The sequence below is a fragment of the Idiomarina sp. OT37-5b genome (assembly GCF_002968395.1).
In the GTDB taxonomy this organism is placed as follows: Bacteria; Pseudomonadota; Gammaproteobacteria; order Enterobacterales; family Alteromonadaceae; genus Idiomarina; species Idiomarina aquatica.
On the sequence record NZ_CP027188.1, the window covers coordinates 1,151,520 to 1,266,862 of the forward strand.

The 115,343-nt window shown below is 50.2% G+C and carries 113 protein-coding genes, 5 tRNA genes and 2 pseudogenes (2 of these 120 cut by a window edge); 65 read left to right on the forward strand and 55 right to left on the reverse strand.

The annotated features are described in order from the left end of the window. Positions 1-712: the 3' portion of a hypothetical protein gene (locus C5610_RS05325; RefSeq protein WP_105306261.1), read on the forward strand. It extends 50 nt beyond the left edge of the window; 712 of the gene's 762 nt are visible here — the last part of the coding sequence; its start codon lies off the left edge, out of view; its stop codon occupies positions 710-712. Here the strand turns inward: C5610_RS05325 and C5610_RS05330 are convergent. The 6 genes from C5610_RS05330 to asnC all read right to left on the reverse strand — a co-directional run bounded on the left by C5610_RS05330 (position 676) and on the right by asnC (position 7,331). Beyond that, complete coding sequence (locus C5610_RS05330) at positions 676-1,695, reverse strand: ArsA family ATPase (RefSeq protein WP_105306262.1); 1,020 nt, start codon at positions 1,693-1,695, stop codon at positions 676-678. The two genes, C5610_RS05325 and C5610_RS05330, sit on opposite strands and share 37 nt — an antisense overlap. 32 nt (positions 1,696-1,727) lie before the next feature. Further along, entirely contained in the window at positions 1,728-2,000 is a 273-nt protein-coding gene (locus C5610_RS05335; protein ID WP_105306263.1) for a cory-CC-star protein, read from the reverse strand. Between the two features lie 14 nt (positions 2,001-2,014). After that, entirely contained in the window at positions 2,015-3,688 is a 1,674-nt protein-coding gene (locus C5610_RS05340; protein ID WP_105306264.1) for a carbon starvation protein A, read from the reverse strand. Positions 3,689-3,807: 119 nt separating this feature from the next. After that, positions 3,808-3,978: a DUF1328 family protein gene (locus C5610_RS05345; RefSeq protein ID WP_105306265.1), complete on the reverse strand. Its 171-nt coding sequence runs from the start codon at positions 3,976-3,978 to the stop codon at positions 3,808-3,810. Between the two features lie 127 nt (positions 3,979-4,105). Next, positions 4,106-6,742: a M14 metallopeptidase family protein gene (locus C5610_RS05350; protein ID WP_105306266.1), complete on the reverse strand. Its 2,637-nt coding sequence runs from the start codon at positions 6,740-6,742 to the stop codon at positions 4,106-4,108. A gap of 118 nt (positions 6,743-6,860) precedes the next feature. Beyond that, the gene (gene asnC / locus C5610_RS05355; RefSeq protein ID WP_105306267.1) at positions 6,861-7,331 is read right to left on the reverse strand and encodes a transcriptional regulator AsnC; all 471 of its coding nucleotides are present in this window, start codon (positions 7,329-7,331) and stop codon (positions 6,861-6,863) included. A 143-nt stretch (positions 7,332-7,474) separates the two neighbouring features. Here asnC and asnA point away from each other — a divergent pair, with 143 nt between their 5' ends. Beyond that, on the forward strand, positions 7,475-8,455 hold the full coding sequence (asnA, locus tag C5610_RS13580; protein ID WP_158682658.1) for an aspartate--ammonia ligase: 981 nt from the start codon (positions 7,475-7,477) through the stop codon (positions 8,453-8,455). Positions 8,456-8,467: 12 nt separating this feature from the next. Next, a complete protein-coding gene (locus C5610_RS13585) occupies positions 8,468-9,232 on the forward strand; it encodes a CLCA_X family protein (RefSeq protein ID WP_158682659.1) in 765 nt (254 codons plus the stop codon). Here C5610_RS13585 and C5610_RS05365 read toward each other — a convergent pair. Then, positions 9,229-10,461, reverse strand: a complete 1,233-nt coding sequence (locus tag C5610_RS05365) for a permease (protein WP_105306268.1) — start codon at positions 10,459-10,461, stop codon at positions 9,229-9,231. The two genes, C5610_RS13585 and C5610_RS05365, sit on opposite strands and share 4 nt — an antisense overlap. A gap of 152 nt (positions 10,462-10,613) precedes the next feature. On the opposite strand from C5610_RS05365, the gene C5610_RS05370 reads away from it, so the two are divergent. Next, positions 10,614-11,003 carry a glutaredoxin family protein gene (locus C5610_RS05370; protein ID WP_105306269.1) on the forward strand — a complete coding sequence of 130 codons (390 nt, stop codon included), beginning with the start codon at positions 10,614-10,616 and terminating at the stop codon, positions 11,001-11,003. 7 nt (positions 11,004-11,010) lie between these two features. On the opposite strand, the gene C5610_RS05375 is transcribed toward C5610_RS05370, so the two are convergent. Together C5610_RS05375 and C5610_RS05380 are read right to left on the reverse strand one after the other, a co-directional pair. Then, positions 11,011-11,301, reverse strand: a complete 291-nt coding sequence (locus tag C5610_RS05375) for a hypothetical protein (protein ID WP_105306270.1) — start codon at positions 11,299-11,301, stop codon at positions 11,011-11,013. 169 nt (positions 11,302-11,470) lie between these two features. Then, positions 11,471-12,073: a methyltransferase family protein gene (locus tag C5610_RS05380; RefSeq protein WP_105306271.1), complete on the reverse strand. Its 603-nt coding sequence runs from the start codon at positions 12,071-12,073 to the stop codon at positions 11,471-11,473. A gap of 159 nt (positions 12,074-12,232) precedes the next feature. Between C5610_RS05380 and C5610_RS05385 the strand changes: the two genes are divergently transcribed. Then, positions 12,233-13,510: an acetyl-CoA hydrolase/transferase family protein gene (locus C5610_RS05385; RefSeq protein ID WP_105306272.1), complete on the forward strand. Its 1,278-nt coding sequence runs from the start codon at positions 12,233-12,235 to the stop codon at positions 13,508-13,510. A 6-nt stretch (positions 13,511-13,516) separates the two neighbouring features. Here C5610_RS05385 and C5610_RS05390 read toward each other — a convergent pair whose 3' ends face one another. Both C5610_RS05390 and C5610_RS05395 read right to left on the reverse strand, forming a co-directional pair. Further along, positions 13,517-14,365, reverse strand: a complete 849-nt coding sequence (locus C5610_RS05390) for a hypothetical protein (RefSeq protein ID WP_158682660.1) — start codon at positions 14,363-14,365, stop codon at positions 13,517-13,519. A 16-nt stretch (positions 14,366-14,381) separates the two neighbouring features. Then, positions 14,382-15,254: a hypothetical protein gene (locus tag C5610_RS05395; RefSeq protein WP_126819124.1), complete on the reverse strand. Its 873-nt coding sequence runs from the start codon at positions 15,252-15,254 to the stop codon at positions 14,382-14,384. A gap of 93 nt (positions 15,255-15,347) precedes the next feature. Between C5610_RS05395 and C5610_RS05400 the strand changes: the two genes are divergently transcribed. From C5610_RS05400 to C5610_RS05420, 5 genes are all read left to right on the forward strand, one after another. After that, positions 15,348-15,845, forward strand: coding sequence for a YqiA/YcfP family alpha/beta fold hydrolase (locus C5610_RS05400; RefSeq protein WP_105306275.1), 498 nt, complete (start codon positions 15,348-15,350; stop codon positions 15,843-15,845). Then, positions 15,842-16,261 (forward strand): HIT family protein, encoded by a 420-nt coding sequence (locus tag C5610_RS05405; RefSeq protein WP_105306276.1) that lies wholly within the window; start codon positions 15,842-15,844, stop codon positions 16,259-16,261. The genes C5610_RS05400 and C5610_RS05405 overlap by 4 nt, the downstream gene beginning before the upstream one ends. 78 nt (positions 16,262-16,339) lie before the next feature. Next, positions 16,340-16,939 (forward strand): biliverdin-producing heme oxygenase, encoded by a 600-nt coding sequence (locus C5610_RS05410; protein WP_105306277.1) that lies wholly within the window; start codon positions 16,340-16,342, stop codon positions 16,937-16,939. Then, positions 16,912-19,005 carry a sensor domain-containing diguanylate cyclase gene (locus C5610_RS05415; protein WP_105306278.1) on the forward strand — a complete coding sequence of 698 codons (2,094 nt, stop codon included), beginning with the start codon at positions 16,912-16,914 and terminating at the stop codon, positions 19,003-19,005. Before C5610_RS05410 ends, C5610_RS05415 begins: the two co-directional genes overlap by 28 nt. Before the next feature lie 11 nt (positions 19,006-19,016). Further along, positions 19,017-20,012 (forward strand): Fic family protein, encoded by a 996-nt coding sequence (locus C5610_RS05420; protein WP_158682661.1) that lies wholly within the window; start codon positions 19,017-19,019, stop codon positions 20,010-20,012. On the opposite strand, the gene C5610_RS05425 is transcribed toward C5610_RS05420, so the two are convergent. Continuing rightward, on the reverse strand, positions 19,969-21,333 hold the full coding sequence (locus tag C5610_RS05425) for an MBL fold metallo-hydrolase RNA specificity domain-containing protein (RefSeq protein WP_105306280.1): 1,365 nt from the start codon (positions 21,331-21,333) through the stop codon (positions 19,969-19,971). The genes C5610_RS05420 and C5610_RS05425 overlap by 44 nt on opposite strands. 100 nt (positions 21,334-21,433) lie before the next feature. Between C5610_RS05425 and C5610_RS05430 the strand changes: the two genes are divergently transcribed. From C5610_RS05430 to C5610_RS05440, 3 genes are all read left to right on the forward strand, one after another. After that, positions 21,434-23,077, forward strand: coding sequence for a diacylglycerol kinase family protein (locus C5610_RS05430; RefSeq protein ID WP_105306281.1), 1,644 nt, complete (start codon positions 21,434-21,436; stop codon positions 23,075-23,077). Between the two features lie 69 nt (positions 23,078-23,146). Then, positions 23,147-23,488: a hypothetical protein gene (locus C5610_RS05435; RefSeq protein ID WP_126819119.1), complete on the forward strand. Its 342-nt coding sequence runs from the start codon at positions 23,147-23,149 to the stop codon at positions 23,486-23,488. Positions 23,489-23,523: 35 nt separating this feature from the next. Beyond that, complete coding sequence (locus C5610_RS05440) at positions 23,524-25,449, forward strand: hypothetical protein (RefSeq protein WP_105306283.1); 1,926 nt, start codon at positions 23,524-23,526, stop codon at positions 25,447-25,449. A gap of 23 nt (positions 25,450-25,472) precedes the next feature. Here the strand turns inward: C5610_RS05440 and C5610_RS05445 are convergent, their stop codons facing one another. The 4 genes from C5610_RS05445 to C5610_RS05460 all read right to left on the reverse strand — a co-directional run bounded on the left by C5610_RS05445 (position 25,473) and on the right by C5610_RS05460 (position 29,542). Beyond that, positions 25,473-26,744, reverse strand: coding sequence for a M23 family metallopeptidase (locus C5610_RS05445; RefSeq protein WP_105306284.1), 1,272 nt, complete (start codon positions 26,742-26,744; stop codon positions 25,473-25,475). Between the two features lie 214 nt (positions 26,745-26,958). Next, positions 26,959-27,651 carry an aspartate/glutamate racemase family protein gene (locus C5610_RS05450; protein ID WP_157982894.1) on the reverse strand — a complete coding sequence of 231 codons (693 nt, stop codon included), beginning with the start codon at positions 27,649-27,651 and terminating at the stop codon, positions 26,959-26,961. 85 nt (positions 27,652-27,736) lie between these two features. After that, positions 27,737-27,813, reverse strand: a tRNA-Pro gene (locus C5610_RS05455). A gap of 82 nt (positions 27,814-27,895) precedes the next feature. Next, on the reverse strand, positions 27,896-29,542 hold the full coding sequence (locus C5610_RS05460; RefSeq protein WP_105306286.1) for a DUF3413 domain-containing protein: 1,647 nt from the start codon (positions 29,540-29,542) through the stop codon (positions 27,896-27,898). Positions 29,543-29,613: 71 nt separating this feature from the next. Between C5610_RS05460 and yejK the strand changes: the two genes are divergently transcribed. Further along, positions 29,614-30,657, forward strand: coding sequence for a nucleoid-associated protein YejK (yejK, locus tag C5610_RS05465; protein ID WP_105306287.1), 1,044 nt, complete (start codon positions 29,614-29,616; stop codon positions 30,655-30,657). Between the two features lie 65 nt (positions 30,658-30,722). Here the strand turns inward: yejK and cspD are convergent, their stop codons facing one another. Beyond that, positions 30,723-30,938 (reverse strand): cold shock domain-containing protein CspD, encoded by a 216-nt coding sequence (gene cspD / locus C5610_RS05470; RefSeq protein WP_105306288.1) that lies wholly within the window; start codon positions 30,936-30,938, stop codon positions 30,723-30,725. Positions 30,939-31,163: 225 nt separating this feature from the next. Here cspD and clpS point away from each other — a divergent pair, with 225 nt between their 5' ends. Both clpS and clpA read left to right on the forward strand, forming a co-directional pair. Continuing rightward, complete coding sequence (clpS, locus tag C5610_RS05475) at positions 31,164-31,478, forward strand: ATP-dependent Clp protease adapter ClpS (protein ID WP_105306289.1); 315 nt, start codon at positions 31,164-31,166, stop codon at positions 31,476-31,478. 58 nt (positions 31,479-31,536) lie between these two features. Beyond that, entirely contained in the window at positions 31,537-33,807 is a 2,271-nt protein-coding gene (clpA, locus tag C5610_RS05480) for an ATP-dependent Clp protease ATP-binding subunit ClpA (protein ID WP_105306290.1), read from the forward strand. Positions 33,808-33,879: 72 nt separating this feature from the next. Here the strand turns inward: clpA and infA are convergent, their stop codons facing one another. The 4 genes from infA to trxB are packed head-to-tail and all read right to left on the reverse strand — an operon-like array spanning position 33,880 to position 36,571. After that, positions 33,880-34,098 carry a translation initiation factor IF-1 gene (infA, locus tag C5610_RS05485; protein WP_105306291.1) on the reverse strand — a complete coding sequence of 73 codons (219 nt, stop codon included), beginning with the start codon at positions 34,096-34,098 and terminating at the stop codon, positions 33,880-33,882. 51 nt (positions 34,099-34,149) lie between these two features. After that, a complete protein-coding gene (locus C5610_RS05490) occupies positions 34,150-34,866 on the reverse strand; it encodes an arginyltransferase (protein ID WP_105306292.1) in 717 nt (238 codons plus the stop codon). Further along, positions 34,863-35,570, reverse strand: a complete 708-nt coding sequence (gene aat, locus C5610_RS05495) for a leucyl/phenylalanyl-tRNA--protein transferase (RefSeq protein ID WP_105306293.1) — start codon at positions 35,568-35,570, stop codon at positions 34,863-34,865. Before aat ends, C5610_RS05490 begins: the two co-directional genes overlap by 4 nt. 41 nt (positions 35,571-35,611) lie before the next feature. Then, positions 35,612-36,571, reverse strand: a complete 960-nt coding sequence (gene trxB / locus C5610_RS05500; protein WP_105306294.1) for a thioredoxin-disulfide reductase — start codon at positions 36,569-36,571, stop codon at positions 35,612-35,614. Between the two features lie 228 nt (positions 36,572-36,799). On the opposite strand from trxB, the gene C5610_RS05505 reads away from it, so the two are divergent. Then, positions 36,800-37,507: a nuclease-related domain-containing protein gene (locus C5610_RS05505; protein ID WP_105306295.1), complete on the forward strand. Its 708-nt coding sequence runs from the start codon at positions 36,800-36,802 to the stop codon at positions 37,505-37,507. A gap of 71 nt (positions 37,508-37,578) precedes the next feature. Here C5610_RS05505 and ald read toward each other — a convergent pair whose 3' ends face one another. Further along, positions 37,579-38,706, reverse strand: coding sequence for an alanine dehydrogenase (ald, locus tag C5610_RS05510; RefSeq protein WP_105306296.1), 1,128 nt, complete (start codon positions 38,704-38,706; stop codon positions 37,579-37,581). Positions 38,707-38,848: 142 nt separating this feature from the next. Here ald and lrp point away from each other — a divergent pair, with 142 nt between their 5' ends. From lrp to serS, 6 genes are all read left to right on the forward strand, one after another. Continuing rightward, positions 38,849-39,340: a leucine-responsive transcriptional regulator Lrp gene (gene lrp, locus C5610_RS05515; protein WP_105306297.1), complete on the forward strand. Its 492-nt coding sequence runs from the start codon at positions 38,849-38,851 to the stop codon at positions 39,338-39,340. Positions 39,341-39,415: 75 nt separating this feature from the next. Then, the gene (locus C5610_RS05520; RefSeq protein ID WP_105306298.1) at positions 39,416-41,839 is read left to right on the forward strand and encodes a DNA translocase FtsK; all 2,424 of its coding nucleotides are present in this window, start codon (positions 39,416-39,418) and stop codon (positions 41,837-41,839) included. 19 nt (positions 41,840-41,858) lie between these two features. Continuing rightward, positions 41,859-42,473: an outer membrane lipoprotein chaperone LolA gene (gene lolA, locus C5610_RS05525; RefSeq protein ID WP_105306299.1), complete on the forward strand. Its 615-nt coding sequence runs from the start codon at positions 41,859-41,861 to the stop codon at positions 42,471-42,473. Beyond that, positions 42,460-43,815, forward strand: a complete 1,356-nt coding sequence (locus C5610_RS05530; RefSeq protein WP_105307708.1) for a replication-associated recombination protein A — start codon at positions 42,460-42,462, stop codon at positions 43,813-43,815. Before lolA ends, C5610_RS05530 begins: the two co-directional genes overlap by 14 nt. Continuing rightward, positions 43,811-44,197: a fluoride efflux transporter CrcB gene (gene crcB, locus C5610_RS05535; protein WP_105307709.1), complete on the forward strand. Its 387-nt coding sequence runs from the start codon at positions 43,811-43,813 to the stop codon at positions 44,195-44,197. The genes C5610_RS05530 and crcB overlap by 5 nt, the downstream gene beginning before the upstream one ends. Before the next feature lie 7 nt (positions 44,198-44,204). Beyond that, a complete protein-coding gene (serS, locus tag C5610_RS05540; protein ID WP_105306300.1) occupies positions 44,205-45,497 on the forward strand; it encodes a serine--tRNA ligase in 1,293 nt (430 codons plus the stop codon). Here the strand turns inward: serS and C5610_RS05545 are convergent. From C5610_RS05545 to C5610_RS05570, 6 genes are all read right to left on the reverse strand, one after another. Further along, positions 45,494-48,190, reverse strand: coding sequence for a cation-transporting P-type ATPase (locus C5610_RS05545; RefSeq protein ID WP_105306301.1), 2,697 nt, complete (start codon positions 48,188-48,190; stop codon positions 45,494-45,496). The two genes, serS and C5610_RS05545, sit on opposite strands and share 4 nt — an antisense overlap. Before the next feature lie 80 nt (positions 48,191-48,270). Further along, positions 48,271-48,600, reverse strand: coding sequence for a TusE/DsrC/DsvC family sulfur relay protein (locus C5610_RS05550; RefSeq protein WP_105306302.1), 330 nt, complete (start codon positions 48,598-48,600; stop codon positions 48,271-48,273). A gap of 19 nt (positions 48,601-48,619) precedes the next feature. Further along, complete coding sequence (locus C5610_RS05555; RefSeq protein WP_105306303.1) at positions 48,620-48,877, reverse strand: hypothetical protein; 258 nt, start codon at positions 48,875-48,877, stop codon at positions 48,620-48,622. Continuing rightward, on the reverse strand, positions 48,874-49,182 hold the full coding sequence (locus C5610_RS05560; RefSeq protein ID WP_241970500.1) for a hypothetical protein: 309 nt from the start codon (positions 49,180-49,182) through the stop codon (positions 48,874-48,876). Before C5610_RS05560 ends, C5610_RS05555 begins: the two co-directional genes overlap by 4 nt. A 50-nt stretch (positions 49,183-49,232) precedes the next feature. Next, positions 49,233-49,577 carry a sulfurtransferase complex subunit TusD gene (gene tusD / locus C5610_RS05565; protein WP_105306305.1) on the reverse strand — a complete coding sequence of 115 codons (345 nt, stop codon included), beginning with the start codon at positions 49,575-49,577 and terminating at the stop codon, positions 49,233-49,235. 87 nt (positions 49,578-49,664) lie between these two features. Then, positions 49,665-50,336 (reverse strand): Bax inhibitor-1/YccA family protein, encoded by a 672-nt coding sequence (locus tag C5610_RS05570; protein ID WP_105306306.1) that lies wholly within the window; start codon positions 50,334-50,336, stop codon positions 49,665-49,667. A gap of 298 nt (positions 50,337-50,634) precedes the next feature. Here C5610_RS05570 and C5610_RS05575 point away from each other — a divergent pair. The 11 genes from C5610_RS05575 to C5610_RS05625 all read left to right on the forward strand — a co-directional run bounded on the left by C5610_RS05575 (position 50,635) and on the right by C5610_RS05625 (position 57,759). Next, a tRNA-Ser gene (locus tag C5610_RS05575) sits at positions 50,635-50,726 on the forward strand. A 138-nt stretch (positions 50,727-50,864) separates the two neighbouring features. Then, entirely contained in the window at positions 50,865-51,830 is a 966-nt protein-coding gene (locus tag C5610_RS05580; protein WP_158682662.1) for a DUF3667 domain-containing protein, read from the forward strand. A gap of 29 nt (positions 51,831-51,859) precedes the next feature. Beyond that, positions 51,860-52,654 carry a thioesterase family protein gene (locus C5610_RS05585; protein WP_105306308.1) on the forward strand — a complete coding sequence of 265 codons (795 nt, stop codon included), beginning with the start codon at positions 51,860-51,862 and terminating at the stop codon, positions 52,652-52,654. 4 nt (positions 52,655-52,658) lie between these two features. Continuing rightward, positions 52,659-53,249 (forward strand): DNA-3-methyladenine glycosylase family protein, encoded by a 591-nt coding sequence (locus tag C5610_RS05590; protein WP_105306309.1) that lies wholly within the window; start codon positions 52,659-52,661, stop codon positions 53,247-53,249. A 178-nt stretch (positions 53,250-53,427) separates the two neighbouring features. Further along, complete coding sequence (locus C5610_RS05595; protein WP_105306310.1) at positions 53,428-54,090, forward strand: LuxR C-terminal-related transcriptional regulator; 663 nt, start codon at positions 53,428-53,430, stop codon at positions 54,088-54,090. Further along, a complete protein-coding gene (gene uvrC, locus C5610_RS05600; protein ID WP_105306311.1) occupies positions 54,074-55,897 on the forward strand; it encodes an excinuclease ABC subunit UvrC in 1,824 nt (607 codons plus the stop codon). The genes C5610_RS05595 and uvrC overlap by 17 nt, the downstream gene beginning before the upstream one ends. Positions 55,898-55,923: 26 nt before the next feature. Beyond that, positions 55,924-56,472, forward strand: a complete 549-nt coding sequence (gene pgsA / locus C5610_RS05605; protein ID WP_105306312.1) for a CDP-diacylglycerol--glycerol-3-phosphate 3-phosphatidyltransferase — start codon at positions 55,924-55,926, stop codon at positions 56,470-56,472. 96 nt (positions 56,473-56,568) lie between these two features. Further along, positions 56,569-56,644: transfer RNA gene (locus tag C5610_RS05610), tRNA-Gly, on the forward strand. 6 nt (positions 56,645-56,650) lie between these two features. Next, positions 56,651-56,724 (forward strand) — tRNA-Cys (locus C5610_RS05615). A 24-nt stretch (positions 56,725-56,748) separates the two neighbouring features. Next, positions 56,749-56,835, forward strand: a tRNA-Leu gene (locus C5610_RS05620). 183 nt (positions 56,836-57,018) lie between these two features. Continuing rightward, positions 57,019-57,759: a thioredoxin family protein gene (locus tag C5610_RS05625; protein WP_105306313.1), complete on the forward strand. Its 741-nt coding sequence runs from the start codon at positions 57,019-57,021 to the stop codon at positions 57,757-57,759. A gap of 223 nt (positions 57,760-57,982) precedes the next feature. Here C5610_RS05625 and umuC read toward each other — a convergent pair whose 3' ends face one another. Continuing rightward, positions 57,983-59,278: a translesion error-prone DNA polymerase V subunit UmuC gene (umuC, locus tag C5610_RS05630; RefSeq protein ID WP_105306314.1), complete on the reverse strand. Its 1,296-nt coding sequence runs from the start codon at positions 59,276-59,278 to the stop codon at positions 57,983-57,985. Beyond that, entirely contained in the window at positions 59,256-59,681 is a 426-nt protein-coding gene (umuD, locus tag C5610_RS05635) for a translesion error-prone DNA polymerase V autoproteolytic subunit (RefSeq protein ID WP_105306315.1), read from the reverse strand. Before umuD ends, umuC begins: the two co-directional genes overlap by 23 nt. Before the next feature lie 193 nt (positions 59,682-59,874). On the opposite strand from umuD, the gene C5610_RS13800 reads away from it, so the two are divergent. From C5610_RS13800 to C5610_RS05655, 5 genes are all read left to right on the forward strand, one after another. Beyond that, positions 59,875-60,549, forward strand: a complete 675-nt coding sequence (locus tag C5610_RS13800; RefSeq protein WP_316042300.1) for a TonB-dependent receptor plug domain-containing protein — start codon at positions 59,875-59,877, stop codon at positions 60,547-60,549. Further along, positions 60,515-61,765 (forward strand): TonB-dependent receptor, encoded by a 1,251-nt coding sequence (locus C5610_RS05640; protein ID WP_158682663.1) that lies wholly within the window; start codon positions 60,515-60,517, stop codon positions 61,763-61,765. Before C5610_RS13800 ends, C5610_RS05640 begins: the two co-directional genes overlap by 35 nt. 150 nt (positions 61,766-61,915) lie before the next feature. Beyond that, positions 61,916-62,371 carry a cupin domain-containing protein gene (locus C5610_RS05645; protein ID WP_105306316.1) on the forward strand — a complete coding sequence of 152 codons (456 nt, stop codon included), beginning with the start codon at positions 61,916-61,918 and terminating at the stop codon, positions 62,369-62,371. Between the two features lie 115 nt (positions 62,372-62,486). Then, the gene (locus C5610_RS05650) at positions 62,487-62,687 is read left to right on the forward strand and encodes a hypothetical protein (RefSeq protein WP_105306317.1); all 201 of its coding nucleotides are present in this window, start codon (positions 62,487-62,489) and stop codon (positions 62,685-62,687) included. An 84-nt stretch (positions 62,688-62,771) separates the two neighbouring features. Next, the gene (locus tag C5610_RS05655) at positions 62,772-63,203 is read left to right on the forward strand and encodes a hypothetical protein (protein WP_158682664.1); all 432 of its coding nucleotides are present in this window, start codon (positions 62,772-62,774) and stop codon (positions 63,201-63,203) included. A gap of 24 nt (positions 63,204-63,227) precedes the next feature. Here the strand turns inward: C5610_RS05655 and C5610_RS05660 are convergent, their stop codons facing one another. After that, positions 63,228-63,830, reverse strand: a complete 603-nt coding sequence (locus tag C5610_RS05660; RefSeq protein WP_187346281.1) for a hypothetical protein — start codon at positions 63,828-63,830, stop codon at positions 63,228-63,230. A gap of 478 nt (positions 63,831-64,308) precedes the next feature. On the opposite strand from C5610_RS05660, the gene C5610_RS05665 reads away from it, so the two are divergent. Both C5610_RS05665 and C5610_RS05670 read left to right on the forward strand, forming a co-directional pair. After that, positions 64,309-64,518 (forward strand): hypothetical protein, encoded by a 210-nt coding sequence (locus C5610_RS05665; protein WP_105306319.1) that lies wholly within the window; start codon positions 64,309-64,311, stop codon positions 64,516-64,518. A 1,004-nt stretch (positions 64,519-65,522) separates the two neighbouring features. Further along, entirely contained in the window at positions 65,523-67,088 is a 1,566-nt protein-coding gene (locus C5610_RS05670) for a P-loop ATPase, Sll1717 family (protein WP_105306320.1), read from the forward strand. 86 nt (positions 67,089-67,174) lie between these two features. Here the strand turns inward: C5610_RS05670 and tnpB are convergent. Together tnpB and C5610_RS13860 are read right to left on the reverse strand one after the other, a co-directional pair. After that, positions 67,175-67,435, reverse strand: a pseudogene (gene tnpB / locus C5610_RS13855) (IS66 family insertion sequence element accessory protein TnpB). A 90-nt stretch (positions 67,436-67,525) separates the two neighbouring features. Beyond that, positions 67,526-67,618 carry a hypothetical protein gene (locus tag C5610_RS13860; protein ID WP_410054415.1) on the reverse strand — a complete coding sequence of 31 codons (93 nt, stop codon included), beginning with the start codon at positions 67,616-67,618 and terminating at the stop codon, positions 67,526-67,528. A gap of 130 nt (positions 67,619-67,748) precedes the next feature. Here C5610_RS13860 and C5610_RS05680 point away from each other — a divergent pair, with 130 nt between their 5' ends. Next, complete coding sequence (locus tag C5610_RS05680) at positions 67,749-68,273, forward strand: tyrosine-type recombinase/integrase (protein WP_410054413.1); 525 nt, start codon at positions 67,749-67,751, stop codon at positions 68,271-68,273. A gap of 14 nt (positions 68,274-68,287) precedes the next feature. On the opposite strand, the gene C5610_RS05685 is transcribed toward C5610_RS05680, so the two are convergent. The 13 genes from C5610_RS05685 to C5610_RS05750 all read right to left on the reverse strand — a co-directional run bounded on the left by C5610_RS05685 (position 68,288) and on the right by C5610_RS05750 (position 84,045). Further along, complete coding sequence (locus C5610_RS05685; RefSeq protein WP_158682665.1) at positions 68,288-68,563, reverse strand: hypothetical protein; 276 nt, start codon at positions 68,561-68,563, stop codon at positions 68,288-68,290. Positions 68,564-68,776: 213 nt separating this feature from the next. Next, positions 68,777-69,574, reverse strand: coding sequence for an IS21-like element helper ATPase IstB (gene istB / locus C5610_RS05690; protein ID WP_105306322.1), 798 nt, complete (start codon positions 69,572-69,574; stop codon positions 68,777-68,779). After that, a complete protein-coding gene (gene istA, locus C5610_RS05695; RefSeq protein WP_105306323.1) occupies positions 69,571-70,590 on the reverse strand; it encodes an IS21 family transposase in 1,020 nt (339 codons plus the stop codon). The genes istB and istA overlap by 4 nt, the downstream gene beginning before the upstream one ends. Positions 70,591-70,658: 68 nt before the next feature. Further along, on the reverse strand, positions 70,659-70,898 hold the full coding sequence (locus tag C5610_RS05700; RefSeq protein ID WP_105306324.1) for a hypothetical protein: 240 nt from the start codon (positions 70,896-70,898) through the stop codon (positions 70,659-70,661). Positions 70,899-70,901: 3 nt separating this feature from the next. Further along, positions 70,902-71,798: a hypothetical protein gene (locus C5610_RS05705; protein ID WP_105306325.1), complete on the reverse strand. Its 897-nt coding sequence runs from the start codon at positions 71,796-71,798 to the stop codon at positions 70,902-70,904. 44 nt (positions 71,799-71,842) lie between these two features. Further along, positions 71,843-75,004, reverse strand: coding sequence for a type I restriction endonuclease subunit R (locus C5610_RS05710; RefSeq protein ID WP_105306326.1), 3,162 nt, complete (start codon positions 75,002-75,004; stop codon positions 71,843-71,845). Next, complete coding sequence (locus tag C5610_RS05715; protein ID WP_105306327.1) at positions 74,997-76,382, reverse strand: restriction endonuclease subunit S; 1,386 nt, start codon at positions 76,380-76,382, stop codon at positions 74,997-74,999. The genes C5610_RS05710 and C5610_RS05715 overlap by 8 nt, the downstream gene beginning before the upstream one ends. Continuing rightward, on the reverse strand, positions 76,379-78,361 hold the full coding sequence (locus C5610_RS05720; protein WP_105306328.1) for a class I SAM-dependent DNA methyltransferase: 1,983 nt from the start codon (positions 78,359-78,361) through the stop codon (positions 76,379-76,381). The genes C5610_RS05715 and C5610_RS05720 overlap by 4 nt, the downstream gene beginning before the upstream one ends. Before the next feature lie 407 nt (positions 78,362-78,768). Next, on the reverse strand, positions 78,769-79,845 hold the full coding sequence (locus C5610_RS05725) for an RES family NAD+ phosphorylase (protein ID WP_262340050.1): 1,077 nt from the start codon (positions 79,843-79,845) through the stop codon (positions 78,769-78,771). A gap of 90 nt (positions 79,846-79,935) precedes the next feature. After that, the gene (locus C5610_RS05730) at positions 79,936-80,334 is read right to left on the reverse strand and encodes a hypothetical protein (protein WP_105306329.1); all 399 of its coding nucleotides are present in this window, start codon (positions 80,332-80,334) and stop codon (positions 79,936-79,938) included. 90 nt (positions 80,335-80,424) lie between these two features. Beyond that, positions 80,425-80,901, reverse strand: coding sequence for a GNAT family N-acetyltransferase (locus C5610_RS05735; RefSeq protein ID WP_105307713.1), 477 nt, complete (start codon positions 80,899-80,901; stop codon positions 80,425-80,427). A gap of 86 nt (positions 80,902-80,987) precedes the next feature. Next, positions 80,988-82,349: a P-loop NTPase fold protein gene (locus C5610_RS05740; protein ID WP_105306330.1), complete on the reverse strand. Its 1,362-nt coding sequence runs from the start codon at positions 82,347-82,349 to the stop codon at positions 80,988-80,990. Between the two features lie 841 nt (positions 82,350-83,190). Next, a complete protein-coding gene (locus tag C5610_RS05750; protein WP_105306332.1) occupies positions 83,191-84,045 on the reverse strand; it encodes a restriction endonuclease in 855 nt (284 codons plus the stop codon). 80 nt (positions 84,046-84,125) lie between these two features. On the opposite strand from C5610_RS05750, the gene C5610_RS13680 reads away from it, so the two are divergent. The 8 genes from C5610_RS13680 (at position 84,126) to C5610_RS05790 (ending at position 94,938) form a co-directional block, all read left to right on the forward strand. Next, entirely contained in the window at positions 84,126-84,248 is a 123-nt protein-coding gene (locus C5610_RS13680) for a hypothetical protein (protein WP_262340051.1), read from the forward strand. Positions 84,249-84,725: 477 nt separating this feature from the next. Next, positions 84,726-85,340 (forward strand): hypothetical protein, encoded by a 615-nt coding sequence (locus tag C5610_RS05760; protein ID WP_105306334.1) that lies wholly within the window; start codon positions 84,726-84,728, stop codon positions 85,338-85,340. Positions 85,341-85,774: 434 nt separating this feature from the next. After that, positions 85,775-86,515 (forward strand): class I SAM-dependent methyltransferase, encoded by a 741-nt coding sequence (locus C5610_RS05765; RefSeq protein WP_105306335.1) that lies wholly within the window; start codon positions 85,775-85,777, stop codon positions 86,513-86,515. Positions 86,516-86,956: 441 nt separating this feature from the next. After that, positions 86,957-89,932, forward strand: coding sequence for a TrlF family AAA-like ATPase (locus tag C5610_RS05770; protein WP_105306336.1), 2,976 nt, complete (start codon positions 86,957-86,959; stop codon positions 89,930-89,932). 63 nt (positions 89,933-89,995) lie between these two features. Continuing rightward, positions 89,996-90,403, forward strand: a complete 408-nt coding sequence (locus tag C5610_RS05775; RefSeq protein ID WP_158682666.1) for a hypothetical protein — start codon at positions 89,996-89,998, stop codon at positions 90,401-90,403. 259 nt (positions 90,404-90,662) lie between these two features. Further along, entirely contained in the window at positions 90,663-91,457 is a 795-nt protein-coding gene (locus C5610_RS05780) for a Hachiman antiphage defense system protein HamA (RefSeq protein ID WP_105306338.1), read from the forward strand. After that, positions 91,450-94,389 carry a DEAD/DEAH box helicase gene (locus C5610_RS05785; protein ID WP_158682667.1) on the forward strand — a complete coding sequence of 980 codons (2,940 nt, stop codon included), beginning with the start codon at positions 91,450-91,452 and terminating at the stop codon, positions 94,387-94,389. Before C5610_RS05780 ends, C5610_RS05785 begins: the two co-directional genes overlap by 8 nt. A gap of 261 nt (positions 94,390-94,650) precedes the next feature. Then, entirely contained in the window at positions 94,651-94,938 is a 288-nt protein-coding gene (locus C5610_RS05790) for a cupin domain-containing protein (RefSeq protein WP_222843006.1), read from the forward strand. Positions 94,939-95,038: 100 nt separating this feature from the next. Here the strand turns inward: C5610_RS05790 and C5610_RS05795 are convergent, their stop codons facing one another. Continuing rightward, complete coding sequence (locus C5610_RS05795) at positions 95,039-95,344, reverse strand: hypothetical protein (protein ID WP_222843007.1); 306 nt, start codon at positions 95,342-95,344, stop codon at positions 95,039-95,041. A 402-nt stretch (positions 95,345-95,746) separates the two neighbouring features. On the opposite strand from C5610_RS05795, the gene C5610_RS05805 reads away from it, so the two are divergent. From C5610_RS05805 to C5610_RS05820, 4 genes are all read left to right on the forward strand, one after another. Beyond that, positions 95,747-96,049: a hypothetical protein gene (locus C5610_RS05805; RefSeq protein ID WP_105306343.1), complete on the forward strand. Its 303-nt coding sequence runs from the start codon at positions 95,747-95,749 to the stop codon at positions 96,047-96,049. A gap of 69 nt (positions 96,050-96,118) precedes the next feature. Beyond that, complete coding sequence (locus tag C5610_RS05810; RefSeq protein ID WP_105306344.1) at positions 96,119-97,063, forward strand: glycerophosphodiester phosphodiesterase family protein; 945 nt, start codon at positions 96,119-96,121, stop codon at positions 97,061-97,063. A gap of 179 nt (positions 97,064-97,242) precedes the next feature. Then, a complete protein-coding gene (locus tag C5610_RS05815) occupies positions 97,243-98,478 on the forward strand; it encodes a hypothetical protein (RefSeq protein WP_105306345.1) in 1,236 nt (411 codons plus the stop codon). Between the two features lie 92 nt (positions 98,479-98,570). Next, on the forward strand, positions 98,571-98,819 hold the full coding sequence (locus C5610_RS05820) for a hypothetical protein (RefSeq protein ID WP_105306346.1): 249 nt from the start codon (positions 98,571-98,573) through the stop codon (positions 98,817-98,819). Between the two features lie 182 nt (positions 98,820-99,001). Here the strand turns inward: C5610_RS05820 and C5610_RS05825 are convergent, their stop codons facing one another. Then, entirely contained in the window at positions 99,002-99,454 is a 453-nt protein-coding gene (locus C5610_RS05825) for a hypothetical protein (protein WP_158682668.1), read from the reverse strand. Positions 99,455-99,773: 319 nt separating this feature from the next. Here C5610_RS05825 and C5610_RS05830 point away from each other — a divergent pair. Then, positions 99,774-100,132: pseudogene (locus tag C5610_RS05830) on the forward strand (DUF924 family protein). Between the two features lie 25 nt (positions 100,133-100,157). Here C5610_RS05830 and C5610_RS05835 read toward each other — a convergent pair. Then, positions 100,158-101,282, reverse strand: coding sequence for a PepSY-associated TM helix domain-containing protein (locus tag C5610_RS05835; RefSeq protein WP_105306348.1), 1,125 nt, complete (start codon positions 101,280-101,282; stop codon positions 100,158-100,160). An 11-nt stretch (positions 101,283-101,293) separates the two neighbouring features. Then, positions 101,294-103,348 carry a TonB-dependent receptor gene (locus tag C5610_RS05840; RefSeq protein ID WP_105306349.1) on the reverse strand — a complete coding sequence of 685 codons (2,055 nt, stop codon included), beginning with the start codon at positions 103,346-103,348 and terminating at the stop codon, positions 101,294-101,296. Positions 103,349-103,452: 104 nt separating this feature from the next. On the opposite strand from C5610_RS05840, the gene C5610_RS13805 reads away from it, so the two are divergent. Further along, positions 103,453-103,608 (forward strand): hypothetical protein, encoded by a 156-nt coding sequence (locus C5610_RS13805; protein WP_316042302.1) that lies wholly within the window; start codon positions 103,453-103,455, stop codon positions 103,606-103,608. A 173-nt stretch (positions 103,609-103,781) separates the two neighbouring features. On the opposite strand, the gene C5610_RS05850 is transcribed toward C5610_RS13805, so the two are convergent. Next, complete coding sequence (locus tag C5610_RS05850; protein ID WP_105306350.1) at positions 103,782-104,249, reverse strand: GNAT family N-acetyltransferase; 468 nt, start codon at positions 104,247-104,249, stop codon at positions 103,782-103,784. A gap of 558 nt (positions 104,250-104,807) precedes the next feature. Between C5610_RS05850 and C5610_RS05855 the strand changes: the two genes are divergently transcribed. The 4 genes from C5610_RS05855 to C5610_RS05875 all read left to right on the forward strand — a co-directional run bounded on the left by C5610_RS05855 (position 104,808) and on the right by C5610_RS05875 (position 108,076). Then, positions 104,808-105,392, forward strand: coding sequence for an alpha/beta hydrolase (locus C5610_RS05855; protein ID WP_262340052.1), 585 nt, complete (start codon positions 104,808-104,810; stop codon positions 105,390-105,392). A gap of 460 nt (positions 105,393-105,852) precedes the next feature. Next, complete coding sequence (locus C5610_RS05865) at positions 105,853-106,842, forward strand: DUF4365 domain-containing protein (protein ID WP_105306353.1); 990 nt, start codon at positions 105,853-105,855, stop codon at positions 106,840-106,842. 82 nt (positions 106,843-106,924) lie between these two features. Continuing rightward, positions 106,925-107,623 carry a hypothetical protein gene (locus C5610_RS05870; RefSeq protein ID WP_105306354.1) on the forward strand — a complete coding sequence of 233 codons (699 nt, stop codon included), beginning with the start codon at positions 106,925-106,927 and terminating at the stop codon, positions 107,621-107,623. An 87-nt stretch (positions 107,624-107,710) separates the two neighbouring features. Further along, a complete protein-coding gene (locus tag C5610_RS05875) occupies positions 107,711-108,076 on the forward strand; it encodes a cupin domain-containing protein (protein ID WP_105306355.1) in 366 nt (121 codons plus the stop codon). Positions 108,077-108,188: 112 nt separating this feature from the next. Here C5610_RS05875 and C5610_RS05880 read toward each other — a convergent pair whose 3' ends face one another. Both C5610_RS05880 and C5610_RS05885 read right to left on the reverse strand, forming a co-directional pair. Further along, positions 108,189-108,518, reverse strand: a complete 330-nt coding sequence (locus tag C5610_RS05880; RefSeq protein ID WP_105306356.1) for a hypothetical protein — start codon at positions 108,516-108,518, stop codon at positions 108,189-108,191. A 49-nt stretch (positions 108,519-108,567) separates the two neighbouring features. Beyond that, entirely contained in the window at positions 108,568-108,897 is a 330-nt protein-coding gene (locus C5610_RS05885; RefSeq protein WP_126819052.1) for a hypothetical protein, read from the reverse strand. A 140-nt stretch (positions 108,898-109,037) separates the two neighbouring features. On the opposite strand from C5610_RS05885, the gene C5610_RS05890 reads away from it, so the two are divergent. Next, positions 109,038-109,577 carry a DUF924 family protein gene (locus tag C5610_RS05890; protein WP_105306358.1) on the forward strand — a complete coding sequence of 180 codons (540 nt, stop codon included), beginning with the start codon at positions 109,038-109,040 and terminating at the stop codon, positions 109,575-109,577. Between the two features lie 73 nt (positions 109,578-109,650). Here C5610_RS05890 and C5610_RS05895 read toward each other — a convergent pair whose 3' ends face one another. After that, complete coding sequence (locus tag C5610_RS05895; protein WP_262340053.1) at positions 109,651-111,789, reverse strand: TonB-dependent hemoglobin/transferrin/lactoferrin family receptor; 2,139 nt, start codon at positions 111,787-111,789, stop codon at positions 109,651-109,653. Between the two features lie 138 nt (positions 111,790-111,927). On the opposite strand from C5610_RS05895, the gene C5610_RS05900 reads away from it, so the two are divergent. From C5610_RS05900 to C5610_RS05915, 4 genes are read left to right on the forward strand one after another with little or no spacing between them, the layout of a single operon-like run. Continuing rightward, positions 111,928-112,770, forward strand: a complete 843-nt coding sequence (locus tag C5610_RS05900; RefSeq protein ID WP_105306359.1) for a hemin ABC transporter substrate-binding protein — start codon at positions 111,928-111,930, stop codon at positions 112,768-112,770. Beyond that, positions 112,760-113,782 (forward strand): FecCD family ABC transporter permease, encoded by a 1,023-nt coding sequence (locus C5610_RS05905; protein ID WP_105306360.1) that lies wholly within the window; start codon positions 112,760-112,762, stop codon positions 113,780-113,782. Before C5610_RS05900 ends, C5610_RS05905 begins: the two co-directional genes overlap by 11 nt. Beyond that, a complete protein-coding gene (locus tag C5610_RS05910; protein WP_105306361.1) occupies positions 113,769-114,548 on the forward strand; it encodes a heme ABC transporter ATP-binding protein in 780 nt (259 codons plus the stop codon). The genes C5610_RS05905 and C5610_RS05910 overlap by 14 nt, the downstream gene beginning before the upstream one ends. A 24-nt stretch (positions 114,549-114,572) precedes the next feature. Then, the gene (locus C5610_RS05915) at positions 114,573-115,298 is read left to right on the forward strand and encodes a HugZ family protein (protein WP_105306362.1); all 726 of its coding nucleotides are present in this window, start codon (positions 114,573-114,575) and stop codon (positions 115,296-115,298) included. Between the two features lie 16 nt (positions 115,299-115,314). Here the strand turns inward: C5610_RS05915 and C5610_RS05920 are convergent, their stop codons facing one another. After that, on the reverse strand, positions 115,315-115,343 hold the 3' portion of the coding sequence (locus tag C5610_RS05920) for an NAD(P)/FAD-dependent oxidoreductase (protein ID WP_105306363.1). It continues 1,255 nt past the right edge of the window; the window shows 29 of its 1,284 coding nt (coding positions 1,256-1,284); its start codon lies beyond the right edge, outside the window — the gene reads right to left on this strand; its stop codon occupies positions 115,315-115,317.

Genomic DNA, 115,343 nt, shown 5'->3' on the forward strand with positions numbered 1-115,343 from the left:
GGTGCCGGCGGTGGTCGCCAAGGACATCGAATTGGCTGACGCCAAACAAGCAGTGGCGCAGTTACAGCAACAAAAAGGTCTGCAACTGGCCTATGAGAGACTGTCGCAGTTTGGCGAGCGAACGCTGCTTGAGCGCTATCAGGCAGACACTGATGATCACGGCTGGCAGTTGTTGGCCGAAAACGGCCAGGCACCCAGCGAACAACGCTTGCGTGAATACGCACAAATGAAGCACGACGAATGGCAGTCAGGACAACAACCGGACGACGAAGAGCAGGGCGATCAACAGAGTGTAAAGCTGTCATTAAGCGACCTGATACAACCGCAAACTCTGGCGTATGCCGGCGAACAACAGTGGCAGGGCGAGCCGGTGGCTGCTTTCAGCTTTACGCCGCAATTGGATAAATTCAGTGAACATAACGATAAACTGCAAGGCTTTCTCTACCTGGATGCTGACAACAGCCGGCAAATTAAGGGTCTGACGGTAGGGCTCAAAGAAGAATTTTCGCCAGCCATGTCGGTAACGCTTGAGCGGTTCCAACTGACCATCGAACTGATGCCACTGCAACAGGGCCAACACACCTATTTTGTGCCACGTCGCACGGAAGAACAGATGGCCGGCAGCTATTTATACTTTAAAGACTTTAACAATCACACCGTGCGTACCTACCGCGATTATTCGGTATTAGAAAAACCGGCGCTGAGCAACTGATCAGCAAAGCTTTCCAGACCACTGAGCTCTTGCGGGTCTTCGGCCAGCAGGGGCAGCGAATACATTGGCCAGCGTTTAAAGCGCTGGTCAATTTCCTGCAGGTAACTGACCTGTTGTTGACGTCGTTTCGCAAGAAACGCACCGTCGGCGTCATCCGGCAAAATGCGATTAATCACCACCCCCGCAATCGGCAACTGTTCCTGGCTTAATGCCGCCAGCGCGCGGTCGGTTTCCTGAATGGGCAAGCGCTCAGGGGTTAGCACGAATAAAATTCCGGTATAGTCAGGGTCTTTTAACAGCCGTCGGGTGCGCTGAAACAACCGTTGTCGGTTCAGCAGTTGCTCGGTGATCGCCTTTGTACGATCCGTCATACCGTCGCTGGCGTGTTGCTCAGGGTTAGACATGGGGTTGGCGACATCCTTACCGGCCTTGGGAGCGAGGTGTTTGAGAACCCCTTCAAACTCTTCGGAACGTTGTTGCGAGCGCAGCATGCCCTGAGTCCAGGCCGCCATCGCCTCGGGTAAGGTCAGTAAGCGCAGCGTATGGCCGGTCGGTGCAGTATCAAAAATCAGCAGATCGTAATCGTGCTCCGCCTGTTCAATGATCTGACAAATACGCTCTAACAACGCCGCTTCCTGCGCCCCGGGCGACTGTTGCGACAGTCTCATCTGACGTTCTACCTCGGGAAATAATTCCGCTTTGGTAAACCGCTTCATTTGTTGAGTAACGCGGGCGATGTGTTCGCGCACTTCGCGGTCAGGATCGATTTCCAGCGCGTCCAGCCGCTCTGAAATGGCGGTGATCTCATCACCGATGGGCTGCCCAAAGGCATCGGCCAGACTGTGAGCCGGATCGGTGGAAACCACCAGTACTTTTTTGCCGTTACGGGTAGCCAGTAATGCCAGCGCCGAAGAAACCGTGGTTTTTCCGACACCGCCCTTACCACCGACGAGCAAAACTTTGCGGTCAAGAAGTTGGGTCATATGGGATCCCGTTTAGCGATTAAGAAATGAGCTTAACAGCAGCGGAAATTATCCAGTGGCGAGTGTTCCATGCCCATCCGCTGATGCCATTCATGAAAGCGTTCGAGCATTAAGGGTTGCAGTTCCAGGGTGTAGTAGGCGGCCGGATTCGGCACGCCCATCATTTCGGAAAACACCAGCAACATGAACAAATCATCCTCATCGCGCTTGGCCCGCGCAATGGCGGAGCGGTAGGGCGCGTTGTAAAACTCATTCATCAACTCGCCGGCACGACCAAACCATTGTCGAATCGAATGAATGTTCATGTTACTGCTCCTGTTTAGCCTTGTTGCTTGTTCTCTTTGCTGACTTTAGAAAGCGTAGCTGTCGCTTCCAGAATAATCCATACCGCTGCTACAAGAACCACAATATCAAGGAAGAACAGGAAGTATTTTTCGTCCTGATAGAATCCTTGCAACTGAATGATCAATGCGAACACGGTCATGATCAGCAGGAAAATCAGCGGCAATAAGGTTACGTACATAGGACGTCCCAGCCGCACCAGCATGACCGTGATCACCATCAGCGTGAGGCCGGCCAACAACTGGTTGGTGGTACCAAACAGCGGCCAGATTTGCAGGCCACCGGAACCATCTGCACCGCCGGCACCAAAGGCCAGTAGCAAGCAGCTGCCAACCGCCAGTAAGGTCGCGACCAATGGTTTCTGGATCAGTGAAATGTCGTAAATATTTCCCCATTCCTGGAAAATATAGCGTTGCAAACGCAGACCGGTATCCATGGTGGTACCGGCAAACAATACTGCCATAACCGTTAACAATGTTTCGGCAATACCGACGTCAAGGCCGATACCCTGGCTGATGATGTTAGCACCACCTTCGACGAAGGCCGACACACCGCCCTGACCAAACGAGGTGTAAACGGCTTCCCAGTCTGCCAATGTTGCGAAACCGGCACAGGCAGCAATGATGGTTGCCAGTGACAGAGACCCTTCGCCAATAGCGCCGAAGTAGCCGACGAAGCGCAGGTCGGTTTCTTTATCCAACTGCTTGGAGGTGGTACCGGAAGCCACCAGTCCGTGGAAACCGGAGATCGCGCCGCAGGCAATGGTGACGAACAGCAACGGTAACATCGATGGTGTGCCTTCCGGGGTATTGCTGTTGAACGCCGGTGCCGTCATATCTGGCCCCAGCAGCAGTACCGCGCCGTACAGCAGGATTAAGCCGATGAACAGTTGCAGGCCGTTGATGTAATCACGCGGTTGCAACAACATCCACACCGGCAGCAGTGACGCAATTGCGGCATAACCGAACAGAATAAGGATCCATTGCGCATTGTCGGACAAGCCCAGTGCCATTTCCGGCAACGCCAGCGGTGCCGACGGACCAACCCAGATAAGGATATAGAGCGCAATCACACCGAGCACGGATACGGCGCCCAAGCCCATCCATTTACGGAAGATCACCTGGCCAATGATCAGTGCCACAAAGATGGCACCCCAGACCGGAATGACCGCGCTTGGGAAGTTGATCAAAAGTCCGGCAATGGCGGTGGCAAAGACCGCGTTTACCATCAGCAACACCAGGAAGATGACGATCATAAACAGCGTTTGTGCGCGCTTGCTGACCACATCACCGGTGAGACTACCCATTGAACGGGCTTTGTTGCGGTTAGATGCCCAGATAGCACCGGCGTCATGCACACCAGCGAAGAAGATCGTACCGAAAACAACCCATAAAAATGCCGGCACCCAACCCCAGATAACGGCAATCGCCGGACCAATGATGGGGGCGGCGCCCGCTACGGAGGTAAAATGGTGGCCCCAGAGGACGTACTTGTTGGTTGGGACAAAGTCGACACCGTCTTCGAATTCATGTGCCGGGGTTTTGAAGTTAGGGTCGAGCTTGTATATTTTTTCGGCAATGAATTTTGAATAAAATACATAGCCGAGAAACATAGCGCCCAAACCCAGAAGCATCACTACGATTGCGTTCATGGCTTGTGCCTCTTATTGATAGACAGTAAAAAACCTTGGTCAAGTGCCATTAGTGTAACGCATACTCAATAACGGAAGGCATCCGACCAAGGTCTAATAGACGACAGTAATGGTTTTGTTCATCGGCGATTTCGGCGCAAAAAGCTACCAATAAGTGAGATGGCCAATAGAATAATAAAGATAAAGAAAATAATTTTCGCAATTTCAGCTGCCGCACCGGCAATACCGCTAAAGCCCAGAATACCGGCGATGATGGCGACGACTAAAAAGATCAGTACCCAACGCAACATATTGAATTCCTCTGTTTTTTAACGATCCTATATAACAGTAGTAGAGAAACTCGAAAAAGATCAAACCGGCAAAAAAAAAGCCGCCACAGTGGTTACTGTGGCGGCTGGTTGTTAACGGAACCGCAGCTTAGTGTGCGTGTGCCGCTTCAGCAGCCGCTTCGTCGGCGGCTTTTTTGTCTTCAATCGGTTTAGCGTAGGCTTCAATCGCCGGCGCCAGGTACACGGCATTACTCAACAGCTTAGCGGTGCCCCAGAAAAAGGCACGGAAGTTAACGTTGTCGGCAAAACCGATAACGTGGCCAGCCCCTAAGCGGTGAGCAACGATGTTGGATTTACCCTTAAGGACGTTCTGGTTGCGCTCATCGGCATAACCACTCAGCAACGGCTGCTGCTGGTTGTAACGAGCAACGCTGATGAACGGACTTTGTGGCACTTCCATGGCATTCAACTCATCTTTGAACACCGGCATGCTGCCACGTGGGAAACCAAACAGTAACGGGTGAGAGGTGTCCACATCCATATTGAAAATGGCACCGGCAACACGACGTTTGGCGTAAAAGTCATCGCGCTCGCCATAGCTCAAGCCGGTGCTGTCAAAGGCTTCTTCGAAGGTTTCCTCAGCAACCCATTGGGCGCGCAACAGGTCATTCTTCGCCAGCCATTCGGCACCGCCTTGTTGGCCGATAATAACGCCGCCCTGATTCACCCACTGTTGCAGTTGCTGCTGCTCACGCTCACCCAGCGTGTAGTAGCTGCCGTCAACCAGCAGAATGTGAGAATAGTTGTTCAGGTTAACGCGTGCCAGGCGGTCAGTATCAACCATCGATACCGGAATACCCACGTGGCGGTCGAAGTAGTACCAGGCTTCGCCCGCTTCATACAAATTCACGCCGTCACCGGTCAGCATCATCACTGACGGTTCTTCCACCGGTTGAATGTTGCGGCTGCCAAGGTCAATGCCCTCAGGGGTCAGGCCGGACTCGATCGATACCACGGCAATTTGACGTTGCGCGGCTTCGTCCGCCAGAACCTGCTGCACATCCGCCCAGTCGTGTTGCTGATAAGCGCGGGTAACCACGATAGAGCCGGCGCTCAGCTGCTTCAGACCATTGGGTGTTTCCACGCTCAGTGGCTTGAAGCTTTGGCGCGCATGAATGTCTTGCTCCAGTAACGATTGCAGCAAGCCAGGGGCCAGGTAGTCGTTCCAGTCGAACGCATAGGCATAGGCGTCTTCGGCCAGCGTCAGGGTTTCGCGTTGAGGTGCGTCCCAGGCCTGATCCGCCAGGCTGATACGGCCGCGGTACTGCGAGAACTGCAGGTTAAACGCCAACGGCAGAGTCCAGCCGGACACGTCGTAAAAGGTGTTGTCCGGGAAGCTCTTACGGGTGCTGAAGATACCCTGGATGAGACCAAACTGTGGCTGCTCAGCCGGGATAAAATAGCTGCGGCCGGCTTCGTAGCGCTTACCGTCGGTCTCAATGGTTTTCTCAACCCGGTAGGCTTTAATGTCATGCTGCTTAAGAATATCCAGCAGCCCCTCAAGACGGTTAGCATCGCTGCTGTCGCCAATCAGGTAGCCGTCAAAGTTGGCATCGTCACCCATTTCCATCCAGCGGTCATAGGTGTCTTCCTGAAACTGAATAAAGCGCGCTTTGTTCTTGTGGGCGCCATAAATGGTGCTCAGTGAGGTAATAAACTGATTACGGATGGTAAACGGGAATTCCACTTCGCCGTTGACCGAGTCCTGCAGGTGACCACGGCTGGATGCCTGTTCAAACAAAATACCCACAGCACCCTGAACGTCAGGATAGGTCGAACCTTTACCGTAATAGAAGTCATCAAACGACTCTTCGGTGTAATACAGGTTACCGAATTCATCCAGTGAGTCGGCGTGCTCTGCCGCCAGAATCTCGGTTAAACGTACGTTCTCATCCGGTGTGATCGGATTTTTCCGCGACGGGATACCCGGCTGGAAGAAAAACGTGCTGTTGGTGCCCATTTCATGGAAGTCGGTGAGTACGTTCGGCTTCCACTTCTGGAAATTCGCCACACGGGCGCGTGATTCCGGATGTTGCAGCAACAACCAGTCACGGTTCATATCAAACCAATAGTGGTTGACCCGGCCACGCACAAACGGCTGCACGTGTTCACGATGTTCCGGGTCGGCGACCAGGTTCTGTCCACGGTGTTGGTTGGCCCATTGGGCAAAACGTGCAAGACCGTCCGGGTTAAACGACGGATCCAGCAGGATGACGGAGTCGGCCAGCACTTGTTCGATGGCTTCACCCTGAGCGGCGGCCAGATAGTAGGCAAACACCAGCGCGGCGTTACTGCCGCTGGATTCATCACCGTGGATGCTGTAACCCATGTACATCACCAATGGCGTATTGTCCGGGTCGGCATCCCGATCCGGGTCAGCGGCGGCGAGGTGACGCTCGCGCACGTCATCAATATTGCGGTGGTTTTCCGGTGCGGTTACGGTTAGCAGCACCAGCGGGCGCTGTTCATGGGTGCGACCGGTAACTTCAAAAGTAATGCGGTCAGACTCTTCGGCTAACACTTCCATATAGCGCACGATAAGGTCATGGCGAGCGTGCCATTCACCCACTTCGTGGCCGAGGATTTCAGAGGGTTTGGTAATCGATGGATCGTAGGTGACATCCGTCGGCAGATAGTACGACAGATCTTTAGTGGCTGCCAGTGACGGTAACGCCACACTGACCAGCGCGATGGCGCTGATGCCACGAACAAGCTTACGTAACATAGTTGTGTTCCCCTTGGTTTTATTTGCCCTCAACCATAACAAACTGAACCGCCAAAGGGATGTTTTTTCGGTATTTTGTTTTATCTGTGCGACGGGGCGCTGTGCTCGTTAACGGTTATCAGGGCTGAATGGAGCGCTGAATTGGCTGTTGTAACGAAATCAGCGTTTCCGTTGACTGCACCTCGTCGATGGCCTGAATACGATGAATGAGCACATGCTGCAGGTCATCGATGGACGGCGTCATGATTTTAATAAAAACGTTGTAGGGGCCGGTGGTGTAATAGGCTTCAATCACTTCTTCGAGCGCTTCCAGTTTGGCAATGGCACGGGGGTAGTCACCGGCATGACGCAGGGTGATGCCGATAAAACAGCAGACATCATAGCCCAGCCGTTTGGCATTCACTGTTAGCGCGGTACCGGCAATGATGCCGGCGTTGCGCATTTTTTCTACCCGCACATGCACGGTAGCGGGACTGACCTGCTGCTGTTTGGCAATTTCACTGTAAGGTCTGCGAGCGTCCTGCATCAGGGTTTGCAGGATGGCACGGTCCAAATTGTCGATTTGATAAGTTTCGGGGCTATTCTTCATGATAATTTAAATAATATTCAGTTTTAATCTATTTAAATTGAAGATATTTATCCTGTAAAGGTGTTTTTGGTTAACGCTATTGAATTAAATCTGTTTATGGATAAAAACTAGATAAAAATCCGTTAACGATTAAGGAAGCCAATATGATCACCGATTTTGTCCGACAGCAGACCATCATCCGTACCATTAAACAAACCTTTAGTGGGCAACTGGCCGAGGCACTGAACCTGGTGGCTGTCGAAGCTCCGATCCTGAGCGAGCAGGGCAGTGGCATCCAGGATGATTTATCCGGTCACGAGCAGGCCGTTGCGGTCCGTGTCAAAGCCATTCCGGAGAAGCAATTTGAGGTGGTGCACTCACTGGCAAAATGGAAGCGACAGACGCTGGCCAAATACGGTTTTGCCGTAGGTGAAGGCATCATTACCGATATGCGGGCGTTACGCCCCGACGAAGATAGCCTCGGTGCCAAACATTCGGTTTATGTCGACCAATGGGACTGGGAGCAGGTTATCAGCGAAACCCAGCGCAGCAGCGAGTATTTAAAGCAGGTGGTGGCGACCATTTATGCAGCGCTGAAGCGCACCGAACAGCGGCTTAGCGAGCAATTTGGCGTACCCGCTTGTTTGTCACCGTCGCTGCACGTCATTCATAGCCAGGAGCTGGCCGAGCGCTACCCACAATTGACGCCAAAGCAGCGCGAACGGGCGATTACCCGCGAACACGGCAGTGTTTTTATCATGGGCATCGGCAGTCCGTTGACGGATGGCCAGGCGCACGATGTCCGAGCGCCGGATTACGACGACTGGAGCAGTATCGCTGATGACGGTCGCACCGGCTTAAACGGCGATTTGCTGGTTTGGCACGAGGCCATTGACGATGCACTCGAGCTGTCGTCGATGGGCATTCGGGTAGACGCCGACGCCCTCGTGCGACAATTACAACTGAGTCGTCAGCAGCACCGCGCTCAACTGCCCTGGCACCAGTCATTGTTAACCGGCGAGCTGCCACTCACCATCGGCGGGGGGATTGGACAATCGCGGGTGGTGATGCAACTGCTGCAACTGGATCACATTGCCAAAACCCATTGCAGCGTGTGGCCGCAAGCGATTCAGGGCGCGTTATGATATTCTTTGCGGATGCGAGAGTATTTTCGAAATGGACCAGAGCACCGTGGTGGCGCCGATGTCAGTTTTGCTGACATCGTGCAGTTGTTCGGCTTCTACTCGGTGCGAATTGGACGCTGGGTAACCGCCGCCGAGCAACAGCGAGCCGCTAACCTGTTTTTCGATGCGTTATGCGATTTACAGCAATTACTGCAGGTGCCGAACCAAGTGCTGTCGCTGCGCGGAACGCTGGCGTTGCATTACGGTATCGGTGGTCGCCCGGGCGCTGCCGCTCATTATCTGCCCAATGGGCGGGTGTTGGCGCTGGCGAAAAACGCCGGTGGCGGCAGTTTGGCGCACGAATGGTTTCATGCCTTTGATCATTACGTCTGTGCCAAAATGTTCCAGGACGATCCGCCGCCGCTGCGGTTTGCATCGCGGCATTGGCTGCATTCGGAGGCGCTTAACGGCCATCCGCTCAATCAATGTTTAAGCCTGGCATTTAAACGCTTGTTTCTGTCCGCTGACGGACGTCAGCCGAGTGACTTTATGCAGCATTGTGCGGCCTACGACAAACGCCTCGGCAGTCAGTATTTTGCCATGCCCGAAGAAATGGCGGCGCGTTGTTTCGAAGCGATTATGCAACGGCAACCGTTAAAGAACCATTTTCTGGTGTCCGGGACGCAACAGAGTGACATGGCCAAAGCCGGGCTTTATCCACCCATCGCCGTGCAAAACCAAGTTGCTGAATGCTGGTTTGACTACTTTCAGCAACTTGGCCTGGCGTTATCGGCTTAAGCGGATAGCAGGTACACCAGCATGCCACCGATCAGCCATAATACGCTGATGCCACTCAGTACCAGCAGCACCGTTTGACTTAGGCTGCGGCCGCCACCGCCATGATCATGGTCATGATGGTGGTGATGACCCTGATGCTGACGCTGGTGGTCGCGGTAAAACTTAACCAACACCGCGGCCATCAGCAGGAATATCACATTCAGCACAAAACCGTAGTTAAGGCTAAAGTGCTGTTGCTCTTTTGGCGAGCTCCAGTTGTCGAGCGATGGCAGCAAATCCAGGCTCAGCAGACCATAGTGCATCACCAAGGCGGTGGCCACCAGGCATACAAACAGCATCAGCGCGATATAAAGCGACATTTTCCAGCCGTAGTAACGGGCATTAATGCGCAGTACCGGCAACACCACCAGATCCGAGAATATAAAGGCCATCACCCCGGCAAATGCGACCCCTTCACCGAACAGCACGGCCGCCAGCGGGATATTACCCATCGAGCCAATGAAGGTGAAAAATGCCGCTATCGGGCCAACTACGGCCTGTTGCAACACCGACCAAAAGCCCAGTTCCTGCTCCGAACCAACCCCTAAAAACAGCCATTCGAAAAAGGCACTGGGGACAAACGCCGATATAATGCCGGCAACGGTAAAACCAATGAGCACGTCCTTCCATACCATTTGCCATTCCATCACGAACTTCATCGCCACCTGATGCCAGGTTTGTAACGACAACAGATCGGACAGCGAGCTGCCGTTGCTGTCGTCTTCGTCGTCGGCTTCTTTATCACGGGCTTTGGCAATTAACTGCGTTGGGTTGGTCAGGGTAATAAACAGCCAGGCAAACAGGATCAGCAGAATACCGCCGACGTACTCGCCCACCACAAATTGCCAGCCAAGAAAAATGGCGATCACAAAACCCAGTTCAATCACCAGGTTGGTGGAGGCGAGCAGAAACGCCATGGAGGCACTGAAGGCCGCGCCTTTATTAAACAGCGCGCGGGTGGTGGCGAGCGCAGCAAAGCTACAGGAACTGGAAATAAAGCCAAAAAATGACCCCAGCGACACCGACTTTAGATTATTGCCGCCCATCGACTGGCGCATGCGTTTGCGGGTAATCAATACTTGAATCAAACTGCTGATGAGATAACCAAGGATAAACGCCCACAGCGCCATCCAGAAGAAACCCAGGCTGGTGTAAGCGGCTTCGCCCCAGCGCGCTAAAAAGGCTTCCATAAACCCTCCTTGAATTCAGCAAATGGCAATCCTGTCTTATTACCTACTGACAAATGACCGAATTAGGTTACTTTGGCACGACGTCTATGAACTTATCAGGTTTGCTGCAATGTGGTAACCTTGCCGCGGATTTCAACAAGAGGTAGTCAGCGATGCGAATAGTGATCCGGTATTTTTTCAGGTTGGTGCGCTTAATTTTGACGCCATTTATGCTGATTGGTGAGAAGTTAACGACGCCAAAAGGTGTTGAGCGAAGCGAGCAGGAACAACAGCAGGTGGCCGCAGCCTGTCGTCAGTTAGCGTTGTACCAATTTAAAACGTGTCCATTTTGCATCAAAGTACGCAAACACATGGCGTCACTGTCGTTACCCATCGAAACCCGCGATGCGCAACACAACGCAACCCACCGCCAGGAACTGGAGCAGGGCGGCGGGCGTGTGAAAGTACCGTGCCTGCGCATCACCAAAGACGATGGCAGCGTCGAGTGGCTGTATGAATCCGACGACATTAACGCGTACCTGAGTCAACGCTTCGGCCAATAAACAGCGGTTAAATGTGCTCAAGCTGTCGTTTCTGTTGTTCTTTCACCCGATGATAAATTTTGTCGGCAATCAGAGTGGCAACAGCAGAAACGGCAATGATGGTTAACACCGTATAGAGTCGCGGATTACTGCTCAGTACCGTACCGGACTCGCGAAATACGTTGTGCAACCAGTCGGCGGCCAGCCAAATAATGGCAATGGGCGACAGCGCCAATAACCCCAGCGCGAGGTACATCATCGCGGTGGTAAGATAAAAAACCGTGGTTCCTGAATGGGGTTTTACCCGATAATTCTCCATAACCACACCCTCCTATAAAGAGCATTAACAAGGTTAACTACTTGTTAATAAGTGTAGTTAAGAAATTTGGATTACCCCGGCTTTGCCACGTAAAAATGGCGCCAAAAAATCAATCTTATTGAAATTCTTCAAATTAAAGTTCAACAATATATTATTTGTTAAAGTAGCGCTAAAACCACCGCGGAACCTGCGCTTGGTAACGGCGGTATTGCTCCCCGAACAGCTGTGCCAGCGCGGCTTCTTCGTTCTTTGACTGAACCACAAGAGCGCTTGCACCGGCGATCAGGCACAGCAGCGTAAAGGCACTGGGCAGCGCCAGAAAAAACCCCAACTGACCCAGGATAATGCCGATAAACATCGGATTGCGGCTGCGTTGGTAGGGGCCATCCGTCAGTAGCGTCGCGCTGTTTGTGTCGATGCCGGAACGCCATTGGTCGCCCATGTAGGCATGCACGTAGCTGATGATGCCGAGCGACACCAGCATCAGGCCAACACCACTGGCCACCACCGGCAGTTGATACAAGGCATCAAAGCGCAGCAGTAGGCCATCGACCGGGAAAAACAACCGAGCCACACACAAGATTAAGATAAAGCTGCGAAAAAAATTGAACGTTTGCCGTACCCACCAGGCGCTGCTGCGCGGCGCGCCGCTATTAATATGAGACTGGCGTGAACGGGCTGCCCGGCCTAACGCGACATGGGTGTAGTGTACCCCGATGAGCAAAAAATAAATCGCCAGAAAAAACCGCGAGAGGGTGTCTGCGTCAACCACAATAACTCCAGTTGTTCTAAAATTTCGATAGATTTGATTGTACGGATTTCGCCATAAGATGTAAGTCAAAAATTAAAAGAGGTACCCCTTTTGACCACACGGTTAATAGGGTTAATGTGGTATGCTTAAGCCAACGTTGTAATCAGACAGGAACACACCATGCAAGTTAATACGCCAGAACAAGCGCTTTCAATTTTAAAGGACAACGACGTTATTTGGTGCCAGTCGATGGCTGCCACACCTTACCGGTTGCTGGAAGGACTTAAATCCGTTGCGCTGAACCGTCGCAATCTGACGGTACTGCAGCTGCATACCGAATTCAGCGAAATGTTGTCTGCCCCTTCGTTGCAGGGGCATTTGCGACAACGCGCCTTTTTCGTTGGCGCTTCAACGCGGCAGGCGGTTAACGACGGTCTGGCGGACTATGTACCCATTTTCCTGTCGGAAATCCCAAAATTATTCCGCTCGGGTGAACAACCGCTAAATGCCGCGATCGTGCAGGTATCGGCACCGGATAAACACGGTAACTGCAGTCTCGGTATTTCGGTAGAGGCCACTCGTGCGGCGTTGCAGGTAGCCGACAAAGTGATTGCCTGGGTTAACCCGAAAATGCCGCGCACGCACGGCGATGCCTTGGTGCCGTTGTCGCGCTTTGATCGTTATTTCGTCGAAGAGGCTGCGTTACCGGAACATCGGCAGCCGCCACAAAGCGAGACCACGCAAAAAATTGGTCAGCAGGTGGCCAGCCTGATTAACGACGGCGACTGCCTGCAGATGGGGATTGGAGCGATTCCGGACGCGACGCTGGCGTGCTTGGGTCACCATAAGGACCTCGGTATCCACACTGAGATGTTCTCTGACGGGGTATTGCCATTGGTGGAGCAGGGCGTCATCAATAATTCCCGGAAGCGCAAACACCCGGGACGGATCGTGACCACGTTTGCGATGGGCTCACAGAAGTTGTACGACTTTGTCGATGACAACCAAGAGGTGTTTTTCCTCGATGTTGAGTACACCAATGACACTTCGGTGATTCGCCAGAACAGTCAGGTGATGTCAATAAACAGCGCCTTACAGGTGGATCTCAGTGGTCAGGTGTGCGCCGATTCCATTGGCACAAAAATCTATTCTGGCGTTGGCGGGCAAATGGATTTCGTCCGTGGCGCGAGTCTGTCTGAGGGTGGTCGCTCGGTCATCGCGCTGCCGTCAACGGCCTGTGGCGGAAAAGTGTCACGCATCAGTTCACTGCTAGCGCCGGGAGCCGGTGTGGTCACCACTCGTGCACACGTGCATTACATCGTCACCGAGTACGGTATCGCAAACTTACGCGCCAGAAGTATGATCGAGCGGGCGCGGTCGCTGATCGCTATTGCTGCGCCGCAGTTTCAAGAGCAACTGGCCCGCGAAGCCTACGATGACTGGGGGCTGAGTATTTAACTCAGCTTATTTCGGGCGGTTTTTACCCAGCCACACATCCAGTGCCTGTTGAAACGCTTCATTGTTTTGCAAATCACTGATGGCGGCATTGAGACTGGCGGCGGCTTGCCGTCCCCAGTCATTGTTACTGCAACCAATGGCGCCTTCGATACTTTGTCCCTGCGACTCCTTAATCGGCAGAAACACCAGTTGCTCCTGGCTGGAACGCTGATGCGTGGTATCGTAATAGCGTTTGATCATTTCGTAATCAATCGTGTAATCAACTCGCTGACTCAGCAGCATGGTCATTAAATTAACCTGTGCATCATCGCCGGTAACAATCCGGTAATGGGACTGGCCGATAAGGTGTTTATCCAGTAACGGCTGCAGTTGACCATAACGTCGCTCGATGGGTTGCGCAAAACGAAAGTCGGTATCTTGCGCCAGTGCTTCGAAGGACACCGGGTTACCGTAGCGGTCAATAATGTGTTTGGCGGCCTTAGTGTGCGCTAAAATGCCGTGCGGTGGATACTTGTGGGTGGTCTCGGTGTAGTTAAATTCGGCGTTGTAACTGGAGCGCTTAATCAGACAAGGAAAGCAGAGATTTTTTTCCCGTTTCATTAACAAGGTGATACGGCGCGCGGGTAAGCGGCGAATATGATGCGATAACTGCGGCAACTGATCCTGCATAACATCAACCAGCACATCACAGATGCCTTCACCCTGATAATCGCCATTAGCGATATGAAAGGGTGGTGCCACGTTGATACCCCAAATGATCTCATGCGGTTTCCCCGGCTCGGGGTGGGTCAGTGCATGAGCCTTATTAGCCAGTGCCAGCATCCCGCATAGCAGTACTGTCGGTATCAGCTTCATAATCACCTCCCGTGACTCAGTCACTGGTTTTTACTCTGGGTCTGTCGCTACCTAACCAGAAATCCAGTCGTTGCTGGAATGTTTCATCGCCGGCAATCGCCGGTAACATCCGGTTAATGGAGTCGATGGCTTTTTTACCCCACTCGTTGCGAGCGCAGCCAATGGCACCAATAATGGGACGCTGTTGATATTCCTTAATAGGAATATAGATCAATTTTTCGGAGTCTGCTTCGTTGTCCAATTGCTCGTAAAAATGAATCATCATTTCATAATCAATGGTGTAGTCGACCCGGTCGGCGGCAATCATTGCCATTAGATTAAACACCGAGTTTTCACCGAACACCGAGCGATGCTGCGGCGTGTCAATTAAGTACTGGTCGAGGATCGGCTGAATATCGCCATACTTTCTGCCGCTGGGTTGCGCAAAACGCAGCTCCGGCTGTTGTGCCAGAGTTTCGAAACTCAGTGGTGAGCCGTAGCGGGCAATGAGTTTTTCCGCCAGTGACTTGCGGGTGATCACCCCATGGGGCGCATACAAATTGACGGTATCACTAAAGTAATAATCGGGATTGTACGATGTGCGTTTAATTAAACAGGGAAAACACAAATTTTGCTCGCGTTTCATCAACCGACGAATGCGAATGTGGGGCAAATAAGCCACTTCAACGGATAATTCCGGTAAATGTCGTTGTACTGATGCCACTAACTCGTCGCAAAAACCGGGCGGCGTGTTAAGCTTGCTTTGCAGGGCCTCAGGAATATGAAACGGCGGTGCTGCATTGACACCAAAACGGATATCGGGTTCATCGGCCGATACAGCGGAGCTGCACAACGCGATAGTCAACGTGGTGACGAGCATGACAGTGCGGCAAAGCGAACTTGGCAACATCGTTATATCCTAATAAGTATGAGTTATTGTTGCTGTCACAAAAATACAACATACCTTTATATAGACAAAATTAATATCGATAAACAACTAACTATGCACGTTATTTTTAATCACGGTAAAGAAAGTGGCCCCTGGGGCACTAAAATCAAAGCGTTGGCAAAAGCGGCGGAAAACCTTGCCTGCAGTGTCGACAGTCTCGACTTTAACGGTGAGATGGATGCTGACAAGCGTGTTATACAACTGCTTGCCGCCATTGACCAATGTCAACAACCACCGCTGCTGGTCGGCTCCAGTATGGGGGGATACGTTGCCACGGTGGCTGCCAGTCAACGCCCCTGCGCGGGTCTGTTTGTGTTGGCACCGGCCTATTACCTCGGCGGCGCCGCAAATTTTGACCAGCTTCAGGTCAGTTGTCCGATGGCAATTGTGCACGGCTGGCAGGATGATATTGTGCCGGTCGCCAACAGCTGGCGCGTTGCTCAACGACTGGCCGCGGACTTGCACGTGGTCAACGATGACCACCGGTTGATCAAAACCCTGGATCATACCGTTGATCTGTTTACCCGCTTTTTAACCAAGGACTTAGCATGAGTGAAGAAACCCAGCCATTTGAATTGCATCCACGTCTGGCGCAGGACAGTATTCATATCACCGACTGGCCGTTATCGCAGGTGCGGGTGATGAACGACCGTCAGTTCCCGTGGTTTTTGCTGATTCCGCGGGTACCGAACGTGACCGAAATCATTGACCTGAATGACGCCGATCAACAACAGTTGTGGCGCGAAAGTGCGTTTTTGAGCCATTGGCTAAAGGCCGAGTATCGTCCGGAAAAACTCAATATTGCCGCCATCGGTAACAAAGTACCGCAATTGCACCTGCATCATATTGGCCGTTTTAGTGATGATCCGGTGTGGCCGGATCCCGTCTGGGGACGGTTGCCGCCGAAACCACTGGCGGAGGAAACAGTAACCCGGCTACAGGAAATCTTTAAAGCATTGAGTTTGTAACAATGACTCGTCATAGTAGCAACAAAGCCAATGCATTAATGCGTTGATCATAATCCGCCGGGAGTGCGTTTAACAGTGATGATGGACACACCTTTACTCACAGCATTGCGGCAGCAAACCGCGAACTTGCATCAGGACGTTGAGCAACTGGCGTTTATGCGCCAACTGCTCAGTGCCGACTTACAGGTTGAGCAGTACTTGCAGGCACTGCAGCGACTGTATCAGTTTGTGGCGGCGGTGGAGCCGAACTTAGTGCATCATTTTGGTGATGAACAGCGCCGTGATTATGCCTATTTTCCGCGTTTGGCCGACATTCGGGAAGACATCACCGAATTGGGCGGACAGGTGCCGACCATAGCTGGTGCGCCCGCACACCATTGTCAGTACCAGGCAATTGGACAGGCCTACGTCATTGAAGGCTCAACCAGCGGCGGCAAATTGCTGGCACAACGGCTGAAAAAGAAACTCGGTCTCACCCATAGCAACGGGCTGAGATATTTTGGTTTTCACCGTCGTGGTACCTGGTCATTGTTTGTGGCCTGGGTTGCTGGTCTTGAATTAACGGCAACACAGCAACAGGCCTGCATCGAGGGAGCAAAGGCATGTTTTCAGTTGTTACTTAGCCCTGTTGACCGTCGAGGAGTTGCCGCGTGGCAGAACAACCTAATGATGACATAAATTGGGAACAGGCTCTGGCCAACTGCGCCAAAGAGCCGATTCACATCCCCGGTGCCGTGCAGTCTCACGGCGCCTTACTGGCGTTTAACAGCGATCTCAGCACACTGCTGGTTGCCAGTGAGAATTGCGATCAGTTTTTACAACAACCGCTGGCGACGCTGTTTGCGGAACCGTTAGCAGAAACCTTGCCGTCGTGTTTTTTAGCCGAACTTGAACGTACCCGGCAACGCCTGGGTTATGGTTATGAAACCGACTCGTTTGAATACACCTTTGCGGCGACGGCGATCGACGCCTTCTGTACCGTTTATCAGCTACGCCAAAGCAACGGTCAGCGGCTGTTGGTGGTCGAAATCGAACCGCTCTACGTTAAGCTCGCCGGCGACTTTACCTCCACCGTACGGCATCAGTTTGACCGGTTACGCCGCTGTAAAACAGAACAGCAGACGCTTGAACAGCTGGTTAGAAGTGCCGCCGAGATCAGCGATTTTGAACGTATCTTAGTGTATCGCTTCGATTCGGAGTGGAACGGTGAAGTGGTCGCTGAGCATTTGCAGGAAGATAATCTCGACAGCTACGTTGGACAGCATTTCCCGGCCAGCGATATTCCCTCACAGGTGCGTGATATGTACCACGTTAATGCGGTACGTAAAATAGCGTCCTCAACCGCGCCGCCGCACCAACTGTTACAGAATCCAGCGCTTGAGCAAGCGCTGGAACCCCTGGATCTCAGTCAGGGGACCCTGCGTGCAGTATCGCCAATGCACGCCGGTTATATGCAGAACATGGGCGTCAGCCGCTCACTGTCGGTGGCTATCTTTGACGAAAACCGTTTATGGGGGCTGCTCTCCTGTCACGGTGTACGACCGGCCCGCACCAATCCCTATCAACGCCACGCACTGCATTCACTGGTGCTGATGGCCAGTCAACGGCTGATGCTACAACGTCAATATCAGGCCATCGCCTTTTTAGATCGAGTTGAGGAAAGCCGCAAAGCGCTGCTTGACCCCGACAAAGATATCATGGCACCGGCACAGCTACTCGCCAGCCAGGGTAAGCACTGGTTAAACTTGTTTCAGGTGGAAACGGTGGTGCTGGCGCACGGTAAGGACGTCAGTCATTGTGGTGACGAATTGGAGCTGTGGCGTGTGTCGCAGTTGGTGGAGTGGTTGCACAAGTACCATTGGGTTACCGGGTTGTTCAGTAGCCGCGATCTGGCCGACAGTGATTGCGCCGAAATTTTCCGTGGTTCGCCGTTTTGCGGGTTGCTGGCGGTGTCGATGCCCTATGAGAAAAAGCTCAACGGTTGGTTGTTAATGCTGCGCCGCGAGGCAGTAGAAGTGAAAAGCTGGGCCGGCCGCCCGGAAAAAACCGAGACCCAGCAATTTCAGGGCAAAACGGTGTTGTCCCCCCGGCGTTCCTTTGCCGGTTGGCAGGAGACCTTAAAAGGACGTTCGCTGGAATGGACCGACGAACAGAAACAGGCGGCCCGCACATTGGCTGAGGATCTGGCTATCGGAGCCTCGGCCTATCAAATCGAAGAATTGAACGAACGCTTGCAACAGGCCAACAAACGCCTCGAACATTTGGTGCACACCGATGCCTTAACGCAACTGTGGAATCGCTACCATATGGAGCAAACCCTGGATACCGAGCTCAGCCGCGCGCAGCGCCATCAGCACGCGCTCAGTGTGATTATTTTTGATATTGATAACTTTAAACAGGTCAATGATACCTATGGCCATGATGTCGGTGACCAGGTGTTAAAGGGCATTGCCAAAGCACTGAAGCCGACCATGCGGGATACCGACGCACTGGGACGTTGGGGCGGTGAAGAGTTCCTGGTGATCGTACCGGAAAGTGATCTCGCGCAAGCCAGGGAACTGGCGGAGCGACTGCGGCAGGTGCTGATGGGGCTGGAATTTGACAAAGCCGGTGTGGTCACGGCAAGCTTTGGTGTAGCTTCTCTGGATGCCGGTGATTCGCGCAGTAAACTGATACGACGAGCGGATCAGGCACTGTACCGGGCCAAAAACCAGGGTCGAAATCGAGTCGCGGCAGAACAATAAAGGAGAACGACGTGAGTTTAGCAAACGCCATGCTGGCGGTTATTCCAGTGTTGGAGAAGCTTGCGTCGGCGTGCGAGAACATCGGTTTTTTGCAGGCGCGTTTTGTGCCGCAAGATGCGGCTGAGATGGCGCGGCAATACCAACAGCAGGCCCAGGCCAGCCTGAGCTTTGATGGTCTTGACCAGGACCATCATGTGCAATCCTTGACCGATCTTTATCAACAGCTCGACGCGCTGCAACTGGACAGCGAAGCAGAATTGAAACGCTGCCACTCGGCACTGCTTGGTGATGCACCTCAGGCGGGTCACTACCGCAGTACCGGGATGGGCTTTTACCGTGATAACCGGCTGGTGCATATGACCGCACCGGCGAATCAGGCCGCTAAACTGCTGCGACAAGTGCTGCAGAGCGTTGCGGAACCGCAGCATCATCCGCTGCTGCATGCGGTTAACGTACTCTACGACTTTGAATTTATTCAGCCGTTTGGCAAAGCCAATGGTGTGCTGGCGCGGTTGTGGTTTAAAGGCCTGCTCAGCGCCTGGCGACCAACGCTGACGGGGCTGCCGCTTGAGCAACGATTGCTGGAAGTGCAGGGCGACTATTACGCAACGTTACGCCAGGCCATTGCGGACAACGACAACAGTGCGTTTATCGCGTTCGTGCTGAACGAAATTTCATACTGCGTCGAAACACGGCTTAATGAAACTCCGTACAGTGATGCACAGCAAGGTTCGGAAAAATCCACCGCCATTTTCTCACAACCCGGCGTGCAAATGGGTTCGGACAAAGCCTCAACACGCGATAAACTGCTGGTACTGCTGGAGCAGCAGCCACAGTGGAGCGCCGCTCGCGCGGCTGCCGTGCTGGGCATTTCGTCACGAGCGGTAGAAAAACATCTGTCGCGGTTAAAGCGTGACGGCCTGTTGGTTCGCGAAGGCTCTGCCCGAGCCGGGCGCTGGGTGGTTACCCGCCGAACAACTCAGCAGCTGTCTCTACCGGAATATTAAACCGCTCCCGGATTTGTGCGGCCAGCGCGCGCTGTGCATGGGGCTCACCGTGGATCAGACGGATCCGTTTTACCGCCGATTGAGCGGACCCAATAAACGCCAGCAGTTCGCCCTGATCGGCGTGAGCAGAATAACCACCGAGGGTGTAGATACCCGCATTAATGGTCACTTTTTCGCCGTCAAGATAGACATAGCCACCGCCCGGGCCGTAGGTCTGAATGTCGTGGCCCGGTGTACCCTGTGCCTGATAGCCGACAAACAACACATCGGTTCTGGGATCGGGCAGTAACGCACGCAGGTAATTACTGATACGGCCACCAGCGCACATACCACTGGCCGCAATGATAATCACCGGCTCGGCGGTTGATGTCAGACGGTTCACCAGCGCCATGTGTTGATCATGATCGCGAACCGTATGGCAATGGCTGAACGACAACGGATGACGGCCCTGTTGCAGGCGTTGTTTGGCTTCGGCATCCCACAGTTCGTGCAACTCCTGATAGACGTCAGTTAATTCAGCGGCCAGCGGCGAGTCCACGACAATCTCAGGAAACTGCTGTTGATGAGATTGCTCAAGTTGATGCCAGATGTCTTCAAACTCATACAGCAGCTCTTGTGTGCGGCCCATACTGAACGCCGGAATCAAGACCGCGCCACGGTCCTCAATGCAACGCTCGATCCGTTGCTTCAGGCGTTGTTGACGGTCGGCACGGGACTCATGCGAACGATCACCATAAGTGCTTTCGAGCAGCAGCAGATCGGCTCGCTCCAGCGGTGTCGGGTCCGGCAACAATGGCGTGCCCTTGCAACCAATATCACCGGAAAACACCACTCGCTGGTCATCGACATCACATTCAACGTAAGCTGAACCCATAATATGACCGGCGTTTTGCAGACGTATCCGACAGCGATCGGACAATTGCCACCACTGTTGATACGCAAGCGGCTGTAATTGCTGTTGCAACCGTTCCAGCACGGCTTCGATGAGCTCGGCATCACGGCTAATACCAACCTGAATCGCATCCGCAAGCACCAACGGCAGTAGCCGCGCGCTTGCTTTAGTGCACAGGATAGGCCCGTTAAAACCCGCCGCCAGCAGATAGGGAAGGCGACCGATATGGTCGAGGTGGCAGTGAGTAATGATGACGGCTTTAATCGAATCAGAAACAAAGCTGACATCGGGTAACGCACCGGGCACAGAACTCTGGTCATGACCTTGAGTAATGCCGCAGTCGATCAAATAGCGCTCGCCGTCACTCACCCGCAGTTCGTGGCACGAACCGGTAACTTGATCAAAGCCGCCATGATGGATAATGTCCATAAAGGTTCCTCGCAAAACGGTCGCTGATAATGTGACACACTCCGGCAATAGCCGGCAACCAACAATGGCAGACATTGTTGTACGACATGGGAGTTGCGCTATGCAGGTCAGTTACATTCCTTTTTACTACCTCGCCGGAGCGCTCACGGCGTTGGTACTGGCACTGTGGCTTCCCGGTTGGCCGTTAACGTTGTTGTTTGGCTGGAGTTTTGTGGCGCTGGCCATGGTGGCATCGGCTTATTGGCTGGATATGGCCTCGCTGTTTCGCAAACGCCAGGGCGGCACCATCCCGCTGGCCATCCGCTGGCTGTTAGTGCCTTTTTTACTCGGTGTTCGCGTTTATAATGCCATTGCCCGTCGTCGTGACGGCTTACCGGGCTGGCACCGCGTCGGCGATAACCTCTACGTCGGACGGCGTTTGTTTGGCAGCGACATCGAACCGCTCAAAAACGAAGGCATTAACGCCATCCTTGATGTGACCGCTGAATTTGATGCGTTAGACTGGTCGTCCGAAAATGCCAATATCGCTTACCTCAACGTTCCTGTGCTGGACCACAAGGCTCCGAGCGAGCAACAGATCCATCAGGCCATGCAGTGGATCCAGCAACAACACCAGCAAGGCCGTAAGGTATTGGTGCACTGCGCGTTGGGACGTGGCCGTTCGGTCTTTATGGTCGCCGCCTATTTGCTGATGCGCAGCCATCATTCTTCGGTGCAGGACGTCCTTGCCAGCATCAAAGATCAGCGCCGCGTTGCGCGCTTAAACAGCGTGCAGCAACAAAAACTGGAAGCCTTCGCCCACGATCATCGGCTATTGCTGGCGAAACGCGCCTGGATCATCGCCAATCCAGTTTCCGGAGGCGGTAAATGGCAACAGCAAAAAGACGCCGTCAAAGCGCTGTTAAGCCCCTATTTTGAGCTGGAAATACTCGAAACTACCGAGACCACCGGCGCCGATGTATTGGCCAAACGCGCGGTCGATGCCAATGCCGAACTGGTTATCGCCTGTGGCGGTGACGGCACACTGACCGAGGTCGCCAGTGTGGTTAAAGACAGCGATACGGTGATGGCCATCATTCCACTGGGCACCGCCAACTCATTAAGTCAGGCACTGTGGGGGATGAGTTCAAAAATCAGCCCGGTGTCAGCCGCCTGCACCACCATCATCGAAGGCCGCAGCCGTGCCATCGATGTCGGCGATGTGAATGGCCGCACCATGCTGTTGTGTGCGGCAATAGGCTTTGAGCAGCAGATGATCGAAAAAGCCGACCGCCAGGCCAAAAACAAACTGGGGCAACTGGCTTATCTGCAAGGGCTGTGGCGGGCATGCAACGAAAACGAAGTGTTGCCGTTACACGTGAGTCTCAACGACGAGCCGGCCGAGGCGTGGCAAACCAGCAGTTTGATTGTGGCAAATGCCGCTCCAATCACCACCTTATTGGCGCAGGGGCAGGGCAGCCCGATGATGGACGACGGTAAACTGGATCTTACCTGGATCGAGCCACAGTCCTCCGGTAACCAACACGTATTCAGCCTGATCGAATTGCTGTATTCCGGACTGACCGAGGAAAACCTGGGCATCAATACCGGCTATACCCAAGCGAATGCGGTGGAGGTAAAACGCCGTGATCAAAAACCATTGAAGTACGTTGTTGATGGTGAGCCTTATCAGGGCGACAGCATGAAAGTGACCTTGCAAAAGCGCGCTCTGAAGATCCTGGTGCCGGAACGCGTTGATTACTAATTGGTCGGTTTTGTGGTAAACTGACGTCTGTTGAGTTTGCTGTTCCAACATTAAGTTAAGGTGTTTACGTTGTTTAAAAAACCTCTTTTCGATATTGTCGGCTGGCGCCAGCAGCCGGCGCTGGCCGAGGTCGACGGCGCTACCGCACGACGCGCTATCGCCATTGCTAAGTTACGCGCGAAAATCTATTTCAAAGGTTCCGTACTGTTGCGTCAAAGTGCGCTGTTAGCCGTTATTTTTGCCGCCATCGTATTGCCGGAGTGGGGCTCGGTGCCGGCACCACTGTTGATCATCCCGGCTTACTTGTTCGCCAGCAAAGCGCTGAATGCCAGTGCATACCGGCAATACGCGTTTCCGTTGCTGCCACAGGCGGTAGACGACGCCTTGAAGTTTCCGCTTAAGGGTGCTTAAGTAGGACACTTTAAGTGAATAACTAACAGGGATGTATGATAAAAATAACAAAAAAGGTCGTTATAACCGTCCTTATTGCCGCGCTATTGCTGGTGGCTCTGTGGTTGTATCTGGACAAGGAGCCGCTGCAGCCAGAAGCTCGGCTCTCAGCCTCAGCGCACGATAAACAGTCGCCGGCAAACGCCCCGGCGGCGCTTGATGACGCAAAGCCGCAAACCAAGCTCAAGGTCGATACTTCCAATTTTGCCCAGTGCCAACAAACGTTTTTCCAATTGCGCCAAGGTCAGCAGCAATGGATTCGTGAGTCGGTCGGTAATTTCTCGGATTATCTCGATGAGGGTTACTCAGTCGACGAAATCACCGTCGCCATTGACGCGTTCAGAAACTCTAACTTCGCCGCCATGTTCCGGGCTAAGCAATTGAGAAAAAACGCCGAAGTGACGAAAATCAATGCGATGCTGGCAGAAAAACTCGAGGAGCATATGCCGGGTGCCGCCGCCAAAGGCTTGAGCGTGCAGCGCAAAGTTCCCAGTGGTCTGCTGGAAGGCTTCGCCGACCTGCCGTTAGCAGAACAACAACAAATTGCCGACAGCGGCGAGATCAGCGTTGATGATGTCGCTTATGTGATCGCCGAGTCTGAGCTCAGTGATGACGATATTATCCTGCTGATTGATGGCCTGCCGGACGCCAGCGCCACCGTCGGCTATGAGTACCTCGAAGAAGCCCTGTCATTGCTGGATTTTGCCGCAATGGCCGGGCGCTCAAAGGTGTTTAACCGTCTGCTGGATGCAGGATTAACGCCCACACACGACGCTTACCTCGGTTCAACCATGGAGTGGGCGCTGAGCGGACTCATGAATTGCTGCGAGAAACACGAGCAACGGGCAGAAATCATCAATCGACTGATTACCCTTGGCGCCCGCGCGCGGTTTTCTGAACAGTCGGCAGAATCTGTGATGGGTCACTTTCCGCGTCGCTTTTATCGATTTGATGAAGATGAGATCGAAAACCTCAGACAGCAGTTTAACGTTAATCTGCTCACCATCAGACCACGCCAAACGCTGACCACGGAAACCCATGGACGTCTTTACCAGGACTTAGTCAGCGAACGGGATGCCTATTTGGAAGAGCAACTCGACATTGCTGATGTGGCCGAAACTCGCTCAGCATGTCAACAGACGGTCGAGGCGATAGTGCAGCAATGGCAACCGCAAAGCCGCTATGACGTGATGGAAGAAGTGGTAGCACGTTACGGAGACTCACCGAGTGCGATCATCGCCGATCTGGCCGACATTTCGCCGTTTGCTGTGGACTTGTACCGCCAGATTCATCAGAACAATGCGCAGCGGATGAAAAGAACAGAAGTGATTAATGAGGTCATACAGCCTTTGGTTGATGGTGACATTGAAAGGGTGCTGACGCACCTGCAGCAACAATCACTGACGGACGCCGAACGGTGGTATCTGGTTGGCCAAATCATGTTAGCCGATGTCGCGTACTATCAACAGTTACAGCAAACCGACTTGCTGCCGCAGCCACTGCAACATCATCAGCTTAAACGATTCGATATGAATCTCGACACGATAAAAACGCTGAATGACGTGGGCTACGATATTGCGGCCACGGACAATCGCGGCAAAACCCTGTTGTATTATGCCGTTAATGAAAAAGACCTGCAGCTAACCACATGGTTGCTGGATCAGGGGGTGCCGTACAAAGGCGACGAACAAGGGGCTGACCCCATGCTGCTGGCATTGCGTCACGCCGGCAGCGACTATGAATTCGAGCGCATCAATCAGATGATCGACGCGCTGATGGCAACAAACCCGGAGATTACCCGCTTTCATCAAAGCCGAATGGCGGTGATAAAGCTGCGGTTTCCGGAACGTTATCAGCAGCTGATTGAACAATACCCGTCACTGGCAATCAGCGAACAGACTCCGTTACCCAAGGTTCAGTAATCAATCAATAGGGCATGGCGCCGTTACGGTGCCAGCCCTTCAAGCTCACTGCCATCCTGCCGTAATTGTGCCAAATAGCGTTTAAAGCGGGCCAACTCAGCCCCTTCTAAGCGCCGGTTGGAGGGCGCTTTGATACTGAGTGGGTTAATGCTGCGGCCATAACGGTGCACTTCGTAGTGCAAATGACGTCCTGCCGACAAGCCGGTGTTGCCTAAATAGCCGATGACATCGCCCTGATTGACCCGATCGCCTTCAGACAGGCCATCCGCAAAGCCATTCAAATGCGCGTACAGCGTTTCGTAACCGTCAGCGTGCTCGATAATAACGGCATTACCAAAACTGCCTTTACGGCCCGCATGCTTGATGGTTCCACGGCCAGCGGCCATGATCGGCGTCCCCACCGGGGCACTGAAATCGATGCCCTTATGCAAACGGTTATACCCCAGTACCGGGTGATAACGGTTACCGTAATGAGATGACAAGCGCGCCCCGTTCAGCGGTGTTTTCAGCAGGAAACTCTGAGCGACGCGGCCATCGTCAAAATAAAAGGTGCCGTCGAAGCGGTACAACCGATAGTCCTCACCATCATTGGTAAAGCGCAGATACGTCAGGCGTAGTGGGTGAGCCAGGTGCGCAAACAGTTGTTTGTCACGAACCACCTGATAACGTTCGTAGCGTGCCTCAAAAATGTCACCTGGCTGAATTTGTCGCTGGAAATCGACAAAGTGGGAGAGCGCCATAATCGAGCTGTTGACCATGCTCACCGGCAAACCGTTCTCGACCGCGTCCTGATAAAGGCTGCGCTCGATGGTCACAGCGGTTTCCTCGGTCGTCGAGCGGGTTGGCAACTGATGTTTCTTGATGGTCCAGCCACTGTCTGAATAGATGGCCTCCACCACTTCGCCGTACTCTCGTGCCAGGCGGACACGCGGTTGGCCGGGCGCGATATAAGTGATTTCGATAGGGGTGCCGATTTGCAGTCGGCCGAGGTTGATGACGGGTCTGGCGGCCATTGCCAGCAGCGCGATTTGTTGGGCGGAAATACCCTCTTGCACCAGCAGAGAGGTTAAGGTTTGGCCGGGGGCGACGTAGACCAACTGCGGTTCACCGATAACATCCACCGGCGTTCGGTAATTGTCGGCGTCGCTCTGCACCCAGGCAGAATCAAAAGGGACCAGTGGTTGCGGGACGTGCACATCGGCGGAACTGTCGTCGCCGCCTGAGCTGAGTCCCAGCGATAACGCGATGATGGCGAGGGCAGCCGCGAAAACCTGCCAGCGTTTTACGCCCATCATATCAGCGGTCGTCTCCGCACAAATAAACTACAACAGATTGTTTATTAACCATAACTTCCTTTATCAACCGAGACTGAGCGCTGAAGGCGCGATAACTTATCAGCGCCCGCGCGAGGACGCAAGTTTTTGGTTAGACATAAGTCGGCGCAAAAATTCCCGAGTGGGGTGTAAATGCTGTGTAATGGTTTAAGGGCGCTGGCAGTGCGGGGTGATGTTATCCCTCAAGCGCCCATTTTACCGCCGCTTCGGCGTGAACTTCGGTAGTATCAAATAAGGGTAAACGGCTATCGTTTTGCGAGACCAGTAAGCCAATCTCGGTGCAACCAAGAATAACGGCTTCAGCACCGCGCTCAGCCAGCGCCTCAATGGCTTCAAGATAGACCTGCTTTGAGGGTTCCGATGTAATGCCGTGGCATAACTCGTTAAAAATAATATCGTGCACCTGCTGACGCACGTCCGTCGCGGGTGTTAGCACATCAAGTTCCTGCTGCTCGAGACGATGACGATAAAAGTCTTCTTCCATGGTAAAGCGAGTGCCGAGCAAGCCAACCTTGCGAATACCGCGCTGACGGATGGCCGCGGCGGTTGCATCGACAATATGCAATACGGGAACAGTTATCGCATCGGCGACGGCAGGCGCGACTTTATGCATGGTATTGGTTGCGATTAACACGCCGTCCGCCCCGGCAGACTCCAGCGCACGCGCGGCATTCGCAAGCAAATGCCCGGCTTGTTGCCAGTCGCCCTGACGTTGTAGGGGTTCTATGTCCGCAAAATCGATGCTGTTTAACAGGATTTTGGCGGAGTGTAACCCACCAAGTTTAGCGTTAACTTTTTGATTAATCAGACGATAATAGCTGAGCGTGGATTCCCAACTCATACCACCAATAATACCGATCGTTTTCATCGCAACTCTTTTAACGGGATAACGAATCATTGATGTTAACAGAGTTTTGTTCGGACGAGAAAGAGAAGGTGCAAGAGAGAAGAATTGGTCGGCGTGAGAGGATTTGAACCTCCGACCCCTGACACCCCATGACAGTGCGCTACCAGGCTGCGCTACACGCCGACCGTGGAGCGATATGTTACGGATTTACGCGCAATTAGCAAGGGCTAATGCGGGGTCGGCGGTGCGAATGCTCTTTTTTTGCTCACTGGCCATCGTTGCTGCTGCGATCGTCACGGCTGAAGCGTTTTAAATCCTTCAGCGCATCGATCAGTACCGGAACCGGTGGCTCCGCACCTTTTTTCAGCTCGAAACTGTCGAAATCGTAAACACTGAACTGACCGGTGTTATCCAGAATGGTGATTTCATTGGCGTCATAAATCACGATGTACGGACTGTAGGTTTCGATCAGTGGCCAGCGCTCGCCATCGGCGGTGAGGTTCTCGCCGTTACTGAAATTCTTAGTACCACCGGCGCAGGACATCAGGTCGCCCAGCACTGTTGGCATAATATCCATTAACCCGGCAACGGGCTGGGCAGGAATATCAAAACCGCGTTCAAACAGCGGCACTGCCATGTTCTTCGGCATAAACTGTTCTTGTCCCAGCAGCGATTCGGAACCGGCCGGAGCCAGTGCAGTCACCATAATTTTATGGCGGGCGCTGCGTTCAAGCAGTCCCGGTAACGCGGCCAAATCATCCGCACTGAGAAACACCACATTTATCTGATTACGGGCTTTTGGCGCGAAGCTGCCTAAAGGTTCCGTCAGCCACTGCTCACTGTAACGGGTCAGGGTCAGTTCGTTGCCCCAGTGTTCACTGGCCAGCCAGTTAACCTGCACACCAAAATCATCCAACGGCTTTAAATACGCCGGCGCAATGTTCTGCTGCTCAATGGTGTCCTGATAAAAATCGGGTAGCCCATAAAGAAACTGAAACAGCCCGCCTTCACGGCTCGGATGACCGAGCAAACGGGCCTCAACAGGCTGTAGTTGCGCCGCACCGGCAAGTTCGGTTAAGCGCACCTGCTGCTCAGCGGATAAACGGTCAAACACGAACACGGTAATGGCTTGATCGGTGTTTTGTTTGGTGCACAACAAGTCGTTTTGCGGGTAGCGTAACTTGATGTTATTGGCTGCCATCAGCATTTGTTGCTGCGCCTGGTAGCTTTCAACATCAATAAAACCGTGCTTGGCCATCAGGGTCTTGGCGGTGGTCGGGTAGGACAGCGGGAACATGTCATCCTGCTGCGTAATCGGCTCATAAAGCTCGGCGTCCGCCCATACGTGAATAAGGTGGCTGGCAAAAAAGCAAAACACAAAAACACTGGTGGCGGGCGCACCAATGCGGCGCCGTTGCAAGTCCTGCAAGTGCTTCCAGGTGTAATTGGCGATCAGTAATTCAAACCCCAGCAGCACCAAAAAGCCCAGCAGCACGCCAAGGATGATCAAAAAGCTGGCACCGGCGAACACGGTTTCGGCGTCTTTTGCCATTTGCGCCAGTGAGTAGCTGTTCAGGTGGTAACCGTACTGGCGATAAAACAACAGGTCAGCGGCTAATGCGACGATACCCAGCGAGCCAATTAAAGCCGACCAGCCACGCAAAATACGGGAGTAGGGGACCAATAAACAGAGTGGAAAAATCAGAATGATGAAAAACACGAACGGCAGAAAGGCAAAGTGACCAACCCAGTTTAAAATGCCGTATAACGTGGCCAGCGCCGAAGGCGACGTCGGTGAGGTTTCGATATACAACGCACCCAACGCCAGACACAGAAGAATGTTGATAAAAGTAAACCAATGCCCCCAGCTGATCAGGCGGGCAATTTTATCCCTGCGTTGGTGTTTTCCCATTCTGGTTATGTCCCGTGGTACACTATTAGCAATTAGTCTAACACACGGATTTTGCAAGGATAGTCCCGTATATGCAACTGCGTATTGAAAACAGCATTATTCATCAGTTTTACAGTCACGACGATCAGGTCGGTCTGCGGTTGGCGCCTGAGGCCCTGGCCGAGGACGAGCAATTACACGAATTGCTGGAAGAGCTGACCCAGGTCTACACCAATAAACCCGCCAAAGGTTACGCCAGCTTTATAACCGAGCAGGACGACGGCGAACGGGGTCCGTTCCCGGACGTGCTGAAACAATGGCATACCGACCAACTGCAATTTGTCGATTTCAGCCAGCAGGCGGCTAAGTTGCTGCTTGAACAGCTGCAAAACCACAATATGCTGGAAGCGGGCTTTTTACTGATCACACGTTATCAGCACCTCAGCACGGATTACCTGCTGGTGGCGTTTTTGCCGGTGAAGGAAGGGGTGTCGATTAACCCCAATCTGGCGGTTAATAAATCGTCGCAGTTGGACATCAGCAAAGTGCAACTGGCGGCACGGATTAATCTGACCGACTGGGAAACCGAAGCCGACAGCGAGCGTTACATCTCGTTTATTAAAGGCCGCGCCGGTCGTAAAGTGTCCGACTTCTTCCTCGACTTTTTGGGCTGTACCGAGCGTTTGAACGCAAAATCGCAGACTCAGACGTTAATCGAAGCGGTCAACGAGTACGGCAAATCGGCTGAGCTGGAGCCACAGCAACGGCAGTCGTTAAACGCGGTTGCCTACGAGTATTGCGACCAGCAGTGGAAGCAGGGCGAAGACGTGCGGGTGAAAGATCTTTCCGAACATTTTGCCCAGGCACAGCCAAGTGAGCGTTCGTTCGAAGATTTCAGCCGTGAGTATACCCAGCAGCGCGAAGCCGAATTACCGGAGGAGTTCCCGGCCGACAAAGCAACCCTGCGCAAGCTGGTTAAGTTCCAGGGGCAGGGCGGTGGTGTCAGTGTGGGCTTTGACCACACGCAATTGGGCGAGCGGATTCAATACGATGCCGCGACCGACACATTGACGATTCACGGAACGCCGCCTAATCTTCGTGATCAATTAAGACGTTATTTCGGTATTGATAGTTAAGGAAGGAAAATAAAACGCCGGTACTTGACCGGCGTTTTGAAATTAGAGAGTTTTAGGTGTAAACACTATTTATCAGTGTTTCCCGGAACAATATTGGAAGCGTGCAGTCCTTTAGGACCTTCTTCCAGTTCAAACTCAACGGTCTGGCCAGCTTTGAGGGTGCGGTAGCCTTCCATTTCGATGGTTGAATAGTGAGCGAAAATGTCACCATCACGGTCTTCCGCCTCGATAAAGCCGAAGCCTTTTGAGTTGTTAAACCATTTGACTTTTCCGGTAGCCATACATCTACTTCCTTCTTTTGCAACAGAGAATGTTTATTATTATGTTGAGCGTTGAACGGGTGCTCTTGAAAAGAGCCATCGACAACACCATGTTTTACTCTAGAAAACGCAGTGCAATAGTCAAGCATTTGCGGTGAAAAAATCAACATTTTTGTTAATCATTTTCGAAAAAAATTCCGAAAACCCATTAACAAATACACTATAGTGATAATAGGTTGTTAACCAATGAGTCAGTCTGATCATCAACATCTTCATGATTTAGAAGAGAAAGAAAAGCAGGAGCTGAAACCTCCGTCGATGTACAAGGTCATACTGAATAATGACGATTACACGCCAATGGATTTTGTCATTGAAGTGTTGATGAAATTTTTTAAGATGAATCAAGAGCGTGCTACTGACACTATGTTGCAGGTGCACTATAAAGGAAAAGCAGTTTGTGGAGTTTACTCGGCAGAAATTGCAGAAACCAAAGTTGTACAGGTCAACCAATATGCTCGTGAGAACCAGCATCCGTTGCTTTGTACCATGGAGCAGGAATGATTGCTCGTAGCAATAACGGGTCGCAGCAAGTAGCCAGCATGGCGGTAAGGAGTGGTATATGTTGAACAAAGCCCTTGAACTGACGTTAAACGACGCGTTTCGTTTAGCGCGTGAGCGTCATCACGAGTTAATGACGGTCGAGCACCTGTTAGTCGCACTGCTGGATAACCCCGATGCAGCCGAGGTTTTACGCGCGTGCGGGACCGACTTCGAACAGTTAAAGGATGAACTGTTGTCTTATATTGACCGCAGTACACCCAGTTTCGAAGCCGACGACGAAGCATCGGATACACAGCCGACGCTGGGTTTCCAGCGCGTGCTGCAGCGCGCCGTGTTTCACGTACAGTCCTCGGGTAACGCTGAAGTAACCGGCGCTAACGTGCTGGTGGCTATCTTTAGCGAACAGGAGTCGCAGGCGGTTTACCTGTTGAACAAACACGACATCACCCGTCTGGATATTGTTAATTTTATCTCGCACGGCATCTCGCGAATGCAGGATCAGGAGCCGGGCGAAGAACGCATGGACGAAGAAGAGGCGGCCGAAGTTCAGGAAGAACAGCAAAGCCATCTGAAACGTTTTTGCACCAATCTGAACGTGCAGGCGAAAGAGGGCAAAATCGACCCGTTAATTGGTCGTGATGCCGAGCTTGAGCGCTGCGCGCAGATCCTCTGTCGTCGCCGTAAAAACAACCCGTTGCTGGTCGGTGAGGCCGGTGTCGGTAAAACCGCGATCGCTGAGGGTTTGGCTTATCGCATCGTAAATAAAGAAGTGCCGGACATTCTGGCCGATGCGGTTATCTATTCACTGGACATGGGTGGCCTGCTGGCAGGCACCAAGTACCGGGGTGATTTTGAGAAGCGCTTTAAGCAATTGCTGAAAGAGCTGAGCGAAAAAGAAAACGCCATCCTCTTCATTGATGAAATTCATACCATCATTGGCGCCGGTGCGGCCAGTGGCGGCGTATTAGACGCCTCCAACCTGCTGAAGCCGTTGTTGTCCAGCGGTCAGCTGAAGTGTATTGGTTCTACCACCTACAACGAATTTAAAAACGTGTTCGAAAAAGACCGCGCGTTGGTGCGTCGCTTCCAGAAGATTGACGTGGCTGAGCCATCGGTCGAAGACACCACCAAAATTCTGATGGGGCTGAAAGATCGCTACGAAAGCCACCACGGTATTCGCTATACCCAGCCGGCCATTAAAGCGGCGGCGGAGTTATCGGCCAAGTACATCAACGAACGTCACCTGCCGGACAAGGCCATTGACGTGATGGACGAAGCCGGCGCTTCACAGCGCTTGTTACCGCCGTCCAAGCGGCGTAAAACCGTGGGCGTACAGGACATCGAGAGCATCATCGCCAAGATCGCACGGATCCCTGAACAGTCGGTCTCGCGGACCGATCAGGACGTGCTCAAGCAGCTTGACCGCAACCTGAAAATGGTGGTGTTCGGGCAGGATGAGGCGATTGATAAACTGACCGCCGCCATTCGTCTGTCGCGTTCCGGCCTGGGCAACGAACATCAGCCAATCGGCTCGTTCCTGTTTGCCGGCCCCACCGGGGTGGGCAAAACCGAAGTCACCCAGCAGTTGGCCAAAGCCATGGGCATCGAGCTGGTACGCTTTGATATGTCCGAATACATGGAGCGTCATGCGGTTAGCCGCCTGATTGGTGCACCGCCCGGTTACGTCGGCTTCGATCAGGGTGGCTTGCTCACCGATGCAGTGATCAAACAACCGCATTGTGTGTTGCTGCTGGACGAAATTGAAAAAGCGCATCCGGACGTGTTTAACATCCTGTTGCAGGTTATGGATAACGGCACACTGACCGACAACAACGGTCGCAAAGCCGATTTCCGCAACGTCATCATTGTCATGACCACCAACGCCGGTGTGCGTGAAACCGTGCGCAAATCCATCGGCTTTAAACAGCAGGATCACAGCCACGACGCGATGGCGGAAATCAACCGCACCTTCACGCCGGAGTTCCGTAACCGCTTAGACGGTATCGTCTGGTTCAATCACTTGAACGAAGAAGTGATCAAACAAGTGGTCGATAAGTTCATCACCGAACTGCAGGCGCAGTTGGATCGCAAAGGCGTATCGCTGGAAGTCGACCAAGCCGCCGTCGACTGGCTGGCTAAGAAAGGGTACGACAAAGCGATGGGAGCGCGCCCAATGGGTCGCGTGATCCAGGAAAACATCAAGAAAACCCTAGCCAACGAGATCCTGTTCGGGCAGTTAACCCGCGGTGGCAGTGTCAAAGTCACTATCGGTGCCGACGACCAGCTGAAGTTTGATTACGACAGCAGTAACGAAACCGTCGAAGGCTAACCGCAGCGGATAATAAAAAAGCTGCGTCACTCAGGTGATGCAGCTTTTTTTATGGTTCTTTTAAAACTCAGATTAACGGGCGCGGAAGACAATGCGTCCTTTGCTCAAGTCATAAGGGGTGAGCTGAACGGTCACGGTATCGCCGGTTAAAATGCGAATGTAGTGCTTACGCATCTTGCCAGAGATGTGTGCCGTAACGACGTGTCCGTTTTCTAATTCGACACGGAACATTGTATTGGGCAGAGTTTCCAAAACGGTTCCCTGCATTTCAATGCTGTCTTCTTTCGCCATTAATATCCTCTGATTTCTATCGTTGATGTGCGATTTGTCGCACGGTTTAAACTAAAGTGTCGGCGATTTTACCGCTTTTTTCCACTGATTGCCAATTAGACGTTCATTTGGCGTAAATCGGGCTTTGTAATTCATCTTATTACAGGCATCAATCTGGTAACCCAGGTACAAATACGCTTTATTCTGCTGCTGACACAGCTCGATCAACTGCAGAATCGAATAAGTGCCCAACGAGCGCTTTGCCAGCGTAGCGTCAAAAAAGGTGTACATCGCCGACAAGGCGTTGGGCAGGTTATCGATGACCGACACCATCACCAGTTGATCATCGCGGTCGCGCCATTCGACAAACTGCGTCTGCATCCAGTCGCACGCACACCATTGCCAGAAACTGTCTGGATCGGGTGGGTACATAGCACCGTCTTTATGGCGTTGTTCAATAAAGTCGCAAAACAGTGCGGCATAGTCCTCGCCCGGCTCGGTCACCAGCTTACGGGTCAGGTCACGGTTTTTGTTGATCACCCGACGCTGATTACGACTGGGTGCAAATTCATCCGCCAACACCCGCAACGATTCACAGGCCTGACAAAAACGGCAATAGGGGCGGTAGACATCATTGTGCGAGCGGCGGAAGCCGTGGCTCAACAGATGCTCGTACAAGGCCGCACTCATCGGTGGATTGCCGTCGGTAACCGCTACCAGCAGACGTTCTTGCTGTTCGTCCAGATAGCCACACTGAGACTCGCGGGTAACACCAAACTGTAGCGTCATAAACGGGCCTCGCTGAGTAACCGCGGCGCCCAAAAGGAACGCGGCAGACTGCCGTTCTGGGCATCGTGCAAACGCCGTAAAAAGCCATCACGGCTGAGATTTTGCGCGCCCAGTGAGGTTAAATGTGGATTACCGACCTGGCAGTCAATCAGGGTACCGCCGTGTTCGGCAAACTGACGGGCAAACACCGCCAGCGCAATTTTAGAGGCATCGGTTTGGCTGTGGAACATACTTTCGCCGCAAAAAGCGAGGCCGACCGAAATGCCGTAAAGGCCGCCAACCAGTTGCTCCTCGCACCAGACCTCCACCGAGTGGGCATGACCCAGCTCATGCAGCTGCCGGTAGGCCGCCTGCATCTCGTCGGTGATCCAGGTGCCTTCCTGATCACGACGCTTGGCCGCACATTGCTCGATAACGGCGTCGAAGCAGCGATTAATACTGATTTGCCAGGGGAACTTGCGCCAGGACTTCTGCAGGCTGCGTGAAATGTGGATCTGCTCAGGGTAAAACACCGCCCGCGGGTTGGGTGACCACCATAAAATCGGATCGTCGTTGCCAAACCACGGAAAGATCCCATGCCGGTACGCGTGCATCAGCCGCTCCGGCGACAAATCACCGCCAACCGCAAGCAGGCCGTTCGGCTCATACAGTGCGGTTGCCGGGGGAGGGAAGCTGATTGAGCGCTGGCTGAGCTGGACAATCATAAGGGTATAACCGTCGTTAAACTCATCTACGCTCACTCACCTCAGTTTTTGGTCAGGGCATCCAGATAACGCTCAGCATCCAGCGCCGCCATACAGCCGCTGCCCGCTGAGGTAATCGCCTGACGATAAATATGGTCCATCACGTCACCGGCGGCGAACACACCCGGTACGCTGGTGGCGGTGGCGTTACCTTCAAGGCCACTCTGTACCACGATGTAGCCGTTGTTCATTTCCAACTGACCGTCAAAAATGCCGGTGTTCGGCTGGTGGCCGATGGCGATGAAGCAGCCGGCAACGTCCAGCTCGCTGGTGCTGCCGTCTTGAGTGTCCTTAATGCGCACACCAGTGACACCCATTTCGTCACCCAGCACTTCATCCAGGGTTTTGTTCAGATGGAAGGTGACATTGCCGTTCTCTGCCTTGTCACGCAGACGGTCAACCAGAATTTTCTCCGCACGGAAGGTTTCACGGCGGTGAATCACGTGCACTTCGCTGGCGATGTTCGACAGATACAGCGCTTCTTCAACGGCGGTGTTACCGCCACCAACGACACAAACTTTCTGGTTTTTGTAGAAAAAGCCATCGCAGGTCGCACAGGCAGAAACGCCTTTACCCATAAAGGCTTCTTCAGATTCCAGGCCAAGGTACTTGGCTGAGGCTCCGGTGCTGATGATCACCGCATCGGCCGTGTATTCACCAACATCGCCTTTCAGTTGAAACGGACGCTTAGAGAAATCCACCGAGTTGATGTGATCAAACACGATTTCGGTGTTAAAACGCTCCGCGTGTTTCTGCATCCGCACCATCAAATCCGGACCGGTCAGCCCTTCAGCATCGCCCGGCCAGTTTTCCACGTCCGTGGTGGTGGTCAACTGACCGCCTTGTTGCATACCGGTTACCATGACCGGGTCCAGGTTAGCGCGCGCGGCATAAACCGCGGCCGTGTAACCAGCGGGGCCCGAACCTAAAATCAATAACTTGCAATGTTTGGCGTCTGCCATCGATAACTCCTGACTTCTTGTATTCTTTAGCGATAAGATAAGTGATGTATGGGGATTGATTGTAGGGTTTGCAAGCTTGTGGAACAAGACAAAAAAGAAAAAAGCCCACGGCATCGTAATCGACCGTTATTGATAAAGAGCGAACCGCCGCCGTCAATTACAGCTGACGTTAACACGGTAAAATGGTTTAATAACCGTATGTTAATAATAAAAACTCAGTAGCAGTTCATGGCCGATACTCAATACATTACAAAAAACCGTCTCTCCCAAGAAGTAAACCAGACCCGCAAATGGGTCGCTATCATTGGCGCTCCGATCGCTGCTGTGCTGATGTTTTCCCTGCCACAACTATGGTGGTTTTTTGCGTTTGCATACGCAATCATCGTTATTGGCGCGGCGGCCACAAAACAAGCCGGTGCCAGTGGCGAACTGAAGACGTTAAAACAACTGGATAAGCTACCTGACGACTATGTGTTATTTAATCAGGTTGACGTCCCTAACGCGAAAACAAAACGCGGCTACACCGAGCTGGATCTGGTTGTGGTTGGGCCTAATGGTGTGTTTGTTATTGAGGTCAAAAATAATAATTCGAAAGTAACGGGGGATGAACAGGCCCCCAACTGGACAGCTCACAAAGTGGGGCAGAAGGGAGGTCGTTATACGGCTGAAGTGCGCAACCCCATCAAACAGCTGAAAAAGCAGGTGCATGTGCTGTCGACCTACCTAAAAGGCAAAAAAGCCTCGACCTGGCTTGAAGGTGTTGTATTTTTCTCCCACCGCAACGCCCGGGTTAAGCTAAGTTCTCCGCCAAGTGTGCCTGTGCTGGAACGAAAAGGGCTGGTTGAGTACATTCTCGCGTATCAGCCTAAGCGCCCGCCGACTAACCTGGATAACGTCATTCAGCAGCTTATTGTGCTGAAACAGGCCGCCAGTTGATTTAATACGCTACAACAAAAAAGCCCCGGCAAAGCGGGGCTTTAAAACAACTGATTACGACCGGCCTTTGCTTAGCCTTGCAGGGCTTCACGCGGGTCCTGGTAATCCAGGCCGAGTTGCTCGCCAAGGTCGTCGTGCACGGCTTTGTAAGTGATCTTGCCTTTGTGCATGTTCAGACCGCGCAGCAGGTGCTCGTTTTCCAGCATGGCTTTAACGCCTTTGTTCGCCAGCGCGATGCCGTATGGCAGTGTCGCGTTGTTCAGGGCGATGGTTGAGGTACGTGCAACACCACCTGGCATGTTAGCAACGCAGTAGTGAACCACGTCGTCGATAACGTACACAGGGTCTTGGTGGGTGGTGGCTTTAGATGTTTCAAAACAGCCGCCCTGGTCGATAGCAACGTCTACCAGCACTGAGCCTGGCTTCATGTTTTTGATGTTCTCGCGAGTCAGCAATTTCGGCGCTGCCGCACCTGGGATCAGTACCGCACCAACCACTAAATCGGCTTCGCGTGAGTATTTGTCGATGGCATCAACGGTTGAGTAAACCGTTTGTACACGGCCGGCAAAGATATCGTCCAGCTCGCGCAGACGCGGCAATGAACGATCCAGAATCGTAACTTCTGCACCCAGACCAATCGCCATTTTCGCGGCGTTGGTACCGACGACACCGCCACCGATGATCAATACTTTGCCCGGTGCTACGCCCGGTACGCCACCTAACAGGGTGCCGCTGCCGCCGTGAGCTTTTTCCAGGTAGTGCGCGCCCGCCTGAATCGACATACGACCGGCCACTTCACTCATCGGAGCCAACAACGGCAAGCCATTGCGGTTGTCGGTAACGGTTTCGTAAGCAATCGCGGTACAACCCGATTTACCCAGCAGTTCGGTTTGCGTTGGGTCCGGTGCCAAGTGTAGGAAGGTGTAAAGGATTTGGCCTTCGCGCAGCATTTTGCATTCGTTTGGCTGTGGTTCTTTCACTTTCACGATCATGTCAGCGCGGGCGAAGATTTCTTCCGGCGTATCAACAATGCTTGCGCCGGCTTCAATGTATTGGTCGTTGGTAAAACCAATCGCCGCACCACCGTTATTTTCGATAATAACGTCGTGACCATTTTCTACGTATTCGCGCACTGCCGCAGGGGTTAAGCCAATACGATACTCGTGGTTTTTAATTTCCTTAGGTACACCAATCAGCATTTCACAGCCTCTAAATTGTTAGTGGTTAGAACATCAAAATTTGCGGCAAATTATAGACGCAAAAGGCAGTGTATGACGTACTTTTTTTAGGTGCCTTTTTAGTATAAAGTGATACATATAAAGCCATTAGCAGAATAAAATTATGTTTATTGCCGAAGAACCCGCAGAAATCACTATTGACAGAATCGACCGGAAGATCTTACGAATTTTGCAGGACGATGGCCGCATCTCCAATGTGGCGCTGGCCAAACGCGTAGGCCTGAGCGCAACCGCTTGTCTGGAGCGGGTTCGCAAGCTGGAACGAGAGGGCGTTATCGAAAGTTATCACGCCAAAATCAACCCCGCCAAACTGGGCGCCAACCTGATGGTGTTTGTCGAAATCACCTTAACCCGTACTTCTGCCGATGCCTTTGCTGAATTCAGCGAAGCGGCTCGTAAAACCGACGAAATCCTGGAATGCCACTTAGTCGCCGGTGATTTTGACTTTTTGATCAAGGCGCGGGTACCGGACATGCGAGCTTATCGCAAACTGCTCGGCGAAACCTTATTGATGATGCCGGGGGTGGATGAATCGCGCACCTACGTGGTGATGGAAGAGGTCAAACAAGAAAATAAAGTATTAGTAAAGGGCTAACATTCAGCGTCAGTTTCGCTACAATCAATGCGTTAGCCGGATATAACGATAAAAACAGGACACACGATACGCGCAATGACAGGTGTACAACGATTACTTGAAGCAGGGTTACTGATCAGCGGAGCGCTGGCGATTTTTATTTTCTTGTCGCTGGTAAGCTTTAATCCGGCCGATCCCAGTTGGTCGCAAACAGGCTTTGAGGGCGCCATCCATAACGCCGGTGGTGCCGTTGGCGCGTGGACGGCAGACGTGTTGCTGTTTACCTTCGGCTTTGTTGCTTACCTTATTCCGTTTGCCTTTGCCGGGCTGGGCTATCTGCTGTTCCGTCAGACCCATCGTCTGCTGGAACTGGATTACCTTGCGGTCAGCCTGCGGTTGGTGGGGGCGTTACTCACACTGATTGGCGCGTCGGCGCTATCGTCGATTAACTTTGACGACATTTATTACTTCTCAGCCGGTGGCATCTTCGGCGACGTCATCGCATCATCGCTGTTGCCGTATCTGAACTTTGTCGGCTCAACCTTGTTATTGCTGACTTTTCTGGCAACCGGGCTGACCCTGGTTACCGGCATCAGTTGGTTACAGGTGGCGGATAAGCTGGGTGAGTGGAGCATCAACGGCGTATTGTGGCTGGTTGAAAAAATCCGCACCACCTGGACTCAGCGCGGCGACAGCGAGCCGCAACAACAAACCGAACAACCGTCGCAACGGGCGGAGCCGGATGACAGCGTGCTGGCCATTGAAAGCGACGAGCAGGGCCGGGCGGACGAGCCGAAAATCGATTTGGAAGGCCTGTTCGGTAAAAACGAGCACGCCGACGATAAAGCCGAACCGACGCTGGATTTACCGTCCATTAATCCGTTAGCAGAAGACGAACCCGAACCACCGCGCTTCTCCAAGCAGGCCGCCGAACGCAAGCAGCAGGTCAGTCAGCCGTCGTCGACCGCGTTAACGGTCAGCGAAAAAGCCACCGCGCAAAGCGACGATAATGAGCAAGCTGAAACGCTGCCGCCATTGCCGTCGATTGAATTGCTCGACCGACCGAACAAGAAAGAAAACCCGATCACTCAGGAAGAGCTGGATCAGGTGTCGCGCACGGTAGAAACGGTACTGAAAGACTTTGGTGTTGATGTGACCGTTGCACACGTACAGCCGGGGCCGGTGATCACCCGTTTTGAACTGGATCTGGCACCGGGTGTGAAAGTGTCGAAAATTTCTAACCTCGCCAAAGACATCGCGCGGACGCTGTCTGCGGTCGCGGTGCGGGTGGTCGAAGTTATCCCGGGCAAATCCTACGTTGGCCTTGAGTTGCCGAATAAACACCGCGAGATTGTGCAGCTCAGCGAAGTCATTAACTGTGATGCCTTCCAGAACAGCACTTCACCGCTGACCATGATTCTCGGTAAAAACATTGCCGGCGGTTCGGTGGTGGTGGATCTGGCCAAAATGCCGCACCTGCTGGTGGCCGGTACCACCGGCTCCGGTAAATCGGTCGGGGTTAACGTGATGATCCTCAGCCTGTTGTACAAAAGCACACCGGAAGACGTGCGGCTGATCATGATCGACCCGAAAATGCTCGAACTGTCGGTTTATGAGGGCATTCCGCATTTGCTGACCGAAGTGGTCACCGATATGAAAGACGCCGCCAATGCGCTGCGTTGGTGTGTCGGTGAAATGGAGCGTCGCTACAAACTGATGTCAGCATTGGGCGTGCGTAACCTCAAGGGTTATAACGCCAAAGTGGCCGCCGCGAAAGCGGAAGGCAAACCGTTGCGAGACCCCATCTGGAAACCGGGCGACTCGATGGACGAGTTGCCACCGGAGCTGGATAAACTGCCGAATATTGTCGTCGTTATCGACGAATTTGCCGATATGATGATGATCGTCGGCAAAAAAGTGGAAGAACTGATTGCCCGGATTGCGCAAAAAGCGCGGGCCGCGGGTATCCACCTGATTTTAGCGACGCAGCGACCATCGGTGGACGTTATCACCGGTTTGATCAAAGCCAATATCCCGACGCGGATTGCGTTCCAGGTGTCGTCGAAAGTCGATTCCCGGACCATTTTGGATCAACCGGGCGCGGATCAGCTGCTGGGGCAGGGCGACATGCTGTATCTGCCGCCGGGCAGTGGCTCACCGGTGCGGGTACACGGTGCCTTTGTCGACGACCACGAAGTCCATGCGGTCGTCGCCGACTGGAAAAAACGCGGCAAACCGAATTATCTGGACGAAATTTTGTCCGGCGACCAGGGCGAAGACGCGCTGTTGCCGGGTGAGCAGAGTGAAGACGAAGACGGCGAATCAGATCCGCTCTATGACGAGGCGGTGGCTTTTGTGACTGAATCGCAGCGGGTGTCCGTGTCCAGCGTACAGCGTAAATTCCGCATCGGTTATAATCGTGCGGCACGTATCGTCGAACAAATGGAAATGAGTGGTGTCGTATCTACGGCGGGCAACAACGGTCAGCGCGATGTGCTGGCACCGCCGCCGGTACGATAACCCCAAAGAAGGATGAAGGATGTATAAAGCCGTATCTACCTGGATGCTTGCAGCCGGCCTGCTGGTGGCGCTGCCGGTATCAGCCGCCGCAGACAACGCCAAGCAGGAACTGCAGCAAAAACTGGAGCAGATGAACAGCCTGACCGCCAAATTCGAGCAGCAGGTAACCGCCGATAACGGTGAGTTATTGCAGCAACTCAGCGGCGAACTGGCAATCCAGCGACCCAACAAAATGCGCTGGCAGACCAACCCGCCGGACGACACCCTGATGGTCGCCTCCGGTGACACGGTTTGGTACTACAACCCGTTCGTTGAGCAGGTGTCGTTGTACCAACAGCAGGACGCGGCGGCAAACAGTCCAATGCTGTTATTGCTGACCGGCAGTGACGAGCAGTGGCAGGGTTACAGCGTGCAGGAACCTGAGCCAAACCAGTATCTGGTCACCGCCGACGCGGGGGGCAGTGAACTGCGTTTAAGCTTTAACGACGAAACCTTAAGCCGCATCGGTCTGCAGCAGCCAGGCGGCGATGTGATCGAGCTGCAGCTCAGTGAGGTTGTGGTGAATCCCGCTCTCGAACAGAGTTTATTTACCTTTGACGTCCCCGCCGGGGTGGATGTGGATGACCAACGCTAGCCTGGATCTCGATTTCAAACCCGATTTTCAGCCATTGGCGGCGCGTATGCGCGCGCAAAACCTGGACCAGTACGTCGGTCAGCAACATCTACTGGCGGTCGGTAAACCGCTGCGCGTCGCGATAGAGCAAGGTCATCTGCATTCGATGATTTTGTGGGGACCGCCGGGTACCGGCAAAACCACGCTGGCGGAGCTGATCGCCCACCACGCCAATGCCTCGGTCAGCCGCTTAAGTGCGGTAACCTCCGGCGTTAAAGACATTCGCCTGGCCATCGACGAGGCCAAACAGCGGGCGCAGCAGCAGGGGCGTCGTACGCTGTTGTTTGTTGACGAAGTGCATCGCTTTAACAAAAGCCAGCAGGACGCGTTTTTACCGCACATCGAAGACGGTACCGTGGTGTTTATCGGTGCCACCACCGAAAACCCCGGTTTTGAACTGAACAACGCGTTGTTGTCACGCGCCCGTGTGTACCGCCTGCAAAGCCTCAGTAACGACGATTTGCTGCAACTGCTGCAGCGCGCCCTCAGTGACAGCGAGTACGGCCTTGGCAAGCGCGGGATACAGTTGCAACCGCAAGCGCAGGCACGGCTGCTGGATTTAGCCGGCGGCGATGCGCGGCGGTTACTCAACTACCTGGAAGTGGTGGCCGATTACCTGCCACTGGATCAACATGAGGTCGGTGTCGAGCTGGTCACCGATGCCATCGGCGAGAAAGCCACCGCCTTTGATCACCAGGGCGACCATTATTACGACATTCTGTCGGCGTTTCATAAATCGGTGCGCGGCTCGTCACCGGACGGTGCGCTGTACTGGTATGCACGGTTGTTGGTCGGCGGCGGTGACCCGTTAATTATTGCGCGACGGTTACTGGCGATCGCCTCCGAAGACATCGGTAATGCCGATCCGCGCGCCATGCAATTGGCGCTGAACGCCTGGGATACCTATCACCGGGTGGGGCCGGCAGAGGGCGAGCGGGCGATTGCACAGGCAACCATCTACTGCGCCTGTGCCGCGAAAAGTAACGCCGTTTACAATGCCTTTAAGCAGGCGCTGCGGGCTGCCAAAGAACACGGCGATGCGCCGGTACCCGAGCATTTGCGCAACGCGCCGACTCAGGTGCACAAGGATCAGGGCTACGGTCAGGATTACCGCTACGCCCACGACTACCCCAATGCCTATGTGGCCGGTGAACAGTATTTGCCGGATGAACTGGCGGACAGCCGTTTTTATCAGCCCAACGAGCGCGGGCTGGAAATCAAAATAAAAGAAAAACTGCTGCGTTTGCAGTCACTGGACGAACGCAGCCCATGGGCGCGGGGACGGGACGATGACGCACATTAGTGCGCTGTTACTGGTCGCCGCCGGCGGTGCCGTTGGCGCCGGAGCCCGTTACGGTGTCAGTCTGGCGCTAATGAATTATGCCGCGCGGTTCCCTTTTGCGACGTTGACCGTTAACATATTGGGCTCGTTTTTACTGGGGCTGTTATTTGCCTATTCGCAACAACAGTCCGTCGCCGAAAGTTGGCGGTTATTCCTCGGTGTTGGTGTGCTGGGCGCCTTTACCACCTTCTCGACCTTCTCGGTGGAGGTGGTGGCGATGTTAACCCAGGGCGAACTCAATAAAGCCTTGTTGCACGCCGGCCTGAATATGATTTTGTGTATCGCCGCTGTGGCACTGGCGGTGGTGTTAATGAACAGTTTGTTGAATATCTCAGTTAAGTAGGACACTCATGCTAGACGCGAAATACTTCCGCGAAGAATTAGAACAGACCGCTGAACGACTAAAAACACGCGGCTTTGAGCTGGATGTGGACAGCTTGCAAAAGCTCGAGCAGCAGCGTAAAGAAATTCAGGTACGCACCGAGCAATTGCAGGCGGAACGTAACAGTCGCTCCAAAGCCATCGGTAAAGCCAAAGCGGCCGGCGAGGATATTCAACCGTTACTGGACGCGGTCAGCGACCTGGGCTCGCAGCTGGATGCCGCTAAAGAGGAACTGAAAGTCGTGCAACAGCAGTTGCAGGACATCATCATGGGCGTACCGAACTTACCGGCTGACGGCGTACCTGTCGGCGCCGATGAGGACGAGAACGAAGAAATCAGCCGCTGGGGCAAGCCCCGGTCGTTTGATTTTGAGGTTAAGGACCACGTTGACGTGGCCGATGGCCTGTCGCGCGGCCTTGATTTTGAAACCGCCGCCAAACTCACCGGCGCCCGCTTTGTGGTGATGCGCGGTGGTATGGCCCGTCTGCACCGTGCGCTGACCCAGTTTATGCTGGACCTCCACACCGAGCAGCACGGCTACAGCGAAACTTATGTGCCGTACATGGTCAATCACGATTCACTGTATGGGACCGGGCAGTTGCCAAAATTTGGTAAAGACTTATTCCACATCGAGGGTGAGTCACAGGATCAGGTGCCCATGTCACTGATCCCGACCGCGGAAGTGCCATTGACCAACATGCTGCGCGACGAAATCGTCGACGAAGAAACGTTGCCGTACAAGTTCACCGCGCACACACCGTGTTTCCGCAGTGAAGCCGGTTCCCATGGTCGAGACACCCGTGGCCTTATCCGTCAGCACCAGTTTGATAAAGTCGAGCTGGTGTGGATGACCAAACCGGAAGATTCCATGGACGCGCTGGAGCAGTTGACCGGCCACGCCGAAATGGTATTGCAGAAACTTGAACTGCCGTACCGTAAAGTGCTGCTGTGCACCGGGGATATGGGCTTTGGCGCCACCAAAACCTACGATCTGGAAGTGTGGCTACCGGCGCAGAACACCTACCGTGAGATCAGCTCTTGTTCGAACATGGGCGATTTTCAGGCGCGCCGCATGCAGGCCCGTTTCCGCCGTAAAGGCCAGAAAAAGCCCGAGTTGCTGCACACACTGAACGGCTCCGGTCTGGCGGTTGGCCGTGCACTGGTGGCGGTATTGGAGAACTATCAGCAAGCCGATGGCTCTGTGGTCATCCCGGAAGCGCTAAAACCTTACATGGGCGGTATCGACAAACTGGTTCCTTAATCCGCCGTGCGCTTAAGCCCGCCGCGTTTGGTTAACGCCAGGCGGGCTTGTTTTTCCAGCTCGATGATGGCGAACAGCGCCATGCCCACCGCAACAATCAGCAAACCGTCGGTAAAGGGCACCGCTTCGGTGGCAAACCAGCGTTGCAGTGGCGGCAGATAAGTGACCGCAAATTGCGCCAGGGTTACCAGAATCACCACCCCCCAGACCACTTTAGTGCCTTTCAGCGCCCGCCAGTTCAGTGAGCTGCTGTAGATATTGCGAATAAAGAACAGGTGGAAAATTTCCATCACCACCAGAGTATTCAACGCCATGGTGCGGGCCAGCTCCAGCGAATAACCGCGTTGCACGGCGTAATCGTAAATGCCAAAGACACCGATCAAAAACAACACCGACACCAGCACAATGTGCCATACCAGCGCCCCGTCCAGCAGAGGTTCATAGCGCGCCCGCGGTGGCCGTGCCATGGTATGTTTCTCGCTCGGTTCGAACGCCAGCGCAATCCCCAGCGTGGCCGCCGTGACCAGATTAATCCAGAGGATCTGCACCGCCGTTACCGGCAACGTCATCCCGGCCAGTAACGCCGCAATAATGGTCAGAGCCTCACCGGCGTTGGTCGGCAGAGTCCAACTGATGACCTTTTTCAGGTTGTCATAAACGGTACGGCCTTCGCGCACAGCGTGAACGATGGAGGCAAAATTATCATCGGCCAGCACCAGATCCGCCGCTTCCTTGGCCGCCTCGCTACCGCTCAGGCCCATCGCTATGCCGGCGTCCGCTCGCTTCAGCGCCGGCGCATCGTTAACGCCATCACCGGTCATCGCCACCGTCATGCCGCGCGCCTGCAACGCCGTCACCAGCCGCAGTTTATGCTGCGGGCTGGTGCGGGCAAAAATGTCACAGTCAATCGCGGCCTGTTGCAGTTCGCTGTCACTGAGGTCATCAATATCGGCACCGGTCAGCACCTTGTCGCTGTTGCTAAGCCCAATTTGTGCACCAATGGCGGCTGCGGTTTTGGTGTGATCACCGGTGATCATTTTTACCCGAATACCCGCTGAACGGCACTCAGCAATGGCGTCAATGGCTTCTTGACGGGGTGGATCAATCAGCCCAACCAGCCCCAGCAGGCGCAGGGAGCCGTTAAACTGCCCGGGCTGCAGGGGCAATGTCGCATCGGGTAGCGGTTTTACCGCAAACGCCAGTACCCGCTGGCCACGGGCGGCAATGTCCTCAGCCTGGCGATGCCAGTAATCCAGCGCCTCAGCATCCAGCGCCGCCATCGTAAACAGTTGCTCCGGGGCGCCTTTCACGTACAGCATCGGTGCAGCACCGCTGTCAGCATCCGCCGCGGTGTTAAGGCTTGCCATGTAGCGCGATTCTGCATCAAAGGGGATCACATCCAGGCGCGGGTAATCGCTGCGCTCGGCGCCGCCTAACTTACCGGCCAGCGCCAGCAGCGCGCCTTCCATCGGATCGCCCTGAACCTGCCACTGACCCTGTTGATGGCGCAGCTCCGCTTCGTTGCACAGCAGCGCGGCGATGCCCAGGGTGTGCAAATCGTCGTCCTGGTCGGCGCTGGCGTTATCGCCGTGAACCTGTCCTTCGGGCTGATAACCGTTGCCGCTGACCCGGTAATGGCTGTGACGGGTGACCACCGTGGTGACCATCATTTCGTTGCGGGTGAGGGTACCGGTTTTATCGGTACAGATAACCGACACCGAACCCAGGGTTTCAATGGCCGGCAGCCGGCGGACAATGGCGTTCCGCCGGGCCATCGCCTGTACCCCAATGGCGAGAGTAATGGTTAATACCGCCGGCAGCCCCTCGGGAATGGCCGCCACCGACAGCCCGACCACCACCATAAACATCTCAGTAAAGCCGTAATCCGCCACGTAATAGCCAAAGCCGAGCAGGGCGGCCGCGACGCTAAGAATTAGTAACGTCAGCCATTTGGAAAACACCCCCATTTGCTGCACCAGCGGTGTGGTGAGCGTTTCGACTTGCGCTATCATGCCGGAGATTTTACCGATTTCGGTGTTAACACCGGTTGCGACCACCACGCCCCGGGCCTGGCCGTTGGTGACCAAGGTGCCGGAAAACGCCATACTGGCTCGGTCGCCCAGCGCCGCATCCGCCGCCACCGCATCGGCGGATTTTTCAACCGCCACCGACTCGCCGGTTAACACCGCTTCCTGAATTCTTAAGTTATGCGCGCTCAGCAGTCGCAGATCGGCCGGCACTTTGTCACCGGCTTCCAGCAGCACCAGATCGCCCGGCACCAGATGCGCGCCGTCAATGCGTTGCCGTTGACCGCCACGGATCACCGTCGCCTGCGGTGCCAGCATATGGCGGATGGCGTCCAGTGCCTGCTCGGCTTTGCCTTCCTGAAAAAAGCCGATGACGGCGTTGGCGATGACAACGGCGAGGATAACAACGGTATCGATCCAGTGCGCGAGCGCCGCGGTAATCAGCGCGCAGCCCATCAGCACATAAATCAGGACGTTATGAAATTGCAGTAAAAAGCGGCCGAGCGCACTGCGCCGGGCCGCTTGGGGGATCTCGTTGTCGCCGTGTTCAGCAAGGCGCTGACGGGCCTGCTGTGGGGTTAACCCCTGATCACCGGTTTGCAGTTGCGCGCAAACCGCTTCTGTAGAGGCACTGTGCCAGCTGTGCACTGACCGCTTGTCCGCCATACCGACCTCATTAACGATTCCCTTTGTCGATAATTTAAGCGATCTCGCGGCCCGGGGTAAAGCGAATTAAATGAGCGTGATCAAATACACTTGGCCGGTTTTGGCAGTCCGGCAATGCGGGTTGCCTGCTTAGCCGGACCTTTCGGGAACAGCTTGTACAGATAGCGGCTGTTGCCCTTATCCTCGCCCAACTGTTTTTTCATCGCCTTAACCAGCACCCGCATGGCCGGGCTGGTATCAAACTCTTTATAGAAGTTTTGCACAAAGTAGACCACTTCCCAGTGGGCATCGCTCATTTCGATGCCTTCCAGTTCGGCGATGTGCAACGCCAGCGGCTCACTCCAGTCATCGAGGCTGGCAAGGTAATTATGTTTGTCGGTTTCGTACTGCTGACCATTAAACTCAATCATCGTTACGGACGTTCCGCTGTTACCAGGTGATTTGTTGGGGGTAGTTTAGCACGAGACGCAGCCATTGGGCGTCATCGATGCGCTGCACATAGTCCGGCAGCGACAGCTCACTGGTTTCTTCAGCCAGGGCGTACACCGGCAGTGAGGTGGGTGTTGTTGCCGGCAGTTGTTGTAACGCCGCATCGGTGAGCAGCAGCGCATCGTCAGTGCCGGGCAAGGTCGGCTGTTGTTGCAGCCACTGCTGCAGTGACGTTTGGCGGATCCAGTGCAATATCATGAAAACTGCAAAACCTCATCAAAAGTGGATAAGTGCGCGCGCAACTGCGCCGGAGACAAATGCTCAACGTCGAGTTCGGTGGCAACCGCCGGATCGTCGCAACACAGCAGGATAGGTTCGGCGTCCAACAACTCAAGCATGCCGTAGCGTTTGACCGGACCGGTTTGCAGCGCCGCACAGGCGGCTGCGGTTAAAATCAGTTGCACCGGCTGATCCAGGCTGGCCAGTGCCAGCGCAACGTCCAGCGCCTCGGTGGCGGTGTCGCCGTCGGCGCGGGTTTGTAAAATAGCGGTTCGTTTGCTCATGATGTTCGCTTCAGGCCTCTGTTAACGTGCGTTTGTTAAAACGGCTGGGGTTAAAACTGAAGGGTGCGGTCGGCGTTGGCCATCGCCTGAACCAACGCGGTTAACCCCGAATCCTCAAAGCCCTCGGCAAACTCGCCAATGTTCAGCCGTTCAGCCACCGTATGGCAGGCCACCAGCGCCACATCGTGCTGTCGGGCAAACTGTTGCCATTGCTGTTGCACCTCACGGGTGTCGGCATCGTCAGATTGGGCAGCATGATCCACCGCCTGGCGGTAAAAAAACACGCACTCAATGCGGTGCCCCTGCTGTAGAGCCTGCCGACAAAAACGCAGCGCCCGACGGCTAAACTGCGGTTGTGCAATGCTGTGCTGCAACATAATACAAAGTGTTGTCACGGTATCGTCCCGTTAAAACGAAAAATCTGCGCAGAAACAAAAACGCCCCGCAGTGCGGGGCGTTCGATACTTCGGTTTAACCGACGATTAATCGTCGCCGCCACCAAACGCCATCAGTAATGTTAGCAAGTTTACAAACAGGTTATAAAGCGAAACATACAAGGTTACCGTAGCCATGATGTAGTTACGCTCACCACCGTGAATGATGTCGCTGGTTTGCCACATGATCAGCATCGCCATTAATGGAATCATTAACGCCGACAACGCCAACTGCAGCGCAGGCATCTGGAAGAAGAAGTTAGCGATCATCGCGACAAACACCATGATGATACCGGCAGTAATCAAACCGCCTAACTTCGACATATCCTTCTTCGTGGTCAGCACATACGCTGAAGTCGCAAAGAAGGTCAGCGCGGTACCGCCCAACGCGGTCGCCACCATCTCACCGCCGCCGGGCATGGACAGCGCCATGTTCAGCAACGGACCTAAGGTGTAACCCAGGAAGCCTGTCAACGCGAAGGTCAGTACGATACCCATACCACTGTCTTTGGTTTTGTGAATACCAAACAACAAACCAAAGTAAGCAATGATGGTGATAAAGAAGCCTGGATAAGGCAAATTCATCATCGTGCTGATGGTTGCTGTAACGGCACTGAACGCCAGTGTCATTGCCAGCAATGAGTATGTGTTACGTAGTACCTTGTTGACGGCCAGTGTCGACGTCTCTTGACCGACATACATCTGACTGCGATCGTTCATAGTTGTCTCCGTGTTTAACGACTGCTTATAAGACTTTTTATCCGTTAAAAAGTTTCTTATGAGTAAATGAATTTACTGTAACTGATACTACCGCACTAATAGGGGCGTTGGGTAGTTAAATCAAGGCTTTTTGCTATCCGGTAATACGTATTCTGGTGGAATATCGATCGGTTTGTTTATTTCATCGCCAAACGAACCAAAAACTGCAATTTTGTTTCAATTTTTACTTTACAAGCGAATCTCAGCCCTTTAATATTCGCTTCGTCTTGAGGGGCAAGCCCCAACAGCAAGACAATTCGGAGAGGTGGCAGAGTCCGGTTGAATGCACCTGACTTGAAATCAGGCGTGGGTTCATACCCACCGGGGGTTCGAATCCCTCCCTCTCCGCCAAATTCAAAACAAAAAGGCCCGCTCATCGAGCGGGCCTTTTTGTTTTCAGTTGTCGCAAAATGGCAGCTCAATGAAAACCCCAAGGGTTCGACAAATCTCAGTTTGCTGGTATATTCCATTAAAAAAATGGAATTTATCATGAGCACCGAAACCCCGTTGCTGACCAACCAACATCTATGCAAAAACTGCGATACCGAGCTGCAGGGCGAGTATTGTCACCGCTGCGGGCAACAAGACAAACAATACATCCGTAGTATCTTCGCCGTGGTTGGCGACCTGTTTGGAGAAATAGGGCACTGGGATTCCCGCTTTTACCGCACTTTGACCGGGTTATTGTTTAAACCCGCCTTTTTATCGCTGGAATTTGTGCGCGGCCGGCATGCGTCTTACGTACCGCCACTGCGACTGTACTTTTTTATCTCACTGATCTCCTTCATGGTGCTCACCTCGCTGATCGACTTTGAATTCCGGGGCGCGCAGCCGCAGGACAAAGAAGTGCTGGCACAAGTACAGGACGATCTCGACCAAAACCTGCCCAACCCGATCAAACCTCTGATTGACGAAAACGGCGAAGTGAAGCCGCCGACGGTCAGTCTCGGCGATATGACGGTGCCATGGATGGACGAAGCGGAAAAAGCCGAACTCGAAGCCAAAATGCAGTATTTACTCGAAAACCCGGCGCAGTTGTCTCAAAAACTGGTGTCGATGACGCCGCAGATGATGCTGCTGATGCTGCCGTTCTGGGCGCTGGTGTTAAAATTTATCTATCTGTTCGGTCACCGTTATTACCTCGAACATCTGACCGTCGCGTTGCACACCCACGCCTTTATCCTGTTGATGCTGATGCTGGTGACCATCGTCAGCAGCCTCACCACACCGCTGCTGAGCATGGAAATCTGGAGCTGGCTGGGCGAGCTTGGCGACTGGATAACCAACGGCCTGCTGCTGTGGCTGGTGCTCTATATTGTGCTGACACAAAAGCACTTCTATCAGCAGGGCTGGGGCATGACGGTGTTTAAGTTCATGCTGTCCGGTGTTGTCTATCTGATATTGTTGGCCGTATCCTTTGTAATTATGGTGATCATTGGTATTCTCAACAGCTAATTCAAACGCTTGTTTTATAGGGACGTCAGATGCAGTTTCATCAAACCCTGGCTTTAATTAAGGCCAACCAAAACCATCAGGACATTGAGTTACCGCAAGGCTGGGCGCAGGGAAGAGCGTTCTTCGGCGGTTTTAGTGCCGCGCTGGCCGCACAGTTTTTGTTGCGTCAGTTTGCGGCTGAATACCATCTGCGCAGCATGAGCATCTCCTTTGTGGCACCGGCGGCACCGGGCAGTGCAACCCTCAGTTACCGCATACTGCGACAGGGTTCGTCGGTGATTCAGGTCGCTGTCGAGCTCAAACAGCAGGGCGACGTGATGTTGTCAGCACTGGCCAGTCTGGGCAAAGCCCGCGCTTCACAAGTGCACGTGGACGGCGAGCGCGCACCGGATCTTAAAACCGTTAACGACGGTCCGGGTCTGCCGGATGCCGAGATCGTACCGGAGTTTGCCAAAAACTATGACTACCGCATCACCTCCGGCGGCATGCCGTTCAGCGGTCAGCCGGGACGTACCTTCGGCGGTTGGATCCGCTTCCGGCATGAACAGGAAACGCTGACTACCGCCGCGATTATTGCGCTGGTCGATGCCTGGCCACCGGCCGTATTGCCGCACCTGAAACAACCGGCACCGGCGTCGTCACTGACCTGGACCATCGAGTTCCCGGATAAAGACCTAAGCACGTTTAACACTCACGACTGGTATCAGTACGAAGCCTTTATCGAACACGCCGCCGACGGTTACGGTCACAGCCGCGCCGGTCTCTGGCGGGAAGACGGCGAACTGCTGGCGATCAGTCGACAGTCCTTTACGGTGTTTGCTTAAGCCCATGAACGCCAGCGCCGAGCAGATCCGCCAACATCTGATTGATACCCAGGCTGGTATCGAACTGTTGATGCTGGAAGTACCGCTGCAACCGGTATTGACGCCATCCGGCTCGCACCCGGTTGAGGCGCTGCCGCGTATCGTCATCCGCCAGATGTTGTCGCTGGCGGTGTCGCGCACGCTGATAAAACGTGCCGAGGACCGCGCCAACGAGCTCGGTTGCCGGCTGGCACAATTGCCGTATGAACTGTTGCTGGAATGCGGTATGAGCCGCAGTAAAGCCACCACCATCGGCGCTATCGAAGCTTATTACCAGCAATACCCGCAGCAGATGGACAACTGGCAAAACCTGCCGACCAGCGCGCTGCTTAACGAAGTGACCGCGATCAAAGGCGTCGGCCCCTGGTCGGCGTCGATTCTGGCGATGTTTCACTTCGCCCACCACGATTTATTCCCCATTCAGGACAGCTCGTTGCGTAAAGCCATCGGCTTACTGAAAGAGCGGGACATCCTCGTTATCCCCGAGCGGGCGGCGCCGTACCGCAGCTATTTGGCCTGCTATTTGTGGGAATTTCTCGACCAGGCGCGGTTGTAGAATCAGCCTGAACCCCAGTTGTCGACCGCCTGAACCTAATTGCCGAAGCGCAACTTATTGCCACTTGTCTAATACGATATTTAGTTAAATGGTTATTGCCGATGTCGCAGGGTAAACGTGGTCGCGGTCATCACTTAAGAATGGAATCAACAGTTAATCAGAACATGAGGACGTGACTATGGACCATATTATTCTGGCGGTATCAAATCCTTTTGTAAGTGCAGGTATGGCTAACTTTCTGGAAGACGGCCTGGGGCACACTATCGAATCCGTTACTTCAATGCTTGAACTGCGCCATGCCTGTAATCAGCATGACGACGCGATTGTTGTCCTGTGCAGTAAACTGGGCGGCGACTCGACGGTCGAAACCTGGCGGCGGCTGGTCAAGCGCTACCCCGAGCTGCGGCTGATTGTGTGGGGCAAAAGCTATCAGGACGTACTGGATTTTCAGTGCAGCCTGCCACACGTCGACGGCTATCTGCTCGAATCAAGCAGCGGTCATGAACTGAAAGAGGCGGTGCTGTCGCTGAAGCACGGCAACGTGTATGTTGCCGCACCGGTGGCGCGTTATCTGGCGCAAAATCCACACCTGGCACGGACGATGCCGCTGATCGACCGGCTCAGCGAACGCGAGCTACAGGTGGCACAAATGATCAGCCGTGGCGTCAAAGTTACCGACATTGCCAACCACCTGAACATCAGCAGTAAAACCATCAATACCTTTCGTTATCGAATCTTCGCTAAACTCGGCGTGCAAGGTGATGTACAATTGACCCATCTTGCCATTCGCAATGGCTTAGTCGAGCTCAAACAACAAAGGGACTATGGCACGCACATTTGATGCTGAAAACTTTCTTCGTCACCTGACTCATCAGCCGGGTGTCTACCGCATGTACGATGAAGCGGGTGACGTGATTTACGTTGGTAAAGCGAAAGATCTGAAAAAACGCGTATCCAGCTATTTCCGGGAAAAAGTCGATCGAGTAAAAACTCAGGTGTTGGTTAAGCAAATTGCCGACATGGACGTAACGGTGACCAACACCGAAGCCGAAGCGTTGATCCTGGAAAACACCTTCATTAAAAAGTACCGGCCGCGCTACAACGTGCTGCTGCGCGACGATAAATCCTATCCGTACATTATTCTGACCGATCATCAGCATCCGCGGCTGGGCTTTCATCGGGGCGCACGGCGCACCAAAGGCGAGTATTTTGGGCCGTTCCCCAACGGCGCAGCGGTGCGGGAAAGCCTGCGTTTGATGCAGAAAATTTTCCCGGTGCGCCAATGTGAGGATTCTTATTACCGCGCGCGCAGCCGGCCTTGTCTGCAATATCAGCTGCAACGCTGTCTGGCGCCGTGCGTCAACGTCTGCACCGATGAAGAGTACGCCGAGCAGGTCGGCTTTGCGAAGCAGTTTCTGCAGGGCAAGAACCAACAGGTGATCGACGAGCTGGTGGCCAAAATGGAAAACGCCAGCGCCGCACTCGATTTTGAAAAAGCCGCCCGTTACCGCGACCAAATCGCCATGTTAAGGCGCACCCAGGAACGTAACTCGGTGACCGGCGCCCAGCAGGAGCTGGACGTAATTGGTCTGGCCCGGGGCAACGGCGTCACCACCGTACAAATGCTGTTTGTGCGCGACAATCATCTGCAGGGCAGTCGCAGTTACTTCCCCAAAGTGCCGGCGGACACCCCGGACGAAGAAGTTCTGCGCGCCTTTTTACTGCAGTTTTATCTGTCCGATACCGCCGGCCGCAAAGTGCCCGCCGAAATCGTGCTACCACTGGATGTGCCACGTGACGACGTGCTGGCGGAAGTGATGGGACAGGCACTGAACCGTAAGATCCGGTTGCTGCAGAATGTGCGCGGCGAACGCAAACAGTACCAGCAATTGGCGCACAAAAACGCCGTTAACGCGCTCGAGAGCAAACTTAACCAGCAAAGCACCATGAACCGCCGCACCTCAGCGCTGCAACAGGTGCTGGAACTGGGCGTACCGATCCAGCGGATGGAATGCTTTGACATCAGTCACACCATGGGGCAACAAACCGTCGCATCCTGCGTGGTGTTTGATCAAAACGGGCCGAAGAAATCCGACTACCGGCGTTATAACATCGACGGCATTACCCCCGGCGATGACTATGCCGCCATGGCCAAAGCGCTGGCAAAACGCTACGACAACGCCAAGGAAGCCGGCAACATTCCCGATATTCTGTTTATCGACGGCGGTAAAGGGCAGTTGGCGCAGGCCGAAAAATACTTTGCCGACTGGGGCGATGACGCACCGATGCTGATCGGTGTAGCAAAAGGGGAGTCACGGAAACCGGGGCTGGAAACCTTAATCATGGCCGGCAGCCACGAAACCATCCCGCTGAACAAAGACGCCAGCGCGCTGCATTTGATCCAGCACATCCGCGACGAATCGCATCGCTTTGCGATAACCGGACACCGGCAAAAACGTGGTAAAGTAAAACGCACCTCCAGCCTTGAGCAGATAGAAGGTATCGGCGCTAAGCGCCGGCAGAAAATACTGCAAAATCTGGGTGGATTACATGAGGTAAAAAACGCTAGTATTGAACAATTAGCAAATGTACCGGGCATCAGTCGGGCACTAGCGGAAAAAATCTATTATTCATTTCGTGATGAATAACACAGCCTAAAAGGAAATGGCGGATAATGAAGTGGAATATCCCGAACATACTGACCAGTTTTCGAATCGTTTTGATTCCGGTCTTTTTGATCGTTTTTTACTTACCCATCGACGAAGCTCGGTTTTGGTCGGCGTTCATTTTCTTGTTAGCAGCGGTAACCGACGCGCTGGACGGCTTTATTGCCCGTCAGTTTAACCAATATACCGAGTTCGGCGAATTTTTAGACCCAGTGGCCGATAAAGCCATGGTGGTGGCCGCGCTGGTGGTCGTTGTCGAAGACTTTAACGCCTGGTACATCACCATTCCGGCATTAACCATGATTTGCCGCGAACTGATCGTCAGCGCCTTGCGCGAATGGATGGCCCAGCGCGGTAGCCGCTCAAAAGTGGCGGTGTCGAACCTGGGTAAATTAAAAACCATCGCGCAAATGGTCGCTCTGATAGGGCTGCTGTGGAACGCTAACGTCTATGTGTTCGTACTGGCGTTGGTCTTATTTATCCTCTCGTTTGTACTGACATTGTGGTCAATGTGGGAATATTTGCGCGCCGCCGGCAGCGAACTGACCAGAAATTAACTGCTTTGCCGCAAATTTAGGCAAACGGTCATAAAAATGGAAAAAAGTCGTTGACTGAAAACGAATAGACAGTAGAATGCCACGGCAGATGACGGTGCGGGAATAGCTCAGCTGGTAGAGCACAACCTTGCCAAGGTTGGGGTCGCGAGTTCGAATCTCGTTTCCCGCTCCAAGCATCGGCGGGTTGGCAGAATGGCTATGCAGCGGATTGCAAATCCGTGGATCTCGGTTCGACTCCGGGACCCGCCTCCATTATTCGAGAACACTTCTTGTAGTGCCCGGGTGGTGGAATTGGTAGACACAAGGGATTTAAAATCCCTCGCTGGTAACAGCGTGCCGGTTCAAGTCCGGCCCCGGGCACCAATTCCTTTGAAATTTCTCAGTAGCTTGCGCCTTTGGCGCAAGATATAAATCCCCAATTCCAGTAGCTTGTGCCTTTGGCGCAAGATATATAGCCCCAATTGCAGTAGCTTGCGCCCTCGGCGCAAGATATATAGCCGCAATTGCGTTATAGTAGCCTTTTCATTGATTCCACCAGGCACTGTGATGAAATACGTTTTTCTTCTGATGATCAGCTTGTTAGCGTGGCCAGCGGCAGCGCAGGAATGGCAGTTTGCCGGGCAGGCACCCTCTGCAGAGCAAACCAAAGACTGGCAGCAGCAGGCGGCGAAGCAGGGCAAGGATCTGATGTTGGTGCTCGGCGCCAATTGGTGCCACGATAGCACCGCATTGTTAGAGCGCTTCAATCAATCGCCGTTTCGCGACCAGCTTAAACAGCAGTATCAAATCCACACAGTTGATGTCAGTTATTTTGAACGCGGCTATGACATCGTGCAGGCCTACGGCGAACCCATTTACTATGGTACCCCCACGGTGATGATCATTGACGCCGGTAGCGGGCAAATCAAAAACTTCGCCAGTTGGCAGCATTGGACCAATGCCTCCAAACACTGCGCCGAAGAGTTTCAGGCCTATTTCCTGGAACAAGATTTCTTAACACTCATCGAAGAGCCGCTTAGCGAAGCTCATCGTCAACAGCTGTCGGCGTTTAAACAACAACAGGCTGAACGGATCAAAGCCGGCTATCAGTGGGTGGCACCACAGTTAAAAGCCTACAAAACATCCGGTGCTCAGCAACCCCCGCAACGCTTTATCCAGCAATGGATGGCCGTCGCAAAATTTCGCAATCAAGTCCATGAAGATATCGTGGCGGCCCATAAAAAAGCCCTGAATGCGCCGGAAACACCGCTTGAATTACCGAGCTATCCGAAGCAGGCATGGGAATAGCCGTTTAGGAATAGGGTGAAGGGCGCTTACTTGCATAAGGCTTAATAGCGTCGGAGTCTTAATTTAAAATTCCGGTTAAAGCGCACGTCCAAGCAATGTATAGCTCATTTAATCAGAGCTTTTTTCAAAACAACATCGCCAGGAACAGGCTCTGCTGCGCCTGAATTTAATTGTGCGGCACGATCTTTAACAACCGACAACTTAAGTATGTTCACTTATATTGTCACTTAACCCGCGGTATCTCTGCCCACCTCGTGGTGTAGGCCGGCGACAGCCGCTCGCGCTTCATGTGCCAGGCGGATGATGTTTTCTGTGAGGCAAAATACAGTGCGCCGGTTTTTCTGCCGTTCACTTTATCCAGGACGTTCATCAATGCGCGGCTTTTCGGTTTGGGCTCGTTGGTTTCAAACAGCGACGCCTGAAACACCCCGGGTTGATAAAAATCGCCAAGCATCACACCAGCTTTGTTGTAGTGATAACCCGCCCTGAAAATACGTTCAGACAGGCTTCGGGTCAGTGCCAGCAACTCACGGCTGTCCTGAGTCGGTTGCGCCAGGGTGTGGGTGGTGGAATTACTGTACTGCGGTTGTTGCGGTTTAAACGGATTGGTGCGCATAAATACCGTCAGTTGGCGGGCGGAATGGCGCTCGTAACGCAATTTTTCCGCCGCGCGCACCACAAACGACGCCAATGCCGCCTGAATCTGCTCCAACGCAAGCACCGGGGTACCGAAACTGCGCGACACCACGATTTGCTTTTTGCTCGCCGGTAGCGTTTCCATTGCCAGGCAGGATTCACCGCGTAACTCACGTGCGGTGCGCTCCAGCACTACCGAAAACTGCTTACGCAGGGTTTTAAGGTCAGCCTCCGCCAACTGCAGTGCCGTGTTAATTCCCATCCGTTGCAGCCGCTCGCTAATACGCCGACCAACGCCCCAGACTTCGTCGACCGGTGTTATCGCCAGTAACTTGCGTTGTCGCTGCGGTTGGCTCAGATCGACCACACCACCGGTCTGCGGATACTTTTTAGCGCCGTAATTGGCCAGCTTTGCCAGCGTTTTGGTCGGCGCTATACCGACACAGGAGGGGATTCCCACCCAGGCACCGATGCGGTTGCGTAACTGGTGACCAAAAGCATCCAGTGAGACAGAGCGACCCAAACCGGTGAGATCCGCAAAGGCCTCGTCGATGGAGTAGATTTCCAACCGCGGCACCATGGCTTCGATGGTCGACATCACTCGATTCGAAATATCCGCGTACAGCGCGTAGTTGGAGGAAAACACCTCGATGTTGTGCTGCTTAATCAAATCATCAATCTTAAACAGCGGTGTGCCCATTTTTATACCAAGCGCTTTAGCTTCAGCAGAGCGGGCCACCGCACAACCGTCGTTATTGGACGCCACCAGCACCGGCCGCTGGCGCAGATCCGGCCGAAACAACCGTTCACAGGACACATAGAAGTTATTGCAGTCAATTAACGCAAAGCACGGCGCCGGCTTAGCGGAAGCGATGGATAACATGGCTGACTACCCCAAACACATCCAGTTCGGCATCTTCCGTTAACACCAGCGGCGGATAATTCGGGTTGTGCGACAAAAGCGCCGGGTAGGGCGTTAACTGCAACTCCTTTACCGTCAGTTCGCCGTTCCAGCAGGCGATAATAATGTCACCCGCCTGTGCGGTTAAAGCACGATCGACCACCAACACATCGTTGTCATTAATCCCCGCACCGACCATGGAATCGCCGGTCGCGCGCACAAAATAGGTGGCCGCCGGGTGCTTAATGCACAGTTCATTTAAATCCAACTGCTGCTCGACATAATCCTGCGCCGGTGACGGAAAGCCTGCCTGTACCGCTTCCAGCAGATAGGGGATTTGTAGCTTTGGATACACGCCTGCGCGACTGATGATTTCTGCTTTCATACTACCCTATAAAACAACAACTGTATGTTTATACAGTATCGGTGTTTTGTTCACGCAAGGCAAGGCCATTATTGCATTGACCGATCAGCAAAACCTTCCAATAAGACCTTAATGCAAATCATTGGCATTTGCATAAAAAGACACTACAATCGCCTCCGTTAAAAACCTAGAATCAGCCAAGGAGAGCATTAAAGTGCGCAAATCGTTTCATGTATTACCCGTCGCGTTCGCTGTTCAGATGGTGTTGAATCCGGCGTTGGCGCAGGACTCACAGCCAACTGAGCAGGAGCAAGCCGAGCAAAACCTCGAACGCATTACCGTTACCGGCAGCCGTATCGTTGAAAGTTTTGACGAAGTACCGGCAAGCATTACCATTATTGACCGTGACACCATCGAAGCCAATTTACGCGTCAGCTCAGAGCTGCAAAGCCTGCTTGCGCTGGCGGTACCGGGCATGGCGCCGAGCACCGGAAGCTCAAGCAATTTCGGCCAAACTCTGCGCGGACGTAACATGCTGATCATGATTGACGGCGTACCACAGGACACGCCATTACGTAACGGCGCACTGGGCATCCGCACGCTCGATCCGGCCAGCATTGAGCGTATCGAAGTACTGAATGGCGCAACCTCTGTCTGGGGTAACGGTGCCGCCGGCGGTGTTATCAACTACATCACCAAAAAGCCAAGCGGGCAGGGCAGCACGGTTAGCCTTACCCAGGCGGTAAAAAGCAGCCTGGTGAAAACCGATGACAGCCTAGGCTATCGAACCGTGGTTTCTGTTGACGGCAGCGAAGGCGCGCTTGGCTTTGTGGCCACACTCGCCCAGGAAAAATATGGCGTACAACGTGATGGCCAAATATCACAATGACGCGCTGTTCACCAACACCTCACTGACCGTTGATGCGTACCAGCAGAAAATCGACAACGTGTTCTTCTGGTCGCCAACCCTGGGTAACCCGGACGCGGGTTATGACGGAGGACAATCGGCGATTTTGTCCGAAAAACAAGGCTTCCGCTCGGTCTTCACCAGCGACGTTAACATCGGCGGTATCTACGCCACCTTCATCTACGGCCTTGATCTGCTCAACGACGTTACCTCGCAGCCATTGCTGGACGGCCGTATCTGGGTACCGGAAATGGACATGAGCTCGAAAGCCGGCTTCTTACAAATCAAGTGGGAACTGGCACAGGACTGGACACTAAAAGCCGGCGTACGTCGTGAAGACATTTCAGTCACCGTCGATGATTACGAAACCTTACGCCTGTGCCGCGACGCAACAACCTGTTCAACACCGATGCAAGTGTCGGGGGGCGACATGGATTACGCCGCAACCACCTATAACGTCGGCTTGCGCTACCGCTATTCGGACGCCTTCTCGCCATTCGCCAGCTACTCCGAAGGGTATGAAGTACCGGATTTAGGTTTGTTGCTGCGCACCGCCACCGTGAGCGACCTGGGTCTGATTGAGAACGAAGCGTCGATCATCAAGAACTACGAAGTTGGCTTCAGCAGCCAGTTGAACAACCTGTTCTTCACCGGTGCGTTGTACCGCAGCACATCCGATTTGGGCACCCGCAGTGTTTACGATCCGGAAAGCGGTATCTACCGTCCGGCCCGTGCACCGCAAAAAATCTGGGGCTTTGAAGCGACGGCCGAGTACACCTTAAATGATCAGTGGAGCCTGCAGGCGGCCTATGGTTACACCGAAGGTAAAGATACTCAGAACGACACTTATTTGGGCGCCCGTCAGATCAGCGCACCGAAACTGACCAGCGCGGTTAACTACAGCCCGAGTCAAGATCTGGACGTTAATCTGAACTGGTTACACGTGTTCTCCCGTGACCGTTTCGACGCCAACGAACAAGGGTTTTACAGCGGCGATCAGGGACCGATCGACAGCTACGATGTGGTTAACCTGTCGGTCCGTTACCAGTTGAACAACTGGGAGCTGTTTGGCGGCATCGAAAACCTGTTCAATGCGGATTACTTCCCGGCGCGTTCGCAGGCTCTGCGCTACGGGACCGGTTATAGCGTGAAGGGCGTTGGTGCAACGGTGTCACTCGGCGCAACGTACCGCTTCTAAACAAGGTTTTTACCCCTCGCGGCTTGCGCTTCTGGCGCAAGCCCGACCCGCAGTTTGAAACCAACGGCGATAAAATACGTAGGGTTCATAAACGGCGTGTTTTTGTATAATGGCTCCTTTCAGTCAGGCATTCTGGGGGAGGAGCCATCCATGTTACTCAAAAAATCTGCAATCGATGCCATGCCGGGCGAGCACAAAACGCACTTTTTAAACGCTAACGCACAGCGCTTAAACAAATCGCTGGGTGACACAACGGGCATGAAATCGATGGGTATCCATCTGATCACGGTCGAGCCGGGGCGCGACTCAACCGAGCACCATTTTCATCATTTTGAAGAAGAAGCGATCTACGTGTTGTCGGGTACCGGCATCGTGCATATCGGCGATGAGCAGTTTGCCATCGGCGCGGGCGACTTTATCGGCTGTCCCATCGATCATGTGCCGCATTCAATGGAGGCGACCGGCTCCGAGCCGTTGCAATGTCTGGTGGTGGGAAATCGCCTGAATGCCGATGTCAGCGACTATCCGCGTCAGGCCAAACGCTTGTACCGCTACCCAAGCGGTTGGGATTTAGTGGATGTCGAGGATGTCACTAACGTGAAATGACTCTGTCGCTTGCGCCTTTGGCGCAAGCTCAACCATTAATTGCAATTCCTTATTCATTGCGTGTATATTAACAAAATAAATACATTCAAGTTATAACAATCAGAGAATTCGGTTAATGGAAATGAACGCAACAATTATTGGTCAGTCTATCATCTTATTTGCCATTGTTATGGCAGTGCTTGGCTATTATCTCGGTAAGCGTAAAACCACCAACCCTGTACTCACCGCGGTTATTGCAGCGCTCAGCGCGCTGATCCCACCGCTGGCCATAATCTTCCTCATCGTGCTTGTATTAAAAGAGGATGTAAAACAGTAGCTTGCGCCTTTGGCGCAAGGCAGCCGGAAGCAAAATCGCTTGCACTCACATCAGCAGGCTTATTGGTTAGCGTTTAGGTATCTTATGAACCAATTAGAATTAAAAAGAAGTCGTAGTTTTTGGTATTACATGGGCGGGTTAGTCGCTATTGCAATAGCCACAGTTTTCTTCATCATCGAAATAACCGAAGATTACGGCGGAACAATTTCAGATGTTCCTGCCTACGCTATGTATGCTTTATTGGTGATCGGTTTGGATCTCTATCGTCGCCTATCTTTCTATTTTCGTCATGCTGATGATCAACTGACCTTGGCAAAAGACAGTTTGACCCTTTGTCGCAAAGGGGTAAAAAAAGTCATCAAACCCTCTGATCTAAAGAAAATCAAAATCGACAAAGGGGCGGGCTTTGTTACTCTGGTGTCCTATGGTGAAGTAGCTACTCGTATTCAACCATGGATGTTTGGTAAAACGGCAGGCAAGTTCAAAAGGATACTCAAAGAGTTTGGCTTTAATTAGGTACTAAGTCCTGAAAGTATAAGCTTACTTTTCTTCATTATTTCCACGTTCATCTTTTTGGACAACATCTCTGGGTGCGTTAGCCAGCGTAGCAGCGTGATCGTCGAAGGATATGGCGACATCGCCGTGCGTGACCAAGTCCTTTAACAAAATGGCAATACCGGCCACACAGAAGAACAAACCATAATTCAATGCCACAGTTTGCAAGTGGCGGAGAATATAAAACATCTCAGGACTTTCAATCGGAATCCACAGCACAGGCGCCATCAAACCCAGTACACAGATAAAGGTATAAACCATAAAGCGGATAAAATGAACCGGCACTCGTTTAATGCTCATGCCGTAGACGATGGTTGCAACAATCACAATACTCGCCGTTGCTTGCACCGCGATTGAGGCTCGGTCGGTAAGATGAGTGAACCTGCCTTCCTCATACTCTGTACTACCGACATCGCCAAAGAAAATCGTCATCAATAAGTTGCCAATTAAAAATAGCGGACAAATAATCCAGGGAAAAATCAGAAGTTTGTTTGTTCGCATTAGCGTATAGCCAGTTGCCCCATACCAAACGACAAACCAGAGTAAGAAGGCGGTGCTGTAAATGATAATGCTGGCGGTGATGATCATAAAAAGAGTTTTAGTTATTGTTAATTTTGAATGCTTTTTACCCAGCCTATCAAGAAAAGCTCAGTAAAAAAATGGTCTTTTTCGTCTATAGAGATGAGAAAACAAAAGCGCAAGGCGAACAGCAGTTCTTTCGCTCATTGCTTAATTGTCCTTTTCCAATCGAGTAATGGATTCTTCGATACCTCAAGTACTAGGGTCAGGTAAACGGTTCATCTAATCGCCTATTTACCTAGAGTGCCTCACGTAATGGCATGCACCCAACTCGCATTGGTGAAGGAGATGGTCGCGCTCAACGCGAATGTTTGGTTGCGACGCAAACTGTCGCAACTCGTCGTTAGGCTTATTGATAGGGACATCACAGCGGATGTGAGTGGGCAGGGATGCTTAGTATTTGAACAATGTTGCCCGTAAGCTGTACCACAGAGATTAAGCTTTGGATTTAGTAAGAAATATTTAAAATATACAGAGGATTTATGCTATGGCTACGACTATTCATTTCGAAAAACTCATAAAGTGTCAAGGTAAAAGAGATGAAATGGAAGTAGAGTTTGGGCGGTCATCTTATTATAAAGAAGACAGTATTTATTTAAAAGTAAATGGCAAGGTTGTCGTGATGGATCGTAAGACAGCAAAAGAATTTGTGGACGCAGTGGCTACGGTTGGTGTTTATTTTGGTCTGTTAGAATAAAAGATCTAAATAGTTAAGAAGAAACTTTTTCTGGTTTCTTCTTTCACCTTCACTCATTAGCTACATCATCGTCTTAATCACGCAGCGAAATGCACTCCGAAATCAAATCCTCAATATCATAGTCTATCTTTACCAGAACTTGCACCCCCTATGTAGGGGGTTTAGGTATCTTTTTTACTCGTAGCGTTTCATCTCAGAAGCCCTGTGCGCTGGCTAGCTAGTGGTTGGAAAGGTGAAAGGAGTTTTTCACGTCGATGTCGAAAAGGTATTAAAGCAAAGAGAATAACATGAGAGTGAAGGGAAACTTGTAGTGTTCGGTTAAGTTTTAACGAACTTAGCAAATGATACTTAATAAAAATTTTAAAGCCTGCAATGAGCGATGAACGGATTACCTGACTTTCAGTACATTTCAGCGAGTGACCAGTCGTTTCGATACTCTTAAGTGTGCCGAAGGGCAATGGTGTGTGGCACCTTCACTTCGAGAATATTGCGCATTTTGGTGTTGTGTTATATGTGTAAGTCGTTTAGTGTCAATGACATAACAAAAAGTTAAAGTTTGATACCGTGCGCTCAGTAGATTATAACTGATAATGAAAAATTTCTTATGCTAACCTGGAGCTTTCCAAGATAGTAATTATATATTAATCATTAACTTAATGGTTGATGACTATCGACCGAACGAGTTCCGAACTGCGCACAAAAACATACAAATGTTATAGTGAGAGAAGGAGGGCAGTCATGGCAAAGTACGGTACCGTTACATACACAGGCAAGTCAGGGACGAAGTACAAATTCACTGCATACTCTTGGGACTAAGCTTAAATTTAGTAACGAACGAGACTCAGACTTTCGATTTTTCATCGCGTAATAAAAATTAATTCTTGGCTTTCGCCGATACATCAATAGGCGATGATTTTAGTTATGATGTTCATGTAATAGCTGCAGTAGCACTTGGTTATATTTTGCAATGACTCCAAAATACTATTTTCAATAGGGATTTGAAAATGACAGAATTTCGTTTTAGGAAGAATGCTGAAATTGGTAAGTTAGAAGCAGAAACTGATTCCTTTCTGAATGATTGCTTTTATGAAACAGATGTTTATCGCGGAATTATAAATTTTGATGACTCCTCTAGTAACCCGGATTTCACTAGAAGAATAATAGTAGGCCGTACTGGAAGCGGAAAAACCGCGCTGTTGAAACATATTATTCAAAGTGACAAAATCAAAGTTCATGAAAAAGTTGAGGCAGAAAATACTATTTTTGAGCATATTGTTAACAACATTTTTATTTCAAAGTTGATAGAAAGGAAAATAGATCTTCGTGTATTTTATAAATCTCTTTGGCTGCATATTTTACTAGTTAATATTATTCAACAGTTGCATAGATCAACGTACGAAAGTTTTTTCGATAAAGTGCGTGCTTTAATTCCATACTCGAAACGCTCATATAATGCGCAGTTAGCAAATGATTATCTTGATGAGTATAAAGGCAAATTCTTTAGCGACGAAATAATTGAAGAAATAACAAATAAAATTCAGGGTGATCTTGAGTCAAAACTTGGCATAGATGCTCTATTAGCTAGTGTATCCGGAACTTTATCTTCGGAGTCAACTAAAAAGATTCAACGAGAAACCTCAAGCTATGTGAGTCGAGAACTTTTGCGGAAACAAAAGGAGCTTATAAAGGTACTAAAGGAAGAGTTTTCTAATGAACGACAGGTGAGAATAGTTATAAGTATCGATGATTTGGACAAATCATGGTTAAGCGCTAGTGAAATCAGATATGACTTCATCAATGCGCTTCTGGAAGCGTTCAAAGAGCTCTTGGATATTAGATCGGTTAAAGTATTGATTTCGATCAGGACCGATATAATTATGGGGATTTACCGAAATAGCTTGAGACAAGAGGAAAAAGACGAGTCACTCATATACGCGGTTTCTTGGAACAAACAGGAGATAAAAGCGTTAATTGATAAAAGAATTAATTTTTTAGTTAAAAATCAATATGAGAGTTCAAAGGAAGTTTCAATTGATGATGTTTTTGCGTTTAATGTGAATGGAGTTAGCGCATCAGATTTTATTTTAGAGAGAACAATGCTAAGGCCCCGTGATGCAATCAGTTTCATTAATCTTTGTTTAGCGGAGTGTGATGGTAAAGTTGAGCTAGACGAAAATATGGTGTTGGAAGCTGAAGAGAAGTTTTACTCGCAGAGAAAAAATGCATTAGTTAAAGAGTGGGTTACAATTTATCCACACATCAAAGATTACCTGGATGCGATTTCCTTTCTAAAGGGCGTTAGCTTTTATATTGATAATATTTCAGAAAAAGAAAAGGAGGATATCTCAAATTATTTGTTGAGCAAAAATAATGATTATGAAAATGACGAGGAACATAACGAACGAGCGCTAGATATTGAGAGTTTGGTGAAAGTTTGGTTTACGGTTGGGGTGATTGGATTTGTAAAAAAAGATAATTTAGTTATATATTCATCATTTCATAAACCGGAGCTGGATATCACTGATTTAGCAAAAGAATTTAGAATCCATCCTTTATTTTTTAGGAGGTAGAAAAATGGTTCTAGAAATTTAATTAGTTAAATTAATGGTTGAACGAACCACTAATTAGAAAAGGCAGGGCAAGAGCGTGAACGTTTTTAAGCATAGGTCATTAAGCCTAGCACCTCTTCGCTCATAATAGCCATCTTTTGTTTGCGATTGACGCTCGCTTTCATCAGGGTGATATCGAGGCCTTCGAGTAACCATTGCCATTGCTGTGTACTTAAATTAAGAACATCACCTTTTACTTTCCGCGGCCATTTAAATTTATTCTTTTCCAGCAGTTTATATCAAAGAAAAAAACCGGTTCTGTCCCAGTAAAACGCCCGGACTTTATCGCGCTGGCGGTTGCGGAGCACAAAGACCGCCGCTGAACGGTGAGCAATCCATCTCGGCGACGACTCAGCCGCTACCCGTGTAAAGCCGGTACAGTCGGTTTCCTGCTGTAACTAACGGCGGCGTTGACTAAGGTGGTTCGGATTAATGCCCTGCGCGTCACAAAATGCCTTGCGGCTTAGACCACTTTGCTCAAACTCATCAATTAGCGCCTGCCACTGCGCTTAAGAGAGGTATGCTCGACTCATAAATTACCTCTTTGGTTAGAACGTGGCGATAAATTAGGCTATCTGAAAAGTGGAGACTAGGCGAGATATATGCAAAGAACTGGATATTGTGAAGCTGATCAGCTACCTTCTCAAACGAACTTACGGACAGCAAATTGCTGACGTTTGGGACGTTGGCTTGAATCTGGCGTTACGGATCTCAGATTTACTATCCATCAAGTTTGAAAATATCGAGCACGACCGGCTGTTGCTGGTCGAAGGCAAAACGTCCAAGCTAGCGACAATTAAACTCAATGAAAAGGCGAGGGCGGTCATTGCTCGTATTCGCTCTGAACATCCTGACCACACTTATCTCTTTCAGTCTTATCGAAACCAATGGTCTAAAAATACACCGGCGAAACCATTAAGTCGCCGTTATGTGTCGCGAACATTTGCAGCAATAGGCGAGGAGGTTGGTATCGATCTGGGAACCCACTCGATGCGTAAAACCAGAGGTTACCACCACTACAAAAACACCAACGACATTGCAAGGGTGATGAAGATGCTGCGTCACAGCTCAGAGGCGGTGACGCTGCGATACATCGGTATTACCCAAGAAGATGTTGATCGGGACTTCGCAGAACTGGAGCTTTAGGGGCTAAGTGCCCCTTATTCAGGGGTAGCCGTTTGTTTGAGCTTTTCTGCTATCGATGTATTTGAAATGAAGTCTGTTAGGGCATCAAATAGCTCGTCTTTGTTGTCACAAACTGAAGATTTACCTGCGTAACTTAAAGTCAAAGGATAGCCATCATCATTAATTTTCCACTCTCCAAGTTCTATCGGAGTTCCCTCATTGCCCTCTTTGTCCACATGCGCGACCATTATAGCTGTGTAATGGTGGCCTTTAACACCTATGGTGTCAACAACGGATGAAAACTGATCCACTTTTGTCCTAAAAACAACGGAGTAAAAGTGATCCACCCTTAGCTAATTTTATACTTCAGACGCCGGCTACAAAGTGATCCACAAAAGTGCTTACTCAGCGTCAATTATCATGGCCGGTTTGCGGTTTATCCGAAAAGCATCGGAATAAAATTGATCCACCTTTACAGCCATTTTCGTGCACAACAACGGTATTTAACTGATCCATTGCTGCATTTAAGCATCAACAAGTACTTCTGCGCTTGTTTCGACAGCAGGTATTATTCCTGCAGCTTTTTTGCCCTTTAATCGGAAGCTCTCTCCACTAATTTGCACAATGTGCGAATGGTGCAGAAGCCGATCTAATAATGCCGCTGTGAGCGTTGTGTCATCGGCAAAAGCGTTCGACCATTGTGAAAATGGCAAGTTGCTAGTGACGATGACACTACCTTGCTCATATCGCTTGGCGATAACATTAAAGAACAGATTCGCCTCATCGCGACCAAAAGGTAGATAACCTATCTCATCAATAATGAGCAGCTTCGGCGCAAGTACACTGCGCTTTAAATACTGCTCAAGTCGGCCTTGGCTTTTTGCCGTTGCGAGTTGAAGCATTAAATCAGCCGCTGTAATAAACCGAGTTTTAATACCACGCATTACCGCAAGGTAACCGAGGCTGATAGCCAAGTGGCTTTTACCAACGCCGCTAGGGCCGAGTAATACAATGTTCTCGGCACGTTCAACGAACGCTAAGCCAGTTAGCTCTTTTAGTTGCTGTCGTGGTGCGCCACTAGCAAACTTAAAATCGTAATCATCGAACGATTTTAATGCTGGAAAGCCAGCCAACTTAAGAAGCGTCTCTTGTGTTCGTCGTGTCCGTGCTTGCAGTTCAAGCTGCAGTAGTTGCTCTAGAAAGTCGGCAAAAGTACCTTCTTTAGCACTTGTTTTATCTGCGACGGCAGACCACTCAGAACTAATGGTTCCGAGCTTGAGCGTCTCACAAGCGTCTAGTATGCGTTCTTGTTGAAGGTTCATAAACGTCCCTCCAACAAGCTGTCATAGACGCTCAGCGGGTGCTGTAAGCTCTCTATCGGTGTTGGTCGGCTCGCTGATGATGTCACGATACGACCGTGTTCTTTAGTTGGTAGCGGTTGTAAATGAAACCGCTCTTGCTCAAGCAATATCTGCGGCTTCTGTCCCGTTGTACCGTGAATACGTTGATGCGCAACGTGTTCAAGCCATGGGCCAATGTGAGCGTTGGCCACCGACACATCAAAGCGTAAGCCATGCTGCTTCAAACTCGCCGCTAATGGCGTGATGAAGCTGCTTTTTAAATACGAGTTGAAACGCTCAACCTTGCCCTTCGTGCGAGCCCGATAGGGGCGGCAAGCACGCGGTTGGAAACCGTAGTACTTAGCGAACTCGAGCAGCGCTTGGTTCCAGCGATGCTGTCCTGAGCCATATGCATCACGTTCGATCATAATGGTCTTGGCGTTATCAAACAGAACGTGTTGAGTAACACCACCGAAGAAGACAAATGCTTTTTCTAAACCGTACAACCAATCTTCTTGGCGCTCGCGCTCTGAAAAGTGTACGAAGGTTGCACGACTAAACGATAACGTCGCGACAAAGCCCTTCATGCGACGCCGGTTGCGGTTGATGTTAGTGAAATCAACTTGCAACTGCTCACCGGGCTGGGTCTCGAAACGAACCACTGGGTCGCTCGCTTCTGGCTTTTTAAACTGCGATACATACTGTCGCAACTGAGTCATACCGCCGTTATAACCTTGGGCTTCTATCTCTCGAAAGAGAACCGTTGCCGGTATCCAATCAGGCTCAGCGGCTTTAATCCGTTCCCGAAGATATGCCTCATAAGGGCCTAACTTCGTTGGGCGCGCTTCACGCGCCGAATAGCTTGGCGTTACTGTTGGCCGGGCCAGATAGTTTTTTACTGTGTTGCGGGAAATACCAAGACGGCGTGCAATCTCGCGATTACTTAATCCCTGTCGGTGTAAAACGTGAATGTCCACTAGTTGCTCCTGAGTTAGCATGTTAGGCCGCCTTGTCTTATTGAAAAGTGCGGCTATGATGCCTCAGGTGGATCACTTTTAAACCGTTGTCAGTGGATCAATTTTACTCCGTTGGTAACAATGGCCTCTTGGATTGCCCTACCCACAGCGAAGGGGTGTTCTTCAGCCGGCTTAAACTGGCGCTTAAGAAACAGTCGCACGTTGTGATCAAAAGCCTCCTCAACATCGGTAGCTAGAGTATCAAATAATGATTGAATTTCATTTTTTTTAGTACGGGCTAATTCTGCGGATTCTATTCCGGCTTTAATTGCAGCTTTAAATGAAGTCATCAGTTAAATTGCCTCTATGACACTGAAAATGGGTAAATGGTCGTACGGTTTTTTTCGATCTAGGATTTCGTCTAATAATACCTTATCTCGCACAACTCCTCCTATCTCAGTGAGTTGATAATCTAAACCACGTATCAAACTACTAGAAACCATGATCTGATCAAAGCTAAGCCATTTGGAAACAGATCCATTTTTGTAAAAGTATGTTCCTGCACTACCTGTTTTAATACATGAACCTAATTCTTTCCAAAAAGGGTTGTAAAGCAGATGGCTTTTCTTTTTTACTAACTCTATATCTCTTGAGCTTAGCAATTTCTCAGCGAGAGATGAATCAAACGGTTCATTATTGAAATCTCCAAGCACTATTAGCGCCGACTTGTCAAAATTGTACTCCTGATTCTCTAACTCTGATCTCAAAGCGTAACCACATGTCTCTCGAGTGTCGTCTTTATTATGCATGTGACTTGGCCAATGAGAGGCAATAATGTCTATAGGGGTGGCAGAAAACTCTGAATACAATACGAGCTGCTGGCCCACCTTTAGATGAGAGTCGTTATGCTTTTTTACAATGCTATTCTTCCTTTCAACACTAACTCTTTTTGAATCAAATATATACGCTTGGGAAAACTTTGAACGTTTTCCATTGACGCATTCAATACCGTTAATAACTTTAAACCCTGTTCCGTAAAAAATATCATTAAGTTTTTCTATTTCTCTTTCTGATATTTCGCATAACGCTATAAAGTCAGCCTGATAAACACCTATTAATATCTCAATGGTGTGTTCAAACCCGAATAGACATACGTCGCTCTTGGGGTTACCTTTCGGAGAAAGTCCAGTATTCCAACAAGCAAATGTGATTGCTTTATCGCCTTTTTCAGTTGGATGAGTATCCGCCATCTCTCCCTCAATCTTAATAAAATTTGGGTAGGTGCTGAGCCAAACTATTGATTATCGCAACTCACCAACATCTTCAATATCAACCTGGCAAACCCATCCCTCACAGCCGGGTTCTCCAACACTTCCATCGACAGCTTTTCATGATCATCCATCGAATCAACAACTCGGTCTAATAGACGCTGTGGCAGTAGCCCATGCATGACTTCGTTTTCGGAATGCTTGTTAACCTGTGCCATCACTTCGTCATCATCACGCAAGCGCCCGGCAATACCTTCTGCATAGCGTAACTTATGCTCGTCTCCAACTTCCGCCCCAAACAAGTCATTCAGTGCTTCGATGATCTCCTGCAGCTTTTTCTTTTCTGGATCGTGAGGCTTACCGCTGCCAACGGCTTTAACTGAGCTTAGGTAGCCGCCGTCTTCTTCACCGAGCTTCAGTTCTTTTTCGGCTTTTTTGGTGGTTCGGTAGTGGGTCAGGGTTAAGCCGGATACGTCCACGTCGTCTTCGTCGTCCAGTCGTTCAATGCGCAATAACGGCAACAGATGTTTTGCGTAAACGCACAGCGACTCAAGCTCATGGTCGTTGTAAGGTGTAATCTGTGACAGAAACTCGTACATGCGCACGTAGCTGTTCAGGTTCTTTTTGAACAGGTCGAGCTGGTCAACCATTTCACCAGCGGCTTTAACCGAGTCTTCAGCTTTATTAATGCTGACCTTATCGCCGGTAACCCGAGCCTGATTCAGCATATCCTTGGACTGCTTCAGGGTTTCAACGGCGTGGTTATACCGTGCCATAAACCGCTCTTTAGCGGGTTTGCAGTAGTAACCTAACTTCGCAGCCGGTGCTTTCGGGTCGTAAAATGCCTCAGCAAACTTCTCCACTTCTGACCATTCGTAAATATGCTCTTCATCAAGCTTACTCATGATGTCGAACAGAATGTGCGGGTCGGTAACGGACTCAAGTTCTGCGGTGGTGTAGTAGGGCTTAAACGACTCCAGAATGTCTTCTTCGCTGTTAAAGAAGTCCAGAATAAAGGTCTGGTCTTTGCCTGGGAAGGTACGGTTTAAACGCGACAGCGTTTGCACACATTCAACGCCTTGTAGCTTCTTATCAACGTACATCGCGCACAGTTTAGGTTGGTCAAAGCCGGTCTGGTACTTATTGGCCACAATCATGACGTTAAAGTCGTCGGAGTCGAGCGCTTTATCGTGCTTCCGGCCGTTCAAACCCGGGTTTAATTTTTTGTCGTACTCGGTCACGCTCTCAGTAATGTAATCATCCGCGGGAACCTCACCGGAGAAAGCCACCAGCGCATGCACGTCCTGATAGCCTTTATCGACAATGTAACTGGTCATTGCCAACTGATAACGCACCGCTTCCTGACGGCTGGCGGTAACCACCATGGCTTTAGCCTGACCGTTCAGCAAATGACGGACGTTTTCCCGAAAATGCTCAACGATGATTTCAACGCGCTGGTTAATGTTGTAAGGGTGCAACCGAACCCACTTAGCCAGCTTAATGCGTGCCTTTTTACTGTCGACCTCTTTGTCCTCACCCTCGGGGTGAGCAATCTTCCAGGCGGTAGCGTAAGTTGTGTAGTTTTTCAGTACGTCGAGAATAAAGCCTTCTTCAATGGCCTGACGCATGGAATAAACATGAAAAGGCTTAGGCTTATTGTCATCGCTAATGGGCGAATGCGGGTCAACTGGGCGACCAAAGAGCTCTAGCGTTTTACCTTTCGGCGTCGCGGTAAAGGCGTAGTAACTGATGCGCTCGTTCGGCATCCGCGCCTGAACGGCGGCATCCAATAGCTCTTCAGCGCTAATGTCCTCACCCTCAGGGCGGTCAGCGCCTAACAACGCTTTAAGTTTACTGGCTGACGCGCCGGTCTGAGATGAATGCGCTTCGTCCGCAATAATCGCATAGTTACCGGCTTGCAGAGCAGGGTACTTATCAATGGCATCGTACAGTGCCGGAAAGGTCTGAATAGTCACGACGATAATCCGAACCTGCTCCTGCAGCGCTTCGGCTAATTGCTCGGACTTACTCTTATTGCCGACATCACGGGTAATAGCGCGTACCACGCCATCGGCATGCTCAAACTGCCGTATGGTGTTTTGTAGCTGTGAATCGAGCACGGTACGGTCAGTCACCACCACAATGGAATTAAACAGCTTAGAGCCCTCGTCAGCGTACAACGACGATAACTGATGAGCGGTCCAGGCAATGGAATTAGATTTACCTGAGCCTGCACTGTGTTGAATAAGGTACTTACTGCCAGGGCCTTCACGGCGTGTCGTATCAATAAGCTGATTAACCACATCCCACTGATGGTAGCGGGGGAATATCAGTGTTTCTTTTTTCTGCGTGCGTCCGTCGAAGTTTTCTTTCTCTTCCACTTCCAGGTGCATAAAGCGGCCAATGACTTTTAGCCAGGCATCTTTGTTAAACAACCGTTCCCACAGGTAACTCGTAGCGTAACTGTCTTCAGACACCGCTTGTGGATTCCCGGCAGCGCCGTCTTCTTTGCCCAAGTTAAACGGCAAGAAGAATGTGTCTTTACCCGCCAACTTGGTGGTCATTGCCACTTCATCCTGACTTACCGCAAAATGCACCAGTGCACCGCGCTTAAACGTCAATAGCGGCTCTGGTTTGCGGGTCACAGGGTCCTTTACCGGACGGTCGAACTTGTATTGGCGTTTGGCGTGTTCAACGGTTTGTTTAAACTCGCTTTTAAGCTCCATGGTCGCGGTTGGAATGCCGTTCACAAAAAACACCAGGTCAATGCGTGGGTTATAGTCGCCTTCACGGGCATGGGGCGAGTAGGAGACTTCCTCAACGACGCGCAAACGGTTGGCCTGATAGCGGCGCTCGGTATCGGGGTTCATGCCATGGTCGGGGCGAAAGGCGCAGACTTTGATGGTGCCGCCAATGGCTTTAAAGCCGTGACGCAACACATGAAGTGCGCCGTCGCGGGTCATGCCTTTAACGGCGGAGTGAACTAAAAGCTTTTCCGGGTCACCTGGATTTGATTTACAAAAGCGCTCCCAGCGGTCAGGGTAGGCGTCTTTTACAAAGCCGATTAAGTCTTCGGTATACACCGCGTTGGATTTATCGTAATTAGCTGCTGAGCCAATTAACCAGCCGTCTTTTTCTAGGTTATTCAGTATGTCCGTCTGAAACTGACGCTCTTTGCTGTCAGCCATAATGCCTCTCCGTTTGCATTGACGCGTTTGAATCCACTGTATCGGAACCTGCAGGCGGTTGCCAGTCGCGCACATCAATTTTGCCGGTGACGGCTGCTGAGATTAGGGCAGAGCGACGTTCTTTGAGTGTATTGACTAGCTTAAGAGCTTCCCCCGCTAGCTCAAGGAGTTGCCAATTTACACGAACGACGTAATCTACGATTTGACGCTGTTCCTCAACTGGAGGGCAAGGGAATGGCATTTCTCTGATTGTTCCTTGACCAATGTTTAGCATCGAGTCGCTTGCTCCAGTTGCTGCTAGCTCAATTTGCTGTCGCGCCGCTTTTGTCGTTAGAAAAAAACATACAAATCTTGATATTGCTTGACCGGTTAGCTTCAACCTAAAAAGCTTATCGCTAATCATCAAATTGTCGTGGTTCACAGTTGGAACACCAGCGCTGCCTACTAATTCGCGCGTATTGGCTCTCGATATCAAAAGATCTCCTGCTCTGACTGCGAGCTCACTTTTAAATTTAAGTTCAGGCGGTAGACGTTTGTTTTCTGAGTAATCGAACCTTCCTTGTTTAACGCACCCTACTTTTAGAACACCAAGCTCACTATCGTTGGATACGGCCTCATTAAAGCACTGAGGACTCCAGCCCTGTTCAAAAGTTTTTGTTACATGTTTGATTGGAGTGATTTTCCAATGTTCAGGGATTTGGCCAAGCCATTCAACACCTGAGTCTTTCATCGGTGCGTCTGGATTAAGCCCTTTGGTAACCGCATGACTGATAACCGCCTGACGCTTTTCTTTGAGTAACTCAATCAACCGTTTTTGCTCGTCAATCAGCGCATCAATTTTTGTCGTTTCGTAGTCGAGGAACTGGGCTATTTTTTGTTGTTCAAGTTTCGGCGGCAGAAGGACCTTCATTCGGGAGTGCAACTGCGGCTCTAAATCCCACTGGTTGACGCGTATACCTTTTGAGTTCGCTAAATATCCAACAATGTATTCTTTCGATCTAAACAAATAATGTAAATATCTGGGGGACTCATTGTGAAGCGGCGCATATACGTGGTAAGCGGGGCTGACAATGCCGCGTTCTTTTGATATCGCAACCGAACCTTGCCAAGCCTTCATCTTATTAATAACTAAATCATTAACATCGACTAATTGGTAAGCGGATAGGTCCTCAGAGGCTTTGTTGAAGTTGTCTTTGCGAGATTTTTTTGGGATAACGCCATAATCTCGGTATACCGATAAAAGTTGCTCGTTCGCAAACCCTGTCAGCTTATGACGCGCAAAGAGAGACCAAAGCGGCACTACAGTCCAATGCGATGGTATTTCTGGCAACCACTCTTCGCCTGCCTTTTTAAAACTTTTGTATCGCTTCAAGCTCACGCCGACAACTCCTCAATCATCTGCTTAATTTTATCCGTGCATTGTTTGAGGTCTGCGTCAATTTCCTCGAGCGGGCGAGGGTGCTCGAATACGTAAAAGTGGCGGTTAAACGGAATTTCAAAGCCAACAATGCCGACTTCGCCGTCTTGCTCGTCGCGTTTGCTTTCGTCTATCCAGGCATCTGGCACGTGTGGTTTGACTTCACGTTCAAAGTATTCGTAGATATCTTCTGTCAGCGGCACGTTCTCGTAGTCGCGTAAGCCGGAGTCGGCCTCAGCGTTGCCTTTCTTGTCGGTACAGACATCAGCGTCGCTGTCGCGCTCGCTTAAGGCGTTGAGCAATGCTTTTAGCTGTGCAGCGGTTAGCTTTATGTCGCTTGCCTTGAGTTGGGCGTTCAGTGCGTTGGTGAAGTCGTCACGATTTTTGAACAGGGTTTCAGCGTCAATGCGTTGAACGACCTGTTTCAGTTGGTCAAAATCGTCGGTTTTAAGCTTTTGCAGTGTCTTTTCATCATCTAAGCGGGCGACACGCTCTTCACTGGCCTGGAAATTAAGCCGCAACGGGCGTTCAATAGTGATGCGACGATAGCCGAAGGCTTCGTTAGGGAATACCTTGCTGTTTTTGGTTTCTTCCATGGCACCGTATAAACGCACCAGTTCGTTGATATTTTCTTCGGTGAGGTACTTGCGTTTACTGCCGAGCGATTTACGCATCTTTGCGAAAGCTTCACTGCCGTCAATCAGTTGCAGTTTGCCTTTACGTTCTGGTTTTTTAGCGTTGGATAAAATCCAGATATAGGTACTGATGCCGGTGTTAAAGAACATATCGGTGGGCAGGGCGACGATGGCTTCGACCAAGTCGTTTTGCAAGAGGTAACGGCGGATTTCAGATTCACCACTGCCCGCAGAGCCGGTAAACAGTGGGCTACCGTTTAAGACGATACCTATGCGAGAGCCGCCTTCACGTGGGTCACGCATTTTGCTGACTAAGTGCAATAAAAACAGCAATGAGCCGTCGGATACCCTTGGTAAGCCGGGTCCGAAGCGACCATCGAAGCCTTTTACCTTGTGCTCGTCGTTGACAACGCGCTGCGAGGCTTTCCAATCGACTCCAAACGGTGGGTTTGCCAGCATGTATTTGAATTTTTCATGCGCCAGTTGGTCGTTCGATAAGGTGTTGCCGAGTTTGATGTTTTCAACCTGCTGGCCTTTGATCATCATGTCGGCCATGCAGATGGCATAGGACTCTGGATTAAGCTCCTGACCGAACAGCCTGACGGTAACTTTATCACTAATGGACTGAATGTACTCTTCGGATTCAGACAGGAAGCCGCCGGTGCCGGCTGTTGGATCGTAAATGGTAATGATGCTGTTGGGCGATAACACGTCTTCCTGACCGGTCATCAATAACGAGGTAGCGGCATGCACGCAATCACGCGGGGTAAAGTGCTCACCGGCGGTGTCATTAGAGCTCTCAGCAAATTTACGGATGAGCTCTTCAAAGATGATTCCCATTCCGTAGTTGGATATGCGGTTGGTCGACAAATCTATCTTCGAGCCGAATAACTGAGTGACCTGATAAAGTAGGTCTGCTTCCGCCAGCTTTAGCACAAACTCTTCGAAGTTAAAGTGATCAAATATTTCCCGTGCTGACTGGCTGAATGATTGTACATAAGAGAGCAAGTCGTCTGCTGTTTGAGTATCCGATAATGTAGCCAACGACAACGATGATGCATTGAAGAACTGATGTCCTGATTCTTTTAACAGCAATAGCTCCCGTGTTGCATCAGGTTTGTTCTGATGCTGTTTAGCGGCTTCTAACACTTTTTGCTTGTTTGGCGCTAAAACGCACTCTAAACGGCGTAAGAGGGTAAAGGGCAATATGACCCTTCCGTACTGAGATTGCCTAAAATGGCCTCGCAGCAGGTCTGCCACCGACCAAATAAAGGAAGCGGTTTGAGAGTAGTTTTCAGTATTCACAGCACACCCTGTTGTTTGTTATATCGTCCTTAAGTTGCAGTCATTATGCCACGGATAAATCCGATGTCACTGCTAGCAGGGTAAACGATGGGTGCGACAGTTTGGGTCGCAGGGGGTGTGGGGACTAAATGAATATACGATGTTCGTTTCAACGAATTATCTACACTACAAAATCAGCGTTGCTGATCGTTAATTAGACAGTTAGGGAGCTTTACCCGAGTGGGCAGCTTAGACGAAAGGTGGTCTCAGTTTTTGCTGAGCTAACCGCTGAAAGGGAGGCGTATCTGTTGGATGGCTGCTTAGTGCCAATTGCGGACATTAACGCCGCCATAAACGGCACGATCTTGCGAGCATTCGGCGGCCGTTGGGAGCTAATTTAATGGCTTTGATAGGTGCTCTCATGTGTATCAATACTCGACTGGCCCAAAGTGACCTTGGTAACCAATGTGGGAGAGTATAAGTCGATTGATACAGTTAACACTGGCTACGCCTTTTTCTAGAGGACGTCCAAACAAGGCTAAATTCTTAATTGTGAATGCCTCCGCATACTTGTTCTTCCCTGAATGAAATCTGCGCAAGGAGAGACCGTAAGCAGTTTCAAAAGGATGACCGCCCGTACGAATTAGACTGAAAAACGAGGGGTAAATGACACCATCAAAACCAGCGTCTCGTGCCGCTAATGCGATAGCTCGCGAAATTTCATATGAATGAGGTTTGGCAAGAAACAGCATATGTATCGCCATATCTAGACTTTCAAACTCAGTGCATTCCTCTTCAAGGACATGAGTCAAATCGAGAAGACGTAAATCTTTCTGAGTCACTATAGTAGCGACATAAATGTCGTCTTCTGCTGCGGCTCGGCACTCATGGATACAAACATCGATATCTTGGGAACCGTACATCACTTGAAGATCTGTTGAACACAAGCGTCCATTTCCCGAATACTCAACCGGGGGACTGTCGTACTCTCCAGTATCCGCTGGCCGATTCGGCTCAACACGAAGGCGATAAAACTTAGTACCTTTAGCGAGCACCGTTACTGGGTATTCCGTTAGCACTCGCTCTATAATCTGTGGCCTCTTCGCAGGGTCTTGCAGAGCCTTGAGCGGCTCCACTTCACCAAGCATCCAGAGTCGGGGGCCATAGTAAAAGAACCCTACCTTTGCTGCTTCTTCAATCAGCTTAATGTCATTTTCAAGCCATGAAGATGGGGAAATATCACTCTTACGATAGTGATACTCATTGCATTGAATTCTGGGCGCTGCGCCGTAATTACAACGGATTGTCGTACCACTCACAAAAAAACGCCATGCGAGGCCTTCTATATGTTTTTTTGTGAGTTTACGACCTTCAATACTTCCGCAATTCGGGCATACATCTTGTTGTTCAAGCCCTTGCTTGGCTGCATCAATTCTCAACCCCTCATCTGCAAAGCATTCTGAGCATAGGAGGATTGCATTATCTCTGGTCGATTCAGAAGTCATCTCGATTTCATACACCTAACGCTGGAGGTCACGGGCCGCTTGGAGCGAAGCCAAAGGTGCAGAGGAGGGGCGGGCCCGTTGACTGCATGGTTATGCACGGTCATCGACTCGCTCAAATCGCTCCGTTTTCTTTAAAAGCCACCAAACTGGCAACGGAATATTGGTTTTCTTTGTATCCAACACCTTCTTACGCATCATTAAGCCCAAACCTGGCCCGCTTTCGCCTTCGGTTTTGTATCCAAGCACCTCTCTTGTGGGAACCTTGTACGCCATGAGAAGTAAACCGACTGCCCCTAAACATAATATTACTAGACCGGGACCAGCTCGTTCTATACGAAACTCCACCGAGTCCTGACTGACGGTAACTGCTGCATCAATTGCTCGATTTGAAGATTCGATTCTCTGGTAAGTCATATAGCCACCGACTACCGTCATTGATGCGAATACAATCACAAACACCGTTGTAAGGATGAGCACCAAGGATCTCATTCGCTTTCCCTCATTGCATAAAGCCGCCAGCACGCAGCTTTGTAGTAAATATGAAGCTTCAACGGATAGTCTTCGCCATGCCTGCCCTTATTATGGTTTTGCGTAAAGGACAAGTGAGTAGTCGCCATTGTCACTACTATATGGCTGTCCGATTTTCGAAAAACCGAACCTATTGAATAAATGATGCATAGAATCATTATCCTCCCGAGTTGTGGCAAAGCATGCCTTGCCAGACAACGTGTGAATGATTGACTCCATTAAAGCACGCCCATAGCCTTTGCCTCTCGCTGATTCAGACACATACAGCCAGCCGATTTCATATTCATACCTGCCTTGTTCACGAGCCCCCGACTTTTCGAAAACTCGAGCTTTATATCCGGCATTAGGGTTCTTAATTGCTCCAATGGCGACGCATTTCCCATCATTGATGAACACAAGCTTCTCAGCGTGTTGAATTCTTTGCCGAAGGCCTGCCAATGCAACTTCTCCGCCATCGGTCACCAGTTCTTCAAATGACTTAAGCTCAGCATCGTCACAGTCTTCAGGACTCTTGATGATCTTTTTCATGTTCATACACCATAACGCCCGCATTTGCGGCTAGTTTGGAGCGCAGCCGAAAACCAGTTCGGCAACATGCCGCTTGTTATACATATCTATGAAACAGTAAACATGCTTAACTTTTGGATAAATATAGGAATTAATCGATTTCGTTCTACATCGTATTCCCACAATGATTGGCCGAAGCCTCTTATTCGATCATTCTCATCAAGCTGTTCAAACTGCTCATCGGTTATAAGCGAGAACTTAAGCCACATTGCTAAAAACTGTAACCTTCTCAAATTTCTATCTTCTTGATCATGCTCGGATAGCCCAGTCTTTTCGCAAAGCTCTTCGTAGGTCATTTTTTGATGCAAAAGAGCCTCATAAATGGATGGATCAACTACCTTTATAACGGCCAGAAATGAAATTATGGGAACAAGCCTAAGCTGATTCTTTGATGAGGATGCGTAAAAAACCGCCAGATTTGTGTAGACCCTCTCAAGCTGGCGCAATGATAAATTAAAGTGCTTGGCGAGCACGTCCAGGGAATCCAATAGATTGCGGCCATCTCCCCACGTTTCTATTTGATGTAAGCCGAATAGTCTTTTATTGTACTGATTGATGTCGCTATCGTGACGGTCGCCGGTTTTCTTGGGGATCGTGGTTTCTATGTTAATAAATTTTTGAAGATAGGTGTGCGCATCTATATTTTGCCCGTATATACACTTAACGGCCTCTTCAAGCTGCTTTCTATGCATAACCAGAACAAATACAACATTTTTAACAGAAAATAGATGCTTAATTTTTTCAATTAGCTCTACGGCATAAGTGGGTTTACATCGATCGAGCTCATCGATAATTATTACTAGAGGCTTGTCGCCTTCTGGACTAAGAAGGCTCGGCATTTCCGATAGCAAACCTTTAAATGACTGAAGCAGTTCTACATCTTGCTTGTGTGACGCTAGCCTTTCGCCGACGTACTCTCCTACAACTGTAGACAACCCTTTAGCCACATCGGATTGAATATCTTTTAATTCGTCTATGTCACTATCTTTTATTGCACCCAGCGTGGCCGCTTTAATTCCGACTTTAGCAGTCCAAGATAATAATTGAACTCCAACATGCTTTGCCTTTTCTCGGAATTCTTTTGACTTTTGAGCATCCGGGTTAACAGAATTCAGTTCAACATATGTTGTAATAGCGCTAGTAACGGCAATAAATGCATCATCTATATAGTCGTTTGAAAAAGCATCAATATATATACTAGGAACGTCGGCTTGATTGAGCATGCCTTTCCACATTTTTACAAACGTAGTCTTTCCTTCACCCCACTTTCCATCGAGAGAAATAACAAGCTCATCGTTTGACTGGCAAACTAAATTCAATAGAGATTGACCAAAATTACTTCGGCCAAGGACATCTTGCTCGAATGCCTCATCTTCTCCGACAGTAATCGGGGGGGTGACGATGTTCATCTGTGCTCCTTCACGTATAACATTTGTATATTGTGCGTGCGCACTTAGAAACTTGTCCTATTGATAGCTTTCGGCTTTTAACTGTCTGATCAAGCGGGCATTCCTGACTTGAAAGATATCGAGTTAGGAAAGGCAATTTGAGCATGAGCAGTTACACTCTAGCGAGCGCACAATATCCAATCTTTATTTTTTGTTATGTGATTGACACTAGATGAATTAAATACACAACACAAGAACAAAACGCACAGTATTATCGAAGTGAATGTACCGTGCATCGCTAGCGACAGCCACACTTACTAATAACGGGACGGCTAGTCACTGAAGTAAACCGAAAGTCAGAAAGGTCTGCTCATCGCTCTCAGCGGACGGCCAATTGCTAGTTTAATCGGTAACGAGAACGCTACTTTTAAATTCGCTTAGTAAGCAAGGCATACGAGCTATCCGACGTTCGTACAGTTGGTAACAGGCGCAACAGCGAGCTAGGCTGGTCGTAGAAAGAAGCATTTTTATATGAGTTTGGTTACGGCGGTAAGAAAATTTACTTCAGAGCCGTGGTTGCACCAGGTGAACAAGCATTTCGTCAAAAGTTGATTGAGGTTTTGACGCAGGTTGATGGTGCGCGTAAAACGAATAGTCGGCGTCGGTCTAAGGTACATACTGCTGCATTTACTCACGAACTGACCAGTGAGAAGTATCAAGATGACGAAGTGTTTGTAAATGCTATAGATAACGCATTAGATGAAATTGAACCGATTGTAAAAGAAACCTCCGGGTGTCTGGCTAGACAGTTACCAGCAATCGAGGAGTCCTAAAATATACGGTTAGATAATAAGCTGTGTGGCTAATTAATATCCCGCGTCCCATAACACCGTGGAAAGCGTCGGCAGCCCCAAAATTGCCTTCCCGCATTGGCGCCGTTCCGAGCGGTGCGTTTAACCATTGGGCTATTGCAGTTAGGGCAATGTATGACGGTAACTTTACTGACATGGTTAGGGGGAAATGTAACGGCGTCTTTTTCACGTTGGCGGATAAACCGGTGAAAAGTGGTGCCGTCAATCATGTATATGGGTTTGTCTTTCGCAAAGTCGAGTGCTTCACGTGTCAGTTCTCCGGAAGTCACTATAAAACCACCGGCGGCGTTTTCTGCGGCAATGAGTCCATAAAGCTCTCGAACGACCGCAACGGGTACTTTACGCATTTTCCATTGTTTACACTGCACCAGGTACAGTCGGTCGTCTTTTTTTATGCGTAAGTCAACACCGCCATCAGGACCTTTTTTTGTGGGCTTTACGGTATAGCCTTCGCGTTTAAAGTATTCACCGGTTAACGATTCAAAATCGCTCCATGACATTTCATTTAGTGAAGCTGATGTCGGCGACTGCTCAACATAGTGGTAATGTCTTTGCGTTAGCAATGACTTGATAAATGACACAAAACTTGCAATTGCCAGCAATATCGGCAAAAAGATCTTTACTAACGTAAGCGCCATCGCTTTAGCGGGCTCAAATGCAGCAACCACAACATCGCCCGGATTACTGCTTTTAGGCCGAACTGCGGCCTCGGGCGTTAATTGCTGATAAATATCAATGCCCCAAAATATACATATTGCGAGAGCAAGACTGACATACCAGGGCCAAGTCACAAAGAGATCGAGGAGTCCCTCTATTAATGATTTACCGCTTCGTCTGCGCGCCATTGTCCTTCCTTGGGCAATCGGTAGTGAATGATCAGCTCATTAATTTAATACAAAAAAATTCTGACTGCTACCAAGGGGTCATGCCAGTTTATAGTCAACCGCGATCTAAGACGCCCCCCGAGCAACTGCCGTTACTCAACGACGGTGATGACCTCGACCAACTGCGGCCTTGGCACATCAACGTCGACAAAAACGGTCAATAAAACTGACCCACCATGGACTGTTCGGATAGACCGAAATCGGTGATCGGATTAAACCGAAATACGTGTTCGGGTGACCCCGCAACAATCTCAGCGACAATTATCTTGGCCGCCTGTGTGGCACAGCTAAGTTTGTTAGCGTCATACTGCCTAATTGAACACGCATACTGTGCGATAGTGGCAACTACTAGTGAATGCTCAAAACGGCTACCAGAAATGTCTTTGTTCGTTGTGTAATCTACAGCGCCTAAAAATGAGATATCTTTAAGTCGTTGCACCGCTGTAGAATCAATAGCAGTCTTGAAAAATGAATCGCGAAGGGTTGAACGAGTCCAGTAATAAAAACTGTAATGCTTAAATGAAGCCGGCGCCCAAAAGCTTAAAAATTCTTACCGTCAGACGTCGCCCGAACAATTCGTGTTGAGTCCAACCGTCTAATTAAGCTATAAAAGGTTTACGATTTAGTTCAGGGAAGATGCAATGAGTAAAACAGCTATCGCCGTAACCGCCTTAGTTGCAGGTGGGGTAGGCTATTGGTTGGGAGTTAGCCAGTCGCAAGAGGCAGAACCTCCAACTCCATCTAATTTCAATTCAGGTGCGGTTGAGTCCGCAGAGTCAGGCGTTATGCAGCAAGCGGTGAGCCAGCGGCAAACGGTTAAATCAGACGCCAAAATAGCCGATAGCTCCCGAGAAAAAGCCGAGCAAGAATCGTCGAATAGCACCGAAGAACTTATTGGCAAACATCCTTTTCACTTTCGAGGGATTTACGCACAAGTAGCGCGGGAAAATAGCTATTACCCAAAAATCGTTGACCGTTTTGTTAACGAGAATGGTGTTAGTTCCTGGGGCACTTCGCGTGAGGGAGAGATTACAAACTTTATGCAGTTTGACGCGCTTAAGAACATCAACGTGGACTATCTGCAGTGTCGTATTAAAACCTGTTTGATGCGAGGCTCCGCAGAATCGCTAGATGCAGCCAGTCAGGTTTACGAACATTATATAAAAATCCAGCAATGGGGCCATCACTTCGATGGCAAAGAGGACGAGGACGGCAATTTCCATTTTTACATAATTACGCACCGACAAGATGATTGATCACCACAGGTAATGTTCGTTCTTGAGAACAGCCAGACTTTGCAGCGCCTAGTCGGCTTTTTACGGCCTGAACCCGCAACATACAGCGATCTCGCACAACACGATGCGTTTTATTTCTACAGACAGCGCGAGGAGAGGGTGCTTAAATAAAAGGGCTTTGAAAAAAGCTCCTTAAGCACTTCGTGTGTCTCCTTAAGTAGTAACGCCCAGGGGGCGATGACGGCGGGACAGACCGCACTCCTCGTGAAAAAGTAGTAGAACGTCCATTTGAAAGTCCCTTTGAAAGTCCCTTCGCTCTGCGGAGGGACTTTTTTTAAGATACTAAATTGTTCCGCCAAAACGTGATTTAATAACCAACCAGTGGAGCGAACATCGCCGACCAAACGCGTTTGTCCGCACAGGAAGCCCCCAGACTGAAACGGTTGTCACAAGCTATGAACGAACAAGAACGCTACATGCAGGATTTCTTTAAGGTGTTTAACGGCGTTGAACGTTGGGGACCCGGCACCGCAGCCGACACCTTGCACGCACTCAAGCAGTTACCAACGCCACCGAAAACGTTGTTGGAAATCGGCTGCGGAAAGGGCGCTGCAACACTGGTACTTGCCAACGCACTTGACGCTCACATTACCGCGATAGACAACGAACAGACCGCCCTGGACAAGCTCTCGGAGCATCTGCACGCCAACGGCTTAACGCAACGGGTAAAGCCGCTTAACATGAGTATGGCCGATATCGACTTCCCCGATGAATCCTCCGACACCCTTTGGTGCGAAACATCCATTTACGTACTGGGTGTTGAGAAAGCGCTGGCGGCCTGGAAACGACTGTTAAAGCCCGGTGGTTTCATGGTATTCAATGACCTCGTTTGGTTAACCGACAACCGCAGCCATGAAGCCGCAGAATTTTGGTCACGCGAATACCCGGACATGCAAACCGTTGGCAAACGCCAGGCACAAATTCAGCAAGCAGGCTACGAACTCATCAATACGTTTACTCTCGATGATAAGGGTTGGCGTGACTATTATGAATCGCTGGAGCAGCGACTTGCTGAGTTGATGTCGGAACGACCAAGGTCAGAAGCATTTAATGACATAGCCGCTGAACTTGCTATCTACAAAAACTATTTGGCAGAGTTTGGCTATCAATTTTTTATCGTCAAAAAATCTAAATAGCCTGAGGCCATTAGAAACTCTATCTAAACGTCCGCTGTGAGCGAACAGCGGACCTTATTCCCCCTGCCTGCTCCAACTAATGATTAGCCGTCCCATTATTAACAAGTGTGGATGACGCTAGCGACGAACGGCAAATTCATTTCGGCAATATTGCGCGTTTTGTTGTTGTGTTGTGTATTTAAGTCGTTTAATGTCAATTACATAATAAAAATAAAGGTTGGATATTGTGCGCTCGGTAGAGTGTAACTGAGCATGCTCAAATTGCCTTTGCTAATTCGGGACCTTTGAACTTAGGAATACACGCTTTTTCAGTAAGTTAAGAACCGAAAACTATTAATTGGACGAGTTTCTAAATGCGCACGCACAATATACAAATGTTAGGCCTTTCCTATTGAGCGTGGTCGTGACGACCTAAACAAGAATGATAATTTGGAGATGTAAGTGATCAATCGCGGTTCTGAATGGCATAGATGGGAGCCGCATATCCATGCGCCCGGCACTATCCTCAACAACCAATTCGGTGTATCCGACCCTTGGAACTCATATCTCTCGACGCTTGAAGCCTTGACGCCGAGGGTTGAGGCGGTCGCGGTCACCGACTACTACGTTACCGACACATATGAGGAATTCCTTCAGCATAAGGACGCAGGCCGATTGCCCGATGTGTCTTTAATCTTCCCTAACATCGAATTGCGCCTCGATGTGGCGGCTAAAACGGGCTTCGTGAACATCCATTTGCTGGTTAGCCCTGAAGACCCTGAGCACCTCTCAGAAGTGAAACGCATTCTCAAGCGTCTTCAGTTCCATGCTTTTGGCGACCGTTTCGATTGCACGCGCGAGGAACTGATAAAGTTGGGCAAAAGTTCAGACGCGACCATCACTGATGACGGCGCCGCGCTTCGACACGGCGCCACACAGTTCAAAGTAAACTTCGATCAATTACGAAAGGTTATCGCCGAAAGCGAATGGGCGAAGAGGAACATTTTGATCGCTGTTGCTGGCGGTTCCGGTGACGGCACTTCCGGCGTCCGTCAGGCCGCAGACGCGACCGTTCGCCAGGAGATAGAGAAATTCGCCCACATCATCTTCTCCAGCAGTGTCGCACAGCGTGAATTCTGGATCGGCCAACGGAGCGTCAGCGTCGAAGAGCTGCGCTCGCGCTATGACGGGTGTAAACCGTGTCTCCATGGAAGTGACTCCCACGACCAAGCGTCCGTTGGGCAGCCAGTCGACAATCGCTTCTCGTGGGTCAAGGGTGCACTGACATTTGATGCCCTACGACAGGCCTGCATCGATCCGGAAGGCCGGGCCTATGTTGGTGAGAAACCGCCAAGTTCGGCCATGCCGTCGCAGGTCATCTCGCATGTACACATTGAAGACGCAGATTGGGCGGCCACGCCCGATATTCCACTCAATCCCGGCCTAGTCGCCATCATAGGCGCGCGGGGATCGGGCAAGACGGCACTGGCCGATGTGATTGCCGCTGGTTGCGATGCAATAACTCCAGCTGGCTGGGAGGCTGACGAGAACGTCAGCCCATCGTTCCTTGCTCGCGCACGGAAACTCATCGGGGGCTCCTCCACGACACTGACTTGGGGCGGCGGCGCGACGGAGACACGTGCACTTGATGGTCGCGACGCAAACGGCCATATGTCTTTCCCTCGTGCGAGATATCTCTCTCAGCAATTCGTCGAGGAGCTGTGTTCGGCCACAGGTGTCTCAGATGGTCTCGTCGATGAGATTGAGCGCGTTATCTTCGATTCCCACTCACAGGACGACCGTGAGTGGGCGATTGACTTCACTGAGCTCCGCGAGCAACGGACCGCTCGCTTCCAGCAAGCGCGAGAGCGTGAGGCGGAGGCGATCGCAGACATCTCCGACGTTATTGCTTCCGAGCTCGAGAAAGAGAGCCTCGTGTCTAGCCTTAGCAAACAGGTTGAGCAAAAGAAGAAGCTGATCGCTGGCTATACCGCTGACCAGGCTAAGCTGGTGGTCAAGGGTACTGACGTGCAGGTCGCGAGGCACACCCAGCTCAGCGAGGCGGCACAGGCGCTCAGGACCAAGATACAAGCCTACAACAATCAGCGTCGAACCTTTATCGCACTGCAGGACGAGGTTCGCAGTATGCGCGCTACCGGCGCGCCTGAAATGCTCCGTCAGATCCAGGCGCGACACAACAATAGTGGCCTCAACACCGGTCAATGGGACGAGTTCTTGCTGATCTACAAGGGCGATGTCGACAAGAGCCTAACTGCCTACACTGCATGGGCCGACGGAGAGGTTCGCAAGCTTAACGGTGCTCCGCCACCGCCCGGCGATCCAAATGTTGCCCTGATTGCCGATAACGCAGATCTCGCGATGCTTCCGCTTGCCATGATCGAAGCAGAGATGGCACGACTCGAGGCGCTATTCGGCGCGGACAAACTAGTTCGTGAGCAATACGCGGCACTTACAAAGCGGATTGCGCAAGAAAATTCGACGCTTCGGACCTTGGAAGCACGGCTTACTGACGCCAAGGGCGCAGAAGCACGGCGGAAGGATCTGCAGGCTGAGCGCGACGACACCTATGGCCGCGTGTTCGAGGCCATCATAAACGAGCAAAACGCACTGGCTGGCCTGTACGCACCGCTGATGGCTCGCCTTTCCGCGTCATCGGGCACGCTCAAGAAACTCAGCTTTTCGGTCAGCAGGATTGCCGACGTCCAGACCTGGGGCGCGTTTGCCGAAGAGGAGCTCCTCGACCGGCGCAAGGCGGGCCCTTTTTACGGGCGCGGCTCGTTGATCGCAGCCGCGACGGACGCTCTCAAACCTGCATGGGAAACCGGCTCTGCCGCCGAGGTTCAGAATGCTATGACGGTCTTTATGGGAAAATACCTGAAAGACCTCTTATCGCACGCGCCATTTTCCCCAACGCAGCAAACTGAATTCCGCGCGTGGTCGAAGCGGTTCGCACACTGGCTTTTCGGAACCGAACATATCGCCGTCCGCTACGAGATTTCCTACGACGGTGTCGACATCCGCAAGTTGTCACCAGGCACGCGTGGGATCGTCCTGTTGCTCCTCTACCTTGCTCTTGACGACTCTGACGACCGACCGTTGATTATCGACCAGCCCGAGGAAAATCTCGATCCAAAGTCGGTATTCGACGAGCTGGTGGCGCTATTTATCGCGGCGAAGGCGAAACGTCAGGTCATCATGGTGACGCACAACGCCAATCTCGTGATCAATACCGACGCGGATCAGATCATCGTCGCCGAAGCTGGTCCGCATCTTTCAGGTGGTCTGCCACCAATCAGCTATGTAGCGGGTGGGCTAGAGGATGCTGTGATCCGCAAGGTGGTTTGTGACATCCTTGAAGGTGGCGAAGCTGCTTTTAGGGAGCGAGCGAGGCGGCTTCGCGTTCGTCTCGATCGATAGGTTGGACTATGATGGCAATTTCGTCCGCGTCGTTTCACCAGCATGGCGATCCTTGGAGAGGGCATGCTGAAAGAGTCAGTTTACATAGCCGGCCTAACAATCGACTGCACAGCGATCGAATTTTGCCGCTTTACGGCTCCAAACCGGCGCGTGAGCCGGGCGTTAAGTTTTTCTATCGGAGGTTTAATGAGCAACAAAAAATTTGCAGTTGATTTTGATATGCCTGCAGATATTCACCCTTGCTATGTTTACGTGGGACCGAGTAAAGGGTACAGCGGGTATCAAGCGGTGGTAATTCTTTACGTATCATCTCGAATAGGGAAGTTTGATAGCCCTGAAGGGATAGCCATGAGTTTCGATGTAGAGAGCAACCTTTTCAAGTCGGAGCAGGAAGCCATTGATTGGGCAGAAGGTTGGATTATTAATAAATCCAAGACCAGTATTACTCTGCGGGAAGTCGATAAAACTTAAAAAAACGGGTGTTGTGTCGCCCCTGCTGGGGCTGGAACAGCCTTTCCAATGCTGCGCGGCTACAAGTCAGCCCAAAGCGGGACGCAATCCCAAGAGCATAGTGCTAATAATCATAGTCAGGCTGGTGACTTTTCCCCCGAAACTTCTTGAATCGAACTTAGTCAATGTTGGAAGAGCTCGGAATTCAATGAGTCTTTAAGTAGCGGAAAATTGGCCACTGATATGAATAGAAAAATAATGAATTGGAATCTAAAAGCTCATGGTTGATGTCGCCGACTTATTTGAAGACTATCAAAAGCCCGAAGGTGCTATTGAAGTAAGGACTCATGTTCTTAGTGAGGGCAATGAGGCAATTCTAGAGGACTTTCTGGTTGGAAAACTGCCTTGGTGTTATTTTCGACGTGAAAGTCTACCTGGCCAAATAGAGAGGAGCGGGCAAACTGCGTCAGCAATAATCGGGAGCAAATTCCCTAATCCAGGCGCAGTGATGTCTGGTGATTTTGGTGAAATTCTATCTTTATTCTATTTGTCCAGTGAGCGGCAAGAGCAGCTTATTGAAGTAATGAAATGGCAACTAAAGCAAGATCGGAATAAAGCTGCGCCTCATTCGGACGTCATATTACTGTTTCGAGAAAACGAAGGAGCCCCTTCTGAAAACGACTTCGTAATATGCGCCGAAGCAAAAGCAATGGCCACACCTAGCAATAGAACTTTACCAATAGAAAAATCGATTGAAGGCTACGTATCCGATAGCACTGGGCGGTTGTCGAGAACACTTACTTGGCTAAAAGAGCGAGCAGTAGCCGAAGACACCGCTGAAGCCATAGCGTTATACACAAGGTTTTCTGATGAAGCAGTCTCTACAACATTTCAGAAATATTATCGGTCATTTGCCATCATTGACAGGAACTTACTGGATGGGGAGCTGCAAAGAGAACTAGATTTGCCAGAACAAAGCGAAGCGTTTGAGGTCGTGGTTCTTGGAGTTCCTGGGCTCAGGGATGTTTATCAAAGGTGCTTTCAGCGCGCCTTAGATGAGGTGCCTAATGAATAATGCTCTCGGAAATATGATAGCGCAGCTTGAATCTTGGGAAAGTGCAGCTGAATTCAATATACCTGAAGAGGAATGGGCAGGTTATGCAGTTAAAAGCAGAACAGACGATCTATATATCAGCGCCTTTTCCGCGATCTTCGAGAGCTTAAGGGAAGAGGATACTAATGCTTTAAAATCCGATTTGCGTGAGTTGGCGAAGACCTTGCTTATCTATTCGAAGAGTGCAGCTGCTCGCTACATTAAAGGGGTAGACCCCACACTTAACTTGATCTATGCGGCTGCGTGTTTCTATATCTCTGATTATCCAGCTACAGCAACCTTAATCCTAAAGGATGTATCTAATTCTGATTCGTTGTTAGATGAAGAAAAATTCCTTTACACCTTTCTACTAAGGTCTATTTCATCTTCCAATAGCTATGAAGAGTTATTTTCTGATGTTGCTCGATTGCCGACAGGAAAAATATGGGATGAGTTAACTGACAATATTAGAGATTCAATGGCCTTGGGGTTGAGAGAAGATCCAAGACTATATATTGCATCAAAACTACTACTTAAGTGCCTTGAAAGATATTGTGAATATAGCGTTGGAACAAATCTTTCAAATTTCGCTCATGAGTTCTTACCTGAGGTTTGGGAGCCGTTTCTTTTTAATGAAGGAACGTTTTCAATTTGGGAGCTTTTCCCTTCTCAGAAGATTGCACTTCAAAATGGAATTCTAAGTAACCAAGACGAAGTGTATAGCCTTCAAATGCCTACTTCCTCAGGAAAAACATCTTTATGCGAGATTGTGATTTTTAACGAAGTAAGAGTCAGGCAGAAAAAAGTACTCTTCATAGTACCGTTTAGGGCATTAGCCGCAGAAATCAAGGCAGGGATTTCGACACGTCTCCAGTTAGCTGGCATCAATGTATTAGCAGCATATGGAGGCAATATACCCACTAGAAGCGAAGGCCAGAATATAGAGACTACGGATGTCTTGATCGTGACCCCCGAAAAACTAGTGGCTATTAGTCAAATGAATTCTGAGTTGCTCGCAGAGTTTAAAACCGTCATTTGCGATGAAGGTCATCTTATCGACGATAGAAGTCGAGGGTTTCAATATGAAATCTTGCTTACAAGGTTAAAGTCTAATGAGGATATTAGAAGAAAAATCGTATTTATTTCTGCAATTCTACCCAATATCGATGAAATACATGCTTGGCTTGGAGGGGGTGAAGAGGCTTTATCGGTTTCTGAATATAAGCCAGTTGAGATTGATTACGCTATTTTAAGAAGACAACAAAAGGATTTCTGGCAACTTTCGTTCAATACAATTCATAGACAGCCGAAAAGTTACTTTCTTCGAAACTTCATCATTAAGGATGATTTTAGATTTATTAACCGAGATACAGGAAATAGAAACTTACTACCCCAGCGTGATTCCCCGGCGATGCTGGCAAGCATAAGTGCGCTCAAATCTAGAAAACACGGTGCTGTTGCGATATTTACAACTCAGAAGGGGTCTAATGGCGTTAGTGGGTTAACAAATGCGATGCTAAGGCTGTTCGAGAATGATGCATTCTCTTGCAATGACGATTTTCAACAGTCTGAGGCATTGGAGCAACTTAGAGATTATATTGAATTCCAATTTGGAACGACTCACAAATTGAAGGCTCTGTTGTCACATGGGATTGGGTTTCATCACGGCGACCTTCCTCAAGAAATTAGAAGGGAGATGGAAGAAGGGATTCAGGGCAATGTATTTAATATTCTAATCTGCACCACTACTCTTGCTGAAGGAGTCAATTTACCTATCCGCACATTAGTCATGCATACGATTAGAAGATTTAATGGTCAAATCATGGAGCCTATTAAGCTTCGAAATATAAAAAATATCGTAGGGCGTGTAGGCCGAGCTGGAAAAGAAGCAAGAGGCAGAGTGATTTTTGTAAATTCAGATGAACAGAATATTGCAGAGTCTGTTTTTAGAGATGAACGAATGGAGCCTGCAAAAGGCGCACTTTTTAACCTTATTAGAAATATCGATAATAGCATTAGAGAGCTCAATATTCAGTTAAGTAACGATTTGTTTGAGCGTCAAAATCCTGAGTTCTTAAGCATTCTTGATCGGATTGATATGGCTCTAATTGATTTGGTTCCTGGAGATATGGACTTAAATGATTTTGAGGATCATTTGGGGGATATACTTGAGTCTACTTTAGCTTTTCGTTACTGCGATACTGATGAATTGAGAGCAAGGATGGAAGAAGTATTTCGACTCAGGTCACAGCATATCCAAGAAAGTATTGATGCAGCGCGTTGGCCAGCACTCAAATCCAGTGGTGCATCCCCGAGATATTTCAACTACCTCGAAGGATTAGAAGTAGTGGAGATGGACCTGTGGACAGAGCTGGAAGGTGTTTTAAACGAGGACTGGTTAAGAGAAGTCGTCCTAGAGGTAAAAGAATATCCCCTTCTCCATTTAGAGGATATTGAAGACGATGTACTTCTGCAGGTCATTCGACTTTGGTTGAGTGGTCGTACATATTTTGAGATTTCCAAAGATCTAGATATTGAATTTGATGATGCACTAGAATTGGTTTGTAGTTCGCTTGGCTACAAGCTTCAAGAATCAATGTCTAAAGCTACTCAATTGGCCATTAATTCACACGGTGAAAATATCTCAGAACTTGCACTTAATTGGTCTTCACTTCTCCAGTACGGATTGGGCGCACTGCAACAGTTAGATCTATTCGAACGAGGAGCAACAGATAGGTTGGCAGTATGGGGAATCCAACGGTATTTGGAAGCCAACAACGTACAGTATCGTAGAAATCGATTGCTGCGTTTCTTAAGAAATAATAGCGAGGCTGTTAGATTACAGTTAGAACAGGACACCAGAGTTCCAGTGCTCAGCTTCAATAGAATATGCGAAGAGCTGAGTTTGAGCTAATTGTACCGTGAAGTGCCCAAAATTGAATCAATGAAAAAGAGTCTCATGCTCCCCGCGTTGTAGTTGGAAAAGATTCTAGAATTGCCTAAAAACGCCTGTAAGGTGAAACTGCTTTCCCGCGCACTTGAGGACGGACGTAAACGTCCGCAATTGGCACAAACCAGACCAAACCTAAAGGACCCCCATGCCGCACAAACCGATAAACTTTAAAAAAAACTCAGCCTGTTTACTGAACAGTGGTCGCCAAAAGTGATTGCCGAGATGAACGATTACCAGTTCAAGGTGGTGAAACTGCAAGGTGACTTTGTCTGGCATGACCACAAGGACACCGATGAAACCTTTATTGTGCTTGCGGGGCGTCTGCGCATTGACTTCAGAGACGGCCATGTTGAGCTGTCTGAGGGTGAAATGTACGTGGTGCCAAAGGGCGTTGAACATAAGCCTTACGCCGAGCAAGAGGCGCAGGTGTTATTGATCGAGCCGCGGGGTGTGGTCAACACTGGTGATGAAAAGGGCAGTAAAACCGCTGAAAATGACGTTTGGATTTGATGATGAATGCTACCTGGTTCCGCAATCTCAAGCTGATAGAGTCCTGCTCGGTACCGACAGAGCGATATCAACCTGCTTGACCGGGTCATTTATGCGTTTTTTATCTTCTGCTTATCCGTAGCAAGCTTATAGCGCTGATAAGGCCTGCCAGGAGTAGCCAAAACAATACGACCGACATCCAAACCACAGGAGCGGCCTGGCTTACACCCCATTCCTCGAAGGTTATCTGTTGTTGAGTGAAGATTGATGCCATACCGAGGTATTGTAGTGGGGTGTTTGCCCATAACAGCGTTGCCAAAATGATAGGGGTAATATCAAGTTTAAGCAGTGTCATAAGCTGTGCCAGCAGTGGCGGCAGGTTTAAAAGAATACCTATCGTTGTGGTTCTTAAAAGAAATTGTCTCACTGATTTATCCTGTTCAGAAATCATTGAAACAATACGGGGTAAGTTTACTATTGTAAACGAGTAGCGATTTTTTCTTTAGCTTATTGTTTTTATGTGCAATCTTACGTCAGAAAGGAGACTGAACGTGTACAAAGTGGATAAATTACCGATTAACCCTAACCACCCCCTAATCATAACATTAGTGGCATTTTTTTTGCTGTTTATACTGATAGAAGGGGATAGTGGTGATCTGATACTCAGTTCGTTAATGTTTACGGTTTTTGGTTTTTATCACAGATACCACATCGCAAGGATAGATGAGCTTGATGAGCGAGTGTCGGAATTGGAATCTCGACTAGAAACCTGCGGTCAGTCTGACGAGCTAAACCGTGGCCGAACCACGACCACCTAAGGTATTAAACAATGTCAGAACTTTTTACAGAAGTGCTTCGTATCGTTTTGCCCATCGCTCTTATTGGCGGTGTCGTCCTGGTCAATCGACTCATTGGACTTAAGTACCCGCTGGGTGCGCTCTCTTGTATTGCTATATTTTGTCTTTTTTATTTCGGAATAGAGCTTATTGGTTCCTATGCTACCGACAAAGAAAGTACGCCTGGGCCGTTAGACAGTATTTTTGACGTGGCTGTACCGGTGTTATTGGGTGTTATTACGCTATGGGCTGATTTTATTGCATCCAAATTGTTTCCGAGGCGGCAAAGGGGGTGAGCTCACCAGCCGCCAACAAACACGAAAAATTAAAAATAAATACATCTGGTCCGCATGGAGAGCGGTTAAATGCTAAAAAAGACAGTTAAAGTAATGCTGGGCGTCGTTTTTCTTGCGGTGTTAGTGGGTGTGTTAAATGCCGTGTTGCTTGTACCTGACCTCAAAAAGGAGGGGTATGTTGTAGCGTACCGCGGAGGTGGAAGCTTAGTTGATTATGAGACGTTGCAAACGACTGGCTGCACAGCTTCCTCCCTTAAACAGTCTGGCGTGAATACCGTCGAAAATACTCGAGAGGCTGTAGCGGCTTCGGTTGCAGCTGGAGTTGACGTCGTTCATCTGAACGTACACCGCACAAGAGACAACCAACTTGTTGTGTTTCACGATTGGACCCTGGATTGTGCGACTGATGGAACCGGCCCCTTGAGCGAAAGTGATTTTGCTGATCTGGAACAGATTGACGCGGGATACGGTTACACATCAGATGGCGGTAAAACGTTTCCGTTTAGAAACAAGGGCTTCAGAATATCTAAATTAAGCGACTTTTACGCGTTATATCCGGAGCAAATATTCTGGTTAAACTTGAAAAATGACGACGAGCTCTCTTTTAACGTTTTATCTTCTCACCTATCTAGCATGTCTTCCTTTTCACGCAAAAATACTACGGTGATTACGTCTTCAGCAGGCGTTCGGTGGTTTGATGTAAATGCACCAGAAGTCCGCGTAGCGAGTGTTGGCAGCGTTAAAAGCTGTGGTATTGATTATCTGATCGTCGGTTGGGCAGGCATAGTCCCCGAATCCTGTAAGAACACTTTACTGCTTATACCTCCTTCCATGACTAACTATTTTTGGGGTTTTCCCGAACAACTTGCTTCAAGAATGCAAAATCATGGCACAGAAGTTTACCTCTGGTCGAAGCATAATGCGGTAAATCCCGACCTTGTAAACCTAATCAGTGACGGGGTAGGTATTGTAACCAGCGATCGGGATTTTATTCATTCAGCTCAGATTGATTGAAGTGGTCCTTACGGAAAAAGCGGTCATTTTGTGCAATTTGATGAGCCGGAATTAGTGGTCAGCGAGTTGTTGCTGCTGATGTAGCAGTTAAAGTAATAGCCTTATTATTACCTGATGAATTTCATGTGAGCGAATGGTATTGTTACAAAAATGTTGTTAACCATCATCAGGGACGAAACATGAAACATCGAGTCAGCGCATTAGCGTTCTGTCTTTTCTCCGGTGCTGCCATGGCATCGGAGCCCGTTGAATATCAGACGAAGCTGGCATTCTCACCCGATAATTCAGCGTTAACCGCGGTAACGGCGTTTGAGATACCCGTTGAGCAGATAACCAACGGTGCCGTGGCGTTATTTCTGAATCAAAAGTTTTCGGTAACGTCGGTAACGGGGGAAAACATTCGCTCCTTTGATATTGAGCAATCGAAAAAGGTACCCGTTTGGAGTGAGGTGATCATCAAGTTCAGCGAGGCGGGCAATAGCAAACCTCAGTCTGTACGCATCGAGTACGCCGGCTCGATTGATAATGAGGCTCAGCACGGCAATTTTATTACCGCCAATGACCTACACCTGAGCATTGATTCGGCCTGGCATCCGGTGTTCAGCGATTTCTCGACGCCAATTACCGGGACGGTTTCGGTTGAGCTGGGCGACGACTGGCAGGTATTTGGGCCAGGCACCGTGACCCGCAGCGAACGGTCGTACCAAATCAGCAGTGAACACCCCACAATAGATGTATCGCTATATGCTGAGAAGCAGCCTGCCCGCCTCGATAAAGAGGGCTTTACGGTTGTTCATGACGGTAGCAATGCCGAGATGGCCGAATTGGTCTCGCGAACGGGATTGCAGTGTTTCAAGCAGATGAACCAACGTTTCGGCAAGCTGGCACCGCTGGAAAGCGCACAAACCGTTTTGCTCAAACGCGCAGGCCCCAGCTTTGCCCGAGGCAATTACATTTCACTCAGTATTCAGAATCTGGGGGCTGACGTTCATACTCACCAATATTTGTGCCATGAACTGGCACATAACTGGACCAGCTACACCAGCGCCATGTCGCACGACTACTGGCTGGTTGAGTCATTCGCGGAATACATTTCGGCACAAGAAATTGAGCGGGTTTACGGTGAACAGGCATTCAATAACATCGTGAAAGGCTGGCAGAGCCGAGCGAAGGGCGAGACGTTTGTCTGGCGTTCGGATATCGATCGCAGAGCATCGCACAAAGTAAATTACGGCCTCGGGCCGATTGCCTTAATGAAGTTGCAAGACAAGTTGGGAGAAACCGATTTTAATGAACTTGTCGACTGGTACATGGCCAATGACGTGACAGAAACCGAAGCGCTGCTTACAAAAATAGCATCGCTCGCAAATGCCGATACCGAACGTTGGTTTCGGGATTTACTGGCTGGCAGTTAAAGCGTCTACATCAGGAAGCTCATCGATTAAAGCAAGGCACTCACCGAATGATAGGTTTTATGTCTAGGAGGAAGTTAACGATGGAGCTCACAATGAAAAGAATAATCTCGTATTTAACCATCGCGCTGTCATTATCGGTAAATGCTTTGTCCGCTCAGGAAAGCATATTTGATGCCATTCCCGAAATGTTACGAGATGGCGAAGTGAATACCATTCTGGCTGAATTCTCTGACCAACCGCAAACACTGGCTCAGATTTATGTGAATATGGGACGTCCGGATAAAGCGCACGATTTGATCGAGCGTTTTTCAAGCGCAGGTTATTGTGACGTTGAGCATTGATACCACAGCCTGCTCGTTTGAGGGCAGAAACAACGATCCTATGGCTCCTGCCGATGACCCCAGCTACTTTCGTCAGTTATTGGCCGAACGGTGGTTGTGAGTTAAATCCTCTAACTTTTATAATCGGCAAACGAACACGAATCGCCAATTTCTCCCGAAAAGATTACTGTTGGAGTCCAGTGTTAGAACTTATTTCTCTCGACGTAAGTAAAGCTCTTATAGTTATTAAACTCGCGCTTTAGATGGTCTTCCTCATCAAAACTATAAGTATAAAAATTTTCTAAAGAAACTTGCCTTTGGTTAGATTTTATTTTCAAACTATGGAAGCCAAATCTATTTTCAAGAATGAATTGCTCTACCTCTTTAAAGTAAAACTCTTCCCCGCTGCTAAAGTTAATTTCCTCGAGTTTAAAATCTATAGTGACTGATTTCGGCAACTTGAATGACAGTATTGCTTTTCCTATTACATAAACTAGAGCAATGCAAGCGAAAACGTTTGAAAAATAAGCTTTAAACTTTAGCTCTGGGGGAACATCAGGGGCAGCAAAGTGTAGAAATGCTATGAAAAAGACCATAAAAACAACACACACTGTTCCGAAATTATATGGTTTTCTAACAAGAGTGATTTTTGTCACAAATTTATCCTTGATTCGCCGCCCACGCAGTGAAGTATTCTATCGCTGTGCACTCCTTAACGACGATGACTGGGCTTCGTAATTGCATTGTATTTTTAAGTCATTTACTGTTAAAAGACAACGAAAAATTAAAGTAGGATGTTTATAAATGCAGTATAAAAGGTAAAGTAGTTGTTCCCTGCTAACCGAGGTGGAGAAAAAGCAATTGAAGCACATCCGTGTTGGTCAAGATAGTGTAACTACGATAAGTTCTTTATAAAGCAAAGGCAAATCGACGTCTGGTTCAACTATCATCACGGTCTACATCAGGAGCACAACAATGAATCCGCAAGCTGTTATCGATTTCTGGTTCGACGAGCTGACACCCAAGCAATGGTTTGCCAAGAGCGATGCGCTGGATAACACCATAAAAACGCGTTTTAGCGACATTTTAGTGGCTGCGGCGGCGGGAGAGTGCTGGCGCTGGCGACACAGCGCAGAAGGGCGTTTGGCCGAAATTATTGTCCTTGATCAGTTCTCACGAAATGTCTATCGCGACACGCCGATGGCATTTAGTCAGGACCCTATGGCGTTGGTGCTGGCGCAGGAGGCCGCTACCCGCACCGTAACGACATATTAGGCCGTACTTCCAGTGAAGAAGAGTTGGCCTTTCTGAAGCAGCCCGGCTCGAGTTTTTAGCGATCGTTCGACATGGGGGCTTTTATCAGTTCCGTCGAATACGTCGTAAACCCAACACAAAGCCAGTATAAACCAGAATACAGGCGAGGAGGGACGCTAACCCTGCAAGGGTTTGTCCTACGATGCCAAAATACTCTCCCGTGTGTAAAAATCGCGCGGTGCCCCAGGCTTGATCGCCCATGGACCAGTCTTCTTTTCGCAACACATCAGTGACCTGTCCGGTGCGGGAGTCGAAAAACAGAGAATACGCGAGTTCTTGTCTGTGTCCGATGCTTTTATCGATGTAAAATCGGGCTTCGTGCGGGTGCTCACCAATTTCCATCCACATGGAATACCAGTCGCCGTAGTCATTTTCTTTGGCATGGTGTTTGGCGCGTTCGAACAGCTTTTCATAAGCTATTTGGCCTTGAGCGAGTGATGTGACTGGCTCATGTTTTTCAGGTACTGGAACGGTCTCACCATAAAAGCCGTAAAGCGCTTTGTTTGCCCAGTCAAAGTGAAACAGTGTTGCGGTTACTGCAATGACGAATAGCGCGGGCAACGACCATATGCCGAATACAAAATGCCACTGACGATTTCGATGATGGGCGTTTTTATAGCGCTTGGGTAGCCAACTTTGCGACCTTAGGGACCTGAGAGATAATCGCTTAGGCAACCACAAATAAAGACCACTAAGTATTAAGAAAATGAACGCCAGGTTAGCGTAGTTATTCAGGGCTTTGCCGATACTACGGTAATCACCTTCGAGTAACAGGTACCGATGTAAATCGGTCACAATGTGGAAGAATTCGGCCACGGCGCCTTCACCGACGCGCAGTATTTCCCCACTATAAGGGTGCAGCAAATAGCTATTGGGTCCAGCCCATGCCGGTACCGCTGCGCCGTCACGGTTTACCCAGCGAACGTAAATATGAGGTTCTTTAGGATGAAGCTCCTGCAATATCGCCACGGCACGGTCAGTTGTTATGCGCTGCCTGTCAGGTTCTGGCTCAACCGCATAACTCATTTCGGCAAGCTCTTTTATCTGTCGTTCGTAGGTAAGTAAAACACCGGTTGCTGACATGGTAAAAATAAACAGCGCCGCGATCATTCCGGCGGTAAGGTGGATCCAGAAGATCCACCGCTTTACCGAATTAGGCAGTTTGACCATTTTGTTGACGCCTAAAAGTCATAACTTAACGACAAACGGACGTCGCGACCGGCTTCATACGGGCCAATGACGGTAGGGAATACGTCGCTGTAATCACCAACGCTTGAGTGATCAATATAGAGCTCATCCAGTAAATTGGTTATGGCTAGGTTAACGGACAGATCGCCAGTAATATCCCACTTACCGTAAATATCAAGTACGGTATAACTTGGTTTATTGAGTGTATATAACGAATCGGTCCAGCCATTTTCGAGTGCTTGGTGCAGGGTTTCGATAGCAATACTGTCAACGTGCTTCGCGTTAAACCCAATACTTACATCACGGTCAATAAAGTAATCGGCACCGAGTACTAGGGTGCTACCCCGGCTGTTACCTAAGCCGTTAAACTCGTAGCCGTTTAAATCAATAGAGTCGTAGCTACGACTATAAAGAGTCTGGTGTGGTTTTAGTTCGGCATCCGCATCGGAAAAGCCAAAGTACAAATCGAGGTTGTCCCAGCGGTAGGCTATATTCAACTCGATACCGGTTGATTCAACGTCACCAATGTTGTTATAAATTGACGTGCCGCCAAAACCACTAAAAATTACATCGTGAATGGTTGACTGATAAATACTCAGTTTGGTGTTCAAGCGACTGACACTGTACTCAATCGACGCTTCGATATTCTCAACCGTTTCAGGAACTACATCACTGCCGACAACAGGAACATCGTCACTGTCGTAAAGGTATTCATCCAAGGTAAAGCCGTCACCAATTTCTTTACCGCGAGCGGCTTCAGCATAGCTTAACCCGAACTTCCAGGCGTCCGTGATTTGATAGGAAAGCCCACCGTTGATGCTTAATTCGCTATCATCGAGCCCAACTGCTGTGTCTGTTACGGGCTCGCCATAATATTCATCAAGAAGAATACGTTGCTGAAAATCATAATCGTCGAAGCGCACACCATAACTTAACACGAGGTCCGTTGTGATATTGCTATGCGCTTGCGCATAAATGCCCATTACACTGCTTTCTTCAGCGTTTTCCATAGGTCCGCTCGCTGGTCCGCTTTCCACTTCGTCTTTACGATAGTCAACACCGTAGGTAAAACTGTGGTAGAGACGATCGGTGGTGTTTCGTAAATCAAAACCGGTTGTGTCGATGTTGGCCAGCCAATCGAAGCGGCCGCCACGGAATGAAGACTGGGTGTGGTAAGCGGTCGCCTCCAAATAGATCGATTCACTCTGATCAAAACGGTAGTTTGCAACATAGGTATCGCGTTTTGCTGCGCTTGGATAAAGTGGCGCACCTTCCTCTACGAACCAATTAGGTCGGGCGGAAAATTGCCCCTCTTCATCACGCTGTTCAAGGCTGACTGACAAATAATGTTTATCGGTGATATCGCCACTGGCTTTTATAAAAGCGAGCTCTTGCTCGGCAGCGGTTCCGTAAATTTTATCACCGTCACCGTCTTCCATCGTGTTGCGGTCAACCGCACTGTAATAGCCCAAAAGCCCAAACGATGGGTTCAGCTTACCGTATAGGGTGCCGCTGTAACGCGTTCCATCATTTGAAAAGTAATTGGCTTTGACGCGTCCACCGAATTGCTCGCCTTCATTCAGCAGGTCTTGCGCATCCTTGGTTTTAAAGCGAATCGCACCGCCAATAGCACCCGGACCATTGGTGGCTTCACCGGCACCCGCTTGAACATCAATTTGTTTTAGTAAATCAGGATCAAGCGTGACACGGCCGATATGGTGGAAAAGGGTTGAGGTTTGTTGGGCACCGTCGACCGTTACATTCAGATAGGCATCTTCCAATCCGCGAACGTAAATTTTTTGTGCAACACCAACAGAGCCGCCCACGCTAACCGAGGGCGATTCACGAAAAATATCAGCGAGGTCGTTAGCTTGAAACTGTTCAATATCTTCTGCGGTAACGCTAAAGTTCGTTGATGCCCCAACGACTTCAATTTTTTCGATCGCCTTTTTTGTCGATTGTTCTTTAGATTCGGCGTCCTTTGATTGAGCGAACGCTGGCGTGTTGAGTAGGGCGCATGCCACGCCAGTTAAAACGAACTTATTCATTATTGTTACCTTCCGTGACGGTGTTAAAAAGCTTCAGGAGGTTATGCTAGTGAGAATTGTTCGTATTTGCAATATTTGTTATTTAATTTTTATTAAGAGCACACATGACGACGTATTCAGGCTCTTGCCTGTGTGGCAAGGTGACATTTGAAGTAACCGGTGAGTTCGACCGCTTTTACCTTTGCCATTGTCAGCATTGCCAGAAGGACAACGGGGGGGCTGTTGGTGGTGCCAGCAGGGGCTCTCGACAACCGGCCTGATTTATCGCCCACGGCTCATGTTTTTACATCCAGCAGCGCCGGTTGGGAAGACGCGTTACCTGAGTTACCAGCGTTTAAACGTGGACCGAGTTGATCGCCGGTTGCACGATAATAAGCCAATGACTGACAGCGCAATCCGTCTAGATTCTACAGACAAAATAGGGGCAGGGTGCTTAATCGACCACTCGCTCCATGTAAAAATTACGAAGTCGTTGCCCGCCAATTTCAACCGTTTGCGCTTTAACGACGTTAAAACCGAACCGCTCGTAAAATGGCCGGGCCGTAATGCTCACCATAGAATAGTATCTCGAGATGCCCAGTGACTGACCAACGCTAAAAATATGCGCCATCAAACGTCGACCCACACCTTTGCCCTGGTAGTTGTGATGACAGAAGAAGTGGTCAATTAAGCCGTCTTGCTGAAGGTCAGCGTAGCCGACAATCTCACCATCAGCTTCAGCAATAAACGGTGCAATAGCGTCCATTTTTTGTTGCCATACCGCGCAATCACGACCACCGGCGGCCCACGCCTCAACCTCGGCGCCAGAGTAATCAGCGACATTCACCCGTCGAATCGTGTCAGAGAAAATCGTCCGCAACGCCGGCGCATCAGTTTGTCGGTAGTTTCTGATTTCAATCATGCTGGTGGCCTGTATCGGGAGTTTATAAAGAACTCTGCCGTAATCGTTCGTTTTCAAAACGTTCCAATGGGGTGACTTCGGCAGCCGTAAGAGGTTAAATAGTGAAACGTATAAAGTATAGGATGACTGGATAAATATGGACATTGCCTTATTCGATTTTGATGGCACCATCACACACCAATGGCGATTGCACGGGCAAGAGAAAAGCGGACCGAATTCGTGCCGTGGCTAACCTGCACGAGTACGGGCATGTGTACGCTTATGGAGATACCCTAGAGGATACTGAAATGCTCGATTTAGCGGATACTAAATATCTTAACTAGTTATTAGCCGAAGCAAAGATCTTTTTAACCAGCCGTAGTAAAGTCGACAATCGCCAGAATCAAATCATAAAGGATGATAAATTTGAAACTCCTCATATTATGCGCAAGTTTACTTTTCAGTGCTTTAAGCTTCGCAGGCGACACGATTTACGATAAATCCAGAGACCGGCATATCCCAATAGAAGTCTCGTACCCTAATCTGAAGGAAAATTGCGATGAGACTCAAAAGTGCCCGGTGGCATTACTCAGCGCTGGTTATGGCGTCTCGCATACAAAATACACTTTTCTGTCCAAGCAACTAAACGACCTCGGTTATATGGTGGTAGCAATTGGGCATGAGTTAGAGAACGATCCCCCGTTGTCGGTAGCGGGTAATTTATATGAAACGCGAAGTGAGAACTGGATGAGAGGCGCCGAAACACTCGACTTCGTAAAACACAATTTGGCACCTACATATAAAAAATATAACTTCAATGATTTGCTGCTTATTGGCCATTCAAATGGTGGGGATATTTCTTCCTGGCTTGCAAATGACGGCAAGGACTACATCGACACCGTTATCACACTGGATCATCGGCGCGTTCCACTTCCCAGAAGAAACGATGTCACTGTCCTCTCCATTCGAGGTAGTGATTACCCAGCTGACGACGACGTATTGCCCACAACAAGTGAGGCAAAAGAATACGGTATGTGCGTCACAGAAATACCAGAGTCTCGTCACAACGACATGACGGATTACGGCCCCAAATGGCTTAAATACGAAATTACTCACGTTATCGCTAATTTCCTGAACGGCACCGGCTGTCGAGTTGATTCCTAATGAAAACCAAAACGCGAACTATTGCGGTATGGGCAGGGTTAATCTCAGTCGTTGTTGGCGCAGTGACCTTTGCGTTGAGCTGGAATTTATACGACGTTCTCGGCGGCCCTATGCCTGGCACCAAGGTGTTACTCTTCCCGGGGAGCTTAACGTTGATATACGTTTGGCATCCACTTTTCACTGAAGAAATTAACTTTTGGCCCAAGTTCGTACTTCAAATGTTTGGGCAGTTCTTCGTTGTTACGGTCATGACAATGCTATGTGTTGGTCTTACTAAGAAGCTATTTCGTGTTATTCAGAGTTATTGATAAGGAGGCTGTTAGTCTGCTATGAGCGAAGAGCAGACATTGGACTTTCTGACCATACACGGTATTCTAGTTTGCAAGGACGCTGACCTTGCATGGTCGGTATAATAAGCAGTTAGCACTACAATCAACTAGATTAGAGAATCAATAGTTCGATGGACTTTCCAAAAAGGATTAAACAGCACAAAGCAGAATCTGATTCGTACGCGATTCTGCTTTATAAATTGCGCGATTTGGGGATATTTAGAAATCTAACCGACAATGATTATGGTGTTGATTTCGAAATTGAACTGGTGGATGGTGCAACGGTTACTGGGAAGTATGTTAAAGCACAGGTTAAGTCTTCAGAGAACTTAACTATCAGAAAAGCAGATTCAGTGCCCACCGTAGGTGGGATAAAGCAAAGCACATTAAATTATTGGGCTGAACTGAGCTATAAGACGCATGTCATTGCATATGTTGTAGATTTGGAAACGGAGAATATATACATATCAAAGCCTCTTTTCTGGCAAGCAATAAGTCTAATGGATGCTTCGAATAAAACAAAAACGATAGAATTTGTTCCTCATGATGAGAAGCATCACAGCATAATTCCGTCTTTATTCACAAAAATATACGCACACTCGCCATCCCTCATGGATGAAATATACTGCCACAAAATGGCGCTAAAGAATTTGAAGCAATTCTTTGACCTTTATGCAGACGTCTTCCATTATGACTTTCACATGCCCGTTAACGAACTAGATGTACTCGAAAGCTTCTTAGAGGTATGTAGGGTTTTGCTCTGGTCATCAAGAATGGATCACAAAGATTTAACCGAAGAAGAGAAGGAATACATTTACTCATTTTCCTATTGGAGGAACGTGACAGAACAAGCTGGCGGGGAAGATGTGGCAAACTATGTGGCTCAAAAGCCGCTTAAGGCATTAATGCCACACTTACTGGACGTTTTGAGACAATACGAGAGCAGGGTTTTTTCTAGCAAGTACTACTGGAAGCATAAGTCTCCCACTTATTTGAAACTTGTTTACGATTTTCCAATTCCTAAGGCTTCAGATCATGAAGCAATAAGAGATCTTGGATATGGTCAGTATCAACGATCTAGAAATGATGGCGGTTTTTCGTATCTTATTTCAAAGTGCTAACAAGGTGCTGCAATGGAAAATCCTACGCTACGCTTCGGATTTCCACAGAGCAAGGTGTTAGCCTCAAAATCAGAGATCGAATATGGAAGAAACCTGGGCGTCTGGTTCATTAGAATTGTTAAGACATGCTGATTCGCATATTCAGCTCGATACCGCTTTTGATAGCAGAATTGCTTTCATTAGTGTTGATAATTCAGTTGAGACCTCTATTAGAACCTTCCTTTCTCTTCCAGAAAAAATATCGGGTGTGAAATTCCAACGAAAGGAAGTTGAGGAAGCTGGAAACAGCTTTCCTAAAATGGTTGATCTTTTGTTCAATAAAGCTCGGTCAAAACTTGCCGGTTTAGATGATGGTGATATTGAGCATTATCATCGGATCAGGAATCAGCTATATCATAATGGTACTGGATTAGGCGTTGATCGCCGATACTTAGCTGCTTATCGGCAAATAGCAGCCGTTCTGCTGAATAACCTATTTGGTGTGAAAGCTGATCCGAAAGGCGCAGAGGCCACACTAGAGAACCTTATATTACTGTTTAACGAAGTAGAGATATTGACTCGAAAAGCATTCGAGGATTCTGGCGTAGACACAGGCCATACGTTCAAATGGGAGATGGCAATGCGTGAAGGCGTGTTGGAAATGGAAGATATCAATCAGCTTACCGAATTACGCATGATTCGAAATACCCAAGTACATTCTACGGCAGAAAATATTGACAAGAAGCGTATTGAAATAGGTGTTGAAATAGCTGAAACATTAATCAAAAAACTCAAAGGCTAACAAAGCGTTGTACCGGACAAGCTGGTGAACGCAACGTTACTGAATGTCTGCTAATGGCACAAACCAGACTAAACCTAAAGGACCCCTATGCCACACAAACCGATAAACTTTAAAGAAAAACTCAGCTTGTTTACTGAACAGTGGTCGCCAAAAGTGATTGCCGAGATGAACGATTACCAGTTCAAGGTGGTGAAGCTGCAAGGTGACTTTGTCTGGCATGACCACAAGGAGACCGATGAAACCTTCATTGTGCTTGCGGGGCGTCTGCGCATTGACTTCAGAGACGGCCATGTTGAGCTGTCTGAGGGTGAAATGTACGTGGTGCCAAAGGGCGTTGAACATAAGCCTTACGCCGAGCAAGAGGCGCAGGTGTTATTGATCGAGCCGCGGGGTGTGGTCAACACTGGTGATGAAAAGGGCAGTAAAACCGCTGAAAATGACGTTTGGATTTGATGATGAATGCTACCTGGTTCCGCAATCTCAAGCTGATAGAGTCCTGCTTGGTACCGACAGGTGTCATGCACCAGCGATATCAACCTGCTTGACCGGGTCATTTATGTGTTTTTTATCTTCTGCTTATCCGTAGCAGGCTTATAGCGCTGATAAGGGCTGCCAGGAATAGCCAAAATAATACGACCGACACCCAAACCACAGGAGAGGCCTGGCTCACACCCCATTCCTCGAAGGTTATCTGTTGTTGAGTGAAGATTGATGCCATACCGAAGTATTGTAGTGGGGTGTTTGCCCATAACAGCGTTGCCAAAATGATAGGGGTAATATCAAGTTTAAGCAGTGTCATAAGCTGTGCCAGCAGTGGCGGCATGTTTAAAAGAATACCAATCGTTGTGGTTCTTAAAAGAAATTGTCTCACTGATTTATCCTGTTCAGAAATCATTGAAACAATACGGGGTAAGTTTACTATCGTAAACGAATACAGAAGTTATTTACTCTATTAGCGTAAGGACTAACACGATTGCTGAAAATAAAGCTCCCCCAAAAAAGCTAAGGTTAACAAGAGCGGTGTTATTTAAGTTTATTTTTCTTTGGATTATATAAATGAGCAAAATTAAGAGTGAAAAATAAAGCCAGCCACCCACTAATATATAGAAAAAGCTAATAAAAATAATCTCATCAAAAATATGAATGGCCTTAGTAAAGCTGATTTTTTCATAAAAACCTGACAAAGGCGCTGGAAACTTGTAGGTCATGAGTAAGATTAGGTTACCGAGAAGGTAACCTAGTATCATTACACCTATTGAGCGAAGTGGTTTCATCGATGCCACCGGTAAAACTGTTAACTTTGTGTCTCAAGTCATCTACTATTCCATATTAGCCGATGTCCTTGCAAGTCCAGCGGAAACCAACCAAACGCGGTTATTTTGCAAACATCACGGTTAAGATCAGGAGCACAACAATGAATCCGCAAGCTGTTATCGATTTCTGGTTCGACGAGCTGACATCCAAGCAATGGTTTGCCAAGAGCGATGCGCTGGATAACACCATAAAAACGCGTTTTAGCGACATTTTAGTGGCTGCTGCGGCGGGAGAGTGCTGGCGCTGGCGACAAAGCGCAGAAGGGCGTTTGGCCGAAATTATTGTCCTTGATCAGTTCTCACGAAATGTCTATCGCGACACGCCGATGGCATTTAGTCAGGATCCTATGGCGTTGGTGCTGGCGCAGGAGGCGGTTGCCTGTGGTGCTGATAAAAGTCTGAGCAACGATCAAAAGGCGTTTTTGTATATGCCGTATATGCACAGCGAGTCGGCGGCCATCCATCAACAAGCCGTTATCCTGTTCGAACAGCCGGGCCTGGAGTACAACTACAAGTTTGAGCTCAAGCACAAAGAAATCATAGACCGCTTTGGCCGCTACCCGCACCGTAACGACATATTAGGCCGTACTTCCAGTGAAGAAGAGTTGGCCTTTCTGCAGCAGCCCGGCTCGAGTTTTTAATGCCGGGCGCCTGTAGTGTTTAATCTAAGCGTGGTGAGCGACTCATGCTCACCACTGATTTAAAGACTGACCTTTAAAATTCGTAGGACAACTGCATAGCAATCGAACGTCCCGGTTGACTGTATTGCTCTGTCGGCGTTTGTGCTGGCAGCCCCGCGACACTTTGGTATGGCACGTAATATTTATCGGTGATATTCAGCGCTGCGAGATTTACCTGCCAGTCGCCAAATGAAACACCAGCTAAAATATCGAGCGTGGTGTAACCGGGGGTTTCTATAAATGCACCGGTTTCCGGCGATGCGCTGGGTACATCATCCATTGTGGCTACCGCATTGAGTATGCCGCGAATATGCCATTGGTTACCGAAGTAACCCAAAGAGAAATTGCCCGACAACGGTGATAACGATGTTAGTGCCTCTCCGGTTGCGTCATTCTCGCCGCTGACGTAGGCAGCGGTAGTGTCGATACGAAAGTAATCATTCAGCCAGTGAGTGAAGCTGGCTTCTGCGCCATTGATGGTTACCTTATCCTGATTCACGTATTGATATTCAACACGCTCTACGCCCGGAATATACGTAGGGCTGCTGCCCACTACGGCGGTTTCAATAAAGTCGTCGAAGTGGCTATAGAACGCTGCGAAACTCCATCGTGTGCTGTCATTGCTGAACTTTAGTCCCGCCTCCAGTGAACGACTGCTTTCCGGTTGCAAGTCAGGGTTAGGCAGTATCGCGTAGAAGGGTTCGATACCATGGCTTTGATAAGCCTGGTCATGAGGCGGGATTTTAAATCCTTCGGCATACTGCAGGTAGCCCCGAACGCCCGAGCTGAAGGTATAGATACCGGCAAGTTTGGGTGAGAATGCGGTTTCGCTGATCTCCGCAAGTTCTGACATATCATACAGTGTATTTTCATTTGGACTCATGTCGTAATGATCCAGTCGCGCGCCGACAATGAGCTTAAAGGCAGAATCCTCGAAAGTGATGTTATCTTGAAGGAATAATCCGGTTAGCCAGGTTTCGGCTCCCGGAAATGCCTTTTGTGGCTCATTATCCTGCACGACGGTGCCGTCGACAGCGATGCGCGTTTTAAACCGGGGTCGTTCTGTATCGTAGTAGTCGGCGTCAAAACCGAACACCAGATCGTGCCGAACTGTGGCTTGCTCCAGTTGCTTTTGGGCCTGCCAACGCGCGCCTATGATGGTTTGTTTAAAAGCATAATCATTGTAGTCGGTGTAAGCCCCTGAGCGACTGGCACCCGCACGAACCTGATCACTGCCTTGCTCATAATCAGTGATATAAAGCTGCCAGTCCTGAGAATCAGCAAGCGCGTTCGATTGATTGCGCTGATAATCGATCGAAAATGCAGTTTGACGGTTGTCGTCGTCGGTTTGGTTGGTGTCGCTAAGCTGTTGCTCGGTGGTTTGCTTAAAATGGTCGATGCTAAACATCAGTTCATCACTTTTGGCGACGGCTACTGCCCATTTTGCTAACACACTTTGGCTGTCGTAGTCGAAACCCGGTAACGATTCCTCATGGTTTTGCGTTTCGTTACCTTGCCGTGCCGCAACCTGAATCATGGCATTGGACCCATCGAACTGCTGTGCGCCGCTAAATCCAAGTTTCTTTTCGGTGTTTATTCCGTCAAACCCCAGCGTTAAGCCTGCGTGATGGTCCTGGCCGTTTAATAAATCGTCGGGATCGGGTGTTGAAATGACCACGACGCCACCTAAGCCATCGGAGCCGTACAGCGGCGATGCGGCGGCTTTGGCCACTTCAATTTGCTGCACCTGTGTAACGTCTAGATAACCACGACCGACCAGGTAACCACCCCCTCCGGCATAGGCGTCATTCAGTCGACGACCGTCCTTGATGTAGACAACTCGATTGCCACCTATGCCACGAATTGACAGGGTTTGCGGCTGTCCTTGTGTACCAGTGGACTGAATGCTGGGGTCATAACGGAATACGTCGGCAAGTCCGTTGCTCACTTGCATATCAATTTCTTCGGCCGTCACCACACTGACGGCGCCGGCAACGTCTTCGAGCTTCTCTTCCGTGCGGGAGCCGGTGACGACAACGATCTCATCGACCGTTTGCTCAGCCTCGGGGGAGGCGACTTCGGCGGTACTGACTCCGCTGACCATCGTCGTAGCGATCGCCAGTGCCACAAGCGAAGGTTTAAATGCTCGAACTTTATGATTCAAAACGTTCACAAGCTTCTCCAATTTTTTTGAATGACAAAACAAGAATCATGAAAACGGCGTAGATCTAAACGAAAACTATTTGCATTTGCAATAGAAAATTACTATTTTATTTTTCGCAATCGCAAATCACGACAACAAGAGGCGGCTATGAAGAGGCTTTACCAATCGTTAAAAAATCTACTCATAATGCTGGCTGCGGCGGTGCCGTTTTGCGGCCACACTCAGCCTGCTCCCGATGGCGGCTTGATTACTGCTGGCGGTACTTTGACAGATATTGTTTTTGCGGTAGGGGGCGGTGATAAGGTGATCGGTGTCGATACGTCGAGTACCTCACCGAAACACGTACACGCGCTCCCTAAAGTGGGTTATTACCGCAATCTGTCCGCCGAAGGGGTGCTTAGCTTTAACCCACAACAGGTTTGGGTTCTGGAAGGTGCTGGCAGTGAGCGCGCGCTGGCGCAGATAGAGACGGCAGGAGTGCCGGTTGTATCATTTGAAAAGCCAACCACGTTAACGGGGTTCTATAAGCTCATTAGTGCTGTTGCGGATCAACTGGGCATGCCTGAAAACGCCAACGCGGTTATCGAAACCATCAAAGCGCAGTTTCATTCGGTTAAGCGGGCGCAAACGTTAAACGGACTCTTTGTTTTACAAGTGTCTGAACGCGGCGTCGTCGCCGCCGGCAAAGACAGTGTGCCGGATTTGCTGTTTGAACATTCGGACATCAACAACATTGCTGAACATAAGGGTTTCAAAACCGTTTCCCGGGAACATTTACTCCTCAATCAACCTGACTTTATCGTTGCACCATCGCATGTGGTGGATGCCGCTGGTGGGCGTGATGAGTTCTGTCAAACGGCCACTCTGCAATTACTAAAAGTCGGTCAGTCGTGCCGCCTGCTGGTGATGGATTCGTTGTTGGCCTTGGGGATGACGACGCGTATTGCTGAAGCCCATCAATCGCTGTTGGAGTACGTTGATGACTTTTGAACGACGTCGTTGGCTGATTGCGGGCGCGGTTGGCATTCTCGCCAGTAGTTGGTTGTTGTTGTCCAGCGGTCCAGTGCTCAGTGACTGGCGCTTACCCTTAATGTGGCTGCCCGGCTTTTCGGCTCCGATGAACGAGCTTGAGCAGACGGTGGTGACACAACTGCGTTTACCAAGATTGGTGCTTGGTTTACTGGTGGGTGCGGTATTGGCGCAAAGTGGTACTGCGATGCAAACGCTTTGTCGAAATCCTTTGGCTGATCCCGGTTTGATTGGGATCTCCGGTGGTGCAGCTGTGTTTGCGTTAAGCGTTATCGCGTTGGGTGCGCAGATTGGGCTACAAGGCAGCTTCTGGGTGTCTTTGGCTGCTTTTCTTGGCGCGCTGCTAACGACATTTCTGGTTTATCGGCTGGCAGGCGGAAAAACGGGGATTGATGTTGCTACTTTGCTGCTGGCCGGTGTCGCAATCAATGCGCTGGCGGGCGCACTACTGGGGTTATTAAGTTATTACGCCGACGATGATGCCCTGCGTTTAATGAGCTTTTGGCAGATGGGCTCGTTAGCGGGTGCCAACTGGGATCAGTTGCCGCTGGGTGTGGTTTTAATGGGGGTTAGTTCGATTGCGTTATTTATGCTGCGTAAATCCATTAATACCCTGCTATTGGGGGAGCGCCAGGCCCGTTATCTGGGTGTGAATACGCGATCGCTTAAGCGTCAACTGATTATTTGGGTGGCATTAGGTGTCGGCGGGGCCGTAGCGCTCACCGGTATGATCGGCTTTGTTGGTCTGATTATTCCGCATATTGCACGGCTTTTGGTTGGTGCCAATATTCGCTGGCTGATGCCGGCTTCCATGCTGTTTGGCGCGAGCGTACTGGTGCTTACGGACTGGATCGCTAAAACCATTGTTGCTCCGGCCGAGTTACCGATAGGCATCATTACCGCGGCCGTTGGCGCTCCTTTCTTTATTTACTTACTTATCCAACAAAAGCGGAGGCTTCATGCTGGATATTAATATCGCTCATGTGAACTGTGGTCAGAAACGTGTATTAGGCGCGTTTGACCTCACTCTGGAAGCCGGAGAGTTTGTGGCTCTTATCGGCGAGAACGGCGCAGGTAAGTCGACGCTGGTGAATACTCTGGCCGGTGAACTGAATTACCAGGGAAGTATTCGGTTGAATGGCAGAGAGCTTTCTAACTGGATCCCTAAGCAACTCGCGCCTGTTCGCGCGGTGATGGAGCAGAAGCTGAGCGCCCCGTTCGGGTTAACCGTGTCTGAACTGGTGGGGATGGGTCGGTTTTGGTCCAATGAAACCGACGTTGTTACTCAACAAAGAGCCCACAAATGGCTGCAGCGTTTCGACGCCGGAGCGTTTGCCGACCGCACTATGGATACCTTGTCCGGGGGGGAACAACAGCGGGCTCATATTGCTCGTTGCTTATGCCAGTTGGACGTTGCTGTGCCGGGTGAGCAGATGTTGCTTCTTGATGAGCCTACGTCAGCGCTCGATGTTTATCATCAGCATTCTGTTCTTGCCGAACTGCGGCGTTTTACCCGTCAGGGCAATTTGGTGATAGCGGTGATGCATGACTTAAATTTAGCCTCGTTATACGCTGACAATATTCTGTTGTTGGCCGATGGCGCACTAAAGCACTTTGCAAAACCAGAAACGGTATTTCGTTCGGAAATACTGGAAAAGATGTATCGCAGTCCGGTTTATATCACTAAACATCCTAATATCCACAAACCGATGATTTTTACCGAACCCCGACATTTATAATTACGTAAAAAAAGAGGACTTTTAATGAACAAACGTCAACAAGCTGCTCAACAAGCACGCGCCCTTGCACAGCGTAACAGCACCGCTGTCTTGTCGACTTTGTCGAAGAAACTTGGCGGTATGCCTTTTGGCTCTGTATCGCCGGTTATGCTTACTGATGAGGGGCATATCGTTTTTTATGTTTCTGACATTGCTCAGCACGCCCGCAATCTGAGTCAAGACAGCCGCTTAAGTGTTACGCTGTATGACCATGCCGAAAAAGGGGATCAGAACACCCAGGGACGCTTGACCTTAAGTGGGCATGCGCAGGTCATTAGTGATGCAGAATTAGCGGAACGATACTATCAACGGTTTCCGAGCGCTCAGGGTTATAAAAAAGCGCACGATTTTAAGTTCTGGCAGCTTACGGTCGAACACATTCGGTTTATTGGTGGTTTCGGTGAAATCTTTTGGTTAGAACCGGAAGAATGGCTATATCCTGCGCCTGAATGGGATCATAAGGCGGCGCTTAGCATGATAAACCACATGAACGAAGATCATGCAGATGCCTGTGCGCTTATCCTGCAACAGCACTTAAACGGCAGTACCTTTGAACCTGGCAGTGTCACAATGCACAGTATTTACCCTGATGGCTTTCACCTGAGCTATGACGAGCAGGTCTATTTTATTGCCTTTGAAACTGTGGCTACGGATGGTAAACAAGTGCGCCAGCAGTTGGTTGAACTGACGCAACGAGCGCGAGCCGCATAACGGCCGCGCTACGCGCTTAGTGATCGTTTTGCTTCAAGCGATGTA

Excerpts from the sequence above, each read along its gene's own strand:
- C5610_RS05330 (WP_105306262.1), bottom strand. The coding sequence starts at position 1,695 with ATGACCCAACTTCTTGACCGCAAAGTTTTGCTCGTCGGTGGTAAGGGC.
- C5610_RS05335 (WP_105306263.1), bottom strand. The coding sequence starts at position 2,000 with ATGAACATTCATTCGATTCGACAATGGTTTGGTCGTGCCGGCGAGTTG.
- C5610_RS05340 (WP_105306264.1), bottom strand. The coding sequence starts at position 3,688 with ATGAACGCAATCGTAGTGATGCTTCTGGGTTTGGGCGCTATGTTTCTC.
- C5610_RS05345 (WP_105306265.1), bottom strand. The coding sequence starts at position 3,978 with ATGTTGCGTTGGGTACTGATCTTTTTAGTCGTCGCCATCATCGCCGGT.
- C5610_RS05350 (WP_105306266.1), bottom strand. The coding sequence starts at position 6,742 with ATGTTACGTAAGCTTGTTCGTGGCATCAGCGCCATCGCGCTGGTCAGT.
- asnC (WP_105306267.1), bottom strand. The coding sequence starts at position 7,331 with ATGAAGAATAGCCCCGAAACTTATCAAATCGACAATTTGGACCGTGCC.
- asnA (WP_158682658.1), top strand. The coding sequence starts at position 7,475 with ATGATCACCGATTTTGTCCGACAGCAGACCATCATCCGTACCATTAAA.
- C5610_RS13585 (WP_158682659.1), top strand. The coding sequence starts at position 8,468 with ATGCGAGAGTATTTTCGAAATGGACCAGAGCACCGTGGTGGCGCCGAT.
- C5610_RS05365 (WP_105306268.1), bottom strand. The coding sequence starts at position 10,461 with ATGGAAGCCTTTTTAGCGCGCTGGGGCGAAGCCGCTTACACCAGCCTG.
- C5610_RS05370 (WP_105306269.1), top strand. The coding sequence starts at position 10,614 with ATGCGAATAGTGATCCGGTATTTTTTCAGGTTGGTGCGCTTAATTTTG.
- C5610_RS05375 (WP_105306270.1), bottom strand. The coding sequence starts at position 11,301 with ATGGAGAATTATCGGGTAAAACCCCATTCAGGAACCACGGTTTTTTAT.
- C5610_RS05385 (WP_105306272.1), top strand. The coding sequence starts at position 12,233 with ATGCAAGTTAATACGCCAGAACAAGCGCTTTCAATTTTAAAGGACAAC.
- C5610_RS05390 (WP_158682660.1), bottom strand. The coding sequence starts at position 14,365 with ATGAAGCTGATACCGACAGTACTGCTATGCGGGATGCTGGCACTGGCT.
- C5610_RS05395 (WP_126819124.1), bottom strand. The coding sequence starts at position 15,254 with ATGTTGCCAAGTTCGCTTTGCCGCACTGTCATGCTCGTCACCACGTTG.
- C5610_RS05400 (WP_105306275.1), top strand. The coding sequence starts at position 15,348 with ATGCACGTTATTTTTAATCACGGTAAAGAAAGTGGCCCCTGGGGCACT.
- C5610_RS05405 (WP_105306276.1), top strand. The coding sequence starts at position 15,842 with ATGAGTGAAGAAACCCAGCCATTTGAATTGCATCCACGTCTGGCGCAG.
- C5610_RS05410 (WP_105306277.1), top strand. The coding sequence starts at position 16,340 with ATGATGGACACACCTTTACTCACAGCATTGCGGCAGCAAACCGCGAAC.
- C5610_RS05425 (WP_105306280.1), bottom strand. The coding sequence starts at position 21,333 with ATGGACATTATCCATCATGGCGGCTTTGATCAAGTTACCGGTTCGTGC.
- C5610_RS05430 (WP_105306281.1), top strand. The coding sequence starts at position 21,434 with ATGCAGGTCAGTTACATTCCTTTTTACTACCTCGCCGGAGCGCTCACG.
- C5610_RS05440 (WP_105306283.1), top strand. The coding sequence starts at position 23,524 with ATGATAAAAATAACAAAAAAGGTCGTTATAACCGTCCTTATTGCCGCG.
- C5610_RS05445 (WP_105306284.1), bottom strand. The coding sequence starts at position 26,744 with ATGATGGGCGTAAAACGCTGGCAGGTTTTCGCGGCTGCCCTCGCCATC.
- C5610_RS05450 (WP_157982894.1), bottom strand. The coding sequence starts at position 27,651 with ATGAAAACGATCGGTATTATTGGTGGTATGAGTTGGGAATCCACGCTC.
- C5610_RS05460 (WP_105306286.1), bottom strand. The coding sequence starts at position 29,542 with ATGGGAAAACACCAACGCAGGGATAAAATTGCCCGCCTGATCAGCTGG.
- yejK (WP_105306287.1), top strand. The coding sequence starts at position 29,614 with ATGCAACTGCGTATTGAAAACAGCATTATTCATCAGTTTTACAGTCAC.
- cspD (WP_105306288.1), bottom strand. The coding sequence starts at position 30,938 with ATGGCTACCGGAAAAGTCAAATGGTTTAACAACTCAAAAGGCTTCGGC.
- clpS (WP_105306289.1), top strand. The coding sequence starts at position 31,164 with ATGAGTCAGTCTGATCATCAACATCTTCATGATTTAGAAGAGAAAGAA.
- clpA (WP_105306290.1), top strand. The coding sequence starts at position 31,537 with ATGTTGAACAAAGCCCTTGAACTGACGTTAAACGACGCGTTTCGTTTA.
- infA (WP_105306291.1), bottom strand. The coding sequence starts at position 34,098 with ATGGCGAAAGAAGACAGCATTGAAATGCAGGGAACCGTTTTGGAAACT.
- C5610_RS05490 (WP_105306292.1), bottom strand. The coding sequence starts at position 34,866 with ATGACGCTACAGTTTGGTGTTACCCGCGAGTCTCAGTGTGGCTATCTG.
- aat (WP_105306293.1), bottom strand. The coding sequence starts at position 35,570 with ATGATTGTCCAGCTCAGCCAGCGCTCAATCAGCTTCCCTCCCCCGGCA.
- trxB (WP_105306294.1), bottom strand. The coding sequence starts at position 36,571 with ATGGCAGACGCCAAACATTGCAAGTTATTGATTTTAGGTTCGGGCCCC.
- C5610_RS05505 (WP_105306295.1), top strand. The coding sequence starts at position 36,800 with ATGGCCGATACTCAATACATTACAAAAAACCGTCTCTCCCAAGAAGTA.
- ald (WP_105306296.1), bottom strand. The coding sequence starts at position 38,706 with ATGCTGATTGGTGTACCTAAGGAAATTAAAAACCACGAGTATCGTATT.
- lrp (WP_105306297.1), top strand. The coding sequence starts at position 38,849 with ATGTTTATTGCCGAAGAACCCGCAGAAATCACTATTGACAGAATCGAC.
- C5610_RS05520 (WP_105306298.1), top strand. The coding sequence starts at position 39,416 with ATGACAGGTGTACAACGATTACTTGAAGCAGGGTTACTGATCAGCGGA.
- lolA (WP_105306299.1), top strand. The coding sequence starts at position 41,859 with ATGTATAAAGCCGTATCTACCTGGATGCTTGCAGCCGGCCTGCTGGTG.
- C5610_RS05530 (WP_105307708.1), top strand. The coding sequence starts at position 42,460 with ATGACCAACGCTAGCCTGGATCTCGATTTCAAACCCGATTTTCAGCCA.
- serS (WP_105306300.1), top strand. The coding sequence starts at position 44,205 with ATGCTAGACGCGAAATACTTCCGCGAAGAATTAGAACAGACCGCTGAA.
- C5610_RS05545 (WP_105306301.1), bottom strand. The coding sequence starts at position 48,190 with ATGGCGGACAAGCGGTCAGTGCACAGCTGGCACAGTGCCTCTACAGAA.
- C5610_RS05550 (WP_105306302.1), bottom strand. The coding sequence starts at position 48,600 with ATGATTGAGTTTAATGGTCAGCAGTACGAAACCGACAAACATAATTAC.
- C5610_RS05555 (WP_105306303.1), bottom strand. The coding sequence starts at position 48,877 with ATGATATTGCACTGGATCCGCCAAACGTCACTGCAGCAGTGGCTGCAA.
- C5610_RS05560 (WP_241970500.1), bottom strand. The coding sequence starts at position 49,182 with ATGAGCAAACGAACCGCTATTTTACAAACCCGCGCCGACGGCGACACC.
- C5610_RS05570 (WP_105306306.1), bottom strand. The coding sequence starts at position 50,336 with ATGAACGATCGCAGTCAGATGTATGTCGGTCAAGAGACGTCGACACTG.
- C5610_RS05580 (WP_158682662.1), top strand. The coding sequence starts at position 50,865 with ATGAGCACCGAAACCCCGTTGCTGACCAACCAACATCTATGCAAAAAC.
- C5610_RS05585 (WP_105306308.1), top strand. The coding sequence starts at position 51,860 with ATGCAGTTTCATCAAACCCTGGCTTTAATTAAGGCCAACCAAAACCAT.
- C5610_RS05590 (WP_105306309.1), top strand. The coding sequence starts at position 52,659 with ATGAACGCCAGCGCCGAGCAGATCCGCCAACATCTGATTGATACCCAG.
- C5610_RS05595 (WP_105306310.1), top strand. The coding sequence starts at position 53,428 with ATGGACCATATTATTCTGGCGGTATCAAATCCTTTTGTAAGTGCAGGT.
- uvrC (WP_105306311.1), top strand. The coding sequence starts at position 54,074 with ATGGCACGCACATTTGATGCTGAAAACTTTCTTCGTCACCTGACTCAT.
- pgsA (WP_105306312.1), top strand. The coding sequence starts at position 55,924 with ATGAAGTGGAATATCCCGAACATACTGACCAGTTTTCGAATCGTTTTG.
- C5610_RS05625 (WP_105306313.1), top strand. The coding sequence starts at position 57,019 with ATGAAATACGTTTTTCTTCTGATGATCAGCTTGTTAGCGTGGCCAGCG.
- umuC (WP_105306314.1), bottom strand. The coding sequence starts at position 59,278 with ATGTTATCCATCGCTTCCGCTAAGCCGGCGCCGTGCTTTGCGTTAATT.
- umuD (WP_105306315.1), bottom strand. The coding sequence starts at position 59,681 with ATGAAAGCAGAAATCATCAGTCGCGCAGGCGTGTATCCAAAGCTACAA.
- C5610_RS05640 (WP_158682663.1), top strand. The coding sequence starts at position 60,515 with ATGGCGTACAACGTGATGGCCAAATATCACAATGACGCGCTGTTCACC.
- C5610_RS05645 (WP_105306316.1), top strand. The coding sequence starts at position 61,916 with ATGTTACTCAAAAAATCTGCAATCGATGCCATGCCGGGCGAGCACAAA.
- C5610_RS05650 (WP_105306317.1), top strand. The coding sequence starts at position 62,487 with ATGGAAATGAACGCAACAATTATTGGTCAGTCTATCATCTTATTTGCC.
- C5610_RS05655 (WP_158682664.1), top strand. The coding sequence starts at position 62,772 with ATGAACCAATTAGAATTAAAAAGAAGTCGTAGTTTTTGGTATTACATG.
- C5610_RS05660 (WP_187346281.1), bottom strand. The coding sequence starts at position 63,830 with ATGATCATCACCGCCAGCATTATCATTTACAGCACCGCCTTCTTACTC.
- C5610_RS05665 (WP_105306319.1), top strand. The coding sequence starts at position 64,309 with ATGGCTACGACTATTCATTTCGAAAAACTCATAAAGTGTCAAGGTAAA.
- C5610_RS05670 (WP_105306320.1), top strand. The coding sequence starts at position 65,523 with ATGACAGAATTTCGTTTTAGGAAGAATGCTGAAATTGGTAAGTTAGAA.
- istB (WP_105306322.1), bottom strand. The coding sequence starts at position 69,574 with ATGAACCTTCAACAAGAACGCATACTAGACGCTTGTGAGACGCTCAAG.
- istA (WP_105306323.1), bottom strand. The coding sequence starts at position 70,590 with ATGCTAACTCAGGAGCAACTAGTGGACATTCACGTTTTACACCGACAG.
- C5610_RS05700 (WP_105306324.1), bottom strand. The coding sequence starts at position 70,898 with ATGACTTCATTTAAAGCTGCAATTAAAGCCGGAATAGAATCCGCAGAA.
- C5610_RS05705 (WP_105306325.1), bottom strand. The coding sequence starts at position 71,798 with ATGGCGGATACTCATCCAACTGAAAAAGGCGATAAAGCAATCACATTT.
- C5610_RS05710 (WP_105306326.1), bottom strand. The coding sequence starts at position 75,004 with ATGGCTGACAGCAAAGAGCGTCAGTTTCAGACGGACATACTGAATAAC.
- C5610_RS05725 (WP_262340050.1), bottom strand. The coding sequence starts at position 79,845 with ATGACTTCTGAATCGACCAGAGATAATGCAATCCTCCTATGCTCAGAA.
- C5610_RS05730 (WP_105306329.1), bottom strand. The coding sequence starts at position 80,334 with ATGAGATCCTTGGTGCTCATCCTTACAACGGTGTTTGTGATTGTATTC.
- C5610_RS05735 (WP_105307713.1), bottom strand. The coding sequence starts at position 80,901 with ATGAAAAAGATCATCAAGAGTCCTGAAGACTGTGACGATGCTGAGCTT.
- C5610_RS05740 (WP_105306330.1), bottom strand. The coding sequence starts at position 82,349 with ATGAACATCGTCACCCCCCCGATTACTGTCGGAGAAGATGAGGCATTC.
- C5610_RS05750 (WP_105306332.1), bottom strand. The coding sequence starts at position 84,045 with ATGGCGCGCAGACGAAGCGGTAAATCATTAATAGAGGGACTCCTCGAT.
- C5610_RS13680 (WP_262340051.1), top strand. The coding sequence starts at position 84,126 with ATGCCAGTTTATAGTCAACCGCGATCTAAGACGCCCCCCGAGCAACTG.
- C5610_RS05760 (WP_105306334.1), top strand. The coding sequence starts at position 84,726 with ATGAGTAAAACAGCTATCGCCGTAACCGCCTTAGTTGCAGGTGGGGTA.
- C5610_RS05765 (WP_105306335.1), top strand. The coding sequence starts at position 85,775 with ATGAACGAACAAGAACGCTACATGCAGGATTTCTTTAAGGTGTTTAAC.
- C5610_RS05775 (WP_158682666.1), top strand. The coding sequence starts at position 89,996 with ATGCTGAAAGAGTCAGTTTACATAGCCGGCCTAACAATCGACTGCACA.
- C5610_RS05780 (WP_105306338.1), top strand. The coding sequence starts at position 90,663 with ATGGTTGATGTCGCCGACTTATTTGAAGACTATCAAAAGCCCGAAGGT.
- C5610_RS05785 (WP_158682667.1), top strand. The coding sequence starts at position 91,450 with ATGAATAATGCTCTCGGAAATATGATAGCGCAGCTTGAATCTTGGGAA.
- C5610_RS05790 (WP_222843006.1), top strand. The coding sequence starts at position 94,651 with ATGAACGATTACCAGTTCAAGGTGGTGAAACTGCAAGGTGACTTTGTC.
- C5610_RS05805 (WP_105306343.1), top strand. The coding sequence starts at position 95,747 with ATGTCAGAACTTTTTACAGAAGTGCTTCGTATCGTTTTGCCCATCGCT.
- C5610_RS05810 (WP_105306344.1), top strand. The coding sequence starts at position 96,119 with ATGCTAAAAAAGACAGTTAAAGTAATGCTGGGCGTCGTTTTTCTTGCG.
- C5610_RS05815 (WP_105306345.1), top strand. The coding sequence starts at position 97,243 with ATGAAACATCGAGTCAGCGCATTAGCGTTCTGTCTTTTCTCCGGTGCT.
- C5610_RS05820 (WP_105306346.1), top strand. The coding sequence starts at position 98,571 with ATGAAAAGAATAATCTCGTATTTAACCATCGCGCTGTCATTATCGGTA.
- C5610_RS05835 (WP_105306348.1), bottom strand. The coding sequence starts at position 101,282 with ATGGTCAAACTGCCTAATTCGGTAAAGCGGTGGATCTTCTGGATCCAC.
- C5610_RS05840 (WP_105306349.1), bottom strand. The coding sequence starts at position 103,348 with ATGAATAAGTTCGTTTTAACTGGCGTGGCATGCGCCCTACTCAACACG.
- C5610_RS13805 (WP_316042302.1), top strand. The coding sequence starts at position 103,453 with ATGACGACGTATTCAGGCTCTTGCCTGTGTGGCAAGGTGACATTTGAA.
- C5610_RS05850 (WP_105306350.1), bottom strand. The coding sequence starts at position 104,249 with ATGATTGAAATCAGAAACTACCGACAAACTGATGCGCCGGCGTTGCGG.
- C5610_RS05865 (WP_105306353.1), top strand. The coding sequence starts at position 105,853 with ATGGACTTTCCAAAAAGGATTAAACAGCACAAAGCAGAATCTGATTCG.
- C5610_RS05870 (WP_105306354.1), top strand. The coding sequence starts at position 106,925 with ATGGAAGAAACCTGGGCGTCTGGTTCATTAGAATTGTTAAGACATGCT.
- C5610_RS05875 (WP_105306355.1), top strand. The coding sequence starts at position 107,711 with ATGCCACACAAACCGATAAACTTTAAAGAAAAACTCAGCTTGTTTACT.
- C5610_RS05880 (WP_105306356.1), bottom strand. The coding sequence starts at position 108,518 with ATGATTTCTGAACAGGATAAATCAGTGAGACAATTTCTTTTAAGAACC.
- C5610_RS05885 (WP_126819052.1), bottom strand. The coding sequence starts at position 108,897 with ATGAAACCACTTCGCTCAATAGGTGTAATGATACTAGGTTACCTTCTC.
- C5610_RS05890 (WP_105306358.1), top strand. The coding sequence starts at position 109,038 with ATGAATCCGCAAGCTGTTATCGATTTCTGGTTCGACGAGCTGACATCC.
- C5610_RS05900 (WP_105306359.1), top strand. The coding sequence starts at position 111,928 with ATGAAGAGGCTTTACCAATCGTTAAAAAATCTACTCATAATGCTGGCT.
- C5610_RS05905 (WP_105306360.1), top strand. The coding sequence starts at position 112,760 with ATGACTTTTGAACGACGTCGTTGGCTGATTGCGGGCGCGGTTGGCATT.
- C5610_RS05910 (WP_105306361.1), top strand. The coding sequence starts at position 113,769 with ATGCTGGATATTAATATCGCTCATGTGAACTGTGGTCAGAAACGTGTA.
- C5610_RS05915 (WP_105306362.1), top strand. The coding sequence starts at position 114,573 with ATGAACAAACGTCAACAAGCTGCTCAACAAGCACGCGCCCTTGCACAG.